Source organism: Vogesella perlucida (assembly GCF_979366545.1).
In genome coordinates this window covers 20,356-135,698 of sequence record NZ_CEETRO010000010.1, presented here as the reverse complement: position 1 = coordinate 135,698, position 115,343 = coordinate 20,356, and the positions used below count along the sequence as shown (strand labels likewise).

The 115,343-nt window shown below is 61.4% G+C and carries 101 protein-coding genes and 2 tRNA genes (1 of these 103 running past the window's edge); 47 read left to right on the top strand and 56 right to left on the bottom strand.

The genetic code is table 11. The features are described 5' to 3' along the window. The 4 genes from ACZ9XP_RS14880 to ACZ9XP_RS14865 all read right to left on the bottom strand — a co-directional run. A protein-coding gene (locus tag ACZ9XP_RS14880; RefSeq protein WP_465188684.1) for a LysR family transcriptional regulator crosses the window boundary here: on the bottom strand, positions 1-841 show its 5' portion. Its footprint begins 92 nt before the window's first position; the window shows 841 of its 933 coding nt (coding positions 1-841); its start codon is at positions 839-841; its stop codon lies off the left edge, out of view. Continuing rightward, complete coding sequence (locus ACZ9XP_RS14875; RefSeq protein ID WP_147688939.1) at positions 841-1,815, bottom strand: quinone oxidoreductase family protein; 975 nt, start codon at positions 1,813-1,815, stop codon at positions 841-843. The genes ACZ9XP_RS14880 and ACZ9XP_RS14875 overlap by 1 nt, the downstream gene beginning before the upstream one ends. Positions 1,816-2,097: 282 nt before the next feature. Next, entirely contained in the window at positions 2,098-3,360 is a 1,263-nt protein-coding gene (locus ACZ9XP_RS14870) for a Y-family DNA polymerase (protein WP_465188683.1), read from the bottom strand. 2 nt (positions 3,361-3,362) lie between these two features. Next, a complete protein-coding gene (locus tag ACZ9XP_RS14865) occupies positions 3,363-3,788 on the bottom strand; it encodes a translesion error-prone DNA polymerase V autoproteolytic subunit (RefSeq protein WP_147687965.1) in 426 nt (141 codons plus the stop codon). A gap of 505 nt (positions 3,789-4,293) precedes the next feature. On the opposite strand from ACZ9XP_RS14865, the gene ACZ9XP_RS14860 reads away from it, so the two are divergent. From ACZ9XP_RS14860 to ACZ9XP_RS14850, 3 genes are all read left to right on the top strand, one after another. After that, positions 4,294-4,917 (top strand): hypothetical protein, encoded by a 624-nt coding sequence (locus tag ACZ9XP_RS14860; protein WP_465188682.1) that lies wholly within the window; start codon positions 4,294-4,296, stop codon positions 4,915-4,917. A 144-nt stretch (positions 4,918-5,061) separates the two neighbouring features. Then, complete coding sequence (locus ACZ9XP_RS14855) at positions 5,062-5,394, top strand: hypothetical protein (RefSeq protein ID WP_465188681.1); 333 nt, start codon at positions 5,062-5,064, stop codon at positions 5,392-5,394. 308 nt (positions 5,395-5,702) lie between these two features. Then, complete coding sequence (locus tag ACZ9XP_RS14850) at positions 5,703-5,873, top strand: hypothetical protein (protein ID WP_465188680.1); 171 nt, start codon at positions 5,703-5,705, stop codon at positions 5,871-5,873. Positions 5,874-6,059: 186 nt separating this feature from the next. On the opposite strand, the gene acnB is transcribed toward ACZ9XP_RS14850, so the two are convergent. Next, entirely contained in the window at positions 6,060-8,651 is a 2,592-nt protein-coding gene (gene acnB, locus ACZ9XP_RS14845; protein WP_147688942.1) for a bifunctional aconitate hydratase 2/2-methylisocitrate dehydratase, read from the bottom strand. 179 nt (positions 8,652-8,830) lie between these two features. Here acnB and gcvA point away from each other — a divergent pair, with 179 nt between their 5' ends. After that, positions 8,831-9,751: a transcriptional regulator GcvA gene (gcvA, locus tag ACZ9XP_RS14840; RefSeq protein WP_465188679.1), complete on the top strand. Its 921-nt coding sequence runs from the start codon at positions 8,831-8,833 to the stop codon at positions 9,749-9,751. Positions 9,752-9,831: 80 nt separating this feature from the next. Beyond that, the gene (locus tag ACZ9XP_RS14835) at positions 9,832-10,626 is read left to right on the top strand and encodes a response regulator (protein ID WP_147688944.1); all 795 of its coding nucleotides are present in this window, start codon (positions 9,832-9,834) and stop codon (positions 10,624-10,626) included. A gap of 70 nt (positions 10,627-10,696) precedes the next feature. On the opposite strand, the gene ACZ9XP_RS14830 is transcribed toward ACZ9XP_RS14835, so the two are convergent. Beyond that, positions 10,697-11,530 (bottom strand): hypothetical protein, encoded by an 834-nt coding sequence (locus ACZ9XP_RS14830; RefSeq protein ID WP_465188678.1) that lies wholly within the window; start codon positions 11,528-11,530, stop codon positions 10,697-10,699. Between the two features lie 300 nt (positions 11,531-11,830). Between ACZ9XP_RS14830 and ACZ9XP_RS14825 the strand changes: the two genes are divergently transcribed. From ACZ9XP_RS14825 to ACZ9XP_RS14815, 3 genes are all read left to right on the top strand, one after another. Beyond that, positions 11,831-12,709, top strand: coding sequence for an NAD(P)-dependent oxidoreductase (locus tag ACZ9XP_RS14825; RefSeq protein ID WP_465188677.1), 879 nt, complete (start codon positions 11,831-11,833; stop codon positions 12,707-12,709). 3 nt (positions 12,710-12,712) lie between these two features. Beyond that, positions 12,713-13,486 carry a hydroxypyruvate isomerase family protein gene (locus ACZ9XP_RS14820; RefSeq protein WP_465188675.1) on the top strand — a complete coding sequence of 258 codons (774 nt, stop codon included), beginning with the start codon at positions 12,713-12,715 and terminating at the stop codon, positions 13,484-13,486. A 299-nt stretch (positions 13,487-13,785) separates the two neighbouring features. After that, positions 13,786-15,108, top strand: coding sequence for a DEAD/DEAH box helicase (locus tag ACZ9XP_RS14815; protein WP_147688948.1), 1,323 nt, complete (start codon positions 13,786-13,788; stop codon positions 15,106-15,108). Positions 15,109-15,173: 65 nt separating this feature from the next. Here the strand turns inward: ACZ9XP_RS14815 and ACZ9XP_RS14810 are convergent, their stop codons facing one another. From ACZ9XP_RS14810 to ACZ9XP_RS14780, 7 genes are all read right to left on the bottom strand, one after another. Further along, a complete protein-coding gene (locus tag ACZ9XP_RS14810; protein WP_147688949.1) occupies positions 15,174-15,626 on the bottom strand; it encodes a hypothetical protein in 453 nt (150 codons plus the stop codon). Between the two features lie 154 nt (positions 15,627-15,780). Beyond that, positions 15,781-16,278 (bottom strand): phosphatidylglycerophosphatase A family protein, encoded by a 498-nt coding sequence (locus ACZ9XP_RS14805; RefSeq protein ID WP_147688950.1) that lies wholly within the window; start codon positions 16,276-16,278, stop codon positions 15,781-15,783. Next, entirely contained in the window at positions 16,262-17,203 is a 942-nt protein-coding gene (thiL, locus tag ACZ9XP_RS14800; protein ID WP_147688951.1) for a thiamine-phosphate kinase, read from the bottom strand. The genes ACZ9XP_RS14805 and thiL overlap by 17 nt, the downstream gene beginning before the upstream one ends. A 194-nt stretch (positions 17,204-17,397) precedes the next feature. Continuing rightward, complete coding sequence (gene nusB / locus ACZ9XP_RS14795) at positions 17,398-17,847, bottom strand: transcription antitermination factor NusB (RefSeq protein WP_017509401.1); 450 nt, start codon at positions 17,845-17,847, stop codon at positions 17,398-17,400. A gap of 38 nt (positions 17,848-17,885) precedes the next feature. Next, the gene (ribH, locus tag ACZ9XP_RS14790) at positions 17,886-18,353 is read right to left on the bottom strand and encodes a 6,7-dimethyl-8-ribityllumazine synthase (protein WP_017509400.1); all 468 of its coding nucleotides are present in this window, start codon (positions 18,351-18,353) and stop codon (positions 17,886-17,888) included. 45 nt (positions 18,354-18,398) lie between these two features. Beyond that, positions 18,399-19,514, bottom strand: coding sequence for a bifunctional 3,4-dihydroxy-2-butanone-4-phosphate synthase/GTP cyclohydrolase II (gene ribBA, locus ACZ9XP_RS14785; RefSeq protein ID WP_465188674.1), 1,116 nt, complete (start codon positions 19,512-19,514; stop codon positions 18,399-18,401). A 107-nt stretch (positions 19,515-19,621) separates the two neighbouring features. Next, positions 19,622-20,233, bottom strand: a complete 612-nt coding sequence (locus ACZ9XP_RS14780; RefSeq protein ID WP_147688953.1) for a riboflavin synthase subunit alpha — start codon at positions 20,231-20,233, stop codon at positions 19,622-19,624. Between the two features lie 167 nt (positions 20,234-20,400). Between ACZ9XP_RS14780 and ACZ9XP_RS14775 the strand changes: the two genes are divergently transcribed. Genes ACZ9XP_RS14775 through ACZ9XP_RS14765 form a run of 3 tightly spaced genes read left to right on the top strand, consistent with a single transcriptional unit; the run spans position 20,401 to position 23,540 of the window. Then, positions 20,401-22,011: a peptide chain release factor 3 gene (locus ACZ9XP_RS14775; protein ID WP_017509397.1), complete on the top strand. Its 1,611-nt coding sequence runs from the start codon at positions 20,401-20,403 to the stop codon at positions 22,009-22,011. Positions 22,012-22,028: 17 nt separating this feature from the next. Next, positions 22,029-22,886, top strand: coding sequence for a mechanosensitive ion channel domain-containing protein (locus ACZ9XP_RS14770; RefSeq protein ID WP_206211486.1), 858 nt, complete (start codon positions 22,029-22,031; stop codon positions 22,884-22,886). Between the two features lie 3 nt (positions 22,887-22,889). Further along, on the top strand, positions 22,890-23,540 hold the full coding sequence (locus ACZ9XP_RS14765) for a TetR/AcrR family transcriptional regulator (RefSeq protein ID WP_147688955.1): 651 nt from the start codon (positions 22,890-22,892) through the stop codon (positions 23,538-23,540). Positions 23,541-23,651: 111 nt separating this feature from the next. On the opposite strand, the gene ACZ9XP_RS14760 is transcribed toward ACZ9XP_RS14765, so the two are convergent. Continuing rightward, on the bottom strand, positions 23,652-24,635 hold the full coding sequence (locus ACZ9XP_RS14760; RefSeq protein WP_465188673.1) for a LacI family DNA-binding transcriptional regulator: 984 nt from the start codon (positions 24,633-24,635) through the stop codon (positions 23,652-23,654). A 159-nt stretch (positions 24,636-24,794) separates the two neighbouring features. On the opposite strand from ACZ9XP_RS14760, the gene ptsP reads away from it, so the two are divergent. From ptsP to ACZ9XP_RS14745, 3 genes are all read left to right on the top strand, one after another. After that, positions 24,795-27,296 carry a phosphoenolpyruvate--protein phosphotransferase gene (ptsP, locus tag ACZ9XP_RS14755; RefSeq protein ID WP_147688957.1) on the top strand — a complete coding sequence of 834 codons (2,502 nt, stop codon included), beginning with the start codon at positions 24,795-24,797 and terminating at the stop codon, positions 27,294-27,296. Next, the gene (pfkB, locus tag ACZ9XP_RS14750; RefSeq protein WP_147688958.1) at positions 27,293-28,267 is read left to right on the top strand and encodes a 1-phosphofructokinase; all 975 of its coding nucleotides are present in this window, start codon (positions 27,293-27,295) and stop codon (positions 28,265-28,267) included. The genes ptsP and pfkB overlap by 4 nt, the downstream gene beginning before the upstream one ends. A gap of 73 nt (positions 28,268-28,340) precedes the next feature. After that, positions 28,341-30,059: a fructose-specific PTS transporter subunit EIIC gene (locus ACZ9XP_RS14745; RefSeq protein WP_147688959.1), complete on the top strand. Its 1,719-nt coding sequence runs from the start codon at positions 28,341-28,343 to the stop codon at positions 30,057-30,059. A gap of 118 nt (positions 30,060-30,177) precedes the next feature. On the opposite strand, the gene ACZ9XP_RS14740 is transcribed toward ACZ9XP_RS14745, so the two are convergent. The 3 genes from ACZ9XP_RS14740 to ACZ9XP_RS14730 are packed head-to-tail and all read right to left on the bottom strand — an operon-like array spanning position 30,178 to position 32,887. Continuing rightward, the gene (locus tag ACZ9XP_RS14740) at positions 30,178-31,974 is read right to left on the bottom strand and encodes a monovalent cation:proton antiporter-2 (CPA2) family protein (protein ID WP_465188672.1); all 1,797 of its coding nucleotides are present in this window, start codon (positions 31,972-31,974) and stop codon (positions 30,178-30,180) included. Beyond that, on the bottom strand, positions 31,953-32,222 hold the full coding sequence (locus ACZ9XP_RS14735; RefSeq protein WP_147688960.1) for a hypothetical protein: 270 nt from the start codon (positions 32,220-32,222) through the stop codon (positions 31,953-31,955). The genes ACZ9XP_RS14740 and ACZ9XP_RS14735 overlap by 22 nt, the downstream gene beginning before the upstream one ends. 44 nt (positions 32,223-32,266) lie before the next feature. Beyond that, a complete protein-coding gene (locus tag ACZ9XP_RS14730; protein ID WP_147688961.1) occupies positions 32,267-32,887 on the bottom strand; it encodes a hypothetical protein in 621 nt (206 codons plus the stop codon). A 622-nt stretch (positions 32,888-33,509) separates the two neighbouring features. Here ACZ9XP_RS14730 and ACZ9XP_RS14725 point away from each other — a divergent pair. Continuing rightward, positions 33,510-34,034: a hypothetical protein gene (locus ACZ9XP_RS14725; protein ID WP_465188671.1), complete on the top strand. Its 525-nt coding sequence runs from the start codon at positions 33,510-33,512 to the stop codon at positions 34,032-34,034. Here ACZ9XP_RS14725 and ACZ9XP_RS14720 read toward each other — a convergent pair. The 3 genes from ACZ9XP_RS14720 to ACZ9XP_RS14710 all read right to left on the bottom strand — a co-directional run bounded on the left by ACZ9XP_RS14720 (position 33,994) and on the right by ACZ9XP_RS14710 (position 40,111). Further along, complete coding sequence (locus ACZ9XP_RS14720) at positions 33,994-36,627, bottom strand: bifunctional diguanylate cyclase/phosphodiesterase (RefSeq protein WP_465188670.1); 2,634 nt, start codon at positions 36,625-36,627, stop codon at positions 33,994-33,996. The genes ACZ9XP_RS14725 and ACZ9XP_RS14720 overlap by 41 nt on opposite strands. Before the next feature lie 261 nt (positions 36,628-36,888). Beyond that, entirely contained in the window at positions 36,889-38,217 is a 1,329-nt protein-coding gene (gene aauR / locus ACZ9XP_RS14715) for a two-component response regulator AauR (protein ID WP_465188669.1), read from the bottom strand. Continuing rightward, positions 38,210-40,111, bottom strand: coding sequence for an ATP-binding protein (locus ACZ9XP_RS14710; protein WP_206211484.1), 1,902 nt, complete (start codon positions 40,109-40,111; stop codon positions 38,210-38,212). Before ACZ9XP_RS14710 ends, aauR begins: the two co-directional genes overlap by 8 nt. A gap of 465 nt (positions 40,112-40,576) precedes the next feature. Here ACZ9XP_RS14710 and ACZ9XP_RS14705 point away from each other — a divergent pair, with 465 nt between their 5' ends. Beyond that, positions 40,577-41,677, top strand: coding sequence for a methyl-accepting chemotaxis protein (locus ACZ9XP_RS14705; RefSeq protein WP_147688964.1), 1,101 nt, complete (start codon positions 40,577-40,579; stop codon positions 41,675-41,677). Positions 41,678-41,724: 47 nt separating this feature from the next. Here the strand turns inward: ACZ9XP_RS14705 and ACZ9XP_RS14700 are convergent, their stop codons facing one another. Further along, entirely contained in the window at positions 41,725-42,054 is a 330-nt protein-coding gene (locus ACZ9XP_RS14700) for a YkgJ family cysteine cluster protein (RefSeq protein WP_147688965.1), read from the bottom strand. A 173-nt stretch (positions 42,055-42,227) separates the two neighbouring features. Between ACZ9XP_RS14700 and ACZ9XP_RS14695 the strand changes: the two genes are divergently transcribed. After that, positions 42,228-42,608, top strand: coding sequence for a hypothetical protein (locus ACZ9XP_RS14695; RefSeq protein WP_147688966.1), 381 nt, complete (start codon positions 42,228-42,230; stop codon positions 42,606-42,608). 69 nt (positions 42,609-42,677) lie between these two features. Here the strand turns inward: ACZ9XP_RS14695 and ACZ9XP_RS14690 are convergent, their stop codons facing one another. Continuing rightward, on the bottom strand, positions 42,678-43,886 hold the full coding sequence (locus tag ACZ9XP_RS14690; protein ID WP_147688967.1) for an amino acid aminotransferase: 1,209 nt from the start codon (positions 43,884-43,886) through the stop codon (positions 42,678-42,680). Between the two features lie 136 nt (positions 43,887-44,022). Beyond that, on the bottom strand, positions 44,023-44,571 hold the full coding sequence (locus ACZ9XP_RS14685; protein WP_147688968.1) for a GNAT family N-acetyltransferase: 549 nt from the start codon (positions 44,569-44,571) through the stop codon (positions 44,023-44,025). Positions 44,572-44,645: 74 nt separating this feature from the next. Here ACZ9XP_RS14685 and ACZ9XP_RS14680 point away from each other — a divergent pair, with 74 nt between their 5' ends. Together ACZ9XP_RS14680 and ACZ9XP_RS14675 are read left to right on the top strand one after the other, a co-directional pair. Next, the gene (locus tag ACZ9XP_RS14680; RefSeq protein WP_147688969.1) at positions 44,646-45,227 is read left to right on the top strand and encodes a HutD family protein; all 582 of its coding nucleotides are present in this window, start codon (positions 44,646-44,648) and stop codon (positions 45,225-45,227) included. After that, positions 45,220-45,567: a DUF1289 domain-containing protein gene (locus tag ACZ9XP_RS14675; protein ID WP_147688970.1), complete on the top strand. Its 348-nt coding sequence runs from the start codon at positions 45,220-45,222 to the stop codon at positions 45,565-45,567. The genes ACZ9XP_RS14680 and ACZ9XP_RS14675 overlap by 8 nt, the downstream gene beginning before the upstream one ends. A gap of 77 nt (positions 45,568-45,644) precedes the next feature. Here the strand turns inward: ACZ9XP_RS14675 and ACZ9XP_RS14670 are convergent, their stop codons facing one another. Further along, positions 45,645-46,325, bottom strand: coding sequence for a DUF1045 domain-containing protein (locus ACZ9XP_RS14670; protein ID WP_147688971.1), 681 nt, complete (start codon positions 46,323-46,325; stop codon positions 45,645-45,647). 118 nt (positions 46,326-46,443) lie between these two features. After that, positions 46,444-48,363, bottom strand: coding sequence for a radical SAM protein (locus ACZ9XP_RS14665; protein WP_147688972.1), 1,920 nt, complete (start codon positions 48,361-48,363; stop codon positions 46,444-46,446). 145 nt (positions 48,364-48,508) lie between these two features. On the opposite strand from ACZ9XP_RS14665, the gene ACZ9XP_RS14660 reads away from it, so the two are divergent. Further along, entirely contained in the window at positions 48,509-48,880 is a 372-nt protein-coding gene (locus ACZ9XP_RS14660) for a 5-carboxymethyl-2-hydroxymuconate Delta-isomerase (protein ID WP_147688973.1), read from the top strand. A 104-nt stretch (positions 48,881-48,984) separates the two neighbouring features. Continuing rightward, positions 48,985-50,082, top strand: coding sequence for a PQQ-dependent sugar dehydrogenase (locus ACZ9XP_RS14655; protein WP_147688974.1), 1,098 nt, complete (start codon positions 48,985-48,987; stop codon positions 50,080-50,082). A gap of 82 nt (positions 50,083-50,164) precedes the next feature. Here ACZ9XP_RS14655 and udp read toward each other — a convergent pair whose 3' ends face one another. From udp to ahpC, 3 genes are all read right to left on the bottom strand, one after another. Further along, positions 50,165-50,938 carry a uridine phosphorylase gene (gene udp, locus ACZ9XP_RS14650; RefSeq protein ID WP_147688975.1) on the bottom strand — a complete coding sequence of 258 codons (774 nt, stop codon included), beginning with the start codon at positions 50,936-50,938 and terminating at the stop codon, positions 50,165-50,167. Between the two features lie 290 nt (positions 50,939-51,228). Beyond that, positions 51,229-52,803 carry an alkyl hydroperoxide reductase subunit F gene (gene ahpF / locus ACZ9XP_RS14645; protein ID WP_147688976.1) on the bottom strand — a complete coding sequence of 525 codons (1,575 nt, stop codon included), beginning with the start codon at positions 52,801-52,803 and terminating at the stop codon, positions 51,229-51,231. A gap of 173 nt (positions 52,804-52,976) precedes the next feature. Next, positions 52,977-53,588, bottom strand: a complete 612-nt coding sequence (ahpC, locus tag ACZ9XP_RS14640) for an alkyl hydroperoxide reductase subunit C (protein WP_465188668.1) — start codon at positions 53,586-53,588, stop codon at positions 52,977-52,979. Positions 53,589-53,744: 156 nt separating this feature from the next. Between ahpC and ACZ9XP_RS14635 the strand changes: the two genes are divergently transcribed. Further along, positions 53,745-54,338 (top strand): hypothetical protein, encoded by a 594-nt coding sequence (locus ACZ9XP_RS14635; RefSeq protein WP_147688977.1) that lies wholly within the window; start codon positions 53,745-53,747, stop codon positions 54,336-54,338. A gap of 272 nt (positions 54,339-54,610) precedes the next feature. Continuing rightward, on the top strand, positions 54,611-55,195 hold the full coding sequence (locus ACZ9XP_RS14630; protein ID WP_147688978.1) for a hypothetical protein: 585 nt from the start codon (positions 54,611-54,613) through the stop codon (positions 55,193-55,195). A gap of 345 nt (positions 55,196-55,540) precedes the next feature. Here the strand turns inward: ACZ9XP_RS14630 and ACZ9XP_RS14625 are convergent, their stop codons facing one another. Next, positions 55,541-57,535: a site-specific recombinase gene (locus tag ACZ9XP_RS14625; RefSeq protein ID WP_147688979.1), complete on the bottom strand. Its 1,995-nt coding sequence runs from the start codon at positions 57,533-57,535 to the stop codon at positions 55,541-55,543. Between the two features lie 263 nt (positions 57,536-57,798). Then, complete coding sequence (gene clpB / locus ACZ9XP_RS14620; RefSeq protein ID WP_147688980.1) at positions 57,799-60,375, bottom strand: ATP-dependent chaperone ClpB; 2,577 nt, start codon at positions 60,373-60,375, stop codon at positions 57,799-57,801. A 147-nt stretch (positions 60,376-60,522) separates the two neighbouring features. Between clpB and ACZ9XP_RS14615 the strand changes: the two genes are divergently transcribed. After that, complete coding sequence (locus ACZ9XP_RS14615) at positions 60,523-60,996, top strand: hypothetical protein (RefSeq protein WP_147688981.1); 474 nt, start codon at positions 60,523-60,525, stop codon at positions 60,994-60,996. 126 nt (positions 60,997-61,122) lie between these two features. Beyond that, positions 61,123-63,120, top strand: a complete 1,998-nt coding sequence (gene mnmC / locus ACZ9XP_RS14610) for a bifunctional tRNA (5-methylaminomethyl-2-thiouridine)(34)-methyltransferase MnmC2/FAD-dependent 5-carboxymethylaminomethyl-2-thiouridine(34) oxidoreductase MnmC1 (protein ID WP_147688982.1) — start codon at positions 61,123-61,125, stop codon at positions 63,118-63,120. A 69-nt stretch (positions 63,121-63,189) separates the two neighbouring features. Here mnmC and ACZ9XP_RS14605 read toward each other — a convergent pair whose 3' ends face one another. Further along, positions 63,190-63,615 carry an acyl-CoA thioesterase gene (locus ACZ9XP_RS14605; RefSeq protein WP_147688983.1) on the bottom strand — a complete coding sequence of 142 codons (426 nt, stop codon included), beginning with the start codon at positions 63,613-63,615 and terminating at the stop codon, positions 63,190-63,192. A gap of 136 nt (positions 63,616-63,751) precedes the next feature. Here ACZ9XP_RS14605 and ACZ9XP_RS14600 point away from each other — a divergent pair, with 136 nt between their 5' ends. Together ACZ9XP_RS14600 and ACZ9XP_RS14595 are read left to right on the top strand one after the other, a co-directional pair. Then, positions 63,752-64,327 (top strand): thymidine kinase, encoded by a 576-nt coding sequence (locus tag ACZ9XP_RS14600; protein ID WP_147688984.1) that lies wholly within the window; start codon positions 63,752-63,754, stop codon positions 64,325-64,327. Further along, the gene (locus ACZ9XP_RS14595) at positions 64,324-64,725 is read left to right on the top strand and encodes a hypothetical protein (protein WP_147688985.1); all 402 of its coding nucleotides are present in this window, start codon (positions 64,324-64,326) and stop codon (positions 64,723-64,725) included. The genes ACZ9XP_RS14600 and ACZ9XP_RS14595 overlap by 4 nt, the downstream gene beginning before the upstream one ends. 97 nt (positions 64,726-64,822) lie before the next feature. Here the strand turns inward: ACZ9XP_RS14595 and ACZ9XP_RS14590 are convergent, their stop codons facing one another. The 3 genes from ACZ9XP_RS14590 to ACZ9XP_RS14580 form a co-directional block, all read right to left on the bottom strand. Continuing rightward, entirely contained in the window at positions 64,823-65,857 is a 1,035-nt protein-coding gene (locus ACZ9XP_RS14590; protein ID WP_465188667.1) for an adenosine deaminase, read from the bottom strand. Positions 65,858-65,972: 115 nt separating this feature from the next. Then, positions 65,973-66,063, bottom strand: a tRNA-Ser gene (locus tag ACZ9XP_RS14585). 61 nt (positions 66,064-66,124) lie between these two features. After that, positions 66,125-66,215: transfer RNA gene (locus ACZ9XP_RS14580), tRNA-Ser, on the bottom strand. A 266-nt stretch (positions 66,216-66,481) separates the two neighbouring features. On the opposite strand from ACZ9XP_RS14580, the gene ACZ9XP_RS14575 reads away from it, so the two are divergent. From ACZ9XP_RS14575 to serS, 4 genes are all read left to right on the top strand, one after another. After that, a complete protein-coding gene (locus ACZ9XP_RS14575; protein ID WP_147684169.1) occupies positions 66,482-68,074 on the top strand; it encodes an NAD+ synthase in 1,593 nt (530 codons plus the stop codon). A gap of 143 nt (positions 68,075-68,217) precedes the next feature. Continuing rightward, entirely contained in the window at positions 68,218-68,823 is a 606-nt protein-coding gene (gene lolA, locus ACZ9XP_RS14570) for an outer membrane lipoprotein periplasmic chaperone LolA (RefSeq protein ID WP_147684171.1), read from the top strand. A 4-nt stretch (positions 68,824-68,827) separates the two neighbouring features. Further along, positions 68,828-70,144, top strand: coding sequence for a replication-associated recombination protein A (locus tag ACZ9XP_RS14565; protein ID WP_147684173.1), 1,317 nt, complete (start codon positions 68,828-68,830; stop codon positions 70,142-70,144). A 3-nt stretch (positions 70,145-70,147) separates the two neighbouring features. Then, entirely contained in the window at positions 70,148-71,434 is a 1,287-nt protein-coding gene (gene serS, locus ACZ9XP_RS14560; protein ID WP_147684175.1) for a serine--tRNA ligase, read from the top strand. A gap of 95 nt (positions 71,435-71,529) precedes the next feature. On the opposite strand, the gene ACZ9XP_RS14555 is transcribed toward serS, so the two are convergent. Then, on the bottom strand, positions 71,530-74,034 hold the full coding sequence (locus ACZ9XP_RS14555; protein ID WP_147684177.1) for an EAL domain-containing protein: 2,505 nt from the start codon (positions 74,032-74,034) through the stop codon (positions 71,530-71,532). A gap of 286 nt (positions 74,035-74,320) precedes the next feature. Between ACZ9XP_RS14555 and ACZ9XP_RS14550 the strand changes: the two genes are divergently transcribed. The 4 genes from ACZ9XP_RS14550 (at position 74,321) to ACZ9XP_RS14535 (ending at position 81,566) form a co-directional block, all read left to right on the top strand. Beyond that, positions 74,321-74,974, top strand: coding sequence for a hypothetical protein (locus tag ACZ9XP_RS14550; protein ID WP_465188666.1), 654 nt, complete (start codon positions 74,321-74,323; stop codon positions 74,972-74,974). 100 nt (positions 74,975-75,074) lie between these two features. Then, on the top strand, positions 75,075-79,028 hold the full coding sequence (hrpA, locus tag ACZ9XP_RS14545; RefSeq protein WP_465188665.1) for an ATP-dependent RNA helicase HrpA: 3,954 nt from the start codon (positions 75,075-75,077) through the stop codon (positions 79,026-79,028). Positions 79,029-79,172: 144 nt separating this feature from the next. Then, positions 79,173-80,330: an HD domain-containing phosphohydrolase gene (locus tag ACZ9XP_RS14540; protein WP_147684183.1), complete on the top strand. Its 1,158-nt coding sequence runs from the start codon at positions 79,173-79,175 to the stop codon at positions 80,328-80,330. A 54-nt stretch (positions 80,331-80,384) separates the two neighbouring features. Beyond that, complete coding sequence (locus ACZ9XP_RS14535) at positions 80,385-81,566, top strand: HD domain-containing phosphohydrolase (RefSeq protein ID WP_147684186.1); 1,182 nt, start codon at positions 80,385-80,387, stop codon at positions 81,564-81,566. A gap of 64 nt (positions 81,567-81,630) precedes the next feature. Here the strand turns inward: ACZ9XP_RS14535 and ACZ9XP_RS14530 are convergent, their stop codons facing one another. From ACZ9XP_RS14530 to ACZ9XP_RS14470, 13 genes are all read right to left on the bottom strand, one after another. Then, positions 81,631-82,362 (bottom strand): pseudouridine synthase, encoded by a 732-nt coding sequence (locus tag ACZ9XP_RS14530; protein WP_147684188.1) that lies wholly within the window; start codon positions 82,360-82,362, stop codon positions 81,631-81,633. Between the two features lie 93 nt (positions 82,363-82,455). Beyond that, positions 82,456-83,355 (bottom strand): flagellar hook-associated protein FlgL, encoded by a 900-nt coding sequence (gene flgL, locus ACZ9XP_RS14525; RefSeq protein ID WP_147684190.1) that lies wholly within the window; start codon positions 83,353-83,355, stop codon positions 82,456-82,458. 15 nt (positions 83,356-83,370) lie between these two features. Next, positions 83,371-85,248 (bottom strand): flagellar hook-associated protein FlgK, encoded by a 1,878-nt coding sequence (flgK, locus tag ACZ9XP_RS14520; RefSeq protein WP_147684192.1) that lies wholly within the window; start codon positions 85,246-85,248, stop codon positions 83,371-83,373. Positions 85,249-85,299: 51 nt separating this feature from the next. After that, entirely contained in the window at positions 85,300-86,196 is an 897-nt protein-coding gene (gene flgJ / locus ACZ9XP_RS14515; RefSeq protein ID WP_465188664.1) for a flagellar assembly peptidoglycan hydrolase FlgJ, read from the bottom strand. A gap of 134 nt (positions 86,197-86,330) precedes the next feature. Further along, the gene (locus ACZ9XP_RS14510) at positions 86,331-87,428 is read right to left on the bottom strand and encodes a flagellar basal body P-ring protein FlgI (RefSeq protein ID WP_147684197.1); all 1,098 of its coding nucleotides are present in this window, start codon (positions 87,426-87,428) and stop codon (positions 86,331-86,333) included. A 16-nt stretch (positions 87,429-87,444) separates the two neighbouring features. Beyond that, entirely contained in the window at positions 87,445-88,107 is a 663-nt protein-coding gene (locus tag ACZ9XP_RS14505; protein WP_240803399.1) for a flagellar basal body L-ring protein FlgH, read from the bottom strand. Between the two features lie 41 nt (positions 88,108-88,148). Further along, entirely contained in the window at positions 88,149-88,928 is a 780-nt protein-coding gene (gene flgG, locus ACZ9XP_RS14500) for a flagellar basal-body rod protein FlgG (protein WP_147684201.1), read from the bottom strand. Positions 88,929-88,959: 31 nt separating this feature from the next. Then, positions 88,960-89,694 (bottom strand): flagellar basal body rod protein FlgF, encoded by a 735-nt coding sequence (locus ACZ9XP_RS14495; protein WP_147684203.1) that lies wholly within the window; start codon positions 89,692-89,694, stop codon positions 88,960-88,962. 23 nt (positions 89,695-89,717) lie between these two features. After that, positions 89,718-91,004, bottom strand: a complete 1,287-nt coding sequence (gene flgE / locus ACZ9XP_RS14490) for a flagellar hook protein FlgE (protein ID WP_147684205.1) — start codon at positions 91,002-91,004, stop codon at positions 89,718-89,720. Between the two features lie 29 nt (positions 91,005-91,033). Continuing rightward, positions 91,034-91,711, bottom strand: coding sequence for a flagellar hook assembly protein FlgD (locus ACZ9XP_RS14485; protein WP_465188663.1), 678 nt, complete (start codon positions 91,709-91,711; stop codon positions 91,034-91,036). A 16-nt stretch (positions 91,712-91,727) separates the two neighbouring features. Then, on the bottom strand, positions 91,728-92,138 hold the full coding sequence (flgC, locus tag ACZ9XP_RS14480) for a flagellar basal body rod protein FlgC (RefSeq protein ID WP_147684209.1): 411 nt from the start codon (positions 92,136-92,138) through the stop codon (positions 91,728-91,730). Positions 92,139-92,140: 2 nt separating this feature from the next. Then, positions 92,141-92,551: a flagellar basal body rod protein FlgB gene (flgB, locus tag ACZ9XP_RS14475; RefSeq protein ID WP_465188662.1), complete on the bottom strand. Its 411-nt coding sequence runs from the start codon at positions 92,549-92,551 to the stop codon at positions 92,141-92,143. A gap of 195 nt (positions 92,552-92,746) precedes the next feature. Further along, positions 92,747-93,166 carry an OsmC family protein gene (locus tag ACZ9XP_RS14470; protein ID WP_147684212.1) on the bottom strand — a complete coding sequence of 140 codons (420 nt, stop codon included), beginning with the start codon at positions 93,164-93,166 and terminating at the stop codon, positions 92,747-92,749. 106 nt (positions 93,167-93,272) lie between these two features. On the opposite strand from ACZ9XP_RS14470, the gene tsaD reads away from it, so the two are divergent. Together tsaD and ACZ9XP_RS14460 are read left to right on the top strand one after the other, a co-directional pair. Continuing rightward, positions 93,273-94,298, top strand: a complete 1,026-nt coding sequence (tsaD, locus tag ACZ9XP_RS14465) for a tRNA (adenosine(37)-N6)-threonylcarbamoyltransferase complex transferase subunit TsaD (protein ID WP_147684214.1) — start codon at positions 93,273-93,275, stop codon at positions 94,296-94,298. A 129-nt stretch (positions 94,299-94,427) separates the two neighbouring features. Then, a complete protein-coding gene (locus ACZ9XP_RS14460; protein WP_147684216.1) occupies positions 94,428-96,341 on the top strand; it encodes an ATP-binding cassette domain-containing protein in 1,914 nt (637 codons plus the stop codon). A gap of 109 nt (positions 96,342-96,450) precedes the next feature. Here the strand turns inward: ACZ9XP_RS14460 and ACZ9XP_RS14455 are convergent, their stop codons facing one another. Further along, positions 96,451-97,236, bottom strand: a complete 786-nt coding sequence (locus ACZ9XP_RS14455) for a Cof-type HAD-IIB family hydrolase (RefSeq protein WP_147684218.1) — start codon at positions 97,234-97,236, stop codon at positions 96,451-96,453. Positions 97,237-97,390: 154 nt separating this feature from the next. Here ACZ9XP_RS14455 and ACZ9XP_RS14450 point away from each other — a divergent pair, with 154 nt between their 5' ends. After that, positions 97,391-98,173 (top strand): DeoR/GlpR family DNA-binding transcription regulator, encoded by a 783-nt coding sequence (locus ACZ9XP_RS14450; RefSeq protein WP_147684220.1) that lies wholly within the window; start codon positions 97,391-97,393, stop codon positions 98,171-98,173. A gap of 75 nt (positions 98,174-98,248) precedes the next feature. Here ACZ9XP_RS14450 and rimO read toward each other — a convergent pair whose 3' ends face one another. Next, positions 98,249-99,568, bottom strand: coding sequence for a 30S ribosomal protein S12 methylthiotransferase RimO (rimO, locus tag ACZ9XP_RS14445; protein WP_147684222.1), 1,320 nt, complete (start codon positions 99,566-99,568; stop codon positions 98,249-98,251). 100 nt (positions 99,569-99,668) lie between these two features. Beyond that, a complete protein-coding gene (gene phaR, locus ACZ9XP_RS14440) occupies positions 99,669-100,241 on the bottom strand; it encodes a polyhydroxyalkanoate synthesis repressor PhaR (protein ID WP_147684224.1) in 573 nt (190 codons plus the stop codon). A gap of 216 nt (positions 100,242-100,457) precedes the next feature. On the opposite strand from phaR, the gene ACZ9XP_RS14435 reads away from it, so the two are divergent. Then, positions 100,458-101,015, top strand: coding sequence for a phasin family protein (locus tag ACZ9XP_RS14435; protein WP_017509325.1), 558 nt, complete (start codon positions 100,458-100,460; stop codon positions 101,013-101,015). A 129-nt stretch (positions 101,016-101,144) separates the two neighbouring features. After that, positions 101,145-102,272, top strand: a complete 1,128-nt coding sequence (locus tag ACZ9XP_RS14430) for a M14 family metallopeptidase (protein WP_465188661.1) — start codon at positions 101,145-101,147, stop codon at positions 102,270-102,272. 56 nt (positions 102,273-102,328) lie between these two features. Here the strand turns inward: ACZ9XP_RS14430 and ACZ9XP_RS14425 are convergent, their stop codons facing one another. The 3 genes from ACZ9XP_RS14425 to ygfZ all read right to left on the bottom strand — a co-directional run bounded on the left by ACZ9XP_RS14425 (position 102,329) and on the right by ygfZ (position 105,644). Beyond that, positions 102,329-104,002 (bottom strand): hypothetical protein, encoded by a 1,674-nt coding sequence (locus ACZ9XP_RS14425; RefSeq protein WP_147684228.1) that lies wholly within the window; start codon positions 104,000-104,002, stop codon positions 102,329-102,331. Between the two features lie 138 nt (positions 104,003-104,140). Beyond that, complete coding sequence (locus tag ACZ9XP_RS14420; protein WP_147684230.1) at positions 104,141-104,473, bottom strand: H-NS histone family protein; 333 nt, start codon at positions 104,471-104,473, stop codon at positions 104,141-104,143. A 97-nt stretch (positions 104,474-104,570) separates the two neighbouring features. Beyond that, a complete protein-coding gene (gene ygfZ / locus ACZ9XP_RS14415; protein ID WP_147684232.1) occupies positions 104,571-105,644 on the bottom strand; it encodes a CAF17-like 4Fe-4S cluster assembly/insertion protein YgfZ in 1,074 nt (357 codons plus the stop codon). Positions 105,645-105,698: 54 nt separating this feature from the next. Here ygfZ and ACZ9XP_RS14410 point away from each other — a divergent pair, with 54 nt between their 5' ends. Beyond that, positions 105,699-106,511, top strand: a complete 813-nt coding sequence (locus tag ACZ9XP_RS14410; RefSeq protein ID WP_147684234.1) for an EamA family transporter — start codon at positions 105,699-105,701, stop codon at positions 106,509-106,511. A gap of 98 nt (positions 106,512-106,609) precedes the next feature. On the opposite strand, the gene ACZ9XP_RS14405 is transcribed toward ACZ9XP_RS14410, so the two are convergent. After that, a complete protein-coding gene (locus ACZ9XP_RS14405) occupies positions 106,610-107,056 on the bottom strand; it encodes a hypothetical protein (RefSeq protein WP_147684236.1) in 447 nt (148 codons plus the stop codon). A gap of 26 nt (positions 107,057-107,082) precedes the next feature. Then, entirely contained in the window at positions 107,083-107,964 is an 882-nt protein-coding gene (locus ACZ9XP_RS14400; RefSeq protein ID WP_147684239.1) for a LysR family transcriptional regulator, read from the bottom strand. 326 nt (positions 107,965-108,290) lie between these two features. On the opposite strand from ACZ9XP_RS14400, the gene ACZ9XP_RS14395 reads away from it, so the two are divergent. The 6 genes from ACZ9XP_RS14395 to rsxC all read left to right on the top strand — a co-directional run. Next, on the top strand, positions 108,291-108,599 hold the full coding sequence (locus tag ACZ9XP_RS14395; protein ID WP_147684241.1) for a DUF485 domain-containing protein: 309 nt from the start codon (positions 108,291-108,293) through the stop codon (positions 108,597-108,599). A gap of 8 nt (positions 108,600-108,607) precedes the next feature. Further along, complete coding sequence (locus ACZ9XP_RS14390) at positions 108,608-110,281, top strand: cation acetate symporter (RefSeq protein WP_438698296.1); 1,674 nt, start codon at positions 108,608-108,610, stop codon at positions 110,279-110,281. A 68-nt stretch (positions 110,282-110,349) separates the two neighbouring features. Continuing rightward, positions 110,350-112,317: an acetate--CoA ligase gene (gene acs, locus ACZ9XP_RS14385; protein WP_147684245.1), complete on the top strand. Its 1,968-nt coding sequence runs from the start codon at positions 110,350-110,352 to the stop codon at positions 112,315-112,317. Positions 112,318-112,562: 245 nt separating this feature from the next. After that, positions 112,563-113,144, top strand: coding sequence for an electron transport complex subunit RsxA (gene rsxA / locus ACZ9XP_RS14380; RefSeq protein WP_147684247.1), 582 nt, complete (start codon positions 112,563-112,565; stop codon positions 113,142-113,144). Next, positions 113,141-113,704: an electron transport complex subunit RsxB gene (gene rsxB / locus ACZ9XP_RS14375; RefSeq protein WP_147684249.1), complete on the top strand. Its 564-nt coding sequence runs from the start codon at positions 113,141-113,143 to the stop codon at positions 113,702-113,704. The genes rsxA and rsxB overlap by 4 nt, the downstream gene beginning before the upstream one ends. After that, positions 113,701-115,343, top strand: a 1,643-nt coding sequence (gene rsxC, locus ACZ9XP_RS14370) for an electron transport complex subunit RsxC (RefSeq protein ID WP_465188660.1), incomplete at its 3' end; no start/stop codon positions are given. The genes rsxB and rsxC, both read left to right, overlap by 4 nt.

Genomic DNA, 115,343 nt, shown 5'->3' with positions numbered 1-115,343 from the left:
CCGATGGGCGCACCAGGTAGATACCGCCCTGAGCGTCCAGCTGCCAATCCGGCAGCACCCGTACCAGCTTGCCAGCAGCGATATCGCGGCTCATCAGCCACTCGCCGGCAGCCAGAATGCCGGTTCCTGCACATGTGGCGGCCAGCAGGGCCTCGCTGTCATTGCTGGTCATCGACCCCGATACCAGCACTGTTTGCTGCTGACTCCCATTGGTCAGGTGCCATTCCGGAAACGTGGCAAAGCCGCTGAAACGCAAGCAGTTGTGCTGCGCCAGCGCCTGCGGCTCTATTGGCAGGCCATGAGCGGTGATATATGCCGGAGAAGCGCACAGGATACGGCGGTGGTCGCCAAGCTTTTTGGCGACCAGCCGGCTGTCGTGCAGCTCCCCCATGCGAATGGCCAGATCGAAGCCTTCAGCGATGATGTCTACAAAGCGTTCGCTGTAGTCTGCCACGATGGACACCTGTGGATAGGCTGCCAGAAAAGCTGGCAGCATCGGCGCCAGCCATTGCCGTCCCATGGCGGCCGGCAAGGCGAGCCGCAAGGTGCCACGCACCTCTGCCGCGCCTGCTGATGCTTCCTGCTCCGCCTCGGTAATCAGGTTGATGGCCGTGCGCAGCTTCTGTGTCAGTTGCATGCCGGCATCCGTCAAGCGAACTTGCCGGGTGGTGCGTTCTATCAGCCGGATACCCAGCCGTGCCTCCATGGCCGCCACCCTCTTGGATACCACGGTTGGATGGCGCTGCAGCAGGCGCCCGGCAGCCACGAACGAGCCTTCGGATGCCACGGCAAGCAGGGCCGCGACTTCGTCACTGTGCTGGTTGTCGAATGTGTCGTACATCATGGCTGCAGAATAATGCTGCCGGAGGCCCGCCCGGTTTCGAGATCGGCATGGGCAGTGGCCACATCGGACAAGGCGTAATGTCCCCAGATATGCGGCGTAATCACGCCGCTGCTCACTGCGTTCAGCACGTCTTGAGCTCGTTGCTGGTACTCCGCGACGTTGGCTGTGTGCGCAGCCAGTGATGGTCGAGTAAGGAACAATGAGCCCTTGGCATTCAGCGTTGCCAGCTCTACTGCGGCCGGCACACCGGATGATGCGCCAAACGACACCATCAGCCCACGTGGGCCCAGGCTGTCCAGCGATGCTTCAAACGAGATGCTGCCAATTGGGTCGTACACCACATCTACCATGCGGCCGTGCGTGATGCGGCCAACCTCGCTTGCCAGTGCGGTCGGGTTGAAAACCAGTACCGCATCACAACCCAGCGATTCCGCCTTTTGTACGCTGGCCGCCTTAGACACCACGCCGATCACGAATGCCCCCAGCCGCTTGGCCCACTGCGCCATGATGGCACCCACCCCACCGGCCACGCCGTAGAGCAGGATGGTGACACCCGGACCTACCGGGTAGGTGCTTTTGAGCAGATACTGTGCGGTGATGCCCTTGAATAGAGTGGCCGCGGCATCGTCACATGACAGATCGTCCGGCAGTTTGACCAGCCGCTCGGCCGGATAGCAACGACCGCTGGCATAGGCGCCCAGTGGGCCGGTGGCATAAGCAACCCGGTCGCCTACCTGGATATGGCTCACCCCATCTCCGATGGCCGTCACACGACCAGCGCCCTCCAACCCCAGGCCCGATGGCAGGGGAAGGGTTACTGCTCCAGCGCGCTGCATCACATCCAGGTAGTTCACCCCGATAGCGGTTTGCTCGATCCACGCCTCCCCCGCACCTGGGTGGGCAGGGTCTGTTTCCTGCATGTGCATGACATTGGGGCTGCCATGCTGCTCAAACCGGACAACAGTAACCATCGACATCTCCTTGGGTCTGTGCATGCGAGTCTGCATGCTGATCCAGATTATGGGAATGTAGTCAGTGGTGAGCAATATGGCATCCATGCAGTTGATTGCTGCTCCATTTGCAGCAATTGATCATGGAGATGTCAGCCTGCTGACTTGTGAAGACAGCGGGCGCAGAGGAGAGACTCGGGCCACAAGGCCCCTCCTGGTGTAAGTAATGCCTGCTTTGCGGTTGAGACCAGACGTCTACACAAGAGCCAGCGATCGTCCGCTTCGGCCGACAACCAGCCCCTCCTACACCACCGGCAACTCCCCCCAACAGGTCGTCCATCGTGGCGACCTTTTTTCTTGCCGCATCGCCCAGCCACTGTGCAGCTTCTCGCTGGCCAGGCGTAGCGTGCCGCGGCCGTATTCGCGGTTGATGTGGTCCATTACCGCCATCACCCGGCCCCGGCACGGGTCGGGCGTGGGGGCGAACAGGTCGGGCTGCACACGGTCGGCGTGATTGATTTCCAGCAGCACCACCCCGGCTTTCTTGTAGCTGTAGCCCGGGCGGTAGACGCGGCGCAGGCCGGCCAGCGCCGCGGCGGTGATGGTGGCGCTGTCGGATGAGGGGTGGATCAGCGGGTAGACCTCCCAGCCGGCGTACTGGGCATCTTGCTGGCGGAAGCGGTTGGTGCGGATGCTGACCGCCACCAGCCGGGCGTGGCTGTGCTGGCGGCGCAGCTTTTCGGCTGCGCGGCAGGCGTGGTGGCTGATGGCGCTGGCCAGGGTGTCGAAGTCGTGCACCAACTCGGCAAAGCTGCGGCTGGCGATGATCTGCTGCTTGGCCGGAGCCACGTCTTCCAGCGCCAGGCAGCTGACGCCGTTGAGCTCGGCCACGGTGCGCTCCACCACCACGTTGAACTGGCGCTTGATGTCGCGCGGGTCGGCGTGCTTCAGGTCCAGCGCGCTGTGGATACCCATGGCGGCCAACCTTTCCGCGATGCGGCGCCCTATTCCCCACACCTCGCCCACCGGTATGCGTGCCATCAGCTTGTCTTGCCATTCCGGTGTCAGCCAGTGCCAGGCAAACACGCCCTGCGCCCGCGGGTAGACCTTGCCCACGTGGTTGGCCAGCTTGGCCAGCGTCTTGCTGGGGCCGATACCGACACAGGTGGGGATGCCCACCCGTTGCAGCACGTCGGCGCGCAGCCGCGTGGCGTGCTCGCGCAGGCCGGGCATGCCGTCCAGCGTGATGAAGGATTCGTCCACGCTGTACACCTCCTGGTCGATGCCCCAGCGGCCGATCACCTGCATCATGCGCTGGCTCATGTCGCCGTACAGCGCGTAGTTGGAGCTGAACACCGCTACGTCGTGCATCTGGCACAGGTGGCGGATTTCGAAGAACGGCACAAAGCCCTTGATGCCCAGCGCCTTGGCCTCGGCGCTGCGCGCCACCACGCAGCCATCGTTGTTGCTGAGCACCACGATGGGCTTGCCGATCAGGTCGGGGCGGAACACGCGCTCGCAGCTGGCGTAGAAGCTGTTGCCGTCCACCAGGGCAAACAGCGGCATGGCTAGCAGAACTGCTTGATGCAGGACTTAATCACGCCCCAGATCTGCAGCTCTTGGCCGTCGTGCAGCTCGATGGGCTGGTAATGGGGGTTTTCCGGGATCAGCGCCACGCGGGTACCGCGCCGGTACAGGCGCTTGACGGTGAACTCCCCGTCCACAATGGCCAGCACGATCATGCCGTGCGCCGGGGTGATGCTGCGGTCCACGATCAGGATGTCGCCGGTACCGATACCTGCCCCGCTCATGCTGTCGCCGCGCACCCGCACCATGAAGGTGGCGGCCGGGTCGGATACCAGTAGCTCCACCAGGTCGAGCTTGGCTTCCAGATAGTCGTCGGCCGGCGACGGGAAACCGGCGGGCACACGGCTACAGAACAGGGGCAGCAACAGCTGCGGCCGGCTGGCGGCCTGGTACGGGATGGGGATCATGGCGGCACTCCTTGCTGAGGATTTGATTATGTACAAATTCAAATCGATAGCCAAGGGGTGAAGGTGGGGGTATCGAAGGGAAAATTTTCTAGATACCAATCACCACCTTAATGACATAAGACTTGCTCATCGTCATAATGCGTTAAGCCTTTAAGCGACAGACTACCTATTATGACGGCCATCGAAATAGCACGTACCTACGTCCACAGCAACGTCCAGAAACCTGCTATGCAGCACCCAGACCGGCCCGGAAAAATCAAGAACAAAGTCAAAAGCTCTGATGTATGGCTTGATCATTCAGAGCGTGTAGACAAAGAACCATTAATCCACACCGCTATGAAATGCACGACAATTTTCAGCGTAAAGACAATCTCGCTATGGAGCGTGCTCTAAACAACCATCTGCCCAAGACTATATTAACAAATTTCACTCGCTCTGAAAGTTTCGCCCCACGAAATGACTAACCATTTCACAATCGCAAAACAACCATTCATCACTATAAATTATGGAAAAAATTCTTGCATTATCAATTTTAATAGCATGCTTCGCGTGGATTTACTTTGGCTCCAGAAATTCGAAATCCAAAGCCATTTCAAAGCTAGATCAATCCTGGGAAAGACTTTCCTCCGCAATTTCCCACGAAGACTGGAGAATGGCTGAGTGCATATTCACAAATGAAATAAAAAATCACTGCCAAAACACAGAAATACTAAACGATTCGCTAAAACTAAAAGATACAGCTGAGATGTTTCGCGCTTTAACATACACGAGACTTTTTATTTTAATTCACATGATCAATCAGATGCCAGACGAGGTCTTGACGTCCCACGAAGGGGAATACTTTATTGAGATCAGCTCAATAGAAAGTCACTTCGGTTCAATCTGGCAAAATTTCGACACTTGCGCAAAATCAGACTTGCTTAGTAGCAAAATTAACTTAGCATTTCTTATTGTGCAAGAAATTTTTGACTACATCACGCAAGGAAATATATTCATGGCAAGAAGAGTTCTCAGATATTGCATCTGCGATAAAATCACAGAAGAAAATGCAGAAAACCGTGAAAAAGCTGGCGAGTTTTTATCGCAAATACTATCCAACCAAAAGTTTGTTGGATTGCTAAGCAACTGAAAAACCATTAGTCACAACAGCTTTTAACAAAAAGAATGTTTAGCTCTCAAGTCATCTTGACAGCCCCACGCCTTAACGCGATTAATTTTAATTACTTTTCAAGCAAGACCAGCAATCTTCAATAAAGAGCCACAGGAGGCCATCATGAAGAAATTATTCGCAATGATAATTGTGGCAATTGCAGCAGTGCCGTGCCTTGCAATGGAGAGGGAAGTAATTTGCGCAAAATACCGTACAACCAATGGGTGGTCTAAGGGATACAGAGTTGAAGCCACAATTGCAAAAGGATCAGAATTAAATCAGGCCACAAAAACATTCAACTACAGCGGCCTTTCAACTTATGTGGTAATTTTTTGGAATAAGGACGAGGCAAGCATCATCGAGATGGACCTACCCTGGCTTTCTCCAATCGCTCAAGAAGGAAAGGATTTGCGAGGCGTAAAATGGGAAATCGCAAAGACAAGTATTTGCTTCTAAACTGAGTGCAAGCAATCCTAACTATAAAATCTGAAAAGCCTAATCGCCACATATGGCACATCAACCAAGGCAGTAGATAATTATTGGACTCTTGAAAATCCCATCATGCCAATTTAATTAATTACATATTTTTAAATTGCCGGAGGATTCATGCTTCGCATCAGCCGCATATATGCGCCCAGCCCGCCTTCGCCCCAACAAAACCAAGGCTCTGGTATCTTGACGGTGTGACGGGCAAGTTGCGCCCGCCGTACTTCTACCCTACCCCGCACGGTTCGCCCTGCGGGGTTTTGCTTTTGGAGCGTGCCATGTTCAAGTTCACCCCCATCGAGCAGCCCATGGTGTTCAATATCATGCCGATCAGCGTTAACCCGGACGGCTCGATGTCTGCCACGGTCAGTGGTGGCTTTATCGCCATAGGCAACAGCACACAGGTTGGCCGCAGAGCAGATTTAGCCAGCAACGAATCAGAAGACTGACCATGCTTCAGCTCTTTCACCACGAAAGCCAGGCACTAGCGTTTGATGTAGGCAATTACGCAACACCCGGTAAAGCGGGCATTTCGGGCTGGGGTACCAAAAAAAATTGGGGGTATCGGTGGGGGTATCGTTGCCGAAACCCCTACCAAACCCCCAAGATGTCAAATCAGTAAGATACTGATTTTATTAGGCTTTAACGGTGTCAGCCACGTCCTGATAGTCTTTGATCTGGTCAAAGTTCATGTAGCGGTACACCTCGGCGCTCTTCTCGTTGATGATGCCGATGTTGGCATGGTATTCCGCCAGGGTCGGGATCTTGCCCAGCTTGGAGCAGATGGCTGCCAGCTCGGCGGAGCCCAGGAACACGTTGGTGTTCTTGCCCAGACGGTTCGGGAAGTTACGGGTGGAGGTGGACATCACGGTAGCGCCTTCGCGCACCTGTGCCTGGTTACCCATGCACAGGCTGCAACCCGGCATTTCGGTGCGGGCACCGGCCATGCCGAATACGCCGTAGTGGCCTTCGTTGGTGAGCTGCTCGGCATCCATCTTGGTTGGCGGGGCCAGCCACAGTTTTACCGGCAGGTCACGCTTGCCTTCCAGCAGCTTGGACGCGGCGCGGAAGTGACCGATGTTGGTCATGCAGGAGCCGATGAACACTTCGTCGATCTGGGTGCCGGCGACTTCGGACATGAATTTCACGTCGTCCGGGTCGTTCGGGCAGGCCACGATCGGCTCTTTCACGTCGGCCAGGTCGATTTCGATTACGGCAGCGTATTCGGCGTCGGCATCCGGCTGCAGCAGCTCGCCGTTGGCGATCCACTCTTCCATTTTGCTGATGCGGCGTGCCAGGGTGCGGGCGTCAGCGTAGCCTTCGGCGATCATGTACTTCATCAGGGTGATGTTGGAGTTCATGTATTCGACGATTGGCGCTTTGTTCAAGCGCACGGTGCAGCCGGCGGCGGAACGCTCGGCAGATGCATCGGACAGCTCGAAAGCTTGCTCTACCTTCAGGTCTGGCAGGCCTTCGATTTCCAGTACTTTGCCGGAGAAGATGTTCTTCTTGCCGGCTTTAGCGACGGTCAGCAGGCCTTGCTTGATGGCGTACAGCGGGATGGCGTTGACCAGGTCACGCAGGGTAATGCCTGGCTGCAGTTCACCCTTGAAGCGCACCAGTACCGATTCCGGCATATCCAGCGGCATTACGCCGGTGGCAGCGGCGAAGGCGACGAGGCCGGAGCCGGCCGGGAAGGAAATACCGATCGGGAAGCGGGTATGCGAGTCGCCACCGGTACCGACGGTGTCCGGCAGCAGCAAGCGGTTCAGCCAGCTGTGGATCACGCCATCGCCTGGGCGCAGGGCTACGCCGCCACGGGTGGAGATGAAGGCCGGCAGTTCTTTGTGCGTTTTCACGTCTACCGGTTTCGGGTAGGCGGCGGTGTGGCAGAACGACTGCATCACCAGGTCGGCAGAGAAGCCCAGGCAAGCCAAGTCTTTCAGCTCGTCGCGGGTCATCGGGCCGGTGGTGTCTTGCGAACCTACGGTGGTCATGCGCGGCTCACAGTAGGTGCCCGGGCGCACGCCCTGGCCTTCCGGCAGGCCACAGGCGCGGCCAACCATTTTCTGTGCCAGCGAGAAGCCTTTGCCGCTGTCGGCCGGGTCTTTTGGCAGACGGAATTCGGTGGAGGCTGGCAGGCCCAGTGCTTCGCGGGCTTTGGCGGTGAGGCCACGGCCGATAATCAGGTTGATACGGCCACCGGCGCGCACTTCGTCCAGCAGCACGTCGGATTTCAGGCTGAATTTTTCTACCAGCTGGCCGTCTTTTTCGATTTTGCCTTCGTACGGGTAGATGTCGATTACATCGCCCATTTCCAGCTTGGATACATCAACTTCGATAGGCAGGGAGCCGGAGTCTTCCTGGGTATTGAAGAAGATCGGGGCGATTTTGCCGCCCAGGGTCACGCCGCCGAAGCGTTTGTTCGGTACGAACGGGATGTCCTGGCCAGTAGCCCATACCACCGAGTTGGTAGCGGATTTACGCGAAGAACCGGTACCTACCACGTCGCCTACATAGGCTACCAGGTTGCCTTTTTTCTTCAGGTCTTCTATGAACTGCATCGGGCCGCGCTTGCCGTCTTCTTCCGGCTTGAAGGCCGCATCGGGGCGGGTGTTCTTCAGCATGGCCAGATAGTGTAGCGGGATGTCAGGGCGGCTCCAGGCGTCCGGTGCCGGCGACAGGTCGTCGGTGTTGGTTTCGCCAGGTACCTTGAATACGGTCACGGTGATTTTCTGGGCAACTTCAGGGCGGCTGGTGAACCACTCGGCGTCGGCCCAGCTTTGCAGCACGGCCTTGGCGTTGGCATTGCCCTGGTCGGCCAGCTCTTTCACGTCGTTGAAGAAGTCGAATACCAGCAGGGTTTTCTTCAGGCCTTCGGCAGCGATGGCGCCGACTTTTTCGTCGCCCAGCAGGTCGATCATCGGTTTGACGTTGTAGCCGCCCAGCATGGTGCCCAGCAGCTCGGTGGCCAGCTCGCGCGATACCAGTGGCGATGCCACGGTGCCTTCGGCAACGGCGGCCAGGAAAGAAGCTTTTACCTTGGCTGCGTCATCCACACCTGGCGGTACACGGTGGGAAATCAGCTCTACCAGTGTCTGCTCTTCGCCAGCAGGCGGGTTTTTCAGCAGTTCAACCAGTTCTTCTACCTGTTTGGCAGTCAGCGGCAGTGGCGGGATGCCCAGCGCGGCGCGCTCGGCAACATGTTGGCGGTAAGCTACTAGCATGGCTCGGGACCTTTTTGCTTGGGTTGTTTGCAATCAGCCTGACGGCAGCGGGTGCGGGCTGCCGGCAACCATCCGGGATATTACTACGACTCCCGGCTATGATTCGTGAAGATTACGCCCTTGGCGACCCATGCACAAACGAGTAATCGAAACATAGATTGTGAGATAAAATCACAGCCATGAATACTTACCCCCCTCTCAACGGCTTGCGTATTTTCGAAGCAGCGGCAAGGCTGGAAAGCTTCTCATCTGCGGCCAACGAGCTGCACGTCACCCATGGCGCTGTGAGCAAGCAGATCAAGCAGCTGGAAGAATGGCTGGGTGTGCAGCTGTTCGAACGCAGTGGCGGGCGCGTGAAACTCACCGACACCGGCTGGCGCTACCTGGTACAGGTGCAGGACGGGCTGGACCTGATCGCCAACGCCACCAGCCAGCTACTGCAGCCAGACCGCCAGCGCAGGTTGTCGATCAACTCTACCCCCACGTTTGCGCTGTTCTGGCTGCTGCCACGGCTACAGGGCTTTCGGGCGCGCTTTCCGGATATCGACCTGCATCTAGTGACATCAGACCGCGACATCAGCCGGCTGGACACGCCGTTTGACATCGCCATCCGCCGTGGCCCGGGCGACTGGCCAGGCCACCTGGCCAAGCCGTTTCTGGAAGAGTGGGAGCTGCCGCTGTGCAGCCCGGCGCTGCTGGCCCGCCTACCCATACAGCAGCCTGCCGACCTGGCGCACCACACGCTGCTGTACGCCGATACGCGGCCAACCCAGTGGCAGCGCTGGTTTACGCTGGCGGGGGTGCCGGAGCTGAAGCCAGCCAGCAGCCTGCATTTTGACCGCTTCTCGCTGGCGCTACAGGCGGCCATGGATGGCCTGGGCGTGGTGCTGGGCCCTTTGCCCATGGCGCAGCAGGCGCTGGATAGCGACAAGCTGGTGGCGCCGCTACAGCAACCCGTGGTGCCGGTACGCGACTATTGCTGGATCGCACCGCGCGCCGCAGTAGACGATGTGGCCATTCATGCATTTTGTCACTGGCTGGAAGAAACTGCGGCAAACGAGCAACGCAATCACGGCAAAACCCACAAGCCAGACTTATAGAAACAAGGTTTTCAGTAGATGGGTTAGACCTAAAGCAGCGCAGTGTCTATGCTTGCAGAAAAGCAAAACAGGAAAACCGCATGTTTGATCTGCAAAACCTGATGGTCTGCCTGATCGAGCCTTCCCGCACCCAAAGGCTCATCATCCAGAATCACCTGCGCGAAATGGGTATAGAGAATATCGATCTGCTGGAAACCGGCACGCAGGGGTTGGCGCGCATGCGCGAGCTGCCGCGCCCGGATATCACCATCAGCGCCATGTACCTGCCCGACATGACGGGTGCCGAGCTGGTGGTGACCATGCGCGCAGATGGCGAAATTCGCGACATGCCCTACGTGCTGATTTCCAGCGAAACCCGCGCGCAGCAGCTGGACGCCATCCGCCAAGCCGGGGCACTGGCCATTCTGCCCAAGCCCTTTACTACCCGCCAGTTGGACCGCGCCTTGTGCTCGGCGCTGGATTACCTCAACACCGAAGAAGTACGCGCCGAGCTGGAACACTACGACCTGGACACCAAGCGCATCTTGCTGGTAGACGACAGCAGCACCTCGCGCCATTACCTGCGTACGGTGCTGGAGCGCATGGGCTTTGACCAAATCGAAGAAGCGGCCAACGGCATGTCGGCCATCCCCCTGCTGCAGGACACCCAGTTCGACCTGATCATTACCGACTACAACATGCCCGAGATGGACGGCCGCGCGCTGATCGAATACGTGCGCACGCTGAGCCCGCAAATGTCGGTCCCTATCCTGATGGTGTCCGGCGAACAGGACCAGACCCGCCTGGCCGCCGTGGAAGAAGCTGGCGTGTCGGCCATCTGTGACAAACCGTTCGAGATGAGCACCCTGCGCAGCCTGATCGTGCAGTTTCTGTAGCAGCCGGCTGCCCGCAGCCGCAAAAAAACCGCAGGCCACAGCGCTGCGGTTTTTTTCATGCCTGGCGCCCTTACGCAGAGCGCGGTGCCACCCACACCAGGCGCTCGCCAGCCTTACCCGCCTGCGTGCGCCAGTAGCCGGCTTTCACAGCACCCCCTAGCGGCAGCAGCCCGGCACGCTGCGCCAGCAATACCTCTTGCGCGCCCGACTTGAGCAAGGCCGCACGCACGCGCTGCTTGTCACGGGCGCTACCACTCTGCAGCAGCTGCGCATCGGCCGCCGACGGGGCGGGCTGCCACTGTGCGGCCAACGTCAGCTGTGGCTGGGCCAGCATGGCCAGCCCGGCAAACAGGCTCTCCAGCCATGGCTTCCAGCTGGCCAGCGCTGGCGAATCCGGCACCTGCACCGAGCCAGGGTAAGCGACACCCAGCGTTAGCGCCGCCTCCATGCGCTGATGGCAGGGCACGCCAGCCGGGGCAAAATCCGGCATCAGCAGCAGGATGTCCAGCCGCTGCGCTGCGGCATCGTGCGTGACATAGGCCGCCGCACTGCCCGCCTCGCCAGGCAGGCTTAACAAAAACGTACCGGCCGGCAGCGGCAATACTACCTGTAGCGCCGCCAGTGGCCGGGTGTGCTGCAGCGCCTGCGCCAGGTCCGGGGCAAACGCCATGGCACGGCGGCCGTCGCGCACAAACAGGCCATAAGCCTCGGCCAGCACAAACTCGGTTTCACGCTGGGTATCATTGATGGTGTACAGCTCGGCCAACTGTGCCAGCTCGCGCTGCACCACCTGCGCGGCCTGGGCGCACGCCTCTTCACGGCCCGCCAGCTGGGTAAACAGCTGCGCCACGCGCTTGGCCCAAGGGCGCGACGCCTGGTAACGAGCACTATGTAAATCGTTCACCACCCCAACCCCTTCGCAAAAAAAGGCGGGATTGTACCGCAAACCCCCACCCGCCCCACCATGCTGCACGCACAAAACACCCTGCCGTTGCCATGCAAATGGCTTGAAGGTAAGCTAGGGCTACGCTTTTGCTTGCTCGCAAGCTCTGCGTGGGTGCAGCCGGCGGCCTTGCTACCGGCGACCTTCCCTTGTTGCAATATCTACTTTACGGGTCGGCCTCTGCCGGCCCGCTTTTTTTGCCGCGCGACACGGCCCCTGTGGCTACGCTAGCATCGAGGCAAGCCACCAGAAGGGGAAACCATGTCACCACAAACAGGATTTATCGGCCTGGGCCTGATGGGCCAGCCGATGTGCCAGCGCCTGCTGCGCGCTGGCGTGCCACTTCATATATGGAACCGCAGCCCTGGCAAAACAGCCGCACTGCAGGCCGCAGGGGCTAACGTAGCGCCCAGCGTGGCCGCGCTGGTAGCCAGCTGCGACGTCATCATGCTGTGCGTCTCCGACACCGCTGCCGTAGAAAGCGTGGTGTTTGGCGAAGGCGGCATTGCCAGCCATGGCCGCGCCGGGCAGCTGCTGGTGGACTTTTCCAGCATCGCGCCCGACGCCACCCGCAGCTTTGCCCAAAGGTTGGCCGCACACTGCGGCATGCGCTGGGTAGACGCACCGGTGTCTGGCGGCGTCAAGGGCGCAGAAAGCGGCCAGCTGGTGATCATGGCAGGCGGTGCCGCCAGCGATATCGACGCGCTGCGCCCGCTGCTGGCGCACCTGAGCCAGCGCCTGACGCGCATGGGCGACACGGGTGCCGGGCAGGTGGCCAAAGTCTGCAACCAGCTGATCGTGGCCAGTACCGCCGCGCTGATCGCCGAAACCATCCAGCTGGCCGAGGCCGCCGGGGTAGACGCCAGCCTGCTGGCCCCCGCACTGGCGGGCGGCTTTGCCGATTCGCTACCGTTCCAGATCCTGGCACCACGCATGGCCGGGCGCGAGTTTGCGCCGGTGCAATGGAAAGCCGCTACCCTACTGAAAGACCTGAACAACGCCACCGCACTGGGCAATGCCACGCAGCGCCCGCTGCCCATGGCCAGCCAGGCGCAGGCACTGCTGCACGCCCACTGTCAGGCCGGCCACGCCCAGCACGACCTCAGCAGCCTGATACTGCACTACCTGCCACAGGAGTAAACCATGCCACGCTTTGCGGCCAACCTGTCCCTGCTGTTTACCGAATACGCACTACCCGAGCGCTTTGCCCAGGCCGCTGCGGCTGGTTTTGGCGCGGTGGAAATCCAGTTTCCTTATGACCACCCAGCCGAAATACTGGCCGCCGCCGCCCGCGCGGCCGGCACGCCGGTGATCCTGATCAATGTGCCGGCGGGCGACCTGATGACAGGCGGCCCCGGCCTGGCCAGCCACCCCGACCGCCGCGACGCCTTTGCCGCCGCCCTGCCGCAGGCGCTGCACTACGCGCAGGCACTGGGCGTACCACTACTGAATATCCTGCCCGGCAGGTTGGCCGCAGGGCATAGCCGCCAGGCCTGTCTGGCCACGCTGGCGGCCAACCTGCAGCTGGCTGCCGCCTTTTTTGCCCCGCACGGCCTGCGCCTGTGCTGCGAAGCCATCAACGACCTGGACATGCCCGGCTTTCTGCTACGCACGCCGGACGAAGTTGCCCAACTACTGGCAGAGCTGCCGCAAGCGGGCATCGGCCTGCAAATCGATATTTACCACGCCGCACGCATGAATCTGGATATTCCGGCCCTGCTGGCCCGCCACCTGCCACAAGCCGCCCATATCCAGTTTGCCGACTACCCGGGCCGTGGCGAGCCGGGCAGCGGCACCCTGCCCTTGCGTGATTATTTTGATTTTATTGAAAAAAATGGCTATACCGGCTGGCTGGGCGCCGAATACCGCCCCACCGCCGCCAGCCACGGCACGCTGGGCTGGCTGGCGGCCGGCTGATGGCTTTTTTTTGCATACAATCTGGCTGGCTTTTTAAAAATCAGTCACTTGCATAGCCTATACTTTAAAAACCCTTGCGCAATCGAATTATTTTCATTAGAATGCGCCCTTCTCGAAATTGCTGGCAGTAACACCCGCGCTGCCGGCCTCTACGATTTCATCGCATCTGACCCTATTTGGCTTCGTTTCCGCCTCGTCCTTTCAGGACTGCTGTTCGCCGCTTGTCAGGTTGGTTCGATGACCTGTAACCCCAAGCGGGCTCACAACCGGCGCACCACGCCGGACTGAAAGGATTCACCATGCAGAAGTTCTCCGACCTGGGGCTGGCCCCCGCTATTGCCAAAGCACTGGAAAAAGCCGGCTACGACACGCCGACCCCGGTACAAGGCGAAGCCGTGCCTGCCGCCATCGCTGGTCGCGACCTGCTTGTTTCGGCACAAACCGGTAGCGGCAAGACCGCTGCCTTCCTGCTGCCCGCCCTGACCCGTGTCAGCGAGCGCTCCAAAGGCGCCGGCAACGGCCCACGTGTTCTGGTACTGACCCCTACCCGCGAGCTGGCCCAGCAGGTAGAAAAAAACGCCCAGATCTACGGCGAAGAGCTGCGCTGGCTGCGTACCGTTACCCTGGTGGGTGGCGCATCGTTCGGCTTCCAGACTCGTGCCCTGTCGCGCCCTGTTGACATCATCGTGGCCACCCCTGGCCGCCTGATGGACCACATGCGCTCCGGCCGTATCGATTTCTCCCGCCTGGAAATGCTGATTCTGGACGAAGCCGACCGCATGCTGGACATGGGCTTCATCGAAGACATCGAAACCATCGTGGCCGCCACCCCTAGCGAACGCCAGACCCTGCTGTTCTCCGCTACCCTGGACGGTATCGTGGGCAAAATGGCAGAACGCATGACCCGCGACCCGCAGCGCATCGAGATCGAGCGCAAAGAGGAAAGCGGCAATATCGAAGAGCACCTGCTGTACGCAGATGACAACAATCACAAACAGCGCCTGCTGGATGCGATTCTGAAAGAAGCCAACTTTGACCAGGCAGTCGTGTTTACCGCCACCAAGATCGGCTCCGAAGAAATCGCTGACAAGCTGTCCGACATGGGCTACAGCGCTGCTTGCCTGCACGGCGACATGCCGCAAAGCTGGCGTAACCGTACCCTGAACGACCTGCGTCGTGGCCGCATCAAGATCCTGGTAGCCACCGACGTAGCCGCTCGCGGTATCGACGTTCCGGGCATTGGCCTGGTCGTAAACTACGACCTGCCAAAACAAGCCGAAGACTACGTACACCGTATTGGCCGTACCGGCCGTGCTGGCCGTAGCGGCGTGGCGATCACCATTGCCGAATCGCGCGAATTCCACCGCGTACGCCGTATCGAGCAGTACCTGAAGCGCCAGCTGACCGAAGCCGTTATCCAAGGCCTGGAGCCAACCCGTCGCCCACCGAAAGGCCGTCCGGCTGGCAAAGGCGGCCCGCGTCGCAGCAACGGCGGCGGCTACGGTGACCGCAAACCAGGTGGCGGCTACGGCGGCAACCGCGGTGGCTACGGCGACCGCAACCGCAGCAGCAGCGGCCCGCGCCAAGGTGGCAGCGGCGACCGTCGCCCACGCAGCGAGTAAGCTTGCGGTAGCAACAAATAAAAAACCCAGCTTGGTGCTGGGTTTTTTTTCATTTACTGCCACAATCAACTCGCCCGATGCCAATCAACCAGCAACGCCAAACCTTCTGTCACCTGATCTGCCACAAAAAACGATATTGCCACCCAGAATGGCCGCAACGTACCGTCGTCGAAGAAGCAAAACCAACTAGCAAATACCAAGCCAGCCAGCAAATGCCTAGCAACCTGCAGTAACGTAGCCGGCATAATCACGCGCGGCAAGCCTGCGTAGCGGCTGGCATACACATCCATCACACCCTGATAGAACAAATTCAGGCGATACCAGCGGCGACGGCGATTTGCCCCATCACCCACAGCACCGACCCAGGCATAGTCCAGCACATTCACCAAGCCAAAAAACGTCAAGATTGCCATCAAGGCCGGCACACCCCAACACATCGGCAACCAGGCTGCGACCAACACGCCAGGCCAGACAACAAAAGTAGCTAGCAAAAACAACACGGTAAATGCGCGTGCCATAACCCCCCCATCAGCAGCCATGCATGACTCTGAACCTCATGCAAAAGAGTATTGCCAGCAGTAAGCACTGTCAAAACTGGATAAAACAAGACAAACGGCAGCTTAACTGGGGGGGTATTTAAACCCGCATCAACTCAAGCAAGCAACATGACCATCAGGCAGGCAAGTAAGGCAACACCGACCACAGCACCAGCACGGCAAACAGTGCTGCCACCACGTCGTCCAGCATCACGCCAAAACCGCCGTGCACACGGGAATCCAGCCAGCGTATCGGCCACGGCTTGACGATGTCGAACACACGAAACGCCAGCAATGCGGCCAACCACGCCACGGGCGTTGCCGGCACCGCCGCCAGCACCAGCAGCATGGCCACGATTTCGTCCCACACGATATGGCCGCTATCGGCCACACCCAGCGCCCGGCCAGTCACGCCGCACACCCACACCCCCAGCACAAACAGCGGCAGCGCCAGCCAGGCCAGCATTACGCCCTGCACACCAGCCAGGTGCAAACCCGCCGCCAGCGGCAAAGCGGCAATGCTGCCCCAGGTACCCGGCGCCGGGGTAATCAACCCGCTGCCAAAACCCAACGCCAGAAAGTGTGCCGGGTGCCGCAGCAAAAAGCGCACGTCCGGCTTAGGCAAAGTGGTCATAACCCAACCTTTCCAGCGCCACCGCCTGCCCATCCGCAGCCAGCAGGCGTAAACCCTCACCCGCCGCAATGCGGCCAACCTTGTGCACAGCCACACCAGCCTGCGCCGCCGCAGCCTGCACCGCCGCAGCCTGCGCCGGGGCGGCAGTAAAGCACAGCTCGTAATCGTCACCACCCGCCGCGATAGCCGGCAGCCAGCGGCTACGTTCTACCGCCAGCAGCGGGTGCGTAGGCAACGCTTCCACCCACACTTCCGCCCCCATGCCGGAGCGCGCCAGGATGTGCGACAGGTCGGCCGCAAAGCCGTCGGACACATCCAGCGCCGCGTGCGCTACGCCCAGCAGTGCCTGGCCCAGCGCCACACGTGGCTGCGGGCGCTCCAGTTTCAACAGGCAATCCGCTGGCAGCACTTCGGCACTACCCGACAGCCGCTGCTGCAAGGCGGCGGCAGCCAGGCCCAGCTGGCCGGACACCCAGATATCGTCGCCCACTTGTGCAGCATCGCGGCGCAGCGCCTGGCCGTGCGGCGTTTCGCCAAAAATGGTTACCGACAGCGTGAGCGGGCCACGCGTGGTATCGCCACCCACCACACTGACGCCATGCTCGGCCGCCAGGGCAAAAAAACCGCGCGCAAACGCGGCAGCCCAGGCTTCATCCAGCCGCGGCAGTGCCAGCGCCAGCGTTACCCAGCGCGGAGTAGCGCCCATGGCAGCCATGTCCGACAGATTCACCGCCAGCGCCTTGTGCCCCAAGGCCTCCGGGCAGACATCGGCAAAAAAATGGCGCCCTTCTACCAGCATGTCGGTAGACACATGCAAGTCGCAGCCCAGGGTTGGCCGCACAATGGCCGCATCATCGCCCACACCCAGCACCGCATTGGGTGCGGCGCGGGTAAAGTGCCGCCGTATCAGATCGAATTCGGTCATCCCGTTACCACCACACTCGGCCACAAAGCTGCTTGCGGCCAACCTTGAAATACCTGCCTACCATCGGGAACACCGTCGTCCGGATAAGCCGCAGGCGCATCCGGGGAACAAAAGCCCATCCGGCAAACACACCAACAATAAAAAAGCCCGGCATAGCCGGGCTCTGGCAGTACAGCCCGCAGGCTGCCGCCGTATCAGTCTGCCTGGCGGCGGCTACGGATAGCCTTGACTTCGTCGGCGCGTACGTCGGCGGCCAGCTTGTCCAGTACGCCGTTAACGAATTTGTGGCCGTCGGTGCCGCCAAAGGTTTTGGCGATTTCGATGGCTTCGTTGATGATGACCGGGCACGGGGTTTGCGGGTGCGAGATCAGCTCGAAAGCTGCCATCAGCATGATGGCGCGCTCTACCGGGCTGACTTCGGCGGCGTCGCGCTCGTAGTAAGGCACCAGGTATTTGGACAGATCAGCGGCATCGCGCAGCACGCCAAACAGGATTTCGCGGAACAGGGCTTCGTCGGCTTTGACGAAGTAGTCGTTTTCGCGCAGGTGCTTTTCAATCAGCGATGCCGGGCGGTCGGCATTCAGCTGCCACTCGTAAATACCCTGTACGGCATATTCACGGGCGCGGCGGCGGGCGGTTTTCATTACAGCTTTCCTTGTATCTAAAGAGCAGGCGCGGCAGCTTAGCCGCGCAGGGTCTTGTGCAGATTGACCATCTCTACAGCCACCTGGGCGGCTTCACGGCCTTTTACCGACATGCGGACTTCGGCCTGCTCGTCGTTTTCGGTGGTGAGAATGGCGTTGGCAATCGGGATGCCGGCGTCCAGGCCCACGCGGGTGATACCCGCACCGGATTCATTGGACACCAGCTCAAAGTGATAGGTCTCACCGCGAATAACCGCACCCAGCGCGATCAGCGCGTCAAAGCGGCCTGTTTTTGCCATGGTTTGCAGCACCAGCGGGGCTTCCAGCGCACCCGGCACGGTGGCCAGGGTGACGTCGGCGGGCGCCACGCCCAGTGCTTGCAGCTCGGCCAGGCAGGCATCACGCAGACCATGACAAACCAGCTCGTTAAAGCGGCACATTACCACGCCAATCTTCAGACCTTTGCCGGAAAGATCAGGGGTAATACGGTTTACTTGGTCCAGCATGCGGTTCTCCTTGCGGCGACAGCCAAATCTAGAAAGGGGCGTATTTTAATCCAAATCCACGTGCACGTGTTCAGGTTGCGCAAAGCCGGTCACTTCCAGACCGAAACCGGTCATGGACGGCAGGCTGACCGGCGACGCCATCAGCTTCATTTTGCCCACGCCCAGTGCGCGCAGCATTTGTGCGCCAATACCAAAGGTCTTGCTGTCCCAGCGCTGGCGCGGGCCTGGCTCGGCCTGCTCGGGTAGCGCACGCGCCAGGATATCGGCGCCGGATTCGGGGCGGTGCAGCAGGATCACCACGCCGCAGCCGCGCTCGCTGATTTCTTGCAGCGCGTTGGGGATAGTCCAGCTGTGCTTGCCGGACAGCGGGTCCAGCAGGTCCATCACCGACAGCGGCTCGTGCACGCGCACCAGCGTTTCCTTGTCGGCACGGGGTTGGCCGCATACCAGTGCCAGGTGGGTGGCACGGGTCAGTACATCCTGGAATACGTGCAGCTGGAAAGCGCCAAACGGGGTTTCGGCCAGACGCTGGCCCACTTGCTCGACAAAGCACTCGGTACGGCTGCGGTAGTGAATGAGGTCGGCAATGGTACCGACTTTCAGGTTGTGCTCGCGGGCGAACTCCAGCAGCTCCGGCAGGCGTGCCATGGTGCCGTCGTCGTTCATGATCTCGCAGATCACCGAGGCAGGCTCCAGCCCGGCCAGGCGTGACAGGTCGCAGCCGGCTTCGGTATGGCCGGCACGCACCAGTACGCCACCCTTTTGCGCTTTCAGCGGAAACACATGGCCAGGCTGCACGATGTCGGTGGGGCGGGCGTCGCGCGCCACGGCCACCAGCGTGGTGTGGGCGCGGTCGGCGGCGGAAATGCCGGTGGTCACGCCCTCGGCGGCCTCGATGGACACGGTGAAGTTGGTGCCAAAACTGGTGCCGTTATTGGTGGCCATCATCGGCAGGTTCAGCTGTTTGCAGCGCTCTTCGGTGAGGGTAAGGCAGATCAGGCCGCGGCCATGCTTGGCCATGAAGTTGATGGCTTCCGGGGTAACGTGCTCGGCGGCCATCACCAGGTCGCCTTCGTTTTCGCGGTCTTCCGCGTCCATCAACACCACCATTTTGCCGGCCTTGATGTCGGCAATGATTTCCTGGATCGGGGCAATGCTCATTGTGTCGTCCTTCCCGCACGCCTGCGGCGCGCCTGGCTGCTATGGAGCATGGCGCCACGCGCCATGCAGGAGTAATTCATTTATAGATGGGGCTACCCGCCCGGCAATCAAGCACCACGTGCGGCCAACACCCGCTCCACGGTATCGACAATGGCCTGGGTTTGCGGGTCGATTTCGATATTCACCACATCGCCCACCTGGCGCACACCCAGCAGGGTGCGCTGCAGGGTTTCCGGGATCAGGTTCACGCAGAAGCTGTCGTCGCGCACGTCGCCAATGGTCAGGCTGCAACCGTCTACACCGATATAGCCTTTGATCAGCACGTATTTCATCAGCTCGCGCGGCAGGGTGAACCACAGGGTGCGGTTGTCCGGGCTGCTGACAATATCGCTCACGGTCGCCGTGCTGATGATGTGGCCGGACATGCTGTGGCCGCCAATGTCGTCGCCAAAGCGTGCAGCGCGTTCCACGTTCACCGCGTCGCCGGCTTGCAGGCGGCCCAGGTTGGTCAGGCGCAGGGTTTCGGCGATCAGGTCGAAGCTCACCACGTCGCCTTCGATGGCAGTAACGGTGAGGCAGCAGCCGTTATGCGCTACCGAGGCGCCGATCTGCAGCCCTGGCAGCAGCGCCGCCGGCAGCTGCACTTTGTGGGTACGAAACTGGTTTTTTTCTTCCACCGCCACCACGGTGGCCATGCCCTGCACGATACCGGTAAACATTCTGCTGGCTCCGCAAACATCCGAAAACGCGATTGTACCGTGTTGCACTGCAAATACGAGGCGCTACACGGCAAAAGGTTGGCCGCACGCCCTGCTGCGGCTTCTATGAAGCGGCCAGAATGCAGTACAATCGCCTGTTTTTCCGAATCTTTACCAGACGAGCATCCATGTCCGCCGAACTGACCCGTATTGCCGAAGAAGTTGCGCAGCGCCGCACCTTCGCCATCATCTCCCACCCTGACGCCGGTAAAACCACGCTAACCGAAAAGCTGCTGCTGTTTTCGGGCGCCATCCAGATGGCGGGTACGGTAAAAGGCAAGAAGGGCGGCAAGTTTGCCACCTCCGACTGGATGGAAATCGAGAAGCAGCGCGGCATTTCGGTGGCGTCGTCGGTGATGCAGTTCGACTACCGCGACCACACGGTGAACCTGCTGGACACCCCGGGCCACCAAGACTTCTCGGAAGATACCTACCGCGTACTGACCGCAGTGGATAGCGCACTGATGGTGATCGACGCGGCCAAGGGCGTGGAAGAGCAAACCATCAAGCTGCTGAACGTTTGCCGCCTGCGCAACACCCCCATCGTCACCTTCATGAACAAGTACGACCGTGAAGTGCGCGATAGCCTGGAGCTGCTGGACGAGGTGGAAAACGTTCTGAAGATCCGCTGCGCGCCCATCACCTGGCCTATCGGCATGGGCAAGGCCTTCCGTGGCGTGTACAGCCTGCTGTCGGACGAAGTCATCCTGTTTGAAGCCGGTAGCGAAAAGCTGATTACCGATATCGAGGTGATCAAGGGCATCGACAACCCGCGCCTGGACGAACTGTTCCCGCTGGAAATGGAACAGCTGCGCATGGAGATCGAGCTGGTACAAGGCGCCTCCAACGAGTGGAACCTGGAAGAATTCCTGGCCGGCGAGCTGACCCCGGTGTTCTTCGGCTCCGCCATCAATAACTTCGGCATCCGCGAGATCCTGGACGCGCTGATCAACTGGGCACCAGCCCCGCAGCTGCGCGACGCTACCGTGCGCGACGTAGCGCCGACCGAGGGCAAGTTCTCCGGCTTTGTGTTCAAGATCCAGGCCAATATGGACCCGAAACACCGTGACCGCATTGCCTTCCTGCGCGTGTGCTCCGGCCGCTTCGAGCGTGGCATGAAGATGAAACACCTGCGCCTGAACCGTGACATCGCCGCCTCGTCGGTGGTGACGTTCATGTCGCATGACCGCGAAATCGTGGAAGAAGCCTTTGCCGGCGACATCATCGGCATCCCCAACCACGGCAACATCCAGATCGGCGACAGCTTTTCCGAGGGCGAAGAGCTGACCTTTACCGGCATTCCGTTCTTTGCGCCGGAAATGTTCCGCAGCGTGCGCATCAAGAACCCGCTGAAGCTCAAGCAACTGCAAAAAGGCCTGCAACAGCTGGGCGAAGAAGGCGCGGTACAGGTATTCAAGCCGCACAACGGTGGCGACCTGATTCTGGGTGCGGTGGGTGTACTGCAGTTTGAAGTGGTAGCCAGCCGCCTGGCCGCCGAATACGGCGTGGACGCGGTGTTCGAGTCGTGCAGCATCTGGTCGGCCCGCTGGTTCAGCTGTAACGACCGCAAGAAGCTGGAAGAATTCGGCAACGCGCTGACCATGAACATCGCCACCGACGCCGGCGGCAACCTGGCCTACCTGGCGCCCAACCGCGTGAACCTGGCACTGACGCAGGAGCGCTGGCCGGACATCGTGTTCCACGAAACCCGTGAACACGCTGTAAAACTCAACGACTGATGCCGGCCACCCTGCCCATGCCCGCCTGGCTCGCCCCCATCCTGCACGACTACGGCGCCGACTTGTTACGCTCCGCCGTACTGGTGCTGGTATTGCTGCTGGTACACGCCAGCATCGTGCGCGCCATTGCGGCCAACCCGCAGGTACCGGTAGATACCCGCCGGCGCTGGGCGATCAATGTGCGTAACGCCATGATCGTGATCGGCCTGGCGGGCTTCGTGATTATCTGGGCGCGCGAGCTGCAAACCATTGCGCTGTCCATGGTGGCCTTTGCTGCGGCGCTGGTGGTGGCCACCAAGGAGCTGCTGATGTGCCTGGGCGGTGGCCTGGTGCGTTCCATTTCCAATAGCTACGAGCTGGGTGACATCATCGAGCTGCAGGGCATGCGCGGGCGGGTGCAGGACATCACCATGCTCAGCACCACCCTGATCGAGATCGGCCCGCGCCACGACTCGCACCAGCTCACCGGCAAGTCGGTCAGCTTCCCCAACAGCCTGCTGCTGACCCACCCGGTAGTACGCGAAAACTTTACCGGCGACTACGTGATGCACATCATCACCATCCCGCTGCCCTACAGCATCGCCCCCGCCCGCGCCGAGCAGCATCTGCAAGAGATCGCGAGCGATGTGTGCGCGCCATGGCTGGGCGACGCTCGCCACCACATGGCCATGCTGGAGCACAAGCTGATGATGGACACGCCGTCGGTGGAGCCGCGCATCGCCCTGCAACCCGCATCAGAAAAAGAATACCGCCTGATTGTACGCATCGCCGTACCGCAGCGTGAACGCCAGCGTGCCGAGCAGGCCATCCTGCGCCGCTTCATGTTTGCCTGCTTCCCGGAAACCGATAACAACAAGATTGCCGACGCAGACTAAACCATGCCCAAGACCCGGATCAAAACCTACGACCGCATCGTTCAGGAAAGCCTGAGCCTGTTCAACGAGCACGGCGAGCGCAATATCACCACCAACCACATTGCTGCGCATCTGGGGATCAGCCCGGGCAACCTGTACTATCACTTCCGCAATAAAGAAGAGATCGTGCACCAGATTTTCCTGAGCTACCGCCGTTTCATCAGCGAGCGCCTGGCCGTACCGGCAGACCGCCAGATGAACGTAGCCGACCTGGTGAACTACCTGGAAACCGCGTTCGAGGCCATGTGGCAGTTCCGCTTCATGTTCTACGACCTGCCCGGCCTGATGGCACGCAACCCGCAGCTGCAGGCCGACTACCACCAGTTTGTGAATGGCGAGCTGCAAACCATCCTGGAAAGCCACTTCCGCGAGTTCATCCGCCTGGGCCTGCTGAAAATGGATCTGGACGACATTGAGCCGGTATCGGTCAACATCTGGCTGGTGGTGAAGTTCTGGTTTGCCTTCGAGCAAACCGCCCGCCCGAAAGCCCCGATCAACGAAGCTTCCAGCCACCGCGGCGTACGCCAGGTACTGGCACTACTGAAGCCATACGTGCAGGCCGACTTCCTGCCGGCCTTCCAGCAACTGGTAGCGCGCCACCATATCGAAAACTGAGCTCGCCCCGACCGCGTCAAGGTTGGCCGCAAACGGTTAAACAACACCCCCGCCTGCCTGCGCAGTGCGGGGGTGTTTTCTTGGTGTTGCCGGTGTTTTCGCCGGGCAGGCTCAGCTGGCGGGCGCGCTACTGCCACGCGCCAGTAGCTTGCCCTGCAACACCACAATGCGCGGGCTGCGCTCGGGGTCGTCCAGCCGCTCTAGCAGCATGGCCATGGCGGCGCGGCCGATTTCGCCTACCGGCTGCTCGATTACCGTCAGGCCGTCGCCCAGCAGCTCGGTCCACACATCATTATCAAAACCGGCCAGCGCCACGTCTTGCGGCCACTGCAAACCGGCTGATTTGAGCGCGCGCACCGCACCCAGCATCAGCACGCCATTACTCACCACCAGCGCACGCGGGCGCTGCGGCGCGGCCAACAGGGCCAGCACCGTCTGCTCTGCCGCCTCCACACTGGGCGCTACAAACTGCGCCGGCGCCGGCAAGCCCGCCAGCTGCATGGCCTCCACAAAGCCAGCGTGGCGCTCCATGCCGGTGCTGCTGGTATTGCCAAACACGCCAGCAATATCGCGGTAGCCCTGCGCCAGCAGGTGGTCTACCAGTGCGGCGGCGGCACGGCGGTTATCCAGCACCACGGCGTCGGTAATCACATCGCGGCTGGCGCGGTCGATCATCACCACGGGAAAGCCCAACGCCACCGGATCCAGGCTGGCCACGGTCTGGCGTGTGGGGGCAAAAATCACCCCGGTGACGCGCTCTTCCTGCATCAGACGCAGGTACATGGCTTCTTTGTCGGGGTTTTCGTCGGTATTGCACAGGATGACGCGCATGCCGTTACGGTAGGCCTCGTCTTCCACCGCGCGGCTGACGGCGGTAAAGAAGGGGTTGCGGATATCGGACACAATCAGCCCGATGGTGTCGGTGTGCTGCGAGCGCAAGCGGCGTGCCGCCATATTGGGGCGGTAGTCCAGCTTGCGCATGGCGTCTTCAACCCGCTTGCGCACCTTGTCGCTGACCGGGCCATTACACAGCACCCGCGAAACGGTGGACGGGGATACCCCTGCTGCCTCTGCCACATCCTTGATCTTTGCCACTTGCTTGCTCCGGAATCGATTTCATGCGGCCAACCTTGGGCCAGTGCAATCTTGTGGTGAAATGTTACCACCAAAACTGAGAGAAATATTGACACAAAAAGTGGGATCGATTTCAATTGATGGCAAGCGCAGAGCAAAATAAACCGGAGACAGCACCCCATGAGTACCCAGATCATCCGCGCAGAGCTGATTCAGCTTGGCGCCCAGGCACAGGAAAAAACCAGTGCAATCAAGGCAGCAGGCCAGCTGCTGGCACAGGCCGGCCGCATTGACCCTGCCTACATCGACAGCCTGCTACGCCGCGAAACCGTTGCCAATACTTTCCTGGGCCACGGCGTGGCCATTCCGCACGGCATGATCGAAGACCGCCACCTGATTCGCGAAACCGGCATTGCCATCCTGCAGCTGCCGCAAGGGGTGGAATGGAACCCGGGCCAGCGCGTACACCTGGTGATTGCCATTGCCGCCCAGTCCGACGAGCACATTGCCCTGCTGCGCCGCCTCACCCGCCTGCTGCAAGACGAAACCCGCCTGGCCCAGCTGTTCAGTACCGGCAACGCACAAGACCTGATTGCCGCCCTGGACGACAGCGCCACCGCCCCCGCTGCCCCGGCCACGCCCGCCACCGACCTGGCGCACAGCGCCAGCTGGCAGCTCAACTACCCCAACGGCCTGCACGCCCGCCCGGCCCGCGCCTGGAGCGAGCAAGCCCGCCGCTTTGCCGCCACCGTACAAGTGCGCAACGGCAACGACGTCGCCGACGCCAAGAACCTGATCAGCCTGCTGCAATTGGGCGCTGAAAACGGCCACACCCTGCAGCTTTCCACCGACGGCCCGGACGCCGACGCCGCACTGCAAGCCATGCTGGCCATCGCCAACCAGCTGACCACCCAGGAAGTCGCCGACGCCCAGGCCGCCGCCAAAGCGGCAGCCAAGGCCAACCGCCAGCACTGGCAAGCCCCCGGCAAGCTGCTGGCCCTGCGCGGCATTAGCGCCAGCCCCGGCCTGGTGATCGGCCAGGCACGCGTACTGAAAGCCCAGCACATCGAGGTGCCCGACGTACCCGGCACCCTGGGCTACGATGGCGACCTGCTGGAAACCGCGCTCAGCGCCACCCGCAACGAGCTGCACGCGCTGGCCGACGACACCAGCCGCCGCCTGGGCAAAACCGAAGGCGGCATCTTCCTGGCGCAGGCCGAGCTGCTGTCCGACACCGACCTCATTACCCTGACCTGCCAGCTGATGGTAGAAGGCCACGGCGTAGCCTGGGCCTGGCACGAAGCCGTGCAGCGCATGGCAGACCGCCTGGGCGCACTGGGCAACCCGCTGCTAGCTGCCCGCGCTGCCGACCTGCGCGACGCTGGCCGCCGCGTACTGGCCAAGCTGGCGCCGGACCTGGCACTGGACGCCGGCAAAGGCGCGCAACGCGACAACGAAGTACTGATCGCCGCCGACCTGGCACCGTCCGACACCGCCACACTCGACCCCAAACAAACCCTGGCGCTGATTACCGCCCAGGGCGGCCCGACCTCGCACACCGCCATTCTGGCCCGCACGCTGGACCTGCCCGCCGTGGTCGCCGCCGGCAGCGCAGTGCTGGATATTCAGGATGGCACCACGCTGATCGTGGATGGCGATAGCGGAACCGTGTACCTGAACGCCGGCGAGGCCGACCTGGCCAGCGCCCGCCAATGGCAGCAAGCGCAGCGTGACAAGCTGCTGCAAGCCACGCGCGAAGCCCAGCAGCCCGCCCGCACCGCCGATGGCCACCAGGTAGAAGTGGCGGCCAACGTTAACCGCCCGGAACAAGTGGCCGCCGCGCTACAAGCCGGTGCCGAAGGCGTAGGCCTGATGCGTACCGAATTCCTGTTCCTGGAGCGCGACAGCGCACCGGACGAAGAAGAGCAATACCAGACCTACCGCGCCATGCTGACCGCCCTGGACGGCCGCCCGCTGGTGATCCGCACACTGGACATCGGCGGCGACAAGCAGGTGCCCTACCTGAACCTGCCGCACGAAGAAAACCCCTTCCTGGGGGTACGCGGCGTACGCCTGCTGCTGCGCCGCCCGGACCTGATGCTGCCGCAGCTGCGCGCGCTGTACCGCGCCGCCGCCCACGGCCCGCTGTCCATCATGTTCCCGATGGTCAGCACCCTGGCCGAGGTCAAACTGCTGCGCGCCCAGTGCGAGCAAGTGCGCGCCGAGCTGAATGCACCGGTGGTGCCGCTGGGCATCATGGTAGAAGTACCGGCTGCCGCCACCATGGCCGACCGTTTGGCCGAGCACGTGGACTTCTTCTCGGTCGGCACCAACGACCTGACCCAGTACGTGCTGGCCATCGACCGCCAGCACCCGGAACTGGCTGCCGAAGCCGACAGCCTGCACCCGGCCGTACTGCGCCTGATCGCCCAGACCGTGGCCGGCGCCCAGGCCCATGGCCGCTGGGTAGGCGTGTGCGGCGGCATGGCCGGCGACCCGCTGGGCGCAGCCATTCTCACCGGTCTGGGCGTGGCCGAGCTGTCCATGAGCCCGCGTGACATCCCGGCCGCCAAGGCCAGCGTACGCGCCGCCAGCTTGGCAGCCCTGCAACAGCTGGCCCAGGCCGCGCTGGCCTGCGACAGCGCCGCCGAAGTGCGCGCACTGCAGGGGGCGCAGGCATGAGCCAGCCCGTTATCACCCTGACGCTGAACCCGGCACTGGACCAGACCGTTACCGTACCGGCGTTGCACCCCGGCGCGGTGAACCTGGCCAGCGAGGTGCACATCAACGCCGGTGGCAAAGGCGTGAATGTGGCCAGCTGCCTGGCGGACTGGGGCGTGCCGGTGGTGGCCAGCGGCCTGCTGGGCCGCGACAACACCACGCCGTTTGAAGACCTGTTTGCCGACAAGGGCATCCGCGACGCTTTCATCCGCGTAGGCGGCAGCACGCGCACCAATATCAAGCTGGTCGATGCCAGCACGCTGGACACCACCGACATCAACCTGCCCGGCATCCAGCCCAGCAGCGGCGCGCTGGCCAAGCTGCAACTACTGCTGGACGAACACATCGAACAAGACAGCCTGGCCGTACTGGCCGGCAGCCTGCCCGCCAGCGTGGATGAAGGCTGCTGGGCCCAGCTGGCCCGCCAGCTGAAGGCACTGGGTGCCAAGGTCATTCTGGATACCAGCGGCCCGGCGCTGCAGCAGGCACTCAGCCTGCCCCCCGACGCACTACCCTGGCTGATCAAGCCCAACCAGCACGAGCTGGAACAATACCTGGGCCACGCCCTGCCCGACGTGGCGGCCGTAGCACAAGCGGCTCGCACGCTGCAGGCACGCGGCATCGCCGTAGTGGTGGTCTCGCTGGGCAGTGCCGGCGCGCTGCTGTGCTGCGAACAGGGCTGCTGGTTGGCCGCACCGCTACAGCTGGACAGCCTGAAAAGCACGGTAGGTGCCGGCGATGCACTGGTCGCCGGCCTGGTAGCCGCACTGCATAGCACCGCCCCGGGCCAGCCCTACGCCTGGCCAGACGTGCTACGCCTGGGCATGGCCTTTGCCGCTGCCAAGCTGGCCCACATCGGCCCGCACCTGCCAGACACCAGCGAGGTGGCCCGCCTGCAAGCGCGTATCGAGGTAAGGCCCCTGAACCCATAACAACAGCGCCGCACAGCGGCACCGGATGCACGACCAGAAAAGCCCGCACAGCGGCACATAGAGGAGATTCACCATGTCAAACGTACTGGCCATCATTGCCTGCCCGCAGCGGCTGGCACAAGGGCAGCTGGCCGCCGAAGCCCTGCGCAAAGCCGCGCAGCAAGCCGGCCACCAGATTGCTATCGAAATCCGCCACGCACAAAGCGTGCAAGGCCGGCTGGACGAAGCGCAGCTGGCGGCGGCCGATGCGGTTATCGTTATCGCAGAAGGCGATGCCGACACCGGCCGCCTGAACGGCCGCGCCAGCCATGCGGCCAACCTGGACGCCGTACTGGCCAACGCCGGTGCCGTGATCAGCGCCGCACTGGGCGCCGCCCCGGCTGCCCCAGCAGCCAGCAGCGGCAAGCTGCGCATCGTCGGCATTACGTCTTGCCCTACCGGCATCGCGCACACCTTCATGGCAGCCGAAGGCCTGAGCCAGGCAGCGGCCAACCTGGGTCACGACATCAAGGTGGAAACACAGGGCTCGGTCGGTTCGCAAAACACCCTGACCGCCGCCGAGATTGCCGCAGCGGATCTGGTAATCATCGCCGCCGACACCCAGGTCAACCTGGATCGTTTCGCGGGCAAACGCCTGTACAGCAGCGGCACCAAGGCTGCCATCAACGATGGCATTGCCCTGGTAAAACGCGCCCAGGCAGAAGCCCGCCCGCACGAGGCCAGTGGCGGCGACGCCCAGCCGCAGGCTGCGGCCAACCCTGACAGCAAAAACAGCGAGCGCAGCGCCGCCTACAAACACCTGATGACCGGCGTGTCCTTCATGCTGCCGTTTGTGGTGACCGGCGGCCTGCTGATTGCGCTGGGTTTTGCGCTGGGCGGCATCTATGTGTACGAAGACGCCTTTAAGGGCACGCTGGGCTGGACGCTGTTCAACATCGGCGCCAAGGCCTCGTTTGCGCTGATGGTGCCGATTCTGGCCGGCTATATTGCCTACTCTATTGCTGACCGTCCGGGTATTGCCCCCGGCATGGCAGGCGGCATGATCGCCAGCTCCATCGGCTCCGGCTTTCTGGGCGGCATCGTGGCGGGCTTTATTGCCGGCTATGCGGTGAAATACCTGAACGAGAAAATCCAGCTGGGCCGTAATTTCGACGGCCTGAAGCCGGTGCTGATCCTGCCACTGCTGGGCACCACCATCGTCGGCCTGCTGATGTACTACGTGCTGGGGCAGCCGGTAGCGGCCGCACTGGGCGCAGTCACCGACTGGCTCAAAGGCCTGCAGGGTTCCAGCGCACTGGCGCTGGGCATGATCCTGGGCGGCATGATGGCATTCGACATGGGCGGCCCGATCAACAAGGCAGCCTACACCTTTGCCACCGGCCTGCTGGCTAGCCAGGTATACGCCCCGATGGCCGCCGTGATGGCCGCCGGCATGACCCCGCCACTGGGTATTGCCCTGGCTGCCCTGCTGTTCAAAAACCGCTTTAGCGTGGACGAGCGCGAAGGCGCCAAGGCTGCCGGCGTACTGGGGATTTCTTTCATTACCGAAGGTGCCATCCCGTTTGCCGCCAAAGACCCGCTGCGCGTGATCCCGGCCCTGGTAGCCGGCTCCGCCCTGGCCGGTGCCATCTCCATGGCCGCAGGCTGCGAGCTGCGCGTGCCGCACGGTGGCGTGTTTGTGCTGCCTATCCCCAACGCCGTAACCAACCTGGGCATGTACCTGGTGGCGCTGGTGGCCGGCACCGTACTGACCGCTGTGGCGCTGGGCATGTTCAAAAAGCCGGCCAACTAAGCGTTACCGTTTTCTCTCCCTGGAATCTGCCAGGATTTTGCGACCAGCCCCTGGACCGGGCTGGTCTTTTTTTATGCCACCAGGCAGCCCCGGCCCAGCAGCAAGCTGGGCAGGCAGGCTATGCGCCTGCGTCGTCTTTCTGTGCCACATTGCGTAATACCAGCGCCCGCCCGGCAAACAGGCCGCCGGCCAGCTCCAGATCAAAGCGGTCAGTGTCACGCCGGCGCACCTCGCCCATGATGTCGTCGGCCTCTTCCACCGTGGCGCCAGTCGCCAGCACAGCCTCGCGCCCCAGCAACATGGCCGACTCGAAGGTCTCGCGCACAAAGAAATCGGCTCCGGCCTGGGCTAGCTCGATAGCATGCTCACGATCGAAGGCCCGCACCAGAATGCGCGCCTGCGGGCAGGCCTGCTTGGCCAGCTCGGCAATATGCGTGGCAGCACCACGGTCGTTGATGCATACCAGCACGGCACTGGCGGTGTGTGCCCCGGCAGCATGCAGCACGTCGGCGCGGCTACCATCGCCGTAGTAGACCTTGAAGCCGTAAGCCTGTGCATCGCGAATAACCTGGGTATCGTTATCGATAATGGTCAGCGAAGCACCACGCGCCAGCACGCCCTGGCTGGCGATCTGCCCGACCCGGCCAAAACCCACGATAAGCACATTGGCCGTGCGCTCGGCTACCGCCTCCACTCCCGCCATCGAGGCCACGGACTGACGGGCAAAGCGCTTATGCAGCAGCACCATCAGCGGCGTAAGCGCCATGGACAGCACCACAATGGCGGTCATATTGGCATTGACTACCGGGTCGATCACCCCGGCGGCCAGCGCCGCCGAGAACAACACAAAGGCAAACTCGCCCCCTTGCGCCATCAGCACCGCCCGATCCAGCGCGTCGGCGTGCGAGCTTTTCGCCAGCCGCGCCACGCCGTAGATACACAGCGCCTTGACCACCATCAGCGATAACACACCGGACGCGATAAGCTGCCAGTTGCGCGCCACCACCGCCAGATCCAGCGACATGCCCACACCCAGAAAGAACAGGCCCAGTAACAGGCCGCGGAAAGGCTCGATATCGGCTTCCAGCTGATGGCGAAAGGTAGACTCCGACAGCAGCACGCCGGCCAGAAACGCCCCCATTGCCATGGACAGCCCGCCCAGCTGCATCAGCAGCGCCGAACCCAGCACCACCAATAGCGCAGCGGCCGTCATCACCTCGCGCGCCTTGGCATTGGCCAGCACGCGAAACAGCGGGTTCAGCAACCACAGCCCCACGGCCACCAGCACGCCAATTGCGGCCAACGCCGTGCCTACCGCCACCCAGCGCTGGCTGGCCGATACCGCCATCTCGCCAGCGGCCTGCGGTGCCATGAAGGCCACCAGCGCCAGCAGCGGTACGATCAGCAGGTCTTCGAACAGCAAGATGGCCACGATTTTCTGGCCACGCGGCGCCGCCACATCGCCACGCTCGCCCAGCAGCTGCATAACGATAGCGGTAGACGTCAGCACAAAGCCCATTGCACTGATGAAAGACACTGGCCACGAAAAACCGAACGCCACCCCCACCAGCGTCAGCAACAAGCCACACACCACCCCCTGCAGGCTGCCCAGGCCGAAAATGGTACGGCGCAAGTTCCACAGATGCGAGGGCCGCATCTCCAGCCCGATAACAAACAAGAACATCACCACGCCCAGCTCGGCGATATGCAAAATACCCTGCGGGTCGGTAAACAGCCCGGCCCCGAACGGGCCGATGGCCAGGCCCGCAACCAGATAACCCAGCACTGCCCCCAGCCCGATACGTTTGCACAAGGGCACGGCCACCACGGCCACGCCCAATAGGCTTACTACCTGAATCAGGCTACCCGTGCCTCCCTCCATGGCCATGGCGCTCAGCTCCTCGACAGTTGCCATGCCGCGATGGCGGCAATAGCCGCCGGCACGGCAAACACGATGAGCAGGATCGGTAATTCCTGGCGCACGGTATAGCCCGCGTGCGTGACACCCACCCACAGATTGATCAGCGCCACCACCAGCCACGCCGGGATAAACACCTTGCTAGCCAGCACCATACCGGCCGTACTGGCACCCCACAGCCAGCCAAACATCACAAACACCACCAGCAGCAAAATACCGCCGCCCATCACCATCGCCATGTGCATCACATTTCTCCCCGTGGACTGAATGAAGCGGCCAACTGGCAGCATCAGCGCGCCAGCTTGCGGTAAAAATCCAGCCCGGCGCGCAAATGCGGGGCCAGCGGTATACCGCGCCGCAGCATCTCGTCCAGCGCCGCCTGCTCGATTTCCATCACGTAGCTGCGTTTGGTCGCTACCAGGCGGGTGGGTGCCAGCCCCAGCGCCAGCATGTCGCGCCCGCCGTACCATTTGGCCAGGTCGGCTTGCCCGGCCGGGTAGGCCTTGCCCCCTTGCTCTACCTGCCAGCTACCGTCCAGCAGTGTCCAGAAACGGTCTGCACCCCGCTCGCTACTGGCGACAAGCGCGCCAGGCGCTACCGCCCACTCGCGCGAATGGTCGATAACCCACTGCAGCTGCTCACGATTCATGTCGCGAAACATCGGGGTCTTGGCCAGCAGGTTGAGATAGGTACCAGAAGCCGTCATGCCCGGCCCCGGCGGAACAGCTTGCGAATGGGCACAAGCAGGCAAAAAACCCACCGCCAGCGCCCCTGCGCCCAAAGCCAGCACGCTACGCCGCGGCACGGCAGGGCCATGCGCCAGCTCGCCCGCCGGGCTAGCTCCCGGTGCGGACATGGCCATGCTGGCGCCCTGTTGGTCTGCATGGCGTGCGTCTTGCGTGGGTTTCATCACAGAATACCGTAACGCTATCGATAAAAACCTATTCATGGCGCGTCCTTTCAATATAAAATAATCAACAATGAAAAAATGGGGTAATTCAAACCTTTATTTTCTGAACCACTAACACAAAGCCTGCGGCTCGCCGCCACCGACTCTGCGCTTGATACCGGCCTGCAGCAGCCAGCCCGGCCAACCATGCCGCATCAGCAGATTGCCCGCCCCCCTACAGCCGCCCGCCACGGTGCAATAGCAGACTAGCAGCCACCATCAAAGCGCGGCCAAGCACACCGCCATGCAAGCACAGCCACACGCCAAGGCACACACTGCCGCGCCATGGCCGAGACACTCGGCAAGGCATGCTAGAAACAATCAAACGCACCCGTCAAGCAAAGACACCGCCCCTCGCCAGCCAGCGCGCACACCACAGCCGCCCCATCCAATAGACCAGCCGCCACCAGCCCAGACCTGCCTGCACTGGCAAACCCGCCGCGCACAGCCCCAGCGCCGGCCAAGCACATAAAACATAGCGCAGCAATGCAGACTACTGACGCAGATTAAAAATGCAGCCACCCTGCACGCCTACACTGGACAGGCGTTATCGACGCGATGCCACACCCAAAACGGATACCCCATGAGCCAACACACCTGGCCGATTGCCAGCATCTGCAGCTACCCCGCCTGTTTGCAGCAGGAGCATATCCCCGCTTGCTGCCTGCAGCAGTTTCGCCAGCCCGCGGCAGGCACCAACAATGCAGCCTGCCTGGCGGCACTGGTAAACCACCTGCACACCGAACAGGCGCGCAGCCAGGTAGCGCTGTTTGACGGTGACCTGATCAAAGCCTACCTGCTAAGCGAAATCAGCAGCCGCCACCCGGTAGCCCAAGCGCGCCACGGCCTGGCGGCCGAAGGTTATGCGTTTTCCAATATCCATTCGCTGGCCGAAGCCACCGGCTACCCGCGTGAAACCGTGCGCCGCAAGATACTGCAGCTGATCGAAGCGGGTTGGGTAACACGGCTGCCCAATGGCGGCCTGCTGGTCAACCATGAAAAACAGGCCAGCTATCACCAGCTGTTGCTGGCCCAGGCTGGCCTGATCATGCGTACGGCTGAAAAGCTCAAGGCATTGCAGGCTGCAGCACGCGAGGGTGGCGCATAAGCTCGCCCAATGCCTGGGCAGACAGCGGCCGGTGCAGGTAGAACCCTTGCACCTGATTGCAACCCATGGCTTGCAATACCGCCAGTTGGTCGGCCTCTTCCACCCCTTCCGCAATCACCACCAGCGACAGCTCGTGCGCCATGGCAATAATGGCTGCCGTCACCTTGCGCGCCCGCTCGTCATGGGTAAGCCGCGCCACAAAGGAGCGGTCCAGCTTGAGCCGGTCAAACGGGTAGCTGTGCAGATACGACAAGCTGGAATAACCGGTACCAAAATCATCGATGGCAATACGGTAGCCACTGGCCTGCAGCTGCTGCATGCGCGCCTGGGCGGCATCCTGGTTGCCCAGCACGGCGCCTTCGGTAATTTCCAGCACCAGCATGTCGGGCTGCAGCCCGGCCTCGCGCACCAACAGGGCCATGTCATCCACGAAATGCGGGCTGTCGAACTCAGCTGCCGACACATTCAGCGACAGCTGCAAGAGCAGGCCTTCGTCGTGCCAGGCACGCACCGCCGCCAGCGCCTTGCGCCGCACCAGGCGCTCTAGCCCCGGCAGCAGGCCCGCCGCCTCGGCCACCGGCAAAAACGCCGCCGGCGACACCATGCCGTCTGTCTGCGGCCAACGTACCAAGGCTTCAACACACACGATCTGCCCGCTATCGGTATTCACGATGGGCTGAAAGTACGGCAACAGCGCATCGGCAGCGATGGCCTCGCGCAGCCGGGCTTCCAGCTCCAGCTCCTGACGGTAGCGCGGTACGTGCTGCTCGCTGTAAAAGCGCACGCCACCGCGCTGACGCAGCTTGGCTTGCTCCAGCGCCATGTCGGCCGCCTTGAGCAGCTCGCCCGCGTCTTCTGCGTCATCCGGAAACAGCGCCACCCCCATGGAGCCACCGACCACCAGCCGGCTGCTGCCCGCCCCATCCAGCGGGGCCAACAGCGCCTGGCGCAGTTTTTCCAGCACGCCGGGCAGCTGGTGCGGCTCGGCGGCATCCTCTACCACAATGGCAAACTCGTCCCCGCCCACTCGGGCCACGGTCCAGCCCTCGCCCAGGCTATCGAGCACCCGGCGGCCAAACTGTGACAACACGCGGTCGCCACTGCTGTGGCCCCAGGTTTCGTTGATCAGCTTGAAATGATCCAGCCCCACCAGCACCAGGGCCAAGGGCTGCTGGCTGAACTGCGCCCGGCGCAGGGCTTGCTCCAGCCGGTCGGCCAGTAGCACACGGTTGGGCAGATTGGTCAGCGAGTCGTACTGCGCCAGCCACTGCATGCGCGCCTGCATCTGGTGGCGCTCGCTGACATCGCGCACGATGGCGGCCACGCCCCCCGTTGGCAGCGGGCTCAGGGTAATTTGCACCAGTACTTCACTGCCATCCTGGCGCACGCCCCGTAGCGTGGGGCGGTGGCCCATGCTGCGGCCCACCGGGTTGGCCGCATAACCGCCCGACACATGGCGGTGCGCCGCTCTCAGTGCGTGCGGAATCAGCACCTCCACGCTCTGGCCGGTGAGCTCATCCACGCTGTAGCCAAACATGCTGGCGCCTTGCTCATTGACCGCCAGGATGTGCATCTGGGTGTTGACCACCAGCACGCCATCGGTCGAGGCGGCAAACAGCAAGCGGTAACGCGACTCGGAATAGTCGGCCGCGTCCAGCATGCGGTTGATCGCCTGCCCCAGTAGCACCAGTTCCTGGGGGCCGACCGGCTCGATACGCAGGCTGGCCTCGCCCTGCCCCACGCGCTGTACAAAACCGGATAACTGGCGAATGCTGCGCAGCAGATAGCGGGCAAACAGCCAGCCTGCCGCCACCGCCAGCAGCATGGCGGCCAGCATGCCCAGCATCAGCGGCAGCCCCTGGCGCACCAGCTGGGCGCGCACCGAGGCATAAGGCACGCTCACCTGCACGCGCCACGGGGCGTTATCCAGCTGGCGCTGCACACGCAGGCTATCGGCAGCGTCGTCAGCACCAGACTGCTGCAAGGTCGCACCGCCCGTGCTGTAAACGCGCCACGCCAGGCCATCGGGCAAGCCGCTTTGCAAGGCCGGCTTGGCCAGGTCTTGCAAATCCAGCGGCAAGACAACCTGGCCGCGCAGCTGCCCCGCAGCCCCCCACAAGGGCTGCGATACCACCACCACGCGGCGGCGCGAGATCGGCGCCTGCATGGGCTCACTCACGGCCAGGCGACGCTGGGCCAGCAAACCGGCCAGCTCGGGCAGCTGCCGTACCCGCAAGCGCGCAGCGGCATCTACCGGCAGTGCCGAGCACACCACCTGACCAGCAGCATTCAGCGTCACCGCATTACTGAAGCCGTAGGCCCCCAGCAGAAATTGCTGCATATCGCCCGGCGGGCAACGGCGCGCATCCAGCGCCTGCGCCCAGGCGGTGGCCGCCAGCGCGGCGGCGACGCGCTGCCCCTGGCGCAGCTGGCCATCGAGCAGCCTTTGCTGCTGCAACGCCAGGGCATCCAGCTGCTGGTGCACGGCGGCCTGCTGGGCTTGCCAGCCACCATGCAGCAGCCAGCCCAAGCCCAGCACCACCGGCAGCCATACCGCCAGCAGCGTACGTACGATGTGCTGCGAAACCGTCATCAACCAACCTGTTGAACAGTAGTGAATCAGCGATTGTGACGCAGGCACATTTTATCGAAGCAATACGGCCGCCCAATTTGGGTGATGCAAAAGGCAAGCGCCCCGAGCCAGGTGGCCAACTTGCCCCAGCGCTGCCGGCTGGCCAGCACGCGGCCCGGTACGCCTACGGTCCGCCATGCAAAAGCCCGCGCAAACATGGCGCGGGCTGGTGCGGGTTGGCTTACCTGTGCGCCAGGCTGGCTGACAGGCACAGCACGGCAGCTAGCTGCTTTGCAGGCCGTACTTTTTAACCTTGTCGAACAGCGTGGTTTTAGGGGTGCCCAGCGCGGCACTGGCCTGCGTCATATTGCCGCCATGGCGGCGCAGCGCTTCCACAATCAGGCTTTTTTCGTAGGCTTCTACCGCGTCGGACAGGCTGTGGTTCACACTTTCGCCACCACTGCCCTTGAATACCGGCAGGCCCAGGGCAAAGCGCTCGGCCACATTACGCAGCTCGCGCACATTGCCCGGCCAGTCGTGCGCCATCAGCTGGCTCTGGGTTTTGCGGTCCAGCCCGCTGGGCTCGCGGTCGAAGCGCAATGCAGCCTGCTGCAAGAAACAGTCGAACAGCAACGGGATATCCTCGCGCCGCTCGCGCAGCGGCGGCAGCTCCAGCGTGACCACGTTCAGCCGGTAGTAAAAATCGGAGCGGAACTTGCCCTGCTGCGACAACGCATCCAGGTCGTCCTTAGTGGCCGCAATCAGGCGGCAGTCCACCGGTACCGACTGGTTGCTGCCCAGGCGCTCCAGCTTGTGCTCTTGCAGCACGCGCAGCAGCTTGATCTGCAGGTTGATCGGCATGGACTCGACTTCGTCCAGAAACAGCGTGCCTTTGTTGGCGTGCTCTATCTTGCCGATACGGCGCTTGCCGGCACCGGTAAACGCATTGGCCTCGTGGCCGAAGATTTCGCTTTCGAACAGGTTTTCCGGCAGGCCACCGCAGTTGATGGCCACGTACTGGTGGTCTTTGCGGCGGCTGAAATCGTGCAGGCAGCTGGCCACCAGCTCTTTACCAGTACCGGTTTCGCCGTTGATCAGCACGTTGGCCGAGGTATCCGCCACGTTCAGCAGCAGCTCGCGCAGGCGGCGTATGCCATCGGAGCGCCCGATAATGCGCTGTTCCAGCGACTGGCGGCCGTCCAGCTGGCGGCGCAGGCTGGCCACCTCCAGTGTGAGCCGGCGCTGGGCCAGCGCGCGGCGGGCCACGTCTACCAGCTTTTCCGGCGAGAACGGCTTTTCCACAAAATCGTAGGCGCCGTCTTTCATGGCTTGCACCGCCATGGCTACGTCGCCGTGGCCGGTAATCAGCACCACCGGCAGCTGGCGATCGACCTGCAGCAGGCGGTCCATCAGCGTGAGCCCGTCCATGCCGGGCAGGCGGATGTCACTGATGACAATGCCGGGCACCATGCCGGCTTCGATTTTCTGCAGTGCCAGCTCGGCACTGGCGCAGCCCACTACCGGAATGTCTTCCAGCAGCAGCGCCTGCTGACAGCCCAGCAGCACGTGTGGGTCGTCCTCGACAAACAATACGGTCAGGTCATCATGCATGGTGTGCGTCCTCCCCTGCGTACAGGGGCAAGGTAAGGGTGAATTCGGCACCACCGCTCGCCGAGGCGCCAGCCTTGAGCGCGCCATCAGCCGCTGCCGCCAGGCTGGCCGACAGCGTGAGCCCCAGGCCCAGGCCACGGTCTGCGGGCTTGGTGGTAAAAAACGGTTCGAACAAATGCTGCATCACGTGCTGTGGCAGGCCGCAGCCATTGTCGCTGACGGCCAAGGCGTAGCGGCTGCCCTCTGCCTGGCCGCGCAGCACGATGGTGGGGTCGGTACGCCCTTGTAGCGCGTCCATGGCGTTGGCCAGCAGGTTCACCAGAATCTGCTCCAGCCGCGTCTGGTCGATGGCCAGCTCCACGTCCTGCAGCTGGTTCACGACGGTCACCGGCTCGCGGCTTAGCCGCGGGTGTAGCAAAAACAGGGCCGCGTCTACCGCTGCGGCCAACCTGGCGCGGCCACCGGCGTGCTCGGAGCGGCGCGCAAACGAGCGCAGCGAGGCGGTGATCTTGCCCATGCGCTCGACCAGCTCGCCAATGGTTTGCAGGTTGGCCGCGGCCACATCGTAGGCACCGCGCTGCATGAATTTCACCGTATTGCCCGATAGCGTGCGCAGCGCGGCCAGCGGCTGGTTCAGCTCGTGGGCAATGCTGGTGGACATCTGCCCGATCACCGCCAGCTTGCCGGCCTGGATCAGCTCGTTCTGGGTTTTGCGCAGGCTTTGCTCGGCCAGCTCGCGCTCGCGGATTTCGGCGCGCAGGCGGTCGTTACTGGCTTTCAGGTCGGCGGTGCGTTCGGTAATCCGACGCTCCAGCTCGCTATTGGCTTCTTCCAGCGCCTCACGCGCCGCCAGCTTGGTGGCCAGCGCCTTGCGCCGCTCGTTCATGGCAATGATCAGCAGGGTAAGAAACGCCACGATGGCCGCCGACAGCATGGCGTGCGTCAGTGCGGCGCTGCGCACGTCGTTTAGCGGGCTGAGCATGGTGAGCTGCCAGCGCGTGTCGTTCAGCGTGCGCGACTGCACCAGAAAGCGGTGCACGCGCAGCGGGTTGGCCGCATCGCCAACGCCCCACTGCTCCACGCCAGGCGACAGCGTCACACGCTCGGCCAGGCTCAATATCGGCAGTGGCGACCAGTGGTATTGCAGGCTGCGCGCCAGCTGCTCGCGCCGCTCGGCGCTAATGGGGTGCAACGCACGCAGGTACCAGTCCGGGTTGGTGGACAGGATCACCACGCCGTTTTCGTCGGTGACCAGCGCATTGGAGTTGGCCTTGCGCCAGCCTTGTTCCAGCTGGCTTAGCCGCACCTTGGCCACGGCCACGCCGATAATACGGTCGCCTATGCGCAGGGGGCTGGACAGGTAGTAACCCGGCTCGCCGGACATGCTGTCCAGGCCGTAAAACTGGCCCTGGCCACCGGCCATGGCTTCCACGAAATACGGCCGCTGCGACATATCCTCGCCCACCGAGCTATCGTTGCGCCGCCAGTTGCTGGCCGCCAGCACGCGCCCGCTCCCATCCAGCACAAATAGCGCCAGCGTGCCGCTGCGCGTACTCATGCCGTCCAGGTACTCGTTGACCTCGCGCCGCAGCGTGGAGAAGTTGTCTACTTCCGTGCGGATGCCGGGGTTGTCCTGCTGCAGCAGCAAGCGGGTAGCGGTATGCAGGCCCAGCAGGCGCGGCAGCCAGATATAGCGCTCGATTTCACTCTCCACCCCGCGCGCGTGCAGCTCCAGCTGGCGGTTGCCGCTTTCGCGCAGCGCCTCGGTGCCAGCCCGGAACGAGATACGGTACGTCATCAGGCTAAACAGCAGCACCAATAGCAGCAGCACGCTGACCCAGACCAGCGGCTTGCGTATTCGGGAGGTAATCATGTCGAGAAATAGCCGGAACATGTGCAGAGATCCAAGCGTTCTATCACACCCTGGAGCCAGCGGCCAGATCACGCAGTAAGGAAGGGGGAGATGGGCCGTGAACCGCCCCGCAGCTGTCACCGCTGCGAGGCGGCCCGACGACGTCCGGTCGTTGCCGGATTGTGGTTTTTGCTCTATCCCGAGGTGTTTTTATTGGCCGCATTCGGGTAACGGCTCGGGCTTATATAAGCAGATTGCAGGCCAGGTTTTATTGCCCGTACCCAGCCATTAAAAAACAAAGACTTAAAGAAAAAAGCCATCAAAAACTTGCCGGTTTGCCGTACACCCAGCCGTAGCACGTTCGGAAAACCGAATACTTGCCATTGATATAAAGCTGATTCACGACAAGGCGGCAGCATAAAACCTTAGGCACGGGCAGGCGGGTGCAGGTATCCTCGGCATGACAACGATGAATTCGAGCGATCACTCTGGATGGAGCATTAGAAGATGTTTGGCAACCGTAAAAAAATAGAAGCCCTGCAAGCCCGTATCGACGAGCTGGACAAAGAAAAAGCCAGTCTGGCCCGTGAGCTGGACGCCTGCCAGAATGCCTACCAACAGTGTCAGCAAGCGCAACAGGAAGAACAGGTCAACCAGTCAAAACGCGCGGTCTACCGCGAGCCGTTTGGCGAGTTTTGTGACAGCACCGCCTCTATCCGCCAGTCTTTTGCCGCCCTGGCCGAGATGATGGAAAGCAAATTTGCCCTGGCGACCGACGCCATCTCCAGCCTGCACCACACTCGCGGCGCGGTAGATACCCTGGCAGAAAGCTTTACCCGCATCGCCGACGCCCAGCAACAAACCGCACAGCAGATGGATACCCTCAGCAGCAAAACCGGGCAGATCCGCCAGTTTGTGCAGCTGATCAAAGACGTAGCCGACCAGACCAACCTGCTGGCGCTAAACGCCGCCATCGAAGCCGCCCGCGCCGGCGAGCAAGGCCGCGGCTTTGCCGTGGTGGCAGACGAAGTACGCAAGCTGGCCGAACGCACCAGCCAGGCCACCAATGAAATCGCCAGCCTGGTGACCGACGTGGAAACCGCGTCCAACAACACCAAACAGCAAGTAGGCGAAGCCGCCCTGCAGGCGGAAGGCTACCGCAACACCGGCCTGGAAATTGCCACCTCGATCAAGAAGCTGGTCAGCGATAGCGAGGCCATGGCCAATGCCATTGCTACCGGCACCAACACCAGCTTCATGGAAGTGGTCAAACTGGACCACGTGCTGTTCAAGCTGGACATCTACAAAGCCTTCATCGGCTACCACACGCTGAATCCGGAACAGGTTTCCAGCCACCGCAACTGCCGCCTGGGCAAATGGTACTTTGAGGGCCGTGGCCACCACGAATGCCGTGGCACACACACCTACACCCAGCTGGATGCGCCGCACGAACGCGTGCACGAACAAGGCCGCAAGGCGCTGCAGGCTTTCTACGCCGGCGACTTTGGCAATGCCACCCGCGCCCTGCAGGATATGGAGCGTGCCTCGGTCGAGGTCATGGACTTGCTGACGCAGATGGAAGTGATCCCCTGTCAGAACAAAGTCTGACCCTGTCACGCAGACCCCGCCCGGCAGCCTTGGCTAGCCGGGCTTTTTCATGCCGGTACGCGCGCAGGCAGCGGCTGCAGGCCATGATGGCGGCGCGCCCGCTGGCACTGTGCCGAGCCCTCTTCCACCTGGTGGCACGGGCTGGGGCGCTGCGGGTAAATCGTACAGCTTACCTTGCGGCCAACCTCGCCTTGCAATGCCGCACAACGCGGCGCTGCCGACCAGGTGCCGCGCATGCAGCGGTGAAAGCTGTCTACCTTTTCGGTCAGGGGTACTGGCACCCCGCCGCCGCCATCTTCGGCCTCGGCCCAATAGAAAGACACACGAAACGTCGCGCAGCAAGCGCCGCAATCCTGGCAGGCAGACACGGTAGACATACGGTAAGGGCTGTAACAGCAGCAAGATAATCGGGAGAATATTTTTGCCAGCCCCCGCAGGCTGGTCAAGCCCCCTGTCACACACCGTCACACAGTGCACACCAAAGCACGGCAGATCGCGCAGCGCTGGCTGCCTACACTGCCAGTATCGATAAATCGACAAGGAATGCATCATGCGCCAACTGCTTACCATCACGACACTGGCTCTGGCCAGCCTGGGCTTGCCGGCACAGGCCAACGACCTGCACAGCGTTATTGTGGGTGCCGCCACCGGGGCTGCCGGTGCGGCCATCGGCCAGAGCGTAGGCGGCCGTGACGGTGCCATCATCGGTGGTGCTATCGGCGGTGCCACCGGCGCGGTCATCGCGGCCAAAAGCCGCCCGCAAACCGTCGTAGTACAACAGGAAGCCCGGCCGGATTACCGCCGCCCGCGCCACGGCCACAGCGAATACCGCCACACGGAATACCGCCGCAATGACGGGCGCCGCGGCCACGGCAAGGCCTGGGGGCCAAAACAGAAATGGCACAAACACCACGGCCACGATCACGACTGAAACTGGCTTACATACGTGAAAACCCCCGCCGGCTTTCGCAGGCGGGGGTTTTTCATGCAGCACAGTGCCTTAGGCTTTTACGACCTTGGCAATGGCTTCGGCCACGTAGCCGATGTTCTTGCTGTTCAGTGCGGCCAGGCAGATACGGCCGGTAGACACGGCGTAAATGCCGAACTCTTCTTTCAGGCGCTCTACCTGGGCCACGGTCAAGCCGGTGTAGCTGAACATGCCGCGTTGCTTGATCACAAAGCTGAAGTCCTGGCTAACGCCCTGTGCCTGGATGGCTTCTACCAGTGCAGTACGCATGGCGCGGATGCGATCGCGCATGCCGGCCAGCTCGTCTTCCCACTGCTGGCGCAGCTCGGGGCTGGACAGCACGGCAGCCACCACGGCACCACCGTGGATAGGCGGGTTGGAGTAGTTGGTACGGATAACGCGCTTCAGCTGCGACAGCACGCGGCCGGCTTCTTCCTTGCTGGCGGTGACGATGGACAACGCGCCCACGCGCTCGCCGTACAGCGAGAAGCTCTTGGAGAAGGAGCTGGATACGAAGAATTGCAGGCCGGAAGCGGAGAACAGGCGTACAGCCACGGCGTCGGCTTCGATACCATCGGCAAAGCCCTGGTAAGCCATATCCAGGAACGGCACCAGGCCTTTTTCGCGGCAGGCTTCTACTACTTCAGCCCACTGCGCATCGCTCATGTCGGCGCCGGTCGGGTTATGGCAGCAGGCGTGCAGCACGATGATGGAGCCAGCGTCCAGGCCCAGCAGGAAGGCCTTCATGGCAGCAAAGTTCACGCCACGGGTTTCTGCGTCGTAGTACGGGTAGTTTTCTACGGTGAAACCGGCCGACTCGAACAGCGCGCGGTGGTTTTCCCACGACGGATCGCTGATGTACACCTTGGCGTTCGGGTTCAGGCGTTTCAGGAAATCGGCACCGATTTTCAGTGCACCGGTGCCACCCAGGGCCTCGGCAGTGACCACGCGGCCGGATTCGGCCAGCTCGCTACCAGTACCGAACAGCAGGTTTTGCACCGCCTGGGTGTAGGCAGCCGGGCCTTCGATAGGCTGGTAACCACGCGGCGGCATGGCTTCCAGACGGGCTTTTTCGGCGGATTTTACTGCGGCCAGCAGCGGGATTTTGCCGTTGTCGTCGTAATAAACGCCCACACCCAGGTTCACTTTAACCGGGCGGGTATCGGCGTTAAAAGCTTCGTTCAGACCCAGAATCGGGTCGCGCGGTGCCATTTCTACGGCGGCGAAAATCGAAGAGGACATGCAGGGCTCCATGTGATGGCAAAACATGCCGGCCCGCGGTACGGGTTGGCCGCACAGGCTGGCACGCAAGAAGAAACCGGATGGCGAAAGTCTACCACGCACCCTGCTGTTGCGCTGCGACAAGCGCCTTGACGCATCACCCCTGCCGTTGCAGCAAAGCCTGCAAGCCGGGCACATCCTGCCACGTAACCTGCATGGCAGGCAGGGTGACATTGCCCGGCATGGCCACATCCTGATGGATTGTTTCAAATCCACCCATGCGCTGGTACACCGCCCGCGCCTGCTTATTGGCTGCCAGCACGTATAGAAACATGGGCTGCTGCGGCCAACCCTGCTGTACTTCAGTGGCGGCCCAGGCCATGAGGCGCCGGCCCAGCCCCAGGCCTTGAAAAGCCGACAGCACGTGCAGGTTGTCCAGATACACGCCTTTGTGCGGCTCGGCAGCAGGCCACAGGCAGACAAAGCCGGCGGCCACGCCGTCCACCTCGGCAATGGCGATACGATAGGTGCCCGCAGGCTCGGCCAGCCGCGCCGCCCATTTTTCTGCCATAAAGTCATCCAGCTCATCATGCAAAAAGGCAGCTGGCAGTTGGCCGGCATAGGCGTGCTGCCAGCTACGCGCATGCAGGCTAGCCAGCAAGGTATCGTCGCCGGGGCGGGCCGGGCGCAAGGTGATGTCTGACATCGTTACTCCCCCTGTAGCAGCAGAAACAGCCATGCTACCATCGCGCCTCGGCACAGAGACATCAAACAAGAATCATGCACATTATTCGACTACAGGATTGCCCGCCCAGCACCTGGAAAAACGGCGGTGGCAGTACCCGCCAGCTACTGGCCTACCCGCCCGGGGCCAGCCTGGACAGCTTTACCTACCGCGTCAGCGTGGCCGAAGTCGACAGCGACGGCCCGTTTTCGCACTTTGCCGGCGTAGACCGCAGCCTGGCCATACTGGAAGGCGATGGCCTGGCGCTGATGAAAGGGCCACAGCTGTACGCCACCCTGCGCCCCGGCGATGCCCCCCTGGCCTTTGACGGCGGCCTGCCGCTGGCCGGCTTGCGCCTGGCGGGCAAGGTGCGCGACTTCAACGTGATGACACGCCAGGGGCTGGCCAGCCACGACTGCCAGTCTCTACCACTGGCTGCCGGCCAGCACCAGCTGGCAGTGGCGCCACACACTTTGCTTTTTGTGGCACAGGGTGAAACCGTGCTGGCCGGCCCTGCCGAACTGGGCAAGCAAGACGCGCTGTGGCTCACCCAAGCCAGCACGCTGACCCTGCACTGCACGGCAGCCACATGCCTGTTGCTGGCCAGCTTCACGCTGATGGCAAGCAGCGATGACTGAAGTCGCCTCCCCTTGCATCAAGCAATGCAAGCTGGACGACAGCCGCCGCTATTGCACCGGCTGCCTGCGCACGCTGGATGAGATCACCGGCTGGTCCTGCGCCAGCAACGCACAAAAGCAGGCCGCGCTGGACCGCATAGCCAGCCTGCGCAAGCCCCTGCCGGTGCGCCAGCTACACTGCACGCAATGCGGCAGCGCCTTTGCCTGCGGCACGGGTGGCCGCCAGGGCGGCTGCTGGTGCGCTGACCTGCCACCACTGGCCAGCCCCGCAGGCGCCACCAGCGACTGCCTGTGCCCGGCCTGCTTGCACGCAGCGGCAGCAGCGCGCCAAGCCAGCTAAAGCACACACCCAAAAGCCCTGCGGCCAACCCGTACAAGGTTGGCCGCAGGGCTTTTGCATGGCGACGCCTGGCAGTATCAGCGCAGGTGGCGCGTGAGGCGGCCGTTAAAGCCGCACTCGGCCAGCAGGCGCATGGGCTCGTCGGGGCGGGTTTCCACAAACACCGACAACGCTGCCACATCGGCCTGTAGCAAACCGTCGAAATGCGCCGCCGCCGCCCGCTCGATGGCGGCCTGCAAGGCCGGCTCGCGGCTGTAACGCGCCAGCGTCAGGTGAAAGCAGAACTGATCCAGCACATAAGGGTAGCCCCAGGCGGCGTGTAGCTCGGCCTCGCGCGGGCTCAGGCCGGGGCGGTCTGGCGCGGGGGCGCCCAGCGGCAGCAGCTGGCGCACGCAGCGCTCGGCCAGCACGTCGATGGCCGAGCTATCGCCCGCCACGCGCAGCACGGTGGCGTCGCGCAGCGTACCCACCTGCAGCGGCAAGGTAAACGGCGTGCAGCCTGTGGCCAGTGCGGATACCTGTTGCAGCAGCTGCGCTTCGTCCACGCCAGCGGCCAACCGGAACGGGGCCTTGAGCGTAGCGTGCCAGCCGTAGTGCGCGGCGCGGCGCGTGAGCGGGGCCAGCCTGGCTAGCAGGCCACCGGGCAGTGCGGGCGGCAGCAGTGCTGCGCCACGGGCGGCGTCCCAGCCCAGCCATTCGCTGCCGGCCCGCCACAGGGCGGTGCGCGGCGCGGGCGCGTAATAGACGGCGTAACGCATGGGTTCTTTCACAAAAGCGTCAAACAAGGGGCGTTACCCTACTCCGGCCTGCGCCCTGTGGCAAAAAAATGCGGCCAACCTTTGCTGCAGGTTGGCCGCAGTATCAATAAAACCTCCATCAGCGCTGCGGGTGCAGTGCCTTGCTGATGAAATGGCGCGGCACGCGGCTGCGTGGCACGCGCATGTCGAACCACTCGCGCACGTCGGCATCCAGCCCGATACCGTGCATGTAGTTGTACAGTGCCTTGTTCAAGCCTCGGCCCAGGGTGTCGTGGTCGGTACCGGTGGGGTCGATGAAACCCACGTCGTTCTTGGCAAAGGTGACCTCGGGAAGCGGGATCAGCTTCACGCCGTACTCGTCCGGGCTTTGCCCCACCGGCGAGTGCACGGTACAGGCAAAGCGGTGGAAGAAGCCGCTCTGGATACAGCCGTTTTCGAACAGCTGGCGCACGTATTCCAGCGCGTCCACCGTGTCTTGCACCGTCTGGGTGGGGAAGCCGTACATCAGATAGGCGTGCACCAGAATGCCGGCCTCGGTAAAGCCCTGCGTCACACGCGCCACCTGCTCTACCGACACGCCTTTTTTCATCAGTTTCAGCAGGCGGTCGGACGCCACCTCCAACCCGCCGGAGATGGCAATGCAGCCGGATTCGGCCAGCAGCTGGCACAGCTCGGGGGTGAACGATTTTTCAAAGCGGATATTGCCCCACCACGATATCGACACCTTGCGGCGCAGCAGCTCTTCTGCCAGTGCGCGCAGCATCTTGGGCGGCGCAGCTTCGTCTACAAAGTGAAAGCCCGTCTGACCGGTTTCGGCAATGATGGCCTCGATGCGGTCTACCAGCGTGGCGGCGGACGCGGTTTCGTAGCGCGAGATGTAGTCCAGCGTGACGTCGCAGAAGCTGCATTTTTTCCAGTAGCAGCCGTGTGCCACCGTCAGCTTGTTCCAGCGGCCGTCGCTCCACAGCCGGTGCATGGGGTTGAGCATATCCAGCAGCGACAGGTAGCGATGGATAGGCAGGCCGTCCCAGGTGGGCGTGCCCACTTCTTCGAACGGGATATCGGCTTCCATCATGTTGATGTAGCGCACTGCGTCGCCTTCGCGCACATAGGTGCGCACCAGGCGGCTGACACCGCGCTGGCCCTGCAGGTGCTCGATCAGCGCCAGCAGCGGCTTTTCGCCGTCGTCCAGCGTGACAAAGTCAAAGTAATCGAACACGCGCGGCTCTTTCAGCTCGCGCAGCTCGGTATTGGCAAAGCCGCCGCCCAACGCGGTGCGGATATGCGGCCAACGTGCCTTGATGGTTTGCGCAATGCGGAACGCGGCGTACACCGAACCGGGAAACGGCACCGACAGCAGCACCAGGTCGGGCTGATGACGCTCTACCGCTGCCACGGCCAGCGCGGCCAACATGTCGTCTACCAGCGTGGGCGGCGCGGCCAGACCTTTGGCCAGCGGGTCGAAGGTGGGCTGGCTCATCGCCAGCGATTCGGCGTAGCGCACGAACTCGAAGCGGCTATCGGCGGCGTCGCGCACCACGTCGGCCAGGTCGTTCAGGTACAGCGTGGCCAGGTGGCGGGCGCGGTCGTAGCTACCCAGCGCGCCAAACGCCCAGGCCAGCGGGTCGCCACCGTACGGGTCGTCCGGGTCGACATAGTTTTCCAGCGCGGCAAAGCGCGCGCCCTCCGGCAGCAGGCCACGGCTGCAAATGCGGTGCGCCAGCGTGCTGTCACGCCCCTGCAAAAAGGCAATCACACGGTCGATGGTGGCCAGGTACTGGTCGAAATTGTCGACAAAAAAGCGCACCTGCGCGCTGCGTTTCTTGGGTGCGATGGCGTCGATGCGCTGGCGGATGGCCTGCAACCCATCGGTAGAAAACAGCTGCAACACCAGCGCCAGCGCCAGGTCTTCCTGCACCGCCGTCACCCCGCGCGAGCGCAAAAAGCCGGTGATATAGGCGGTGGACGGGTAAGGCGTATTCAGCTGCGTCATCGGCGGGATCAGCGATAACACGCGCACACTGGCGATCTGGGACATGGCGGGCTTCCGGTAACAAACGAAGGCGGGCAGCCGTGGCTGCCCGCAAAAACTGGCGCGATTGTCGCATGTTTTGGCCAGTTGTGGGCGCATGCGGCCACTGCGGTATCATGGCCACCCAAGCCCTTAGCCGATGCGACACGCCATGCCCCACCTTTATCTGGAATACAGCGACAACCTGGCCGGCTTCGACGCCGCTACCGCCCTGCAACAAGCTAACCTGTCACTGGAAGCCAGCGGCCAGTTCAGCGAAATCGACATCAAAAGCCGCGCCAGCATGGTGAGCTGCTATCAGATCGGCACCGCCCGCGACCCGCAGCGCGCCTTCATCCACGCCCGGCTGGCCATCCTGGAAGGCCGCACCGAGGCCGTACAGCAAACCCTGGCCCAACTGGTGCTGGACGCGCTGCTGGTGCACTGCCCCGCCGACCCGGCGCTGGACATACAGGTGTCGTGCGAGATCCAGCAGATCGCCCGCGCCAGCTACGCCAAACAGCACCGCCTGCCCCAGCACTAAAGCCCGGCAGGCACAAGGTGGCATGGTGTGCAGACCCATCACACACATCGCCATACCCAAATTGCCAGCAGCCCGCGTGCCAGCCACAGCCCATGGAGCCCGTCATGTATCGCTTTGCCCTGCTCTTGCTTGCCATGCCGGTTTTCGCCAGCGCGCAGACCGCGCCAGTGCGCACCGAGGTGCTGAACGACAGCCTGCACCACCCGTGGGCGCTGGCGTTTATCGACCAGGGCCGCATGCTGGTGAGCGAGCGGCGCGGCCAACTCTGGCTGCTGGACGCCAGCGGCCGTAGCGTCGCCCGGGTAGCCGGTGTACCGGCAGTGGATGCCGGCGGCCAGGGCGGCCTGCTGGACGTGGTGGCCGACCGCCGCTTTGCCGACAACCGCCAGCTGTATTTTTGCTACAGCGAGGCCGGCGACGGCGGCAACCGCACGGCGCTGGCGCGCGCCCGGCTCAGCCCCGATGGCCAACAGTTACAGGATGTCGCGGTGATCTTTCGCCAGCAGCCGGCAGTGGCCAGCCGCCTGCACTTTGGCTGCCGCATCGCCCAGCAAACCGACAGCACGCTATGGCTTACGCTGGGCGAACGCTTCAGCCGCATGCAGGACGCCCAGCGGCTGGACAACACGCTGGGCAAGGTGGTGCGGCTACGCCCCGACGGCAGCATCCCGCCGGACAACCCCTACGTTGGCCGCAGTGACGCGCTGCCCGCCATCTGGAGCCTGGGCCACCGCAACCCGCAGGGGGCCACGCTGGGCCCGGATGGCCAGCTGTGGCTGGTGGAGCACGGCCCGCAAGGCGGCGATGAACTGAACCGCCCGGCAGCCAGCAGCAACCAGGGCTGGCCGGTAATAAGCTACGGCCAGCAATACGGCGGCGGGCCAATCGGTGCCGGCCTCACCCGCCAGGATGGCATGGCGCAGCCGCTGCACTACTGGGTGCCGTCCATCGCGCCGTCCGGCCTGGCGTGGCTGACCAGCACGCGCTACGGCCAGGCGTGGCAAGGCAGCCTGTTTACCGGCTCGCTGAAATTCGGCTACCTGGCACGGCTAACGCTGCAAGGCCAGCGCGTGGTGGCGGAAGAAAAACTGGCGGTAAGCGACGGCCAACGCGTGCGCGACGTACGCCAGGGGCCGGACGGCCTGCTCTACCTGCTGACCGACGCGCCGCAAGGGCGGCTGCTGCGGCTACTACCGCGCTGAAACCACGCGCAAAACAAAAGCCCTGCTTCGACAGAGACAGGGCTTTTTGCAGCAGCAGCCAGGGTTGGCCGCCGTACACGGCTTACACCAGCTGGCGTGCCGCGGCGATAACGATGTCCACCGCGGTGGTTTCCGACGCCTTGATCTGCGTGCTATCGGGGATTTCCTGCTGCGTACGGTTCACCAGCACGCCCGCCACCATACCGGCGCGCAGGCCCATGGTGGCGCACATGGTCAGCAGCGTGGCCGATTCCATTTCGTAGTTCATCACGCCCATGGCCTGCCACTCTTTCATGCTGCCGGCAAACTGCTGCACCACGCGGCCACTGTAGGTGTCGTAGCGTTCCTGCCCCGGGTAGAAGGTATCGGACGACGCAGTGATACCCACGTGTACCGCCTGGCCGGCATCACGCGCGGCGTTCACCAGCGCGGTGGTGCAGGCAAAGTCGGCTACCGCCGGGTAGGCCAGCGGCGCAAAGTGCTGGCTGGCACCGTCCAGGCGCACCGCACCGGTGGTCACCAGTACGTCACCTACATTGATATGCGGCTGGATGGCACCGGTGGTGCCCACGCGCAGGAAGGTACGCACACCCAGCTGCGCCAGCTCTTCTACCGCAATGGACGTGGACGGGCCGCCGATACCGGTGGAACACACCACGATGGGCTTGCCATCGATATAGGCCAGCCAGGTAGTGAATTCGCGCTGGGTAGACAGGTGGCGCGGGTTGTCGAGCTTGCGGGCGATGCGTTCTACGCGTGCCGGGTCGCCCGGAATAATGGCCAGGGTAGCGCCCTCGAGCTGGGCGCGGGTCAGGCCCAGGTGGAATACATCGGATGGGGTATCGCCGTGGGACACGGGGTCTCCTCTCGTGAAAATGTGCAGCCCGCCGCAGCAAAACGACATGCGGCGGCGGGCCAGAAACAAAAAGCGTCATACCCGGCGGGCGGGTATGACGTGATGCGTCTTTTTACCTGAAGTTGGCCGCAAATTGAAGTGCTTTTTATCGGCTGACACCTTTCAGCCACAGCCTGCCGGCCAGCATGGCCGCGCTGCGGCCAACGTTGCACTATAGCCGCTGGCAATAAAAAAAACGCCCCGGGTAACAAGACCACGGGGCGCCCAAGGAGGCTTGATGCTTTATGCGCTCAGGCAGCTGGTGCGGTGCTGCGGATCAGGTGGTCAAACGCCCCCAGCGCGGCTTTCGCACCCTCGCCCATGGCGATGATGATTTGCTTGTACGGCACGTCGGTCACGTCGCCGGCGGCAAACACCCCTGCCACACTGGTGTCCTGGTGGCGGCCGGTAATGATCTCGCCACGGTTGGTGAGCTCGATGGTGCCTTTCAGCCAGTCGGTATTGGGCAGCAGGCCGATCTGCACGAAGATGCCTTCCAGTTCAATGTGGCGTGCGTCGCCGCTGACGCGGTCGGTGTAGGCCAGACCGTTGACCTTGCTGCCGTCGCCGGTCACTTCGGTGGTCTGCGCCTGCAGGATCACGGTGACGTTGGGCAGGCTGCGCAGCTTGTTTTGCAGCACGGCGTCGGCACGCATGGCGTCGCCAAACTCCAGCAGGGTAACGTGCGACACGATACCGGCCAGGTCAATCGCCGCTTCCACACCGGAGTTACCACCACCAATCACCGCCACGCGCTTGCCTTTGAACAACGGGCCATCGCAATGCGGGCAGTAAGCCACGCCCTTGTTGCGGTACTGCTGCTCGCCCGGCACGTTCATTTCGCGCCAGCGCGCACCGGTGGCAATAATTACCGACTTGGCTTTCAGCGTGGCACCGCTTTGCAGCTGTACCTCGGTCAGGCCGCTGGCGCTTTCGCTGGCGGTAATCAGCTTGCTGGCGCGCTGCAAGTTCATCACGTCTACGTCGTACTCTTTGACGTGCTGCTCCAGCGCCATGGCCAGTTTGGGGCCTTCGGTTTCTTTGACCGAAATGAAGTTTTCGATGCCCATGGTGTCCAGCACCTGGCCGCCAAAGCGTTCAGCGACTACACCGGTACGAATGCCTTTTCGGGCGGTGTAGATGGCGGCGGCCGCACCGGCTGGGCCACCACCCACTACCAGCACGTCAAACGCCTCTTTCTGTGCCAGCTTCTGGGCGTCGCGGGCGGCGGCACCGGTGTCGAGCTTGGCCACGATTTCTTCCAGCCCCATACGGCCCTGGCCGAATACTTGGCCGTTCAGGTACACGGTGGGTACCGACATGATCTGGCGGTCGGCAACCTCGGCCTGAAACAGCGCGCCGTCCACCATGGTGTGGCGGATGCCGGGGTTCAGCACGGCCATCAGGTTCAGCGCCTGTACGACGTCCGGGCAGTTCTGGCACGACAGCGAGATGTAGGTCTCAAAGGTGAACTCGCCCTGCAGGTCTTTTACCTGCTGGATCAGCTCCTGGCCCGCCTTGGACGGGTGGCCGCCTACCTGCAGCAGCGCCAGCACAAGCGAGGTGAACTCATGACCCATCGGCACGCCGGCAAACTGTACGCGCGGGGCGGCGTCGCCGGGGCGGGCAATGGTGAACGAGGGTTTACGGGCGTCCTGGCCGTCGAAGCGGGCGGCGACCTTGTCGGACAGGCTGGCGATGTCGGCCAGCAGGCCGCGTACTTCTTCGTCTTTGGCGCCGCTACCCAGGCTGGCAACCAGCTCGATAGGGTGTTGCAGATTGGCCAGATAAGCTTGCAGTTGGGTCTTGATATTGTTGTCCAGCATGGTGTGCTCCTTGGTAACGGGTACCCGGGAAAGCGGCTTCACAGTTGGCCGCAAGGGCGCTTTCCGCGGCACCCGGCAATGAATGTCGGGTGGAGACGAGGCTAGCCGGGAGAGGCCGGCCAACCTCGTTGAGGTGCCGTGCTGTCAGCCGGGGGCTGCAGCCTGGCGGTAAATCAGATCTTGCCTACCAGATCCAGCGACGGGGCCAGGGTGGCATCGCCTTCTTGCCATTTGGCCGGGCACACTTCACCCGGGTGGGCGGCTACGTACTGGGCGGCTTTCACTTTGCGCAGCAGCTCGGCTGCATCACGGCCCACGCCACCGGCGTTGATTTCCACGATCTGGATCTTGCCTTCCGGGTCGATCACGAAGGTACCGCGGTCGGCCAGGCCGGCTTCTTCGATCAGCACGCCGAAGTTGCGGGAGATCAGGTGAGTCGGGTCAGCCAGCATCGGGTACTGGATCTTCTTGATGGTGTCGGACGTGTCGTGCCACGCCTTGTGGGTGAAGTGGGTGTCGGTGGATACCGAGTAGATTTCCACACCCAGCTTCTGGAATTCCGGGTACAGGTCAGCCAGGTCGCCCAGCTCGGTCGGGCACACAAAGGTGAAGTCGGCCGGGTAGAAGAACACTACGGACCATTTGCCCAACAGGGTCTGGTCGGTAACGTCGATGAACTGGCCATTGTGGAAAGCTTTGCTGGCAAACGGTTTGATCTGGCTATTGATGATGGACATGTCGGGCTCCTTGGTTGCAGTGGTGTCGTTGTCGACAGGTGGAATCATGCTGCATTCCAATAGCCAAATCCAATTGAATGATTTTTTCGGATAGTTAGATTTTTTTTATCGCCATTTTAGGCCTCGGCAACCATGGTTTGGCGCTACCTGCCTATCACCTGCAACTTGTACGGGACTACCATGCGTTACGCTTTGACTTTATTCATGCTTTTAGCCTGCCTGCCAGCCATGGCCGCCTCCTCCCCTGCACTCGCCCCTGCCAGCACCAAGCCGGTCGCCAGCAAACTGCCTTTCATGGGGCTGGTCGCGGGCGAAACCCGGCGCGGCCAGGCCGAAGTGCTGTGGCAACAAAAACAAGCCACGGTTTACAGCCTGTTTCATGGCAATGCGCTGGAGCACTACCCGCAAAGCGGCGAACAAACCCTGGCCAACCTGCGAGTAGTAATTGCCGACATCCGCTCGCTACCCATGCCGGAGCTGGAAAGCGCACGTTTTGCCTTCTTTGATGACCTGCTTTACCGCATTAGCGCGACCTATCGCAGCGGTGTCACCTTCCAGCAGGCCCAGGAAAAGCTGGCCGCCAGCTACGGCCCGCCAGACTCGCCATCCAGCAGCAGTAGCCAGCAGCACGCCAGCTGGCAAAGAGGGGATGTCTGGCTGACGCTGATGGCGCAGATCAACGGCCAGCTTGTCTTGCAGCTGGAGCACATCACGCTAGCGCGCAAAGTGCGCACCTCGAACACGGAAACCTACGCCGCCTATATTCGTGCCAAGCAGCATTACGTTACCCTGCCCTGACCGCCTCACTGCCCCCGCGGTGCCCCGGGCCACCGACCCGGTGTACCGCGCTGCCGCTCAAACAGCCCGGTTTTGTCGCCGGCGCACCACAATGAAATACATAAGCAAGTCAATGACATGGCTATTTTTCAAGCAAACACCGCCATGACGTACAACAGCTCGAAAGCAATACCTATTGCATAGTCAGCCATCCCTCCCGGTGCGTTGCAGCAAAAAAACCACCGTGACCCTTGTATACTGCCGGCATGCAACCCCAAGGCAACCCCGCTACCATGCCGACGATCAGACTTGCCTTCTGGCTCACCCTGCTCTGCCCGACCCTGCCGTGTCTGGCGCAAACCAGCTTGCCGCTATTCGGGCTCCTGCCTGGCAACCACACGCGAGAGCAGGTGCAGCAAGTGGTACAGGCACAGCAGGCCCGTATAACAGGCGAGTTTTATGGCAATGCGCAAGATGCTTTTCTGGCCATCAGGCCGGAAAACATCCCCAACAAACGGGTGATCGTCATGCACGTCGAAGGCATGCCCGATAGTGGCACCGCACACCTGCAAATGGCATTTCTGGACGAAACGCTCTACCAGATACGCTTCGACTACCCGCCAGGCACCCCCACCGACCCGACCTATCAGGACCTGACCCGCCGCTATGGCCAAGCTGCCGGGCACAGCAGCAGCCAGGCTTCGGCCTATAGTTGGCCGCAAGGCGCCTATACCGTCACTCTGCAAAAGCAGCTGGCCGGCAGCTACGCACTGATCTGGCAACACAATGCCCTGGCACGGCAGGTCGCCACCAGCAACACCGAGGCCTACGCCGCCCATATCCGCAACAAAAGACGCACGACAGGCACGTTCCCCTAGCCTGTGGTAGCAGCTGCCATGGCATGACGTGATGCGTGCCAGAGGGGAGAACACAGAATTCAATATCGGGCATGGCGTTTATTGCATAGGGTTCTATAAATCAAACATCTCCCGCTGCATGTTTCTCCTCTCCGTACCCGGAGTTATGCCCGCCACCCAGGCGGGTTTTTCTTGGCTACGCCTGCCCGCCACCGCGCTAACGCAACGACGCCAGGCCCAGCAAGGCCTAGCCCACGTGCAGCCCCCCAACGCCATACCCACCGCGCTGAACACCCCGGCAGGCGGCGCAAGAAAAACGCCCCCGGCCGGCAAGCGACAGAGGGCGTGGCAGACAGGCATCGCCGCTTAACTGGCGGACGTATCCTGTACCGCGTCTTTGGGCGGGATGAAAAAGTCTTTCGGCTTCTGCCAGAAGCGCCGCGCCAGCGCCGGCAACAGCGGCAGCGCGTCGGTGCCCTTGAGCTTGCGCGAGCGGAGCGCCACCCATAGCGCCAGGGTAAAGCTCACCAGCAGGTTGGTCATGCCGATCAGCAGCACGCCGCCTACCGACCACAACACCAGCGGCAGCGGTATCAGGTAGTCGTAGGTCACCGCCGCATACGACAGGTACGCCGACGAGAACGTAATGTGGCGGATATCCAGCGGCAAGCCCAGCAGGAAGCCGATGGTACCGGTTACCCCCAGGAACAGGCCAAAGTAAAAATTGCCGGCCAGGCCACCCAGGTTGTGTTCCACATAATGCGCCAGACGCCGCGTGCGCGCCTCGCCCAGCAGGCGGTTCAGCCACGGCAGTGCGGCCAACCTTTGCGGAATCTGGCGATAGATAGCCAGGTTGTCGTAGTAGCCGGCGATCAGCCCGGCCAGAAACAGGTACACCCCGGCAATGGCGGCGTGGAAGATGGCCAGGCTGTGCACCGGGTCCAGGTCAGCCAGCAGGTGCGCCGCCTTGTCCGTATTGACGACCGGCGCACCGGTAAACGCCTGCCAGCTCACCGCAATCAGCCAGGCTACCGGTATGGCCGCCAGCACATTCCCCAGAATGGCGACAAACTGCGTGCGCATCACCTTGGCCACCAGCTCGGCCAGCTGAGGCATATCGGGCTTGCCGCCCGACTCGTGGATCACCGCGGCAATGCGCGCGGCCGTCATGGCTGGCTGCTTGGTAGCGATGGTGAAGTGCAGCACGTGCACCAGCATGAAACCCAGCGCGTAGTTCAGGCCAAAGGCCAGCGCTTCCCAGACCAGCGGTAGATGCATCTTGGCCAGCAGCAACTTGATCAGTGCCATAAAGCCCACAATCACACCAGCACCGATGGCAGCACTGGCCATGTCTTTCCACTGTTTGCGGTCTTCGGCAATGTAGTGCTCGCCGTGGCGGCCAGCGTGTTCGGTGACCTGGCGCGCCAGCATTTCGGTATTGCTGGTAAACACGTCACGCACGCTGAAGCGGCGGTTTTCGGCACGTACCAGCTCTACCAGCAGGGTAAACAGCGTGCCGTTGGCCGCCGGGCTGCTGTCGGTATCCAGCAAGGCCAGCAGGGTGCGCAAGCGGCCAATATGCTGGCCCAGGCGTATCAGGTGGTAAGTCAGGCTAACCGACACACCACGCTCGTGCGCCACCTTGCGCAGGCGGGCAATCAGCTGCTCGCACTGCTCCAGCAGTACCAGCATGTGCTTTTCGTCTTCCGGCTGGCAGGCCGGGTCTACCATGGCCTGACGGGCCGATTCCACATAGCGCATGGCTTCGGAAGCCAGGTGCAGGAACGGCGACTCGAAGCGCTCGATGTCGGGGTAAACACGCACCAGCTCCGGCTCCAGCCCGATAGCGGTAATGCGCGCGGTCAGCACCTGCACCGCCTCCAGCAGCTGCTGGCGAACCGGGTTGGCCGCAGCGGCCGGCAGCTCACCCCAGGCCAGCGCCTGCCACAGCTCCAGCCATACATCCTGCGCCACAGCGCCTACCCAGCGGTAGTCTTCCGGGTGGCTGAAAATCAGGCCGAACTGGTCGGCCAGGTGGTGGGAAGAACGGGCCGGCGGCAGCAGGCGCTCGCCAATACGGCGCTTGATGGCGGCAGAGAACGGCTCGTTGGATAACAGCCCGGTATCGGTATACAGCTGCACCTGGCGGGTGGTGGCCAGCAGGTCGAGAATGGCACGGCGCAGGCCGTCGCGGTAATCGGGGTGGCGGCTAAGCAGATAGGTCAGCGCGCGCAGGTTGCTGGTGGCCTGGACAAAATCGCCGGCGTCGTCGGGGCGCAGCGTGGCCAGCAGGCTGGCCAGCGGGGCGACCGCGCTGTCGGGGCTCTGGCGCTGCGCCAGGGTTTGCAAAAGTTGATCCATGCACCTTCCTGAAACGGTTGTCGTTATGCTGGTGGGGCAGCGCAGCCTGCGGCGGCTACAGCGCCCAGACTGACGCGAAGCCGCCCGGCTGGCAAGCCGGATGTGGCAGCGCATCAGTACAATGTATTTTTATGACCACCGTACGGTCGTCGAGGTTCCTTTTCGACAAAACCATCGGCACAGGGCTGGCGTATGAAAAACGGCCAACCTGGCTAGCAGGTTGGCCGCAATCCATTCAGGCCGCGTACCCGGCGCTACGGCGCTCAGGCAAAGCGCAGCCCGCCGCCGGCCACCTCTACCATCACGGTAGACTTGGGCGGGTACTTGCCAGCCAGAATCGCCTTGGCCAGCGGGTTTTCGATCTCGCTCTGGATGGCGCGTTTCAGCGGCCGCGCACCGTATACCGGGTCGAAGCCGGCTTCGGCAATCAATGCCAGCGCGTCGTCGCCTACCTGCAGGCTGATATCCAGCTTGGCCAGGCGTGCTTCCAGCCGCTTCAGCTGGATGCGGGCGATCGACTTGATCTGCGCTTCGCCCAGCGCATGGAATACCACCAGCTCGTCGATGCGGTTCACAAACTCGGGGCGGAAGTGCGATTTCACCTCGGCCATCACCGCCAGCTTGATCACCTGATAGTCGCTATCGGCCATGTTCTGGATATGCTGGCTGCCCATATTGGACGTCATCACGATCACGGTGTTCTTGAAGTCCACGGTACGGCCCTGGCCATCGGTCAGGCGGCCATCGTCCAGCACCTGCAGCAGCACGTTGAACACATCCGGGTGGGCTTTTTCCACCTCATCCAGCAGAATCACGCTGTACGGTTTGCGGCGTACCTGCTCGGTGAGCATGCCGCCCTCCTCGTAACCCACATAGCCAGGCGGCGCACCGATCAGGCGGGATACCGAGTGTTTTTCCATGTACTCGGACATATCGATGCGAATCAGGTGCTCTTCGCTATCAAACATGAAGCCCGCCAGGGCTTTGCACAGCTCGGTCTTGCCCACGCCGGTGGGGCCCAGGAACAGGAAAGAACCGTACGGGCGGTTGGGGTCGGCCAGGCCGGAGCGCGAACGGCGGATGGCATCGGCCACCGCGTTTACCGCCTCGTTCTGCCCTACCACGCGCTGGTGCAGCGCACTTTCCATCTGCAGCAGTTTTTCACGCTCGCCGGTAAGCATCTTGCTCACCGGAATACCGGTCATGCGCGATACCACCTCGGCAATTTCCTCGGCACCGACCTGGGTGCGCAGCAGACGGTTGGGTTTGGTCTCACCGGTATCGGCGGCCTCGGCGTCTTTCAGCCGCCCTTCCAGCTGCGGCAGCTTGCCGTACTGCAGCTCGGCCAGTGCTTGCCAGTCGCCACGGCGCTTCAGCTCTTCGATTTCGAGCTTTACCTGCTCGATTTCTTCCTTGATGGCCTGGCTGCCCTGCTGGCTGGCTTTTTCGGCCTTCCAGATTTCTTCCAGGTCAGCGTAGTCGCGCGACAGGCTGTCGATTTCCTCCTCGATCAGCTGCAGGCGCTTTCTGGAAGCTTCGTCGCTTTCGCGCTTGACGGCCTCGCGCTCGATCTTGAGCTGGATCAGGCGGCGATCCAGTTTGTCCATTTCTTCCGGCTTGGAATCCAGCTCCATCTTGATCTTGGCAGCGGCCTCGTCAATCAGGTCGATGGCCTTGTCCGGCAAGAAGCGGTCGGTGATGTAGCGCTGGCTCAGCTCGGCAGCGGCCACGATGGCCGGGTCGGTGATGTCTACACCGTGATGGATTTCGTACTTTTCTTGCAGGCCGCGCAGGATGGCAATGGTGTCTTCCACGCTAGGCTCGTCTACCAGCACTTTCTGGAAACGGCGCTCCAGCGCGGCGTCTTTTTCGATGTACTTGCGGTACTCGTCCAGTGTGGTGGCGCCCAGGCAGTGCAGCTCGCCGCGCGCCAGCGCCGGCTTCAGCATATTGCCAGCGTCCATGGCGCCTTCGGCTTTGCCGGCGCCCACCATGGTGTGGATTTCGTCGATGAACAGAATGATGCTGCCTTCGTCTTTGGCCACATCATTGAGTACCGCTTTCAGGCGCTCTTCAAACTCGCCACGGAACTTGGCACCGGCAATCAGGCCGGCCATGTCCAGCACCAGCAGCTTTTTGTGCTTGAGGCTTTCCGGCACTTCGCCGTTGACGATGCGCTGCGCCAGGCCTTCCACAATAGCGGTCTTGCCCACGCCGGGCTCGCCGATCAGCACCGGGTTGTTCTTGGTACGCCGCTGCAGCACCTGGATGGCGCGGCGGATTTCGTCATCGCGGCCGATCACCGGGTCCAGCTTGCCCTGGCGCGCGCGCTCGGTCAGGTCCAGCGTGTATTTCTTCAGCGCTTCACGCTGTTCTTCGGCGTCGGCGCTATCCACGCCATCGCCACCGCGCACCGCATCCACCGCCGCCACGATGGCCGATAGTTGGCCGCCGTGCTGTTTCAGCAGGCGGGCGGCCTCGCCTTTGTCTGCGGCCAACACCAGCAGGTACAGCTCGCTGGCGATGAACTGGTCGCCGCGCTTGGTGGCGGCCTGGTCGGTGAGGTTTAGCAGCTTGCCCAGCTCGCGCGACACGGTGATGTCGCCGTCGCCACCGCTGACTTTAGGCAAGCGCGCCACACTGTCACGCAGCGCGGTCTTGAGCGCGCCGACATTGGTCCCGGCACGCGCCAGCAGGCTGCCCACGCCACTTTCGGTGTCGTCCAGCATGGCCAGCAGCAGGTGCTGTGGTTCGATGAAAGCATTATCCGCTGCCAGCGCCAGGCTTTGGGACTCGGCCAGGGCCTGCTGGAACTTGGTAGTGAGTTTGTCGAAACGCATGACAGCCTCCTTGGCAATAAATATCCGATGCCAACTAGCTGGGGCAAAAGCGTCTGCTTTTCAAGGTTCACATTGCCGGCTTTTTGCCTAACATCAAAGAGCTAGCCATGGCTGTTAAACCATCTCCTATCAAGACATGGGGGTAATATGAAAACAAAACTACTGACAGCCATGCTGCTACTGGGCTGTAGCAGCGCCATGGCAGATACCTCGCTACTGGTGTTCGGGGCATCGCACCACGGCAGCTGCGATAGCACGCGCTACCGCTGCGACCTGAACAACAACAACCCCGGCTTGGGGCTGGAGCTGGCCGAGCCTATGGTGGACTACAGCCTTTTTGTTCGTGGCGGCAGCTACCGCGACTCGGTCCGCGAAACGGCTTATTTTGTGGCAGGTGGCGGGCGCACGGAATGGGAAATCAGCAACAACATGGTGGTGGGTGCCGGTGTGATGGTGGGCTACCTGAACGGCAGCGGCATGCACGGCCTGGCCGGGCTGCCTTTTATTACGGTAGGCGGCAAGCTGCTGCAGCTGGAGATCGGCTATGTGCCGGAGATCCACTGGAAAGACCGCATGATGCCAGCCACCACCACCTTCAACCTGCGCTGGCAGATAGACTAGCCCGCCACACCGGCATGCCGGCACGAATGCCGGCTTTTTGCATTGCAGCATAGGCGCTTTTCCTGCAAGCAGGCATACTATGCACCATCTCGGATTCACCCCGTGCCTATGGCACCAGGCAACAGCATGACTTCACCTCTTCACCCCGCCCGTCTGGACTGGAGCACCGGCCTGCCGATGTCGGCCGACTATGGCGATGTGTATTTCTCGCGCGATAGCGGCCTGGCCGAAACCCGCCACGTGTTTGTCGATAACAACAACCTGCCACAGCGTTTTGCTGCACTGCAAAGCGGCGAGCTGTTCACCGTTGGCGAGACCGGGTTTGGCACCGGCCTGAATTTTCTGGTGGCGTGGCAATGCTTTCTGGCCCATGCCCCGGCCGGGGCACGCCTGGCTTTTGTCAGCACCGAAAAACACCCGCTCTCCCCTGCAGACATGCAGCGTGCGCTGGCCATGTGGCCAGCGTTGGCCGCAGAGGCCACCGAGCTGTTGCAACAGTACCAAACGCTGGCACCCGGCTGGCACCGCTTTGTGCTGGCAGCAGGGCGCATCACGCTCACCCTGCTGGTAGGCGACGCGCTGGCCACCCTTCCCGAGCTGGATGCGCGGGTGGATGCCTGGTTTCTGGATGGCTTTGCGCCGTCACGCAACCCCGACATGTGGCAGCCTGCGCTGTTTGAACAGCTGGCGCGCCTGAGCAAACCCGGCGCCACACTGGCCACCTTTACCTGCGCAGGCGTGGTACGGCGCGGCCTGGCCGAGGCAGGTTTTGCAGTAGAAAAAGTCCCCGGTTTTGGCAGCAAGCGGGAAATGACGCGCGGCCAGCTTGCCAGCGCCCCCGCCAGCAGCTGGCAAGCGCCCTGGTATGCACGCCCGCAGCTGCCCGCCCAGCTGGAGCGCACCGCCATTGTGGTAGGGGCCGGCATTGCCGGTGCCAGCATTGCCTACAGCCTGGCCGTGCGCGGCTGGCAGGTGACGGTAGTAGACCGCCACCCGGTACCGGCCAACGAAGCGTCGGGCAACCCGCAAGGCGTGCTGTACACCAAGCTGTCGCCGCACTTTACCCCGCTTACCCAGCTGATTTTGTCCGGCTACGGCTACAGCCTGCGCACCCTGGCCGCCAGCCTGCCGCAAGGCGACGACACCTGGCGCCAGTGCGGTGTACTGCAGCTGGCGCACAATGCCGAAGAAAGCAAACGCCAGCACGGCCTGGCCCTGGCTGGCCTGCCGCACGGCATTCTGCACGCGGTGGATAGCGAACAAGCCTCGCAGCTGGCCGGCATCGCGGTAGACCTGCCCGGCCTGTATTTCCCCCAGGGCGGCTGGCTACACCCACCTGCGCTGGTGCGCCGCCTGCTGGACCACCCCAACATCACCCTGCGCCTGGCTACCGCCATTACCGAGCTGGCACAAAACCCGGCCGACCACAGCTGGGTCGCCATGGATAGCGATGGCCCCATGGCCATTGGCGGGATCGCCGTGCTGGCCACCGCCAACGAAACGGTACAGTTCGACCCGACCTTCTACCTGCCGGTAAAACGCATTCGCGGCCAGGTGTCGGTGGTGGCCGCCACGCCAGCCAGCCACGCACTGAAAACCGTTATCTGCGGCGAGGGCTATATTTCGCCGGCACGCGGCGACACCCACTGCATGGGCGCCACCTTCAAGTTTGATACCAGCGACACCCAGCCTTGCGCCAGCGAGCACCAGGAAAACCTGGACATGCTGGCGCAAATGAGCCCGGCGCTGCACCAGGCACTGGGCGGCGACAGCCTGAGCGCCAGCCAGTGCAGCGGCCGCGCTGCGCTGCGCTGCACCAGCCCGGACTACCTGCCCATGTGCGGCGCCATTGTGGACCGCGAAGCCTTCAACGACCTGTACGCCCCGCTGGGGCGCGATGCCTCGCTGAAACTGAGCCAGAGCGCGCCCGAGGTCACCGGCCTGTTTGTCAGCACCGCACACGGCTCGCGCGGCATGGTCACCGCCCCGCTATGCGGCGAGGTGCTGGCCAGCCTGCTGGACAACGAACCGGCGCCGCTGCCCAAACCCATCATGGACGCCATCCACCCCAGCCGCTTTTTGGTGCGCGACATCATCCGGCAGAAGCTGCGCGAGCGCGACTGACTCCATAACCGCCACAAAGCAAAAGGCGCCACTCATGCGAGAGGCGCCTTTTTCATGCCGCGGCCTGCGTCAGGCCTCGGCCCCGGCGGCGCGTAGCCGCTCGCGGATAGGCTCGGGGATGGACACCGACTTGCCTGCCTGGTAATCCACCCACACCAGCGTGGCCTCGCCCACTGCGTACACCGTGCTGTCATCGCCCTGCAGATAGAAATGATGGCGCAGCGTCAGGCTGCTGCGGCCAACCTTGACCACAGCGGTGGTAACCACCACGGTAGCCGGGTAGGACAGCTCGCGCTTGTAGGTACAGCTGGTACTGCCCAGCACCGGGCCGATACCGGCCGGGTCGATGGGAAAACCCATGGCATCCAGCCATTCCACACGGATCTGCTCCATGTAGCGAAAATAATAGGTATTGTTCAGGTGCCCTACCGCGTCCATATCGCCCCAGCGCATGGTAATGGTACGGCGGTCCAGCAAAGGCAGAGTCTTATCCATGGTGTCCCTTTGTGTGCAATGCAGCATCATGATAACGGCCCGCTTCCGTAAACGTAAGTAGCCAGCACAAACGCACTGTTCGCACACCCCGCCCCGCTTGGGCTAAAATGCCAGCCCCTTACGTACGCACACGCCCATGGCCAAACTTTTTTACCGCTACGCGGCGATGAATAGCGGCAAGAGCACCCAGCTTTTGCAGATCGCCAATAACTACGAAACCATGGGCAAGGCCGTACGGCTGTACACCGCCGCCATCGACGACCGCTACGGCGTGGGCAAGATCACCTCGCGGCTGAATATCCAGCGCGACGCGCTAACCTACGACGCGGCCTTCGACTTTCTGGCGCAAGACTACCAGGGCATCGCCTGCGTGCTGATCGACGAAGCACAGTTCCTCAGCAGCCAGCAGGCGCAGCAGCTGCACCGCCTGGCGCACACCCGCCACGTACCGGTGATCTGCTTTGGCCTGCGCAGCGACTTCAAAGGCGAGCCCTTCCCCGGTGCCGCCTGGCTGCTGGCGCTGGCAGAGGACATCGAAGAGATCAAGACCATCTGCACCTGCGGGCGCAAAGCCACCATGCACATCCGCGTAGACGGCCAGGGACAGCGCCTGCAAGAAGGGCCGCAAGTCGATATCGGCGACGACACGCGCTACCACGCCGTGTGCGCCAAATGCTTTTATCAGGGCCACGCCCGGGAAGACACACCATGAGCAAACCCCGCCAAGGCGGCAGCAAGCCCGCCCCCGCCAGCGCCGAGCGCCAGGCGGCCGACAAACGCCACGCCCGCGCCGAGGCAGCGTGCCACACCGTGCTGCAGCTGTTTGCCAGCCTGGAAGAAGACAACGCCTGGCAAGCCTGCGAGATGGCCATGAAATACGGGCAAATGGCCGCTGTATATGCGCGCAAAATCCGCAATGGCCGCGTTATCAGCGCACCAGACTTCAACGCTGCGGTAGAGGTCTGCACCAGCGCCCGCCGCGCCCTGCGCAGCCTGGACGCCGAGCTGGTCTTTGCCGGCCACCCGCGCCAGGCCGAGCTAGCCGAGGCCGCCCGCCAGAGCTACCAGGTATTGCTGGACCACCACCAGCTCACCAAGGGCAAGGCCTGAGCCACAATCGGCACCCGGCCTGAGCAGCCCCGCAAAAGCACAAGGCCACGGCATTGCCGTGGCCTTGTTGTTTTACGACGCCTACCCTGGCGCTAAGTCAGCCCGCCTGTGCCGCCTGCCACTGCGCATGGATGCGGCCAACCTCGCCCAGCCAGTGCTGTTTATCGGCTGCCGGCAGCCAGCTGGCCTCGAAACTGTTGTTCACCAGCTGCACCACCTCTGCCGCCGTCAGGCCCAGCGCCTCGCGGCAGGCGTAGAAGTTCTGGTTCAGATAGCCGCCAAAATACGCCGGGTCGTCCGAGTTCACCATGGCCGCCAGGCCGGCCTGCAGCATGCGGCGCAGCGGGTGCTGGCTCAGGTCCGGCGTGACCTGCAGGCGCTGGTTGGACAGCGGGCACACGGTCAGCGGCGTGCGGTCTGCGGCCAACCTTTGCACCAGGGCGTCGTCTTCCAGGCTGCGTACACCGTGGTCGATGCGGCATACCTGCAGCAGGTCCAGCGCTTCGCTCACATACGCGGCCGGGCCTTCTTCGCCGGCGTGCGCTACGCAGGGCAAGCCCAGCGCATGGCAGCGGGCAAACAGGCGGGTAAATTTGGACGGCGGGTGGCCCAGCTCGCTGGAATCCAGCCCGAAACCATCGATACCGGCCAGATACGGCTCGGCCTGGTCCAGCACGGCCATGCCGGCTTCTTCGCTCAGGTGGCGCAAAAAGCTCATGATCAGGCGCGAACTCATGCCCCACTGCGCCTGCGCCGCGTCCAGCGCACGGCGAATGCCGTGGTAAACGGTGGCAAAGGCAATGCCGCGGTCGGTGTGCGTTTGCGGATCGAAAAAGATTTCAGTGTGCACGATGCAGTCAGCGTGGGCGCGCTCGAGGTAGGCCCAGGTCAGGTCGTAAAAGTCCTGCTCGGTTTGCAGTACGCCAGCACCGGCGTAGTACAGATCCAGAAAGGACTGCAGGCTGTCGAACTGGTAAGCGGCACGCAGCACGTCGATGCTGGCATACGGCAAGCTGATGCCGTTACGCTCGGCCAGGGCAAACATCAGCTCCGGCTCCAGCGTGCCTTCAATATGCAAGTGCAGCTCGGTTTTGGGCAGCGCCGCAATCAGCGCGTCTACGGGGTGGGTCATGGCGGGCTTTCTGCAAGGTGGGCCGCAATGCGCGGCGCGGTCATTCGTGATAGCCCCTGCCAGCACCGGCAGCAAAGCAAAAAGCCCCGCGCTAGTGCGCAGGGCTTTTTGATTCTGGCGGAGAGGGGGGGATTCGAACCCCCGTCAGGGTATTACCCTGAACACGCTTTCCAGGCGTGCGACTTAAGCCACTCATCCACCTCTCCAGAATAGTTTGCTTGCAGCCTCGGCTGCGGCAATCTCCGGCAGGGCGCAGATTGTAAATACTGGCGGAGAGGGGGGGATTCGAACCCCCGTCAGGGTATTACCCTGAACACGCTTTCCAGGCGTGCGACTTAAGCCACTCATCCACCTCTCCAGATGGCTCTTTTCGACCGGCCTTGCGGCGTTTTGTCGTCAGAGGCTGCGCATTCTAGTGAAGCCCCCCTGCCTTGGCAAGCTTTTTTACAAAAAAATGCATACCTCCCCTGCCTTGCGGCCCGCCTGCCGTGTCTGGCCGCGACACTTTACCCAGCCAAACCCTTGATCGCATTGCGCATTCCCCTGCCAGCGCGGCACCTACCCCCAGCCTGCGCGGCTTCAGGTAGAATTGCGGCATTGCAAAACACACCCCGTGAAAACACGATGCGCATTGCCTTAGCCCAGTTCAACCCGGTTGTTGGTGACATCACCGGCAATACCCAGAAAATCCTGGCCCTGGCCCACGCCGCCATAGCGCAGGGCGCCGACATCCTGGTCACCCCGGAGCTGGCCCTGACCGGCTATAGCCCGGAAGACCTGCTGCTGCGCGACCATTTCTACCGCGCCATCGCCGCCGGCCTGGACGAGCTGGAACAGCTGGACGGCATTACCCTGGTGATCGGCCACCCGGCCAAGCTGGGCAACGAGCGCTTTAACGCCGCCACCGTGCTGCGCGACGGCCACCGCCTGGGCCAGTACCACAAGATGCTGTTGCCCAATAACGAAGTATTCGACGAATGCCGCTACTTCACCCCCGGCGCGGCGCCGCTGGTATTCGAGCAAAACGGCGTACAGGTAGGCGTGCTGATCTGCGAAGACGTGTGGTCCATCGAGCCGGCAGCAGAAGCCGCCGACGCCGGCGCCGACGTGATCGTGTCGCTGAACGCCTCGCCCTTCCACCGCAACAAGATCGACACCCGCCACGACATGCTGCGCTACCGCGTGCAGGAAACCGGCCTGCCCATCGCCTACGTCAACCTGACCGGCGGCCAGGACGAGCTGGTATTCGATGGCGGCTCTTTCGCGCTGAACAAGCAAGGCGAGCTGGTGGCCCAGGCCGCCGCCTACGACGACGAGCTGCTGCTGCTGGACTACGACGGCAATGACCTTACCCCGGCCAGCCAGGCCACCCTGCCCGGCGAGCTGGAAAGCGTGTACCGCGCCCTGGTGGTAGGCGTACGCGACTACATCAACAAAAACGGCTTCCCTGGTGCGCTGCTGGGCCTGTCCGGCGGCATCGACTCCGCCCTGACGCTGGCCATTGCCGTGGACGCGCTGGGCGCCGAGCGCGTGCACGCCGTGATGATGCCGTCGCGCTACACTGCCGACATCAGCGTGGACGACAGCCGCAACATGGTGCAGCGCGTGGGCGTGAAGTACGACGAAATCGAAATCTGGCCCATGTACGAAAGCTTCATGGCCGCACTGGCGCCATCGTTTGACGGCCTGGCCATGGACACCACCGAAGAAAACCTGCAGGCACGCATTCGCGGCACCCTGCTGATGGCGCTGTCCAACAAAACCGGCAAGCTGGTGCTGACCACCGGCAACAAGTCGGAAATGACCACCGGCTACTGCACGCTGTACGGCGACATGGCCGGCGGCTTTGCCGTACTGAAAGACGTGGCCAAGACGCTGGTATTCGACCTGTGCCGCTGGCGCAACACCCAGGGCGACATCATCCCCGAGCGCATCATTACCCGCCCGCCGTCGGCCGAGCTGCGCCCGGACCAGAAAGACCAGGACAGCCTGCCGCCGTACGAGGTGCTGGACGCCATCATGGCACGCTACGTGGAACACAATATGTCGGCCGCCGAGATCATCCGCGACGGCTTTGCCGAAGCCGACGTCAACAAGGTGGTGCGCCTGCTGAAGATCAACGAATACAAGCGCCGCCAGGCGCCGGTAGGGCCGCGCATCACCCACCGCGGCTTCGGCAAAGACTGGCGCTACCCCATCACCAACCGCTTCAGCTAAGCCACCGTTGCGGCCAACCTGCCAGGGTTGGCCGCACACTGCTGGCGGCACGCACTGCCCGCCAGTGTGTTAAGCCTTGTTAAGCAGTGCGAATCCCCCGCCGCCACGGCGGTCACACTGCCATCATCCCCACAAGGAACACCATGAAAACCATCGCCAGCGCCCTGCTCTGCCTTGCCCTCGCCACCCCGGCCCACGCCGCGGCCATTGCCCAGCTCAAACAGTTTGTCAGCAGCACCAAAACCCTGTCTGCCAGCTTTAGCCAGACGGTAAGCAGCAAGGGAAAACAGGAAACCGCCAGCGGCATCATGGAGCTGCAGCGCCCCGGCAAACTGCGCTGGGCGTACAGCAAACCGTTTGAACAGCTCATCGTGGGCGACGGCAATACGCTATGGATTTACGACAAAGAGCTGGCGCAAATCACCAAACGCAAACAGGCCGGCGCACTGGGCAGCAGCCCGGCCGCCCTCTTGGCCGGCAGCAACGCCATCGAGCGTGACTACCTGCTGCGCGAAATGGGCAAGCAAGCCGACGTGGAATGGCTGGCTGCCAGCCCCAAAAAGGCCGACAACACCTTTGAATCCATCAAGATGGGCTTCAGCAACAACCAGCTGGTAGAAATGGAGCTGGGCGACAGCTTTGGCAACCAGACCCGCATCCGCTTTAGCGACATCAAGAAAAACCCGGCGCTGCCTGCGGCCAACTTCAGCTTTACCCCACCCAAGGGTGTAGACCTGGTCAGCGAGTAAGGACATGGACCTGTTTGCACGCGAGCCGCACAAGCCGCTGGCCGAGGCGCTGCGCCCCGCCACACTGGACGACGTGATCGGCCAGCAGCACCTGATTGGCCCTGGCAAACCGCTGCGCATGGCCATCGAGGCACAAGTCCCGCACAGCATGATGTTGTGGGGGCCACCCGGCGTGGGCAAAACCACACTGGCGCGCATTCTGGCCAGTGCTTTCGACGCCGAGTTCATCCCGCTGTCTGCCGTGCTGTCTGGCGTAAAAGACATCCGCGAAGCGGTAGAGCGCGCCCACGCCACGCTGCAACGCAGCGGGCGGCGCACCATTCTGTTTGTTGACGAAGTGCACCGCTTCAACAAAAGCCAGCAGGATGCGTTTTTGCCGTTTGTGGAATCCGGCCTGCTCACCTTTATTGGCGCCACCACCGAAAACCCCTCGTTCGAAGTCAACGCCGCGCTGCTGTCGCGTGCCCAGGTCTACGTGCTCAAGCCGCTGACCCAAGCCGACCTGCACGCCCTGTTCGACCGCGCTGCGGCCAACGGTGCACTGGATGGCCTGGTATTTGACGACGACGCCCGCGCCGCCCTGACCGGCTACGCCGACGGCGACGCCCGCCGCTTCCTGAACCTGCTGGAACAAACCCGCACCGCCGCGCTGGCGCGCAAGACCGCCCGCATCGACAGCACCTTTCTGGCCGAAGTGCTCAGCGTCAACGCCCGGCGTTTCGACAAAGGCGGCGATGCCTTCTACGACCAGATTTCGGCGCTGCACAAATCAGTACGCGGCTCCAACCCCGACGCAGCGCTGTACTGGCTAACGCGCATGCTGGACGGCGGCGCCGACGCGCGCTACCTGGCGCGCCGCATTGTGCGCATGGCGTGGGAAGACATCGGCCTGGCCGACCCGCGCGCCATGCAGATCGCCAACGACGCCGCCACCACCTACGAGCGCCTGGGCAGCCCCGAGGGCGAGCTGGCGCTGGGCCAGGCGGTGATCTACCTGGCCATAGCGGCCAAGAGTAATGCCGGCTACATGGCGTATAATGCTGCCCGCGCCTTCGTGGCAGGCGACAGCTCGCGCCCGGTACCGGTACACTTGCGCAATGCGCCTACCCGGCTGATGAAAGAGCTGGGCTACGGCCACGAATACCGCTACGCCCACGACGAGCCGCACGCCTACGCGGCGGGCGAAACCTATATGCCGGAAGGCCTGGAAGACGTGCGCTGGTATGAGCCGGTACCACGCGGGCTGGAAAGCAAGATTGCCGACAAGCTGGCCTTTTTACGCCAGCTGGATGACGAAGCCAATACCAAGAAACAGGACTGAAACATGCTGGACATTCAACTGCTGCGCAGCAATATCGATGAAGTGGCGGCCCGCCTGGCCGCCCGTGGCTACACACTGGAAGTAGACGCTTTCAACAGCCTGGAAGCCGAACGCAAAGCCCTGCAAACCCGCATGCAGGACCTGCAATCCCAGCGCAACAGCAGCTCCAAGCAGATTGGCATTGCCAAGAAAAACGGCGAAGACGTGTCCGCCATCATGGCGCAGGTTGCCTCGCTGGGCGACGAGCTGAAAGCCGCCGAAGAGGCCTTTGCCGCCGTGCAAAGCCGCCTGGACAACTGGCTGCTGACCATCCCGAACGTGCCGCACGAGTCGGTACCGGCCGGCAGTGACGAAAGCGGCAACGTGGAAGTACGCCGCTGGGGCACCCCGCGCAGCTTTGATTTCGACATCAAAGACCACGTCGACGTGGGCGCACCGCTGGGCCTGGATTTCGAAACCGGCGCCAAGCTGTCCGGCGCACGCTTTACCGTGCTGCGCGCCGACATTGCCCGCCTGCACCGCGCGCTGGCGCAGTTCATGCTGAACACCCACACCGAACAGCACGGCTACAGCGAAACCTACACCCCGTACATCGTGAACAGCGATGTGCTGTACGGCACCGGCCAGCTGCCGAAGTTTGCCGAAGACATGTTCCGCGTAGAGCGCGGTGGCGAAGCCGCTGCCCAGGCGCAATACCTGATTTCCACCTCGGAAATCACCATGACCAATATGGTGCGCGAGTCGGTACTGAAGCACGACGAGCTGCCACTGAAATTTACCGCCCACTCGCCTTGCTTCCGTTCCGAAGCCGGCGCTTACGGCCGTGATACCCGTGGCCTGATTCGGCAGCACCAGTTCGACAAGGTGGAAATGGTGCAGATCGCCCACCCTGACCACTCGTTTGCCGCACTGGACGAAATGGTCGGCCACGCCGAAGTGATTCTGCAGCAGCTGGGCCTGCCCTACCGCGTGATGGCGCTGTGCACCGGCGACATGGGTTTTGGCTCGCACAAGACGTTCGATCTGGAAGTCTGGCTGCCAGCACAGAACACCTACCGCGAGATCAGCTCCTGCTCCAATATGGGCGACTTCCAGGCACGCCGCATGATGGCGCGCTTCAAGGACGCGGACGGCAAAAACCGCTACGTGCACACCCTGAACGGCTCCGGCCTGGCCGTGGGCCGTACGCTGGTGGCGGTACTGGAAAACTACCAGAACGCCGACGGCAGCGTGACGATCCCCGAAGTGCTGCGCCCGTACATGGGTGGCCGCGACAAGATCGGCGGCTAAGCCCTACGCGCACAGGGTTGGCCGCATGCGGCCAACCTGCAAGCAAAAAGCCGATGCACATGCATCGGCTTTTTTGCGCCCGCCACTGCGTAAGCCTAGCGCGCCAGCTCGGCCTGCAGCATGCTGCGGAACGCCTCTGCCGGCATGGGCTTGCCAAACAGATAGCCTTGCGCCATGTGGCAGCCTTCGGCCTGCAGAAAATCGCGGTGCGCCGGCAGCTCCACCCCTTCTGCCACAATGGACAGCCCCAGGCTGCGGCCCATGGAAATAATGGCCGAAGCAATGGCCGCGTCGTCGCGGTCGTGATCCAGGTCCTTGATAAAGGAGCGGTCGATTTTCAGCACCTGCACCGGCAGGCGCTTGAGGTAGGCCAGCGAGGAATAGCCGGTGCCAAAGTCGTCAATCGCCAGTGTCACGCCGATATCACGCAGCCCTTCCAGTGCTTTCATCACCTCCACGTCGGTATCCATGGCCGTGCTTTCGGTCATTTCCAGCTCCAGACAGGCTGCCGGCAAGCCGGTATCGGCCAGGGTTTCGCGCACACTGTCCACAATCTGGCCGAATTTCAGCTGGCGCCCGGACAGGTTTACTGCCACTCGGCCGTGAAAGCCGAAATCGTCCAGCAACGCCTTGCTGAAACGACAGGCCTGCTGCAGCACCCAGCTACCCAGCGGCACAATCAGCGCACATTCTTCGGCCACAGGAATGAACTCGGCAGGCGGCACCATGCCCATCTCCGCGCTCTGCCAGCGTATCAGCGCCTCCATGCCCACCAGGCGGCCACTGGCCACCTCTACTTTAGGCTGGTACCACACCTGGAATTCCTGCTTCATCAGCGCGCGATGCAGGCTGTACTCCAGCTTGAGCCGCGCCATGGCACTGGCGTTCATGTCGGCGGTGTAAAACTGGAAGGTATTCTTGCCACGGCTTTTGGCGCGATACATCGCGGCATCCGCATTCACCAGCAGGCTTTCGGCGGTATTACCATCATCGGGGAACATGGCAATACCCAGGCTGGCTGACACAAACACCTTGTTACCCGCCCCCAGCACCACCTCACCGGTAATATTATCCAGCATGGCTTGCGCCAGGCTGGCCACATTATTCGGCTGGGCAATGCCCGACAGCAGAATGGTGAACTCGTCGCCCGCCAGGCGGGCCGCTACCGCGCCCGGCGGTAGCTGGTTCTGGATGCGGCAGGCGATTTTCACCAGCAGCTCGTCACCGGCCTGGTGGCCCAGCGTGTCGTTAATCAGTTTGAAGCGGTCCAGATCGATGAAAATCAGCGCCAGGCGCTGCTCCTGCTCGATGGCCCGCTCCACGGCCAGCTGCAGTTTTTCGCCAAACAGTGTGCGGTTAGGCAGGCCGGTCAGTGCGTCGTGGTTGGCCAGAAAATGCAGCCGCTCTTCGGCCTGCTTGCGCTGGGTAATATCGGTGAACACCGCTACGTAATGCCGGGCACCGCCATGGCCATCCGGGATAGCGGTAATAGTGAGATGCTCGGTATACAGCAGGCCGCTTTTGCGGCGGTTGACTACCTCGCCCTGCCACATGCCCTGCTGCTTGAGCTGGCCCCACATGCGCTGGTAGAAATCCTCACCTTGGCGGCCGGATTTCAGCAGTGCCGGGGTCTGCCCCACCGCCTCGTCGCGGCTGTAGCCGGTGATGCGGCTAAAGGCAGGGTTCACCGACTGGATCACGCCGTTCGGGTCGGTAATCAGGATGCCTTCCATGGTGGACTCGAACACCTTGTCGGCCAGCTGCAGGCTCTCGCGTGAGCGCAACAGCGCTTCGTCGCGCTCGCGCAGCACCGCACGCAGCTCGGACAAATATTCTTGTTCGATAGACGCCAGAATGTCGGCCATGCTGATGATGGCCAGCAACTTGCCTTCTTCACTTTCCACACCCAGGTGGCGTATCTGGTACTCCATGAACACCTTGCGTGCGGCCAACAAGGTCATGCCAGCCGGTACCGAGCGCAGCGGGTAGCTGGCCAGGTCGGCGGCACAGCGTGTTTCGTCTGGCTGCGCCAGGAAGCGCACCATGTCACGGCGGGTAATGATGCCCCAGCTGCCATCGGGGTAGCGCACCGCCAGCGCCTCTACCGAGAAGTCGCGCATGCATTGCATCACTTCTGCTGCTGGCGCTTCGGCGTAAATCACCACCAGGGACTCACGTGCCAGGCTATCCAGCCGTTTCATGCGCAAAAATAGCTCGGCATCCTGATTCAGCAGAATATCGGTGGCCGACACCACCCCGACCATGCGGCCGGCTTCATCGCGCACAATCAGGTGGCGGACATTGTTTTCCATCAGTACCCGGGTGGCATCCTGCAGCGGGCAGTCCAGGGCAATACCGAGTACCGGGGCGCTCATCACCGCCCCCATGCACTGGCTGGCCATATCGTCCTGGCGCAAGTCCAGCCTGATGGCGTCGGTTTCGGTCCAGATACCTACCGGCTCGCCTTGTGCATCCACTACCACAATCGAGCCGCACAAGGCATCACACATGGCGCGTGCAGCCTCGGCCACCGACATGGTAGGCGGGCAACACAGGACATTTCTGGACACAATGCTTTCAACGGTATGCGATAAGGACACGCCAAACTCCAGAGGACAACAGATAAGTAAACATATATTTACAGTTTACCATCCCATTTGAAAGGCATAGTAAAGAAATGATGCCATCCAATGCAGATACCGCCCGCCAGCTGACGCACCACCTGGCACTGCGGAGTCATCCGTAAATATTACATCATCTTATCAAGAATGCTGGTTGCAGTCATAAAAGTAGCTTTTAAAAGTGCACCATCAGAATAGGCTTCATGTTCTGGCCAAAACAGTCGATAAAGCAGATGCCTATCCGTATATTCTGACTGGAGCCACCATGGACATCAGCAGCATCGGCAGCCGCCCGCCCCTTCCTGCCAGCGCGCCTGCCAATAATACCCCCGCTGCCAGCCAAAGCAGCAGCACCCCGCAGGAAACCGTGGCGCTAGGCCAGCGCACGGTAGACGAAGCCCAGACCTACAGCGACCCACGCAAAACCGCCGCCAAAGAAAAGCCGGACTTGCAAAGCATGCTGGACGAATCCAACCGCAAGGTAGACGAGTTCATGCAGCTACTGGGCGGCATGGTAGAAAAACAGGGGTTGGAGTGGAGCAAGCTGGTCAGCGGTGAACAAAAGCTCAGCGCCGACGCCGAAACCATCGCCAAGGCCAAGGAGGCCGTTTCCGAGGACGGCGAGTTCGGCGTACGCAAAACCGCCGAGCGTATTCTGACGTTCGCCAAAATCGGTATGGGGGACGACCCGGAAAAGCTGGCCACCTTCCGCAAGGCAGTAGAAAAGGGCTTTGATGATGCCGCCAAAATGCTGGGCGGCAAGCTGCCACAGATCAGCGAAGACACCCGCAAGGTGATCATGGCCGAGTTCGACCGCTGGGAAAAAGAAGGCATTCCTACTAGCGACGCCGTCAGCCTGAAGAAAGCCGACAGCGCCGACACCGGCAAAGCACAAACCAGCATCAACACCAGCGCCTGACGCCACCCGGCACCAAGCCAACCAGCCCGCCTAGGCGGGCTTTTTGCTGCCTGCGCTCTGTTATACTGCCGCCTTGTCGAATTTTGCTCTTTAAGCCCGCATGACCACCCCCACCCTGCCCGAACTCAAAGCCGCCCTCTCCACCTGCCTGATTCGCGACCGCCACATCCTGAAACGCAAGCTGCAGGACGCCGAACAGCGCGTGCGCAAACAGCAGCCTGCCGACAAGCTGCTGGCCGACATCGCCGCGCAAATCGCCCGCTCTGCCAGCCGCGCAGCTACGCGCGCCGAGCACCTGCCACGGCCAACGTTTGACGATGCGCTGCCGGTAAACCAGAAGCTGGATGACATCAAGGCGGCCATTGCGGCCAACCAGGTGGTGATCATTTGCGGCGAAACCGGCTCCGGCAAAACCACGCAGCTACCCAAGATCTGCCTGGAGCTGGGCCGTGGCGTGTACGGTCTGATTGGCCACACCCAGCCGCGCAGGTTGGCCGCACGCTCGGTGGCCACGCGTATCGCGCAGGAACTGGGCAGCGAGCTGGGCACCCACGTCGGCTTCAAGGTGCGCTTTAACGACAAACAGTCCGAGCGCAACGTCATCAAGCTGATGACCGACGGTATCCTGCTGGCCGAGACGCAAACCGACCGCTACCTAAGCAACTACGACACCGTCATCATTGACGAGGCGCACGAGCGTAGCCTCAACATTGACTTTCTGCTGGGCTACCTGAAGCAGCTGCTGCCGCGCCGGCCCGACCTGAAAGTGATCATTACCTCGGCCACCATCGACGCCGACCGCTTTGCCCGCCACTTTAACAACGCGCCGGTGATCGAAGTCTCTGGCCGTACCTACCCGGTAGAGGTGCGCTATCGCCCGTTGAAGCAGCGCGACGAAGACGAGCGCGAAATGGAGATGGAAGACGCCATCGTGGAGGCGGTGTCCGAAATCTCGCGCCACGGCGCTGGCGATATCCTGGTCTTCCTGCCTGGCGAGCGCGAAATCCGCGACACCGCTGACAAGCTGCGCCGCAGCGGCATCCGCCACTACGAGATCCTGCCGCTGTTTGCCCGCCTGTCCAACGAAGACCAGCAGAAAATCTTCAAGCCCTCCGGCGGGCGCCGTATCGTGCTGGCCACCAACGTGGCGGAAACCTCGCTGACCGTGCCGGGTATCAAATACGTGATCGATACCGGCCTGGCGCGCATCAAACGCTATAGCCCGCGCGCCAAGGTAGAGCAGCTGCAAGTAGAAAAAATCTCCCAGGCCGCGGCCCGCCAGCGCGCTGGCCGTTGCGGCCGCGTAGAAGCCGGTATCTGCGTGCGCCTGTACGACGAGGCCGACTTTAACGCCCGCAGCGCGTTTACCGACCCGGAAATCGTGCGCAGTAGCCTGGCTGCCGTGATCCTGCGCATGGCCGCGCTGCAGCTGGGCGTGGTAGACCAGTTCCCCTTTATCGAGCCGCCCTCCAGCCGCCTGATTGCCGACGGCTACCAGGTGCTGCAAGAGCTGGGCGCGGTGGACGAACAGCTGGCACTCACCGCCGTGGGCAAGGAGCTGGCGCGTATTCCGGTGGACCCGAAGGTTGGCCGCATGCTGCTGGCCGGGCGCGATTTTGGCTGCGTGCGCGAGGTGCTGATCATCGCTGCCGGCCTGTCCATACAAGACCCGCGCGAGCGGCCGTTCGAGGCACGCGAGGCCGCCGACCGCGCGCACACCCGCTTTAACGACGAAAAGTCCGACTTCCTGTCCTGGCTACACCTGTGGGACTTCTTTGCCGACGCACTGGCCAACAAGCAAAGCAACCGCCAGCTGGTGAACCTGTGCCACGAGCACTTTTTGTCCCACCTGCGCATGCGCGAGTGGCGCGAGCTGCATGCCCAGCTGGTCGACATTGCCGCCGAGCTGGGCCTGATCGACAAGGATAAAGCCCACGCCCCGGCCCCGGTGCAGACCAACCTGGAAACCAGCGCCAAGAAACGCGCCCAGGCCGACACCGTGGCTTACGAAAGGCTGCACAAGGCGCTGCTAACCGGCCTGATCGGCAATATCGGCATGAAATCGCAGGAAAGCGACGATTACACCGGCGCCCGTGGCGGCAGTTTTCTGGTGTTTCCCGGTACCGGCCTGAAAAAACTGCGCCCCAAGTGGGTCGTGGTGGCCGAGCTGGTAGAAACCACCAAACTGTACGGCCGCTGTGTGGCCAAGATCGAGCCGGAATGGGTCGAGGCAGTGGCGCCACACCTGATCCGCCTGCATCACTTTGAGCCGCACTGGGAAAAAGCCCGCGGCGAGGTAGTAGCCAGCGAACGGGTGACGCTGTTTGGCCTGACACTAATAGCGCGCCGCCCGGTAAGCTATGGCCGCATCGCCCCCGAAGAAGCGCGCGAGCTGTTTATCCGCGGCGCACTGGTGGCCATGGAATACGTGAGCAATGCGCCGTTCTTCCAGCGCAACCAGCAGCTGATTCGCGAGGTAGAGCAGCTGGAACACAAGGCGCGCCGCCAGGACGTGCTGGTAGACGAGGAAGCGCTCTACGCCTTTTACGCCGAGCGCATTGCCAGCGACGTGGTAGACGCCGCCAGCTTTGAAGCCTGGCGCAAAACCGCCGAGCAGGCCAACCCGAAAGTGCTGTTCCTCACCCGCGAGGAACTGATGCGCCACGCTGCCGAGCACGTCTCGGAAAACCAGTTTCCCGAGTGGCGCGAGCTGGCCGAAAGCCGCTGCCGCCTGCGCTACCGTTTCGAGCCGAACCACCCGCTGGATGGCGTCACCATCGACTTGCCGCTGGCGGTGCTCAATACCCTGCAGCCGGCCGAGTTCGAATGGCTGGTGCCGGGCATGATCCGCGAAAAACTGCAGGCCATGATCAAGGGCCTGCCCAAGCAATTACGCCGCAGCTGCGTACCGGTACCGGATTTTGTCACCCAGTTCCTGCTGACCGAGCCGGACACCGGCAAGCCGATCGGCCCGCAGCTGGCGCACTTCATCCTGCGCCACACCGGCGGGGTGAAGGTAGACCCGCTGGCCTTTGACGCCATCGAGCTGCCAGCGCACCTGTTGTTCAACTTCCGCATTGTGGACGACGGCAAACAGGAAATCGGCATGGGCCGCGACCTCCTGGCACTGCAAAAACAGTTTGGCCAGGCAGCGCAGCTGACTTTCCGTGACACCAGCGCCGAATTCGAGCGCGACCACGTAGAAGCCTGGGACTTTGGCGAGCTGCCGCAGGCGATACAGTTTGCCCGGGGCCGCCAGCAGCTTACCGGTTTCCCGGCGCTCACCATCGAAACCGACGCCAAGGGCGAGCACGTGGCCATCCGCCTGTTCGACACCGAGGGTGCGGCCAACGTAGCGCACCGCAAGGGGGTAATCCGACTGCTGCAGTACCAGCTGAAAGAGCACATGAAGCAGATGAACAAGGGCCTGCCAGGCATGACCCAGCTGGGCCTGCAGCTACGTGCCGTGTGCAATGTGGACGAACTGCTGCAGGACGCCATTGCGGCCATCTGCGACCGCGCCTTTATCGGTGACGACGAGGTGCCGCGCAGCGAAAAAGCCTTTAACGACCAGAAGGCCCGCGCCCGCACCCGCCTGCCAGCGGTCACCCAGGCAGTGACCGGCTACCTGAACCAGATTGCCGCCGAATACGGCCCGCTCAGCACCAAGCTGCAAAAGCACAAGCTGGGGTTCGAGCTGAAGCAGCAGCTGGAGCGCCTGGTGTACAAAGGCTTTCTGTACGCCACCCCCTGGAGCCAGCTGCCACACCTGCCGCGCTACATGAAGGCGATGAGCCTGCGCATGGACAAGCAGCCGACTAACGCCCAGCGCGATGGCCAGCGCGGCGCAGAAATCCGTGAGCTATGGGCGCGCTGGGAAACCCGCATGGCAGAGGAAGCCGAACGCGGCCAACCTTCGCCGCCACTGCAGGCCTTCCGCTGGCACATCGAGGAGCTGCGTGTGGGGCTGTTTGCCCAAGAACTGAAAACGCCTTACCCGGTATCCGGCAAGCGCCTGGAAAAACTGTGGAGCGAGCTGCCACGCGGTATCTAAGCGCGAAACTGCCACGGCCACACGCCGTGGCAGGCCAAAAACCGCACCTCGGTACAGGCAGGCCCGCTTTATTGCCACGCACGCCAGCCACCGTAGCCGATTTGTGCCAGAATTCCCCCATCAGCCCATTAGCCTCTGCCCACCATGCAAAGCACAGAACAAAGCGCCCCACTGGACCGCATCCTGAAGGTAGGTGAAACCCTGCCAGCCGACATCTATGCGGCCAACGGGCTGCTGCTGCTACGCAAGGGGCACTATGTACTGAACGAAAAACAGCGCGAACGGCTGGTCGCCCTGGGTATGACCCACCCTGCCAGCGCCCTGCCGCCGGTAGAGAGCGACCTGGCCAGGATAAGCGGCGAATTCAGCCCGTTCGAAGAGATTCAGTATGCAGCACGCCACCTGGATTACCTGCTGGGCGCAGGCCTGTCGGCACGCGGCTTCGAGCAGCGCGTACGCGCCCTTGCCAACCGCCTGATCGCTTTTACCGAAAAAGCACCAGACGGCATGCTGGCCTCACTGCTGCTGGTGCCACTGTCCAAGTATTCCTCCGCGCACAGTATTCATGTGGGCATCATTCTGGCGGTGCTGACGCGCAGGCTGGATCTGGATACATCGCCACGCAATAGCCTGATTTCGGCAGCCCTCACCATGAATCTGTCGATTGCCAGCCTGATGGATGACCTGCACCATCAAAGCAGCCCGCTTAGCCAGGAGCAACGCAACCTGATAGAAGGCCACCCGCTGCTGTCGTCGGCCATGTTGCGCGAACTGGGCATTACTGACGAATTGTGGCATCTGCTGGTACAAACTCACCATGAAAAGTGGGATGGCAAAGGCTATCCTTACCGGCTTGATAAAGAGAACATCGAGTCGCTATCGCACCTGCTGCACCTGGCGGACGTAACGGCGGCCAAGCTGGTGCCGCGCACCTACCGCTCTGCCATGAAACCGAATACCGCGCTGGCACAGATCTTCATGGAAGCTAACGCGCTGTTCGATTACCGCTTCACTTCTTTACTGGTGAAGGAGCTGGGCATTTACCCGCCAGGCAGTTTTGTGCAGCTGGCCAACCAGGAAATGGGCGTCGTGCTGAGCCGACGCGAACGCGCCGACGAGCCCTGTGTTGCTGTTTTACGCCGCAACGATGGTGCGCCATACAACAAACCACAGCTGCGCGAAGCAAGCGTACACGAGTACCGTATTCTGCAAGCCATTGACCAAAAACAGATTGGGATCCGCCCGCAGTACCTGGCCAGCTTGTGGGCACGACACCGATCAGGAAGCTCTACTTATAAATAAGCCGACAAGTGATACACTGTATTTATATGCATAACTCGTAAACCCCTGAATGCCATGACCGAGAAAAGCAAGCTGACGGCAGACATGATTCTGGTGGGCAAACAACTGCCTGTGGATGTATATCACCGTAGCGGCATGCTGCTGGTAAAGCAGGGGCACTACGTGCTGACGCCGGAGCAAAAGCAAAAGCTGATCGACCACGGTCAGCTGGATAACGTAGCCAAGGCAACACTGGTAGAAAAAGAGCTGCGTGAGCGGCGCGAGCGACAAGAACGCGAGCGACAAGAACAGGAACGTCGCCAGGCGGCGAACCAGGTACCGAACCCGCTGGTAGAACTGGATCAACTGGCGCACAAAGTGAATGGCCTGCTGCACCGCTACTTCCATGTGCAGCATTTCGGCCATGAAGTCAGCCATGTGGCCAACCGCTTGCTGACCTTGGCCGAAAAGCAACCCGATGGGCTCATTGCGGCCTGCCTGCTGGTACCGTTTAACGACTACGGCAGTATGCATAGCCTGCACACTGCCGCCATGCTGGGTATTCTGGGCCGCCGGCTGAACCTGCCGGTCAAAGAAATGCAGGTGTTGCTGTGCGCCGCCCTCACCATGAATATTGCTGCCACCAAGCTACATACCGAGTTGAGCAAGCAAGAGTCTGCGCTGGATGCGTTGCAAAAGTCGGACATGTACGCTCACCCGCTGCTGTCATCTGCCATCTTGCGTGACCTGGGTGTAGACGACGACCGCTGGCACTTGCTGGTGCAACAGCACCACGAAGAATGGAATGGCTCGGGTTACCCTTATGGCCTGAAAAAAGAAGAGATCGATCCGGGTGCTCACCTGATCCGCCTGACCGATGTACTGACTTCCCTGCTGGTTACCCAGGCGCATCGTGCTGGCCGTTTACCCTCTATTGCGCTAGGGCGGCTATTCAAAGGTGAATTCAGCGAGTTTGACCCACGCTTTGTGGCGCTACTGATCAAAGAATTGGGCATCTATCCGCCTGGCAGCTTTGTCCGCCTGGCCAATAACGAGATTGCCGTGGTGACGCACCGCCCGACTGACAGCAACACCAAGCACCCCAAAGTGGCAGCCATACGCTCGGCCAATGGCGAAATGTATGGCGAGCCCCTGCCACGCAATACCCGCACCAATGAACAAGCCATTGCAGAGCCGGTGTCTTTGAAGGAAGCGGGCGTTCGACCGGCATTTCTGTTGAAAATCTGGAACACCTGATCCCGTGATCAGCACACGCAAAAAGACCCGCAACAGCGGGTCTTTTTGATGGAGCACAAGCAGCTCAGGAGAAATGCTCTTCTGCCGACAAATAGCGCCATTTGCCAGTAGGCAGATCCCCCAGCATGATGGTACCGATGCGGATACGCTTCAGGCCGACCACATGCAGACCCACCAGCTCGCACATACGGCGGATCTGGCGCTTTTTGCCTTCTTTCAGGATAAAGCGCAGCTGGTCCTCGTTTTGCCACCAGACTTTGGCCGGCAGCAGCGCATCGCCATCCAGTGACAGGCCGTGATTCAGCAACTTCAGCCCTTCAGCTGTCAGGTTACCTTCCACCCGCACCAGATACTCTTTCTCTACATCCGAACGCTCGCCAATGATTTCTTTGGCCACGCGGCCGTCTTGCGTCAACACCAGCAGGCCGACCGAGTCGATATCCAGGCGCCCGGCTGGTGCCAGGCCTTTCATATGGTCACGGGTAAAACGGATGCCCGATTTGTCTTCGGCCCAATGGTTATCCGGCGTTATCAGCGCCGCAGCCGGCTGGTAGCCGTTTTCCGCCTGGCTGGACACATAGCCCATGGGTTTGTTGATCAGGATGGTAACGCGCTGCGCTTGCGCCTTGCCCAGACGCTCGTCCAGCTGGATCTGATCGGCTGGCGTCACCTTCTGCCCCAGCACTGCCACCTCGCCATTGACGCGCACCCAGCCCTGCTCGATATAGCTATCCGCCTCGCGACGGGAACACAAGCCCATCTCGGCCATGCGTTTTGACAAGCGTACTGGTTCCATAATGACTCCGCGTAAAGGGCAGACAAAACAATAGCGCCTACCTGTGATGAGGGGCGCTATTGTACGGCAGCAGGGGTTGGCCGCAAAGCGGAATCAGATATGGTTGAACAGCGTCAGCTGGCCGATCTGGGCATAGGTTTTCTGGCTGGTCTGCAAAGCAGTCATGGCCATCTGGAACTCCGACGTAGCCTTGGCAAAATCCAGATCGACCAAGTTACTCATCTGGCTGGCGTACTGCACAGACATGCTCTCGCCCAGTTGCTGCAGCGAGTCGATTTCCTGCTGTCGGCCACCCACGCTGGCCTGCCCGGCCAGTAGCGTGGCCAAGCCTTTATCCAGCCCGGACAAGGCAGCCTGCAAGTCTGTATTGTAGGTAGGTGACCCACTTGGCCCCAATGTCAGTGCAGCGTCGAGCGTAGTGAGTGTCGTCCACAAGCCTGGTGTGAATATATCGTTACCCACTTCGGTGACGGGTAACTCTCGACCAGATGCAATAGGCACATCCTGCCGCTGTTGATCCCCTTGGTAGATTGCCCCTGCGGCACCTGACTGCACAAAGGGAGCAACATCTTTGCGCGTACCGCCAAAGATGAAATTGCCCGAGCCATCGGAGGTGTTAGCCAGGCCGATCAGCTCTTTTACCCGCTCGCGCATCTCGTTCTGGATCGCTTTGCGGTTGTCGTTGCTCAGCGAACCATTGCCCGCCTGAATAGCCAGGGTCTTGATATTGGCAATAGTCGTCGATGCACTCTGCAACGCGGTATCGGTAATGGCCAGCAAGCTGGCTGCCGTACCCGCGTTCTTGATCTGCTGCTCGTTCATGGACTGCGACTGTGCTACCGAAACGGCCTGGGTTGCTGCTACCGGGTCATCCGACGGGCGCACAACCCTGCGTAGCGTTGAAAGCTGTTCTTGCAAATGGTTTAGCTGCGCCTGCTTGGTTTGCAGGCCATAGGTACCCAACATGTATTGGGAGTTGCTACTTACGCGCATGATTTATCCTCCCGCTTAGCGGAGCTCCAGCAAATTCTTGAACATGTCCTGCGCCACCTGAATCACGCGGCTGGACGCCTGATAGGCCTGCTGGAAACGAATCAGGTTGGCCGCTTCTTCGTCCAGGTTGACCCCGGATATTTCCTCTCGGTTCAGTGACACCTGTTGCTGCGAAGCCTCCTGCGCAGTCAGGGCAATATTGGCCACATTGGCACGGTTACCCACATAACTCACCATCTGGCCGTAGAAGGATTGCAGATTGGTGGTGGGCTTATCACTAAGCGGCGGCACCAGGTTGGACGATGCGGTAGGCGTTGGCCGCACCAGTGGCTTGGTTTGCAGGCGCGACATTTCCAGCATGTTGGCGTTGTCTTGTGCGGCAAGCGTGCCCGGTACCTTGGTGCTCAGGGTGATATCTTGTGCCGTCGTCGACACGCCCTCGGGCTTGAACTGGATATTGACCTTGTCGTTGCCGCTTTGCACCGTAAATTCATACACACCTGATTGTGTGGTTGACAGTTGTATCGCGCTGATCGTCAAGCCCGGCACAGCGGTAACGGAAAACTGTACACCCGTCGCGGCAGGGTCGTAATGCAGGTTTAGACTGCTAACCGCCGGTGTGGCCTGGGCCAGTACCTGGCTAAGGCTGGGGTTGGTATCCAGCGCTGGCGTAGTTGAGCGATGCAAGTTGGCCGTTTGCCAGATCGACGCAATACTCGGTTTGCCGGCCACCGGGTCGGCCACGTTCTTGCCCTGCAACGCGGATGACGCGGCGATTTTGGACGGGTCGGCAATAACTACGGCAAACTTGTCCAGCGCCTGGCGCATGTAGAACGCCTGCTTGTCCGGGCTGGCACCGGTGACCTCGGCAGCCGTACGCTCGGCAGTCAGATCCGCGAAGAACAAAGCCCCCGTTGCGGGCTGGCCGGTCAGGTCATAACCCAGAGCGTGCTGACGGTTGAACGCATCGGACAGCTCTACCGCCATCCGGCCCAAGTCGGTCTGGATACGACGCACATCTGTCCCCAGCACGCCCATGATGCCTTCCAGTTTGCCACCACCCATGCGGGACGGGTCGATGGCAATGGTGCCATTAACGTTGGGAATGGAAATACCAATCGAAATGGCATCCGGATCATCCGGATTTACGCGCTCCAGCACCATTTTACCCGCCTGGTCACCCAGCACCAATGCCTGACCTTGGCCAACAAAAATGCTGTAGCTGCCATCATCCTGCACCACTACATCCGTCTTGATCATGCCGTTAAGCTTCTGCACCAGGGCATCACGGCGGTCCAGCAGATCGTTTGGCAGCCTGCCGGCACCCTGCTGCAACGTGGCAATCTGCCGGTTGATGCTGGCGATCTCGGTCGAGTACGCATTAATGCTCTCTACGCTGGAGTTTGCCTGTATCGACAAGCCTTGGCGTAGCTCTTCCACCCGACCGCCAATGGCCGCAAAACGACCAGCCAGCGCCTGTGCCTGGCTGAGTACCGATTGGCGTGCAGCAGTTGAAGATGGCTGGGCATTCAGCGTTTGCATACTGCTGAAAAAGCCTTGAATCACCGACGACAAACCCGCATTGGAGTCTGCCATCAGGTTATCAAGATCCTGCAAAGACTGTGTCTGCGCATCAAGCGATGCCACCTTGGCATTCACGTCTCGCAGCTGGCCTTCGGTGAACTGATCGAAGATACGGTTTACACCCGTCAGGTTGGCACCCGTGCCCACAAAACCATACCCCTCAAACAACGGGTCGCTTGCCTTCTGCGTAGTTGTCTGACGGGTATAGCCTTGCGTATTCACGTTGCCAATATTGTGGCTGGTGGTTTCCAGTGCTGCCTTGGCCGCATTAAGACCCGTCACCGCAATACCGAAAATGCTACCGCTCATATCAATTCTCCTTAATACTGTTTATCGACAGCATTGCCAATTAATGAAGCATCAAATACTGGCAACGGTACGAATCACAGCTTGCAACTTCTGCGCGTACGCCGGGTCGGTGGCATAACCACCTCGCTGCAAGGCGGTAGCGAAACCTGCCCCGTTCTGGCCCTGATTCAGCGCCTGCTGGTAACGCGGGTTGTCTGACAGCAAACGGGCATAGTCATCAAATGCTGCCTGCAGTGACGGATAAGAACGGAATGCACCTATCTGCTTTTGCGCCACACCACCCTCGTACTCGGTGGTCATGGTCGCGACAACATCGCCTTTCCACCCTGGCGTCGCCTTGATACCGAACAGGTTGTAGCTATTGCGGCCATCCGGGTGGCGAATAGCACGCTGCCCCCAGCCTGACTCAAGCGCCGCATGCCCTACCAGTACCTCTGGTGCCACACCAAGCTTGGCTGCCGCTTGGCTGGCATGAGGAAGCATGGCGGCGACAAACGACTGTTTGTTACCGGACAAGGGCGCGTTGCTACTGCCTACTGTTTGCGCAGGTACTGCCGCAGCCTCATACGCGTCCAGGGCTTTTCTGATGACCGGCGCCGCAGGCAATGCCGGCTGGTCGGCAGCAATCTCTGCCGGCACATCCGGCAGGGATTTCAACAGGTAGCCGGACAAGGCATCGGCCAAGCCAAAACCACCGGCCTGTACCAGGGTCTGTACGATTTGCTGGTCGTACATGCCGCGATAGGTATCCATTTCCTGGCTATCTTCTTCATCACTCAATGAAGAAGCGCGCATGGACGACATCAACTGCCCCATCAGCATGGCCTCAAACTGGCCAGCCGCTTGCCGGACTGCCTCTTTGGGGTCTTTTCTTGCCAAATCGCTCATGGCCCGCGTGGCTTCCGGGTCCATCGCCAGGCGATTGGCTGTGCTGTTGTGGTTGATCATGGTGACAAATCCTTTATCGACCAAGCAAAAGAGCAAATATCAGGCCAGCTTGCCAATAGCACAAAAAAAAGGGGCGATACCGAAGGTATCGCCCACCAAAACTCCATAAATAACGGAGTGCCTATCAACTTGTGTCAAATAATCTGCAGGTCCGCCTTCAAGGCGCCAGACGATTTCATCGCCTGCAGAATCGAAACCAGATCTTGCGGGGTTGCCCCCACGGAATTCAATGCACTGACCACCTGCGACAGCGAAGCGCTACCCGGCAAGCTCAGCACCTTGCCACCATCGGCCTTGATCGCAATATCAGCCTGATTGGTGACGGTTGTCTGCCCACCACTCAAAGCTGGCGGCTGGCTGACATTACTATTGCCGTTCACCGTCACCGACAAATTACCGTGAGCGATCGCGCAGGGCTCAATCTTGACAGCACGGTTCATCACGATAGAACCAGTGCGAGCATTCACGATAACCACCGGTGAAACTTCTGCCGGTTCGACGGCAATATTTTCCAGCCGTGCCAAAAACTGGATACGGGCATTACTGTCTTGCGGCGCCCGCACCTCGATCAAGCCACCATCTACTGCCCTGGCCACACTCGGGCCAAATTCCTTGTTAACCGCCTGCACCACACGGTTAGCGGTCGTAAAATCAGACTCCTGCAGGTTGAGCGCAATCACTTCGCCACTCGCAAAAGCATTCGGCACTTCGCGCTCCACCGTTGCGCCAGCAGGGATGCGGCCAACGCTGAGGTGATTTACCTGGGCCTTGCTCCCACCCGAGGAGGCACCCGCCCCGCCCACCACGACATTACCCTGAGCGAGGGCATATATCTGGCCATCGGCACCTTTCAGTGGCGACATCAGCAGGGTACCACCACGTAAACTCTTGGCATCCCCTACCGACGACACCGTCACATCCATGGCCTGACCACGGCGCGCAAAAGGCGGGATCGTTGCCGTCAGTGTCACTGCCGCCACATTTTTCGGGTCGAGCTTGGTCCCCACGGGCACCTGCACCCCCAGCTGGTTCAGCATGCTGGCAAGCGACTGGCTGGTAAAAGGCGACGACCCTGCCTTGTCACCACTGCCATCCAGACCCACCACCAGACCATAGCCCAGCAAAGGGTTGGAACGCACACCCGCCACATTAACCAGCTCTTTCAGACGCTGTGCCGCCATGGCTTGCGAGGCCAGCAGACAAATGCCCACCACCATCCAGATACGTTTCATCGCGTGGCCCTGGCAACTAAAACGGCAGCACAGACAAGAAAACCTTCTGCAACCAGCCCGTGTCATTGTATGCGCGGCCGCGGCCCTCATTCAGCTGCTCGATCCGCGCATCGGCAATGCGGGTGGACTCTACCGTATTGCCCTGCTTGATATCGCGGGGGTTCACCACGCCGGACAGGCGGATAAACTCGTGTTCGCTGTTGATCTTCATTTGCTTCTCACCGCTCACCAGCAAGTTACCGTTGGGGTAAACATCAACCACGGTTACCGTAATGGACGAGTTGAAGGAGCTACTATTGTTACTACTGGTTTTGCCTTGCTCGCTCGCCGTGCCCGAACCACTCAGGCTGGTGCCACCCAGTTTTCTTTCCAGCGCACCCGGGAAAAATGGCAGCGACAGGTTGGCCGCAATACTGCCATTAATGCTCGAATTACGCTGCCCGGCAGAGTCTTCCTTATTGGAAGACGTCGTACTTTCACGAATCTGCACCGTGAGCAAGTCACCCACTCTTACCGGGGTTTGGTCTTCAAAAAACGGTTTGTAGTTACTGGTCTGAAAAATGGACCCATCAGTCGGCATGGCCATCGGCAGCGATTGCGGCCGAACAGACATCGGCTGATGCGTAATGGGGGCACTTTGTGTACTGCACCCCGCCAGGCCCAACAGCGCGAGCGCCATGCCTGCCATGCCTAGCCACTTAGTCATCGCCATTCCCCACATTAAAGCTGAGTCAGCCTTTGCAGCATTTCGTCAGAAGTCTTGATGGCACGCGAGTTCATTTCATAAGCACGCTGCGCCTGGATCATGCTGACCAGCTCTTCCGCCACATTAACGTTCGACTCTTCCAGAAAACCTGATTTGATCTTGCCAAAACCCAGCAAGCCGCCCGTACCGGTGACCGCGGCGCCAGATGCGGCGGTTTCCAGATACAAATTGCCACCAATCGCATCCAGGCCTGCGGGATTGATAAAATCAGCCAGCTCCAGCTGACCAGCCTGGGTACGCTCGGTTGCACCAGGTGCCAGATACGACACCGCACCATCCTCAGATACCTGATACGCCGTGCCGTCCGGCACAGAGATTTCCGGCTGTACCGGGTAACCCTCTGCCGTCTCCAGGCGCCCTGTGGCGCCACGCTGAAACTGGCCGTTACGGGTGTAGGCGGTTTGGCCATCCGGGGTTTGTACCTTGAAGAAACCACGGCCGTTTACTGCCAGGTCAAACACATTGCCCGTAGTACTCAGGCCACCTTCGGTATGCACACGCGCTGTTGCCATCGGGGCAGAGCCTAGACCCACAGTCAAACCGGTAGGCAAAGTTTCGCCGGTTTGCAGGCGAGAGCCAGGCGTACGCAGGGTCTGGTACATCAAATCTTCAAAAACTGCAGCGCTACGCTTGAAACCTTTGGTTCCCACGTTAGCCAGGTTATTGGAAATCACATCCAGACGAAACTGGCTGGATTCCATACCCGACTTGGCCGTATAAAGCGAACGCATCATAATTAAATACCTACCCGGTGTTATTTTCTATTTAGCCAACAGACAATATTTGCGTTGCCTGCTTGCCGTTTTGCTCGGCATTTTGCATCAATTTTACACTAAGATCGTAATGTTTGGCATGGCTAATCATTTGAACCAGGCTATCTACCGCATTAACATTACTACCTTCCAGATAACCGGCCCTTACTTTTACGACCGGGTCGGCATCTGCATCCTGGCCGCTATTCAGGCGAAACAAACCATCTTCGCCTTTATATACTTCATTCGCTGCCGGATTAACCAGTTTCAATTTGCCGATTTCCTGCGGCTGGCCACCATTCGCCGGGATGGCAAACAAAGTACCATCTTGCCGCAAATCCGGCAGAGAACCTTCTGGCATGACCAGCTGCCCACCATCACTAGCAATAGCCATGCCAGTTCTGGTACGCACTACACCGGCCGAATCCAGCATAAAACCGCCATCCCGGGTGTATGCCTCACCACCATTTGGCGCTTCAACGGCAAAAAAACCCGGACCGGCAATGGCAAAATCGAAATTATTGCCGGTCACCTGCATGGCACCCTGTGACAAATCGTGGCCCACGGTATTATCCACTTGATAAATACGGGTAGGCGCGCCATCACCCACTACCGGCAAGGCACGAAAAGCATTGAGCTCGGCTTTGAAACCGGTAGTGTGAATATTGGCAAGATTATTTGCCGTGGTTGCTTGCTGCAGCTCCACGTGCTTGGCACTTGTCATGGCCAGGTAAATCATCTTGTCCATATCACACTACCTATTCAATTTAATTAGCGCAGATTCAACAGGGTCTGCAGGATGGCATCCTGCGTTTTAATAGTTTGTGCGTTAGCCTGATAAAAACGCTGCGCCACAATCATATTAATCAGCTCGGCTGTAGTGTCCGCATTGGACTCTTCAATGGCAGACGATTGCAGCTTGCCAAAACTGCCCTCACCCGGAAAACCTGGCTTGGCATCACCCGACGCCGCAGTCACCGCCCAGTTGTTCTCACCATTCGGCTGCAGACCTTGAGCATTATCGAAGGTATACAGGCGTACACGGCCTACGCTTTGCGCCTGACCATTGGAGTACTTGGCAATGATATTGCCATCGTCAGCGGTTTCCACGCCCACCAACTCACCCTTGGCATTACCATCCACCTTGGCCCGGGCCACAGTAAAACTGCCGGAATACTGGGTCGTACCGGCAAGATTCACCACAATACCGGCATCACCCAGCTGGTTCGGCTGGCCAGGCACCGGCAAGTTGGCCGCAGCGGAACCACCCGGCACGGTAAACGAGAATGGCGCAGTCAGCTTACCGTCCGCAGTAAACGATACCGAACCCACGTTTTGCACAGCGTTGTTATTGAGTTTGTACGACACGTTCCAGGTGTTATTCACCGCTGGCGGGGTACCTGCCACAGCTTGGCGCTGGAAATACAGGGACACGGTGTGCGCACTACCCACTTTGTCGTACACACGCATACTGGTGGTGAAGTTGTACGTGCTGGCATCGCTAGGCGTAATGGCCGGCAGCGGGGATTTCAGCGCAGCAGGCGATGCCGTGTAATCAATCAGCGGCGATTTCTGGTCGGCATCCAGGTTGAACTGCCAGTCCAGCGCAGTAGACGGTGTACCAGGCAGGCCTGCGCGGTCGATCTTGATCGGCGCATCGTCACCACCGCCCACGGGTTCACCCACCAGGAAGTTGCCGTTGTTAACGAAATAGCCGTCTTTATCCAGCTTGAACTGGCCATTGCGAGTGTAGAAAGTGGACGTAGCTGTCGGGTCGCTCCACAGCTTGAAGAAGCCGGCACCCGAAATCGCCATATCCAGCGGGTTTTTGGTGGCCGTGATATTGCCCTGCTGGAACTGCTGCGCCACCTTGATGGTTTGCGAGCCAATACCGGACTCGGTGTCGCTCACGCCGTACAGGCTGGTGGCGTACAGGTCGGAAAATTCGGCGCGGGACGATTTGAAACCCACGGTACTGGCGTTGGAAACGTTGTTACCGATCACATCCAGTTGTTTGGCTGCGGCGTTGAGACCACTCAAACCTTGCTGAAAACTCATGATTCTCTCCTAAACTCTCACACCGCAAATCAAAGGATCTGGCTAATCTTGCTTACCGGCAAACGTTCGCCGGTAGACACTACAAACATCGGCACACCTTTTTCCCACGCCACGCTGGTGACTTTGGTCGGTGCCATCATGGTGGCATCTACCGCCGTACCATCCGCTGTCGCTTCCACTTTGAAGCTGTATTCGCCGTTAGGCTGGGTCGCACCATTCTCACCCTTGCCATCCCAGCTGAACACAAACTGACCCTGTTTCTGCGGCCCCATTTCGAAGCTATCGACGACAGCGCCGCTGCTATTGGTGACGGTTACCACCACCTGGCTGGCTGGCTTGGTGAACTCGATGGTGCCCACGGCCTTGCCATCGGTCAGCGTCAGCTTGCTATTGGGGCTCAGTACCTGGCGGCCAATCAGCATGGTGGCCAGTAGCGACTGGCTGGCTGCCTGGCTTTCAGTCATGCTCTTGACCGCTGCATTCACACTCTCCAGGCCGCTTACCGTGCTGATCTGCGCCATCTGACTGGTCATCTGGCTGTTATCCATCGGGTTCATCGGATCTTGCGCCCTCAGCTGCGTGGTCAGCAGTGTCAGGAAACGGTTCTGGATTTCAGCCGAAGAGTTACCGGTAGACGTATTACCAGTGGCCGCGGTGGGGTTCAGCGAGCTGTAATCGAAATTGGTCGAAGCAATACTGGTAGCCATGATCTAGTCCCTTGCCTTACTGGCCCAGCTGCAGGGTTTTCTGCAGCATGGTTTTGGCGGCATTCACAATCTCTACGTTGGTCTGGTAAGAACGCGACGCCGAAATCATGTCGGCCATTTCTTCCACCGGGTTCACGTTCGGCATGCGCACATAGCCTTTTTCATCTGCCAGCGGGTGGCCCGGCTGGTATTTCATGCGAAATGGCGAGGTATCCTCGGCCACGGCAGTCACGCGCACACCCGCCACCTGCGGCGTATTGGCACTCACCGGCACGGCTGTAAATACCGCATGGCGGGCACGATAGGGTTCACCAGTAGACGACGCCGTGCTTTCGGCGTTGGCAATATTGCTGGCCACCAGGTTCAGGCGCATGGACTGCGCGGTCAGTGCCGAGCCGGCAATATTGAACACATTAGACAGCGACATGATTACTGGCCTCCTTTGATGGCATCCATCAGACCGCTGATGCGCTTGTTCAGGAAGGTCAGGGTGGACTGGTATTTCATGGCGTTATCGGTAAAGGCCGAGCGCTCCACATCCATATCCACCGTGTTGCCGTCCAGGCTGCGCTGTACTGCGCTGCGGTGCTGCAGGCCACCTTCTACCGCACGGCTACCGGTGGCAGCCAGATGGCGGTTATCGGTTTGCGCCAAGGCCACCCCGCTGGCTTGCAGCGCGGCGGTCTGGCTTTTCAGCGCCTTGCCAAAGTCAAAATCCACCGCCTTGTAGCCAGGGGTATCGGCGTTAGCGATATTGCTGGCAATGACTTCGGCCCGCGCGGCGCGCAGGTCCAGCGAGCGCTGGAAGAAGTCTAGGTGGGAGGAGATTTTGTTCAGCATGGCTATTTTTCCTTGAGTCAGCCCATTTCAGCACAAAGCGTGCCAGCTTTTTTTGCCTGAAACCCTCAAGAAAAGCTGCCTGCTGCCGATTTACCGCCCCCGGCACCAACCAAGCGGCAACAGCGGCGGCAATATTTGCCGCAGCATGCAAAACGCCGCCCGCAGGCGGCGCTATCACAGACATGCCAAGCTGGCTTAGTCGTCTTCGCGAATCTCGAAGTCGTGGCTGATATCGGCGGTTTTGCCCAGCATGATGGAAGCCGAGCAGTATTTTTCGGCAGACAGGCTGATGGCACGCGCCACCACGTCCGCCTTCAGGCTGCGGCCAACCACCACAAAGTGGAAGTGGATTTTGGTAAACACTTTCGGGTCGGTATCGGCACGCTCGGCGTCCATCTCCACCCAGCAGTCACGCACGTCCTGACGCGATTTTTTCAGGATGGACAACACGTCGTAGCTGGTGCAGCCGGCCGTGCCCAGCAGCAGCAATTCCATCGGGCGCGGGCCCAGGTTACGGCCGCCACCTTCGGGTGCGCCGTCCATCACCACGGCGTGGCCACTGCCGGTTTCACCCATGAAACACACACCATCTACCCACTTCAGTCTTGCCTTCATGCTTGCTCTCCGATAGAAACAGGGCATCAGCCTAACATCGCCGATTTGGGCGGACAAAGAATCACCGGTAAAATGAAAAGATTATTTAGTTTTGAAGTGCACACACATGCTTGTTCTTGGTATCGAATCGTCCTGTGACGAAACCGGCGTCGCCCTGTACGACACCGAACGCGGCCTGATTGCCGACCAGCTGCACTCCCAGATGGCCATGCACGCCGAATACGGTGGCGTGGTGCCCGAGCTGGCCAGCCGCGACCATATCCGCCGCGTACGCCCGCTCACCGACGCCTGCCTGGCAGAAGCCGGTGTCACCCTGCAGGACATCGACGCCATTGCCTACACCCAAGGCCCCGGCCTGGGCGGTGCGCTACTGGTCGGCGCCAGCTACGCCAATGCGCTGGCCTACGGCCTGGGCAAGCCGGTAATTGCCGTGCACCACCTGGAAGGCCACCTGCTGTCGCCGCTGCTGGCCGAGCCACGCCCGGACTTTCCTTTCCTGGCGCTGCTGGTATCCGGCGGCCACACCCAGATCATGGCCGTGCGTGGCGTGGGCCAGTACGAGATTCTGGGCGAGACGCTGGACGACGCCGCCGGTGAAGCCTTCGACAAAACCGCCAAACTGCTGGGCCTGCCCTACCCCGGCGGCCCGCTGCTATCGCGCCTGGCGGAAGAAGGCGACCCGGCACGCTTCGAGCTGCCGCGCCCCATGCTGCACTCGGCCAACCTCGACATGAGCTTCTCTGGCCTGAAAACCGCCGTGCTGATGCTAAGCAAACAAGTAGAAGCCGAGCACGGCAGCATCGACGAGCAAGCGCGCAAAGACATCTGCCGCGCTTTCCAGGAAGCCATCGTCGAGGTGCTGGTAAGCAAGTGCATCAAGGCGCTGAAACAAACCGGCATGCAGCGCATCGTGGTCGCTGGCGGCGTGGGCGCCAACAAACAGCTGCGCGCCGCGCTGGACGACGCCACCCGCCGCCGCCAGTACCAGGTGTTTTACCCGCCGCTGAAGCTGTGTACCGACAACGGTGCCATGATCGCCTTTGCCGGCGCCATGCGCCTGAAATACGCCACACCGGCCGGCGGTTTTACGGTCAAGCCGCGCTGGGAACTGTCCAGCCTGCCAGCCGTATAAGCCCCCCATAAACCGCACGGGCTGACGCTGCCAGACGGCGTCGCCCGCCAACCACCACTCACCACACCGGCTGTACGCGAGCGCCGATTGTTCGTGTTTTCGGTGTGCTGCCGTGGCAAACAAGCCAACATGATCCAGCTAAAAAACCTTACCTTGCGCCGCGGCCTGAAAGAACTGCTGATTGCGGCCAACCTCACTATCAACCCCGGCAACAAGGCCGGCATCGTGGGTGCCAACGGCGCGGGCAAATCCAGCCTGTTTGCCCTGCTCAAAGGCGAGCTGCACGCTGACAGCGGCGACGCCATCGTGCCGCCACACTGGACGCTAGCCCACGTGGCGCAGGAAACCCCGGCGCTGGCGCAATCGGCGCTGGATTACGTGCTGGACGGCGACGCCGAGCTACGCGGCCTGCAGCACAAACTGGCGGCTGCGGAGGCAAGCGGCGACGGCCACGCCATTGGCAGCCTGCACGGCGAGCTGGAGCGCATCGGCGGCTACGCCGCGCCATCGCGCGCGGCCAAGCTGCTGAACGGCCTGGGCTTTGCCCCCGACAGCCACGAGCGCCCGGTATCCACCTTCTCCGGCGGCTGGCGCATGCGCCTGAACCTGGCGCAGGCACTGATGTGCCGTTCCGACCTGCTGCTGCTGGACGAACCCACCAACCACCTGGATCTGGAAACCGTGCTGTGGCTGGAAGACTGGCTGAAAGCCTACGAAGGCACGCTGCTGGTGATCTCGCACGACCGCGACTTCCTCGACAGCATCACCAGCCACATCGTGGACGTGTCCAGCCAGAGCCTTACCCTCTACACCGGCAACTACAGCCAGTTCGAGGTAATGCGCGCCGAAAAACTGTCGCGCCAGCAAGGCGACTACGAAAAGCAACAGCGCCAGATCGCGCACCTGGAATCGTTCATCACCCGTTTCAAGGCCAAGGCCAGCAAAGCGCGCCAGGCGCAAAGCCGGGTGAAGGCACTGGAAAAGCTGGAACGCATCGCGCCCGCCCACGTGGCGTCGCCGTTCGACTTCCACTTTGATACGCCCGACAACCTGCCCAACCCACTGCTGCGGCTGGATGCGGCCAACGTAGGCTACGGCAGCACCACCATCCTGCACCGGCTGGCGGTATCGGTAGAGGCCGGCAGCCGCATTGGCCTGCTGGGCGTCAACGGCGCCGGTAAATCCACGCTGGTCAAACTGCTGGCCGGCGAGCTGCCGCCACAGAGCGGCGAGCTGATCTGCGCACAAACGCTGAAAATCGGCTACTTCGCCCAGCACCAGCTGGACACGCTGCGCCCGGACGAATCGCCGCTGCGCCACATGCAACGCCTGGCACCCGAGGTACGCGAGCAGGAGCTGCGCACCTTCCTGGGCGGTTTCAACTTCCGTGGCGATATGGTCAGCGACCCGGTGGGCCCGATGTCCGGCGGCGAAAAATCGCGCCTGGCGCTGGCGATGATCGTGTGGCAAAAGCCCAATCTGCTGCTGCTGGATGAACCCACCAACCACCTGGACCTGGAAATGCGCCATGCGCTGACGCTGGCGCTGCAAGACTTTGGCGGCGCGCTGGTAGTGGTGTCGCACGACCGCTCGCTGCTGGAGTCCACCACCGACGTGTTCTGGCTGGTAGCCGACGGCACGGTGCAACCGTTCGACGGCGACCTGGAAGACTACCGCCAGTGGCGCCTGGCGCAGCTGGCCGAGGCCAACCGCCCGTCCAGCGGCGACGCGCAAGCCGTCAACCGCAAAGACCAGAAACGCCAGGAAGCCGAAGCACGGCAGAAGTTGGCCGCCGCCAAAAAACCGCTGCTGGCCAAGCTGAGCAAGCTGGAAAAATCGCTGGAAAGCCTCAGCAGTGAAAAGGCCGCACTGGATGGCTTTTTGTCCAGCGAGGACGCCTACAGCGACGCCAACAAAGCCAAGCTGGCCGACAGCATCCGCCGCCAGGGCGAGGTCGCCACACAGCTGGAAAGCGTGGAAGAAGAATGGATGCTGCTGCAGGAAGAAATCGAAGCGGTGGAACAGCAGCACGCCACCGGCTGAGCAGCCGCCATCCCGCTAGACAAGCAAAAGCCCTTGCTGCAACAGCAAGGGCTTTTTTATTGCCGGTCACGCCACAACGCGACGTGCGGCCAACCTTGCGCCTGCCGCCTCAGGCAAACCAGCGCGCCAGCGCCTGCGCCACCGCAGCCTCGGTGTGGTGGCCAATTATCGGCGCCTGCGGCACACGCTGCCGCAACGCGGCGCTGGCATTGGCCATCACGTGCGGGTGACCCACCAGGGCCAGCATCTCGGCATCGTTCAGCGCATCGCCAAAGGCAGCGCAATCTGCCGGGTCGATGTCCAGCTGCTGCAGCACGGTCAGCAGCGCACTACCCTTGCTGACACCTGGCGCCATGGCCTCCAGATAGCAGTCTTGCGAATAGGTCAACGCCAGCTGGCCCTCAAAGCGGTACAGGATATCGGCCTCGATGCGCGCCAGCAGCGCCGGCTCGCCGCAGTAAACAATCTTGGCCACGTTGCGACCGTGGTAGTCGGCCAGGCTGTCCAGCTGCTCGGCCGCCTGCGCGTACCAGTCCAGCCCGCCGCCGTGGTAGCGGCACGCCAGGCGGCGGTCGTCCAGATACAGCGCCATCTCCGCCCCCATGGCCAGCTCCGGCTGTACCAGTTTCTGCACCAGCGCCGGCGCCAGGTTGGCCGCCGCAAACAGGCTGCCATCCGGGGCATGCACGCGCGCACCATTGGCACTCAGCACCCAAGCCGGCACGCCCAGCTGCTGCAGCAAGGCCTGCACAAAGGGGTAATGGCGGCCGGTGGCCACCATGATGTGGCAGCCCGTGGCGGCAGCGCGGCGCAGGGCATCCATATTGGCCGCGAGTGGCTGCGAGTCTGCCCCCAGAAAGGTTCCATCCAGATCGGTAATCACGGCGCGTAGCATCACAGGCTCCCAAGGAATAATCTGGCATGATTGTGCACAATCATGCAAAAACAGGCAAGCACAACACCAACAAACCCGGCAACATTCGGCAAAATCTTGACCCAACCATGCCGAGTGTTGCACGATGTGGTTTTACTTTGCCCGATTACCCACCATGACCCAGCCCGCACCGCCTGGCCTGCCCAGCGACCGCCAGACTTATATCCGCCAGCGCCTGCAGCAGGATGGCCGCGTGGTGGCCACCGAGCTGGCGCAAACGCTGGGCGTGTCGGAAGACTCCATCCGCCGCGACCTGCGCGAGCTGGCCAGCAGCGGTATCTGCCAGCGCGTGTACGGCGGCGCCATCGCCATGACGCCCAACACCGGCAATTTCAGCCAGCGCAGCCACGAGAACATCGCGCGCAAGGCCAGGTTGGCCGCCGCGGCGGTACAGCTGCTGCGGCCAGGGCAATTTGTGTTTCTGGATTCCGGCACCACCAACCTGGAAATCGCCCGTGCCATCCCTGACGGGCTGCCGCTGACCATCGCCACCAATGCCATCCCCATCGCCGCCGCCCTGCTGGGGCGAACCGCGCTGGAGGTGCTGGTGGTGGGCGGCCGCATGGACCACCGCATCGGCGGCACCATGGGGAGCAGCGCCATGCTGGATATCCAGACGCTACGGCCGGACGTGTGCTTTCTGGGCACCTGCTCGCTGGATATCGAGCTAGGCGTGGGCACTACGCTGTCGGAAGAAGCGGCACTCAAGCGCGAGCTGGTGCGCCACAGCAGCCAGGTGGTGCTGTGCGTCACCAACGAAAAACTGGATACCGCCAGCCCGTTTTCGGTAGCGGCGATGGCCGATATCAGCCAGCTGGTGCTGGAGGCAGACGCCGAGCCGCACAAGCTGCAACGCCTGCGCGACTGCGGCGTGCCGGTACTGCTGGCCAGCAGCTAAGCCTACGCTGGCGGCAGGCATGAAAAAACGGCGCCGGGGTATACCGGGCGCCGTTTTTGTGACCGAGGCTTGCGCTTACACGCGCTCGCCCCACAGGTCGTGTTCGCTGGCATCCACGATCTCTACCTGCACAAAGTCACCCACGTTCAGGCCATCCGCGTCCTCGACAAATACCAGGCCATCGATTTCCGGCGCATCAGCGTAGCTGCGGCAGATCGCGGTGCCTTCTTCGTCGATTTCGTCTACCAGCACGGTCAGCGTGCGGCCAACCCTGGCGGCCAGACGGGCGGCAGAGATTTCTGCCTGCACGGCCATAAAGCGCTCCTTGCGGGCTTCTTTCACGTCTTCCGGCACCGGGTCGGCTAGCTCGTTGGCCGCCGCGCCTTCTACCGGCGAATAGGTGAAACAGCCTACGCGGTCCAGCTGCGCTTCTTCGATAAAGGCCAGCAGCTCTTCGAAGTCTTCTTCGGTTTCGCCGGGGAAACCCACGATAAAGGTGGAGCGGATCACCAGGTCCGGGCAGATCTCACGCCATTTCTTGATGCGGCCCAGCACGTTCTCGCTGTTGGCCGGGCGTTTCATCAGCTTCAGGATCTTCTGGCTGGCGTGCTGGAACGGGATATCCAGATACGGCAGGATCTTGCCTTCGGCCATCAGCGGAATGATGTCGTCCACGCTAGGGTACGGGTACACGTAGTGCAGACGCACCCAGATACCGTGCTTGCCCAGCTCTTCGCACAGCTCCAGCAGGCGGGTCTTGATGGGGCGGCCATTGTAGAAGCCCAGCTTGTATTTCTGGTCCACACCGTAGGCAGAGGTGTCTTGCGAGATGATCAGCAGCTCTTTCACGCCGGCCTTGGCCAGGTTGGCCGCTTCGGACAGCACGCTGTCGATGGCACGGCTGTCGAGGTCGCCGCGCATGGACGGAATAATGCAGAAGGTGCAGCGGTGGTTACAGCCTTCGGAAATCTTCACGTAGGCGTAGTGCTTGGGCGTCAGGCGCACGCCGATATCCGGCACCAGGTCCACAAACGGGTCGTGCGGTTTGGGCAGGTGGGTGTGTACGTGGGTCATCACTTCGTCGGTAGCGTGCGGGCCGGTAATAGCCAGCACCGACGGATGCGCTTCTTTCACCACGTCGCCCTTGGCACCCAGACAGCCGGTCACGATCACCTTGCCGTTTTCGTTGAGCGCCTCACCGATGGCATCCAGCGATTCCTGCACGGCTGCATCGATAAAACCACAGGTATTGACGACCACCAGGTCAGCACCATTGTACGTACCGGAAATTTCATAACCCTCGGCGCGCAGGCGCGTCAGGATCTGCTCGGAGTCGGAGGCGGCTTTCGGACAGCCCAGGCTCACGAAGCCTACTTTTGGAGCAATGTGCGACATGTAAACGTCAACCCTGTAGATCAATAAAGACAGAAAGCCGGGCGCTGCAGTGAGCGCCCGGCTAGATGGGGTGGATTATAAAAAATTCTGCGCAATAAAACTACTTGCCCGGCTCATCCTTGCCGTCTTCGCGCGCCGGCGGGTAGGCGGGGAAGCCAAAGCCGGTAAACATGGTACGCGCTTGTTCCTGCATACGGTTTTGCATGTCCAGGAACATATTGGTGCTCTGGTCCAGGTAGCTGGACATCATGTTCTGCATGGCCGGGCCCTGGAAATTCAGGAAATCGCCCCACAGCTTGGCACCCAGCAGCGGGTTATCGCCGTACATGGCCTTGGTCTGCTCTTGCATTTTTTGTTGCAGTTGCACAAAAACCTGCAGGTTTTTTTCCAGGAAGGGGCCCATCATGCCTTGCATGGCCTGGCCGTAGAAGCGGATGAACTGCGTCAGCACTTCGTAGCTGAACATCGGCGAGCCGCCGCTTTCTTCTTCCAGAATGATCTGCAGCAGTACGCCACGGGTAATGTCATCATGGGTTTTGGCATCCACTACCTGAATGTCCACATTGTCCAGTACCAGCTGTTTTACATCTCCCAGCGTGATATAGGAACTGGTTGCAGTATCGTACAGACGACGGTTCGGGTACTTCTTGATCACCCGTTTTTCTACGCTCATGAAACACTCTCCCAGCTTATCTGTTTTGTTGTGTGCCGCCACATTACCATAAATGCAACAGCCTAGAGCAAAACTCCTAGTCAGCCAGCCGCAGCCACGCTAACATTCGATCAGCATTGTGCATCGCACAAAAACACCGCTTCAGACGGTGCGACCACAGAACACTGCTGTGCCAATCCATGCAATCAACATCTATTGTGTTACGAGGATCCCAGTATGACTACTTCTAACGAACAATTCGCCAAACTGTCTGCAAATGGCTTCGAAGCCGCTTTCCGCGTTGCACAAATCACACTGGACAGCGCCGAGCGCTTTGCCAAACTGAGCCTGGAGCTGTCCAAACAGACTCTGGAAGAAAACGTAAAACTGGCCCGCGAGCTGGGCAGCGTAAAAGACCCGCAAGAAGCACTGTCCCGCGTGAACAAGCTGGCCGCACAAAACCTGGAACAAGCTGTGGCGAACAGCCGCAACGTTTACGACATCGTGTCGCAAACCCAGACCGAGCTGAGCAAAGTAGCCGAAAGCAATATCGCCGACCTGAACAAAACCCTGATCGGCAATGTTGAAGCCCTGACCAAAAATGCACCGGCCGGTTCCGAAGCCGCCGTGAACGCACTGAAATCCGGCCTGGCTGCCAGCGCTGCTGCTTTCAGCACCCTGAGCAAAGCCGGCCAGCAAGTGGCCGAATTTGCCGACAGCAGCGTTAAAGCCGCCACTAGCGCCACAGCCGACGCGGTAAAAGCTGCGGCCAAGCGCACTGGCCCTGCTGCCTGACAACAGGCATATGCCAAATAGAATCCCCGCCCCATGGCGGGGATTTTTCTTTGCTGCGCGCACGTAGTAGCTTGCCCGCGTAAGGGTTACAATGCGCAGCATCAAGCCAACGACTGGAAGCATTGCAGCATGAAAATCAGTAGCAATTTCGACGCAGGCAGCATCGAAGTAGTAGCCATCAACGGATTTGAAGACATTCAATTGCGCATCCGTAAAGACAATGCCTCGGACTTTGCGCAATGGTTTTACTTCCGGCTGCAAGGCGCGGCATACGAAACCTGCCGCATCCGCTTTCTGGATATCCAAAACACCGCCTACCCCAAAGGCTGGGAAGGCTACCAGGCCGTCGCCTCATACGACCGGGTAAACTGGTTCCGCGTCCCCACCTACCTGGATGGCGACGAGCTGGTGATCGAGCACGCACCACTGGCCGGCAGCATCTACTACGCCTATTTCGAGCCCTACTCGCACGAGCAGCACCTGAACCTGATCGGCATGGCGCAAAGCTCCGGCCTGTGCCAGGTCAGCGACCTGGGCTCGACTGTACAACAGCGCGACATCAACCTGCTGACCATTGGCCACGAGGTAGAATCCGACCTGAAAATCTGGGTGACCGCCCGGCAGCACCCCGGTGAAACCATGGCAGAATGGTTTGTCGAGGGCTTCCTCACCCGCCTGCTGGATTCGCAAGACCCCACCTCGCGTGCGCTGCTGGACCGCGCTACCTTCTACGTGGTGCCCAACATGAACCCGGATGGCTCGGTGCTGGGCAACCTGCGTACCAACGCCGCCGGGGCCAACCTGAACCGCGAATGGCTGAACCCCAGCCTGGAAACCAGCCCGGAAGTCTTCCATGTGCGCAACAAGATGCTGGAAACCGGCGTAGACCTGTTCCTGGACATCCACGGCGATGAGGCGATTCCTTATGTATTCGTAGCCGGCACCGAAGGCGTACCCAGCTATAGCCCGCGTATTGCCGAGCTGGAAGAACAGTTCAAGCAACAGCTGAAAGTGGCCTCGCCAGACTTCCAGGACGAACACGGCTATACCCGCGACGAACCGGGTGCGGCCAACCTGTCCATGGCCACGGCCTGGGTAGGCAACCAGTTCCAGTGCCTGGCGTATACGCTGGAAATGCCGTTCAAGGACAATGACAATCTGCCGGATGACGATACCGGCTGGAACGGCCAGCGCAGCCTGCGCCTGGGCGAGGCAATGCTCAGCGCCATTTATGGTGTACTGAAGACCTTACGTTAAGCACTGCACGCACGTAAAAAAAGCCGCTCCAAGCGGCTTTTTTTACGTGCAATCGCTTACGCGAGCGTCTTGATCAGCTCAATCTCGGCCTGGCACCAGTCGGTGCCCTTCTCTACTACCCGCCCCAGACTGATCAGAAACACCTTGCCCCGCGCGACCATCTGGTACTGCTTGCCCATACCGTAAGTGCCTATGGATATCAGTACGGTATTGAGCTTTCTCCCCTCCCGCAGCAAGGGTACAAACAAAGCAATCTCGCCTTGGTTCCACACCATTTCGCCTGGCGTGGCCGGGTCGACCGAGCGCCCCTCTTCATGACGTAACGCAGCTGCTACTGGCCGGTTGGTGAGAATATGCACGCCAAGGTATAGCTTGTCCTGCCCGGGGCGCTGCAAGCGACGCACCACCCCTAGCGACCAGTCGTTATCACCACGCTGGCGGAAACCCAACAAGGTACCCAGCGCAACCCACTCATTACCCTGGGCTGGCAAGCTCAGACCCAGGCCGGTTTCACTGCGATTGTCTACATCCCAGAACGGAAACTGCTCTTTTTGCTGTAGCAGTGGTACCGCCTGCCGTTCGCGCCGGCGGCTGGTGACAAAACCGTAAATACGTACTTCGTCGGCCGTGTCGAAATTGTCTTCACTGCCCCCTGTGCGGCGGGTATCTTCACGGGCTTTTTCTTCCTGTTCACGCACCAGCTTGTGCAACTGCGCAAAGCGCTGCGCCACCTCTATCTGCTGACTGTCCACGCGCACGCGCTGCGCGCGTTCGTACAGATGAGGCCTTACCGACCACTCACGACACAGATAGCGCAGCAAACCGGCATCCACGCCTGCCGTCATGATGGCTTTCAGCTCGGAGGGTACCGAGCCGGACTCGAATACCGATACCCAGCTGGTCAGCTGATCGATCAGATCTGCCGTGCTCCACACCCTGACATTCCCCTTAGGCATGGCATCCCGCAGCCTGGCAGGCGGCTGGCCGGTAGACAGGTTGACCATGAAGCTGGCATTGCCTTCGTAGTCCTGCCCCAGAGCCATATGGCCGGATGTCAGCAAAGAAAGCTGGTAGGCGAAACGGATCTGGCGAATAGCCAGATTACCGCTGGTCAGCGTGGAGACCATCAACAGCGACAGATAAAGGTCGTGAATGGTGGTGGAGCGCTCTTCCCCGAATAGCTGCACCGGCACCGCATCGATATGATGTTGCTCGGCATAGGCAAACAGCTGGTTGGCGTTACGCCAGAACATCTCGTCAGGCAGAAAATGCCGATAGTATTGCCACAGGGCAAACTCGGTCAGGTAGTGCATCATGCGCGCAATCACCACCGGCAGCATGATGCGTACCGTAGCGGCAGCGCTATCGTCCGGATCGAAGCCCATAAAGCGCTGGTAAGCCGCGAGAATCTGCCGGCCGTAACCCAGTATCTGCGCACGCAGCTGGGCTTCCAGCGCTTTGGGCATGCGCGTATTCAGCAAATACTGCTCGCACAGCTGCTGGTGCTGCACGGAAATCAGCCTGTCCAGCTCCAGCACCGCCTCGAGTGCGTCAGGGCTGTAGTTTTCGCTTTGGGCGTTAAACTGCATCAGTAGCTCGCTGACCTTTGCGTGAGCGACCGGGCCAGTTTCACGTGCCAGCGGGGCATACCACTCGGTAATCAGTTTGACCGAGTCGAGCGGATGCGAGGCTTTTTTGCTGCCAAAAGAGAAGAAATCAAGCTTGACCATGGGTTGAGCACACCAGCTTATACAAACAGTGCCAGACTGCTGCACGGGATTCAATACAAGGAGTATACGCGATGAACCCGCTGCAAAAAACAAAACGCCATGTAGATACATGGCGTTTTGTCTGGCGATGCAACAACCTTACTTGATTTGCAGGGCTTCCAGGTCACGGCCGGAATCAATCCATGCCACCACCCACAGCGGTTTACGGCCACGGCCAGTCCAGGACAGGCTAGCATCGTCCGGGTGACGGTATTTGGCTTCTACCGGTTTACGGGTACCCGCTGCAGGTGCAGAACCCAGTTTGGCCGATTTGCTAGCGATATCTTCGATATCCAGACCATGGGTGCGAATCAGTTCCAGCACTTGCTTGGCAGCCTTGGCTTTTTCTTCGCTTTCACGACGACGGATTTCAGCATCCACATCGGCGCGCAGTTGCAGCAATTCTGCGAAATCAACAGTAGACAGTTCCATTTGCGACTCCCCTTGAATGAACAATATTAATCTGTACGTAAGTTAGTCATACTGATAACTTTAGTCAAGACTATATTGCATAATCAGACCATTACAATCAATCGGCATCAGGAAGAATATAAGGCAATGCCTGCTTTTCAATTACTACCTGTGGATTATCTTGCAACATGGGCCGGCCTTCCCACGCACTGTGCTGCACAACCAGCAAACACGCTACGCTACCGTCTACCATTTCTGCCGCCAGCACGACCCGGCCAATAACCTGGTCGCCGGTTGATTCGGCAATAATGGCAGCCCCTTCTTTTACACTGGCGCCCCGCACAGTGGCACGATAGAGGCGACGCTTCACCTTACCCAGGTATTGTGTGCGCGCGACAATTTCCTGGCCGGGGTAGCAGCCTTTCTTAAAGTTGATACCGCCCAGTAATTCCAGGTTCAGCATCTGCGGCACAAACTCTTCAAATGTGGCCAGAGAAACCCAGCCCAACCCGGCGCGAATAAACAGATAATCGGCGGCAGTGCTGCCTACCGCTTGCAGGCCTTGCTGCCAGCTATTCGCAAGCGGCTGACACGCCAGGCGCAGCGCTAGGCCAAAGCCGATGGACAACACCAGGCCGCTCTCTCCGGCAGACAGCAGCTGAGGCTGCTGTGCCTGTGCATCCTGCACCAGCCAGAGTGCATAATGCTCGCTTACCGCATCGATTTTTACTTTGGCACGCAAAATAAACATGCCAAGACGACGGCGGAATGCATCGGCAATATCCTTGCGCAGCATCAGATAATACTGGCCATCCACACCAGCCAGGATAAAACTGGCCTGCATGCGGCCTTTGGCAGTGGAATAGCTGCCCAATGTCACGCCACCAGCAGAAACCGCCGCTACGTCGCACGAAAACTGCCCCTGCAGGAAAGCGGTCGCATCATCGCCGTGGATATGCAGCAAAGAAAACTTAGTCAGCAATGAATACGCCTGGCCAGCTTCTACTGCGGCCAACTGCTGCGCATAGTCCGGCAATTTCAGCTCGTCATTTTCGGTGATTTCACCCTGATTCTCTACCAACCATTGCGCTATTAGCTGCTGCATTGCACACCTCAATAAATATTGATCTAAGCTGGCACAGCATTCAGAATGCCCGAACACTGCTGCCCCAAACGAATAAAAAACAGTCACGCCACCATGCCACGCACACACAACACAGCAATACACCCGCTTGCCTATGCCCTGATGGCTATTTTACTGTGGTCATCCCTGGCTAGCCTGGGCACCTTCACCCAGAGGCTACCGCCATTTCTGGTGACTGCCATTGCATTGGCCATTGGCGCACTGCTCAGTATCCGGCATATTGCCCAATGGCGCGTACCACTAAAAACTTTTGCCACAGGTGTAGCCGGCATTTTTGGTTACCACTGCCTGCTATTTACCGCATTTCGCACCGCGCCTGCACTGGAAGCGAATCTGCTGAATTACCTGTGGCCCTTATTGATTGTGCTACTTAGCCCCGTTTTCAAGCTGGGCACGCTACGTTGGCCACATATTGTGGCTTCGCTATGCGGTTTTGCCGGTGCCGCCTTGATTGTGACCAAAGGCCAGCTACAGCTGCCAGCGGTCTTGCCCGCCGGTTTTCTGTTTGCCATCGCCGCCGCTTTTACCTGGGCTTGCTACAGCCTGCAAACCCGCAAGTTGCCGGCCTTCCCCAATGCCGCTGTAGGCGGGTTCTGTCTGGCGTCGGCGCTACTGGCCGGGCTGTGCCACCTTGCCTTCGAGCCGGCCAGTGTGCCTGACAAGCAGGAATGGCTAGCCCTGCTGGCCATGGGTATCGGGCCACTGGGGCTGTCGTTCTTTTTCTGGAATATCGCCATGAAATCGGCCGACCCGCGCCAGGTAGGTGCCGTGTCCTACCTTACCCCCTTGCTCTCCACCATGATGCTGGCTGCCACAGGCCTGGGCACCATGAACAGCACCAGCTGGGTAGCCGCCGGGCTGATACTGGGTGGCGCCATCATGGGCAGCCTGGCCGGGCGTGCAAGACAGGCCTGAAAGCAGACACACCCAGCGTGCAGCACATACCATGCGCAGGCTGGGTGGCGGGTATTCTAACGAGGCTTTTACAACAGAAACACCAGCAAAGTGCAGGGTTATTTCATGGTGCGGCGATAGACGCGCTGGGCGCCACGCACCGCATTCAGGGGGGCGGTACTCAGCTGGGTAGAGGCAAAGTGGTGTATCTGGCGCGAGGCACGGCTCGCGATCATACAGCCGGACAAACCTGCGTCCAGCGGCATGAAACAAGGGGCCAGCGCACGCGGGGTTTTATCCAGGTAGTGCAGCCATTGTTTTTGCTGCGAACCGACCCAACGCTCGCCCAGCACCAGCAGTTCGTGATTGATGTCTGCGGAAACCTGCATCATGGCCGCGCCAGATTGCAAGGTATCTTCCAGCCGCTGGCTGATCTGCTGGGGGTTGAATGGCACGTCACCCGGGGCGCGCGGGTAAAAATGACGCAGGTAATCTGCCTGAGCCGCCATCCAGCGCTGCTGTGCCCGCTGGCATACATCCAGATACTGCTGCAATACCTTGACCATATCGACTCCCGCCTGGTTTTACCCTGTCAATGCAGCTGCCACACGGCAGACAGCTCGCCTACCAGCACAGACAATACCGGGTCTGCGGCCTTGTCTGCTGAAAACACAAACTGCAATTCGGCACTCTTCACAATGTCCGGCACCACTTCCAGCAGGCCTTGAGCAGCCGCCTGCTGGGCATCCTGCTCGCGGATCAGTGACAACCCTACCCCGGCCTTGACCAACTCGATGGCGGTAAAGAGGTTATCGCATTCGGACACTTTTTTCGGGGAAATATTCAGCTCGCGCCACAGCTCGCTGACAATTTTGGACAAACTGGAAAACTGCGAAATACCGACCCAGGGCAAACGACCCAGCTCTTTGGGGTTGGCCGCATTAATGCGCGAAAGCCAGCCGGGTGGGGCCACGATCCTCAAAGGCAGGTGGTCCAGCAAGACGGTGTGTACGTTGGCGTAAGGGTTTTTGCCCAGGTAAAAACCACCATCCAGCTCTTTCTTGCGCACCGCGTTCAGCACATCGCCCGTTACCCCCTGATGCAGACAGACCTCCAGCAAGGGGTAACGCTCGGCCATGCGCGCCACCAGCTCGCCTACACGCAAAATGTCTGGCGTCAGGGTAATGCCGAGCTGGGCGCGGCCGCTGAGCTGGCCTTTCAGACCGCGGGCGTGATTCAGCAGCTGGCGGGCAGCCGCCAAAATGTCCTGCGCTTGCGGTAGCAGCTCCTGTCCGGCCAGCGTCAACACCACGCCACCGGCAGTGCGCTCGAACAAAGGCATGCCCACTTCTTCTTCAATCGCCTTGATCTGCGCCGTGACTGCCGGCTGGGACAAATGCAAGACCTCTGCGGCCTGTGTCAGGTGGCCTTGCTGCGCTACCGTCACAAAGGTCCTCAGCTGATAGATTTCCATCCCTGTACTGCCCTCTAGATAAGCTTGCGCGCCAAGCACGCACGGCGCCTGCCCGTTTCGATAAGTTGGCAATCATTCTGTACAAGCCCCCGCAGCAGGACAAGGGCTGTGTCACAAAAAGATGCATCAGAATCGCTTATGTCATGCATCAATAAAGCAAATGCTCGACTGCAAGACACTGTAAATAATGGTGTTTTTTGCCAAACAACGCCAAACCTTATCCGTCACATCAAAAAAAACGATTAGCAGCAGCCTGCACCAAAGTCGTAATTTCCCTTCAGCGATTACTGTTTTTCCGCAGTTCGCGACAAACAAAGGAGGAAACAATGAACGAGGACATCCTGAAACGGGTGCAAGCCAATCCGAAGTTCGCAGAACTGGTCCAGAAGAGATCCAGCCTCGGATGGCTGCTCAGCATCGTCATGCTGGCAATTTACTATGGCTTCATCCTGGTACTTGCCTTCTCGCCGGCCACATTGGGCGCGTCGCTGTCTGGCGGCGTCACTACCGTTGGCATCCCGGTGGGTATTTTCATCATCGTATCGGCGTTTGTCTTGACCGGCATTTATGTTCGCAAAGCCAACACCGAGTTTGATCAGCTCAATCAGCAGATTGTCGAGGAGGCGAAAAAATGAAAAGCTGGATGAAATCCGCCGCACTCGGCTCGCTGTGCCTGCTACCGGCTTTTGCCATGGCAGCTGGCGCGCTGGAAGGTGACGTACAAAAGCAGGCCACCAACTGGACGGCCATCATCATGTTCCTGCTGTTTGTTTCCGGAACACTCTACATCACCTACTGGGCAGCTCGCCGCACCCAATCCGCCTCCGACTTCTACACCGGCGGTGGTGGTATTACCGGCTTCCAGAACGGCCTGGCCATTGCGGGTGACTACATGTCCGCTGCGTCTTTTCTGGGTATTTCGGCCATGGTGTTCGAGAAAGGCTACGACGGCCTGATCTACTCCATGGGCTTCCTGGTGGGCTGGCCGATCATTCTGTTCCTGGTCGCCGAGCGCCTGCGTAACCTGGGCAAGTTCACCTTTGCCGACGTTGCCTCCTATCGCCTGCAGCAAACCCCGGTACGTACCTTTGCCGCAACCGGTACGCTGGTAGTGGTGGCGCTGTACCTGATTGCACAGATGGTCGGTGCAGGCAAGCTGATCCAGCTGCTGTTCGGTCTGAACTACAGCACCGCCGTGATCCTGGTGGGTGTACTGATGGTGCTGTACGTGATGTTCGGCGGCATGCTGGCCACCACCTGGGTACAGATCATCAAGGCCGTTATCCTGCTGTCCGGTGCCAGCTTCATGGCCTTTATGGTAATGGCGTCCGTAGGCTTCAGCCCGGAAGTGCTGTTCCAGAAAGCAACCGAAGTACACGCCAAAGGCCTGGCCATCATGTCCCCAGGCAAAGCTGACCCGATTGACTCCATCTCGCTGGGTCTGGCCCTGATGTTCGGTACTGCTGGCCTGCCGCACATCCTGATGCGTTTCTTTACTGTGAGCGACGCTAAAGAAGCCCGCAAATCGGTGTTCTACGCCACAGGCTTCATCGGCTACTTCTACATCCTGACCTTCATCATCGGTTTCGGCGCCATCGTACTGGTACTGAACCAGCCTGCTTTCATGGAAACCATCGTGAAAGACGGTAAAGAAGTGACCCAGCTGCTGGGTGGCAACAATATGGCGGCGATTCACCTGTCGCACGCTGTGGGGGGTGACCTGTTCTACGGTTTCATCTCTGCCGTGGCTTTTGCCACCATCCTGGCGGTGGTAGCAGGCCTGACCCTGTCTGGCGCATCGGCCGTATCGCACGACCTGTACGCCTCGGTGATCAAGAAAGGCAAAGCCAACGAAGCTGACGAAATGCGCGTGTCCAAGCTGACCACGCTGGCGCTGGGTGTCATCGCCATCGTGCTGGGCCTGGTATTCGAGAAACAGAACATCGCCTTCATGGTGGGCCTGGCCTTCTCGATCGCTGCATCGGCCAACTTCCCGGTACTGTTCCTGTCCATGTTCTGGAAAGGTCTGACTACCCGCGGTGCCGTGATCGGTGGTGCCATCGGCCTGATTTCGGCCGTGGTGATGATCGTACTGGGGCCGGCAGTATGGGTAGACGTGATGGGGCATGCCAAAGGTTCGGCACCGTTCCCGTACAAAAACCCAGCCCTGTTCTCCATGAGCCTGGCCTTCTTCTTTACCTGGTTGTTCTCCGTACTGGACACCTCCAAGTCGGCTGAAGAAGAAAAAGCCAAGTTTGACGCACAGTTTGTCCGCTCCATGACCGGTATCGGCGCATCGGGCGCGTCCAAACACTAAGCCCTACCCGTAGCAAAGGCCGCACCGTTCACGGTGCGGCCAACCAAAGAGATAATTAAGGAGCCACTATGTCTACCCTCGAATCGATCCTGAAGGAAACCCGCAGCTTCCCGCCTAGCGAAGACTTCCGCCGCAAGGCCACTGTCTCGGGGATGGATGCCTACAACGCCCTGTGCGAACAAGCTGACGACCACTATCTGTCCTTCTGGGGTGACCTGGCCCGCGAACTGATTACCTGGAAAAAACCGTTTTCCCGCGTGCTGGATGACAGCAACGCCCCGTTCTTCAAATGGTTTGACGACGGCGTGCTGAACGTGTCCTACAACTGCCTGGACCGTCACCTGGCGGTGAACGCCAACAAGATTGCACTGATTTTTGAAGCTGACGACGGTGAAGTCACCCGCGTCACCTACTCCGAATTGCACCGCCGCGTGTGCCAGTTTGCCAACGGCCTGAAGAGCCAGGGGATTGGCAAAGGCGACCGCGTCGTGATTTACATGCCGATGGTGATTGAAGCCATCGTGGCCATGCAGGCCTGCGCCCGTATCGGCGCCATCCACTCCGTGGTATTTGGCGGCTTCTCCGCCGGCGCCGTACGCGACCGCATCCAGGATGCCGGCGCCAAAGCCGTGATCACCGCCAACGAAGGCCTGCGCGGTGGCAAAACCGTTCCACTGAAAGCTACCGTAGACGAAGCCCTGGCCATGGAAGGCTGCGAATCCATCAGCACCGTGGTGGTCTACCAGCGCACCAATGGCGGTGCCAACTGGGTCGAAGGCCGCGACGTATGGTGGCACAAGCTGATCGAAGGTCAGGCCGAGTACTGCGAACCGGAATGGATGAACGCCGAAGACCCGCTGTTCATTCTGTACACCTCCGGCTCCACCGGTAAGCCCAAAGGCATCCAGCACAGCAGCGCCGGCTACCTGCTGGGCGCACTGAACAGCTTCCGCTGGGCGTTCGACTACAAACCGAACGACGTGTACTGGTGCACCGCCGACGTGGGCTGGATTACCGGCCACTCCTATATCTGCTACGGCCCGCTGGCCAATGGCGCCACCCAGGTCGTGTTTGAAGGCGTACCGACCTACCCGGATGCCAGCCGCTTCTGGAGCATGATCGAGAAACACAAGGTGTCCATTTTCTACACCGCCCCTACCGCGATCCGCTCGCTGATCAAGCTGGGTGCCGACCTGCCCAAGCAGTTCGACCTGTCCAGCCTGCGCATCCTGGGCACCGTGGGTGAGCCGATCAACCCGGAAGCATGGATGTGGTACTACGAAGTGGTAGGCGGCGGCCGCTGCCCTATCGTGGACACCTGGTGGCAGACCGAAACCGGCTCCGCCATGATCGCCCCGCTGCCGGGCGCAGTCCCCACCAAGCCGGGTTCTTGCACCCTGCCACTGCCGGGCATCATCGCCGACATCGTCGATGAATCCGGCGCGCAGGTAGAGCCGGGCCGTGGCGGATTCCTGGTGATCAAAAAGCCGTTCCCGTCGCTGGTACGCACCATCTGGAACGACCCGGAGCGCTTCAAGAAAACCTACTTCCCGGACGAGTTCAACGGCCAGTACTACCTGGCGGGCGATTCGGCCAACCGCGACGAAAACGGCTACTTCTGGATCATGGGTCGTATCGATGACGTGCTGAACGTGTCCGGCCACCGCCTGGGTACCATGGAAATCGAGTCGGCACTGGTGGCCAACCCGCTGGTAGCCGAAGCCGCCGTGGTAGGCAAACCGCACGATATCAAGGGCGAAGCAGTAGTGGCCTTCGTGGTACTGAAAGGTGCCCGCCCGCAAGGCGAAGAAGCCAAGAAAGTGGCCGCCGAGCTGAAGAGCTGGGTAGCGCACGAGATTGGCAAGATTGCCCAGCCGGACGATATCCGCTTTGGCGAAAACCTGCCCAAGACCCGTTCCGGCAAGATCATGCGCCGCCTGCTGCGCTCCATCGCCAAGGGCGAGGAGATCAGCCAGGATACCTCCACGCTGGAAAACCCGCAGATTCTGGCCCAGCTGCAAGAAGCCGCGACCTGATCTGCTGCCCTACCCGGCCTGTGCCCCGGCACAGGCCACGCCGGGCAGCCGCCCGGCTAGCCGTTCCCTGTAGATGTTCTGCTTTACCCTCCTTGGCCGCGCGTGTGCTGCAATCACCGCGCGGCATTTTTACGCCCGTCTCCCGGCGCCATGCCCGGCCCGCGGCCAACCCTGCGGGAATGAAGGTTGAAGCGCGGCGGCCTTATCAAGGATAATTCGGCGATTAACGCCAACCCGCCCCCTCAATGGATCTCGGACACTACCTGCTCATCCTCGTCAGCACCGTACTGGTCAACAATGTGGTGCTGGTACGCATGCTGGGCCTGTGCCCTTTCATGGGCGTCTCCAGAAAACTGGAAGCCGCTATCGGCATGGGAGCTGCCACCACCTTTGTCCTCACGCTCGGGGCAGGCAGCAGCCATCTGGTGAACCAGCTGCTGATCGCGGCCGACCTGACCTTCCTGCGCACGCTGTCGTTTATCGTGATCATTGCCGCCATCGTGCAGTTCACCGAAATGGTTATCCATAAAACCAGCCCGGTGCTGTACCAGGTGCTGGGCATCTACCTGCCGCTGATTACCACCAACTGCGCGGTGCTGGGCATTCCGCTATTGAACGCGCAACAAAACCATACTCTGGCCGAGTCGCTGGTATTCGGTTTTGGCAGCGCAGTAGGCTTTTCGTTGATCCTGATCCTGTTTGGTGCCCTGCGCGAGCGGCTGGAAGGCGCGGATATCCCCGCGCCATTCCAGGGCACCGCCATTGCGCTGGTCACCGCCGCGCTGATGAGTCTTGCCTTCATGGGCTTTGGAGGCCTGACACGATGAACACCCTGTTGCTTGCATTACTGGTCATGGTTGCACTGGCCCTGTTGCTGGGCGCCGTCCTGGGCTATGCCTCGGTGCGTTTCAAGGTAGACGCCGACCCGCTGGTAGACAAAATCGACGACATCCTGCCGCAAACCCAGTGCGGCCAATGCGGCCACCCCGGCTGTCGCCCCTACGCCCAGGCCATTGCCAATGGCGAAGAAGACATCAACAAATGCCCGCCCGGCGGCGAAGACGGTATCCACAAGCTGGCCGAGCTACTGGGCGTAGACTTCAAGCCGTTCGACGCCGGTGCCGCGCAGCCCAAACCCAAGGCCGTGGCTCTGATAGACGAAGCCACCTGTATCGGCTGTACGCTGTGCATCCAGGCCTGCCCGGTAGACGCCATCCTGGGCTCGGCCAAGCAGATGCACACCATCATCGCCAGCGAATGCACCGGCTGCGAGCTCTGCCTGCCGCCCTGCCCGGTAGACTGCATCCGCATGATTCCGCAGGGCACCGACCTCACCAACTGGAAATGGCGCTACCCCACCATTCCCATCAAGGCGGTCAAACCATGAGCCAGTTGTACGATTTTCACGGTGGCATCCACCCGGCGCAGCACAAAGATGCCGCCACCGGCCTCCCCATCCAGCCGCTGCCCTTGCCACCGCAGCTATACATTGCCCTAGCGCAAAGCGTAGGCAACCCGGCGCGGCCAACCGTAAACGTCGGCCAGACTGTACTGAAAGGCCAGAAGCTGGCCGAGCCGGATGGCCGCCTGTCCGCCGCCGTACACGCGCCCACCTCCGGCACCGTCACCGCCATCGGCCCGCACCCGTTTGCCCACCCGTCCGGCCTGCCGGTAGCCACCATCACCCTAGCGCCAGATGGCCTGGACAGCTGGCAGCCGCGTAGCCCGCTCGCCTGGCAAGACGCCAGCCCGGCGCAGCTACGCAGCCACCTGCAAGACATGGGCGTGGTTGGCCTGGGCGGGGCGGTGTTCCCCACCCACCTCAAGCTGGGTGCCAGCCCGCTAGCCACCCTGGTGGTGAACGGCGCCGAGTGCGAACCCTTTATCAGCTGCGACGACATGCTGATGCGCGAACGCGCCGCCGGCATCGTGGACGGCATCCGCATTGCCGCGCACGCGCTACAGGCAGGCCAGGTACTGATCGGCATCGAAGACAACAAGCCGCAAGCCATCGCCGCCATGCAGGCCGCCTGCACCGGCACGCCCTACCGTGTGGTAAGCATCCCCACCAAATACCCCAGCGGCGGCGCAAAACAGCTGATCCGCATCCTCACCGGCATCGAGGTGCCGCACGGCACCCGCGCCACCGACCTGGGCGTGCAGTGCCTGAACGTGGGCACCCTGTACGCCATGGCCCGCGCCGTGCTGCACGGTGAGCCACTGCTGAGCCGCGTCGTTACCGTGACCGGCGCCGTGGCCCATGCGGCCAACTACGAGGTGGCCATCGGCACCCCGCTGGCCTGGCTACTGCAACAAGCCGGCATGGCCGACGCGCAGGCCGACGTGATCATGGGCGGCCCGATGATGGGCATCACCCTGCCCGACCTGCACGCCGGCCTGCCCAAAGCCGGCAACTGCCTGATCGCCAAAAGCACTGCACTGTTCCCGCCGCGCCCGCCCGAGCAGGCCTGCATCCGCTGCGGCGACTGCGCCAGCGTGTGCCCCGCGCAGCTGCAACCCATGGACCTGTTCTGGTTTGCCAAATCGCGCAACTTCGGTAAAGCACAAGAGCGCCACCTGTTTGACTGCATAGAATGCGGCGCCTGCAGCTATGTCTGCCCCAGCCAGATACCGCTGGTGGACTACTACCGTTTTGCCAAAAGCGAAATCTGGGCCGCCGAGCGCGACAAGAAAAACGCCAACCTGGCACGCCAGCGCCATGAATTCCGCCAGTTCCGCATTGAGCGCGACAAATCGGAAAAAGCCGCCCGGCTGGCCGCCCGCGCCGCCGAGCAGGCCGCCAAGCTAGCCTCGCAAGCGGCCACCCCGGCAGCAACCAGCACCGCCCCCGCCGCCAGCGGCATGGACGACGCCAAGAAAGCCGCCATCGCCGCCGCGATGGCCCGTGCCGCCGCCCAGAAAGAAGCCAAGCCGCTGTCCGAGCAGCACACCAGCGGCCTGGACGACGCCAAGCAGGCCGCCATACAAGCCGCCATGGCGCGTGCTGCCGCCCGTAAAGCGGCAGC

Coding starts and splice junctions, on each gene's coding strand:
- ACZ9XP_RS14875 (WP_147688939.1), bottom strand. CDS start 1,815: ATGGTTACTGTTGTCCGGTTTGAGCAGCATGGCAGCCCCAATGTCATG.
- ACZ9XP_RS14870 (WP_465188683.1), bottom strand. CDS start 3,360: ATGCCGCTGTTTGCCCTGGTGGACGGCAACAGCTTCTACGCCAGCTGC.
- ACZ9XP_RS14865 (WP_147687965.1), bottom strand. CDS start 3,788: ATGATCCCCATCCCGTACCAGGCCGCCAGCCGGCCGCAGCTGTTGCTG.
- ACZ9XP_RS14860 (WP_465188682.1), top strand. CDS start 4,294: ATGGAAAAAATTCTTGCATTATCAATTTTAATAGCATGCTTCGCGTGG.
- ACZ9XP_RS14855 (WP_465188681.1), top strand. CDS start 5,062: ATGAAGAAATTATTCGCAATGATAATTGTGGCAATTGCAGCAGTGCCG.
- ACZ9XP_RS14850 (WP_465188680.1), top strand. CDS start 5,703: ATGTTCAAGTTCACCCCCATCGAGCAGCCCATGGTGTTCAATATCATG.
- acnB (WP_147688942.1), bottom strand. CDS start 8,651: ATGCTAGTAGCTTACCGCCAACATGTTGCCGAGCGCGCCGCGCTGGGC.
- gcvA (WP_465188679.1), top strand. CDS start 8,831: ATGAATACTTACCCCCCTCTCAACGGCTTGCGTATTTTCGAAGCAGCG.
- ACZ9XP_RS14835 (WP_147688944.1), top strand. CDS start 9,832: ATGTTTGATCTGCAAAACCTGATGGTCTGCCTGATCGAGCCTTCCCGC.
- ACZ9XP_RS14825 (WP_465188677.1), top strand. CDS start 11,831: ATGTCACCACAAACAGGATTTATCGGCCTGGGCCTGATGGGCCAGCCG.
- ACZ9XP_RS14820 (WP_465188675.1), top strand. CDS start 12,713: ATGCCACGCTTTGCGGCCAACCTGTCCCTGCTGTTTACCGAATACGCA.
- ACZ9XP_RS14815 (WP_147688948.1), top strand. CDS start 13,786: ATGCAGAAGTTCTCCGACCTGGGGCTGGCCCCCGCTATTGCCAAAGCA.
- ACZ9XP_RS14810 (WP_147688949.1), bottom strand. CDS start 15,626: ATGGCACGCGCATTTACCGTGTTGTTTTTGCTAGCTACTTTTGTTGTC.
- ACZ9XP_RS14805 (WP_147688950.1), bottom strand. CDS start 16,278: ATGACCACTTTGCCTAAGCCGGACGTGCGCTTTTTGCTGCGGCACCCG.
- thiL (WP_147688951.1), bottom strand. CDS start 17,203: ATGACCGAATTCGATCTGATACGGCGGCACTTTACCCGCGCCGCACCC.
- nusB (WP_017509401.1), bottom strand. CDS start 17,847: ATGAAAACCGCCCGCCGCCGCGCCCGTGAATATGCCGTACAGGGTATT.
- ribH (WP_017509400.1), bottom strand. CDS start 18,353: ATGCTGGACCAAGTAAACCGTATTACCCCTGATCTTTCCGGCAAAGGT.
- ribBA (WP_465188674.1), bottom strand. CDS start 19,514: ATGAGCATTGCCCCGATCCAGGAAATCATTGCCGACATCAAGGCCGGC.
- ACZ9XP_RS14780 (WP_147688953.1), bottom strand. CDS start 20,233: ATGTTTACCGGTATCGTGCAGGGCATGGCCACCGTGGTGGCGGTGGAA.
- ACZ9XP_RS14775 (WP_017509397.1), top strand. CDS start 20,401: ATGTCCGCCGAACTGACCCGTATTGCCGAAGAAGTTGCGCAGCGCCGC.
- ACZ9XP_RS14770 (WP_206211486.1), top strand. CDS start 22,029: ATGCCCGCCTGGCTCGCCCCCATCCTGCACGACTACGGCGCCGACTTG.
- ACZ9XP_RS14765 (WP_147688955.1), top strand. CDS start 22,890: ATGCCCAAGACCCGGATCAAAACCTACGACCGCATCGTTCAGGAAAGC.
- ptsP (WP_147688957.1), top strand. CDS start 24,795: ATGAGTACCCAGATCATCCGCGCAGAGCTGATTCAGCTTGGCGCCCAG.
- pfkB (WP_147688958.1), top strand. CDS start 27,293: ATGAGCCAGCCCGTTATCACCCTGACGCTGAACCCGGCACTGGACCAG.
- ACZ9XP_RS14745 (WP_147688959.1), top strand. CDS start 28,341: ATGTCAAACGTACTGGCCATCATTGCCTGCCCGCAGCGGCTGGCACAA.
- ACZ9XP_RS14740 (WP_465188672.1), bottom strand. CDS start 31,974: ATGGCAACTGTCGAGGAGCTGAGCGCCATGGCCATGGAGGGAGGCACG.
- ACZ9XP_RS14735 (WP_147688960.1), bottom strand. CDS start 32,222: ATGCACATGGCGATGGTGATGGGCGGCGGTATTTTGCTGCTGGTGGTG.
- ACZ9XP_RS14730 (WP_147688961.1), bottom strand. CDS start 32,887: ATGAAACCCACGCAAGACGCACGCCATGCAGACCAACAGGGCGCCAGC.
- ACZ9XP_RS14725 (WP_465188671.1), top strand. CDS start 33,510: ATGAGCCAACACACCTGGCCGATTGCCAGCATCTGCAGCTACCCCGCC.
- ACZ9XP_RS14720 (WP_465188670.1), bottom strand. CDS start 36,627: ATGACGGTTTCGCAGCACATCGTACGTACGCTGCTGGCGGTATGGCTG.
- aauR (WP_465188669.1), bottom strand. CDS start 38,217: ATGCATGATGACCTGACCGTATTGTTTGTCGAGGACGACCCACACGTG.
- ACZ9XP_RS14710 (WP_206211484.1), bottom strand. CDS start 40,111: ATGTTCCGGCTATTTCTCGACATGATTACCTCCCGAATACGCAAGCCG.
- ACZ9XP_RS14705 (WP_147688964.1), top strand. CDS start 40,577: ATGTTTGGCAACCGTAAAAAAATAGAAGCCCTGCAAGCCCGTATCGAC.
- ACZ9XP_RS14700 (WP_147688965.1), bottom strand. CDS start 42,054: ATGTCTACCGTGTCTGCCTGCCAGGATTGCGGCGCTTGCTGCGCGACG.
- ACZ9XP_RS14695 (WP_147688966.1), top strand. CDS start 42,228: ATGCGCCAACTGCTTACCATCACGACACTGGCTCTGGCCAGCCTGGGC.
- ACZ9XP_RS14690 (WP_147688967.1), bottom strand. CDS start 43,886: ATGTCCTCTTCGATTTTCGCCGCCGTAGAAATGGCACCGCGCGACCCG.
- ACZ9XP_RS14685 (WP_147688968.1), bottom strand. CDS start 44,571: ATGTCAGACATCACCTTGCGCCCGGCCCGCCCCGGCGACGATACCTTG.
- ACZ9XP_RS14680 (WP_147688969.1), top strand. CDS start 44,646: ATGCACATTATTCGACTACAGGATTGCCCGCCCAGCACCTGGAAAAAC.
- ACZ9XP_RS14675 (WP_147688970.1), top strand. CDS start 45,220: ATGACTGAAGTCGCCTCCCCTTGCATCAAGCAATGCAAGCTGGACGAC.
- ACZ9XP_RS14670 (WP_147688971.1), bottom strand. CDS start 46,325: ATGCGTTACGCCGTCTATTACGCGCCCGCGCCGCGCACCGCCCTGTGG.
- ACZ9XP_RS14665 (WP_147688972.1), bottom strand. CDS start 48,363: ATGTCCCAGATCGCCAGTGTGCGCGTGTTATCGCTGATCCCGCCGATG.
- ACZ9XP_RS14660 (WP_147688973.1), top strand. CDS start 48,509: ATGCCCCACCTTTATCTGGAATACAGCGACAACCTGGCCGGCTTCGAC.
- ACZ9XP_RS14655 (WP_147688974.1), top strand. CDS start 48,985: ATGTATCGCTTTGCCCTGCTCTTGCTTGCCATGCCGGTTTTCGCCAGC.
- ahpF (WP_147688976.1), bottom strand. CDS start 52,803: ATGCTGGACAACAATATCAAGACCCAACTGCAAGCTTATCTGGCCAAT.
- ahpC (WP_465188668.1), bottom strand. CDS start 53,588: ATGATTCCACCTGTCGACAACGACACCACTGCAACCAAGGAGCCCGAC.
- ACZ9XP_RS14635 (WP_147688977.1), top strand. CDS start 53,745: ATGCTTTTAGCCTGCCTGCCAGCCATGGCCGCCTCCTCCCCTGCACTC.
- ACZ9XP_RS14630 (WP_147688978.1), top strand. CDS start 54,611: ATGCCGACGATCAGACTTGCCTTCTGGCTCACCCTGCTCTGCCCGACC.
- ACZ9XP_RS14625 (WP_147688979.1), bottom strand. CDS start 57,535: ATGGATCAACTTTTGCAAACCCTGGCGCAGCGCCAGAGCCCCGACAGC.
- clpB (WP_147688980.1), bottom strand. CDS start 60,375: ATGCGTTTCGACAAACTCACTACCAAGTTCCAGCAGGCCCTGGCCGAG.
- ACZ9XP_RS14615 (WP_147688981.1), top strand. CDS start 60,523: ATGAAAACAAAACTACTGACAGCCATGCTGCTACTGGGCTGTAGCAGC.
- mnmC (WP_147688982.1), top strand. CDS start 61,123: ATGACTTCACCTCTTCACCCCGCCCGTCTGGACTGGAGCACCGGCCTG.
- ACZ9XP_RS14605 (WP_147688983.1), bottom strand. CDS start 63,615: ATGGATAAGACTCTGCCTTTGCTGGACCGCCGTACCATTACCATGCGC.
- ACZ9XP_RS14600 (WP_147688984.1), top strand. CDS start 63,752: ATGGCCAAACTTTTTTACCGCTACGCGGCGATGAATAGCGGCAAGAGC.
- ACZ9XP_RS14595 (WP_147688985.1), top strand. CDS start 64,324: ATGAGCAAACCCCGCCAAGGCGGCAGCAAGCCCGCCCCCGCCAGCGCC.
- ACZ9XP_RS14590 (WP_465188667.1), bottom strand. CDS start 65,857: ATGACCCACCCCGTAGACGCGCTGATTGCGGCGCTGCCCAAAACCGAG.
- ACZ9XP_RS14575 (WP_147684169.1), top strand. CDS start 66,482: ATGCGCATTGCCTTAGCCCAGTTCAACCCGGTTGTTGGTGACATCACC.
- lolA (WP_147684171.1), top strand. CDS start 68,218: ATGAAAACCATCGCCAGCGCCCTGCTCTGCCTTGCCCTCGCCACCCCG.
- ACZ9XP_RS14565 (WP_147684173.1), top strand. CDS start 68,828: ATGGACCTGTTTGCACGCGAGCCGCACAAGCCGCTGGCCGAGGCGCTG.
- serS (WP_147684175.1), top strand. CDS start 70,148: ATGCTGGACATTCAACTGCTGCGCAGCAATATCGATGAAGTGGCGGCC.
- ACZ9XP_RS14550 (WP_465188666.1), top strand. CDS start 74,321: ATGGACATCAGCAGCATCGGCAGCCGCCCGCCCCTTCCTGCCAGCGCG.
- hrpA (WP_465188665.1), top strand. CDS start 75,075: ATGACCACCCCCACCCTGCCCGAACTCAAAGCCGCCCTCTCCACCTGC.
- ACZ9XP_RS14540 (WP_147684183.1), top strand. CDS start 79,173: ATGCAAAGCACAGAACAAAGCGCCCCACTGGACCGCATCCTGAAGGTA.
- ACZ9XP_RS14535 (WP_147684186.1), top strand. CDS start 80,385: ATGACCGAGAAAAGCAAGCTGACGGCAGACATGATTCTGGTGGGCAAA.
- ACZ9XP_RS14530 (WP_147684188.1), bottom strand. CDS start 82,362: ATGGAACCAGTACGCTTGTCAAAACGCATGGCCGAGATGGGCTTGTGT.
- flgL (WP_147684190.1), bottom strand. CDS start 83,355: ATGCGCGTAAGTAGCAACTCCCAATACATGTTGGGTACCTATGGCCTG.
- flgK (WP_147684192.1), bottom strand. CDS start 85,248: ATGAGCGGTAGCATTTTCGGTATTGCGGTGACGGGTCTTAATGCGGCC.
- flgJ (WP_465188664.1), bottom strand. CDS start 86,196: ATGATCAACCACAACAGCACAGCCAATCGCCTGGCGATGGACCCGGAA.
- ACZ9XP_RS14510 (WP_147684197.1), bottom strand. CDS start 87,428: ATGAAACGTATCTGGATGGTGGTGGGCATTTGTCTGCTGGCCTCGCAA.
- ACZ9XP_RS14505 (WP_240803399.1), bottom strand. CDS start 88,107: ATGGCGCTCGCGCTGTTGGGCCTGGCGGGGTGCAGTACACAAAGTGCC.
- flgG (WP_147684201.1), bottom strand. CDS start 88,928: ATGATGCGTTCGCTTTATACGGCCAAGTCGGGTATGGAATCCAGCCAG.
- ACZ9XP_RS14495 (WP_147684203.1), bottom strand. CDS start 89,694: ATGGACAAGATGATTTACCTGGCCATGACAAGTGCCAAGCACGTGGAG.
- flgE (WP_147684205.1), bottom strand. CDS start 91,004: ATGAGTTTTCAGCAAGGTTTGAGTGGTCTCAACGCCGCAGCCAAACAA.
- ACZ9XP_RS14485 (WP_465188663.1), bottom strand. CDS start 91,711: ATGGCTACCAGTATTGCTTCGACCAATTTCGATTACAGCTCGCTGAAC.
- flgC (WP_147684209.1), bottom strand. CDS start 92,138: ATGTCGCTGTCTAATGTGTTCAATATTGCCGGCTCGGCACTGACCGCG.
- flgB (WP_465188662.1), bottom strand. CDS start 92,551: ATGCTGAACAAAATCTCCTCCCACCTAGACTTCTTCCAGCGCTCGCTG.
- ACZ9XP_RS14470 (WP_147684212.1), bottom strand. CDS start 93,166: ATGAAGGCAAGACTGAAGTGGGTAGATGGTGTGTGTTTCATGGGTGAA.
- tsaD (WP_147684214.1), top strand. CDS start 93,273: ATGCTTGTTCTTGGTATCGAATCGTCCTGTGACGAAACCGGCGTCGCC.
- ACZ9XP_RS14460 (WP_147684216.1), top strand. CDS start 94,428: ATGATCCAGCTAAAAAACCTTACCTTGCGCCGCGGCCTGAAAGAACTG.
- ACZ9XP_RS14455 (WP_147684218.1), bottom strand. CDS start 97,236: ATGCTACGCGCCGTGATTACCGATCTGGATGGAACCTTTCTGGGGGCA.
- ACZ9XP_RS14450 (WP_147684220.1), top strand. CDS start 97,391: ATGACCCAGCCCGCACCGCCTGGCCTGCCCAGCGACCGCCAGACTTAT.
- rimO (WP_147684222.1), bottom strand. CDS start 99,568: ATGTCGCACATTGCTCCAAAAGTAGGCTTCGTGAGCCTGGGCTGTCCG.
- phaR (WP_147684224.1), bottom strand. CDS start 100,241: ATGAGCGTAGAAAAACGGGTGATCAAGAAGTACCCGAACCGTCGTCTG.
- ACZ9XP_RS14435 (WP_017509325.1), top strand. CDS start 100,458: ATGACTACTTCTAACGAACAATTCGCCAAACTGTCTGCAAATGGCTTC.
- ACZ9XP_RS14430 (WP_465188661.1), top strand. CDS start 101,145: ATGAAAATCAGTAGCAATTTCGACGCAGGCAGCATCGAAGTAGTAGCC.
- ACZ9XP_RS14425 (WP_147684228.1), bottom strand. CDS start 104,002: ATGGTCAAGCTTGATTTCTTCTCTTTTGGCAGCAAAAAAGCCTCGCAT.
- ACZ9XP_RS14420 (WP_147684230.1), bottom strand. CDS start 104,473: ATGGAACTGTCTACTGTTGATTTCGCAGAATTGCTGCAACTGCGCGCC.
- ACZ9XP_RS14410 (WP_147684234.1), top strand. CDS start 105,699: ATGGCTATTTTACTGTGGTCATCCCTGGCTAGCCTGGGCACCTTCACC.
- ACZ9XP_RS14405 (WP_147684236.1), bottom strand. CDS start 107,056: ATGGTCAAGGTATTGCAGCAGTATCTGGATGTATGCCAGCGGGCACAG.
- ACZ9XP_RS14400 (WP_147684239.1), bottom strand. CDS start 107,964: ATGGAAATCTATCAGCTGAGGACCTTTGTGACGGTAGCGCAGCAAGGC.
- ACZ9XP_RS14395 (WP_147684241.1), top strand. CDS start 108,291: ATGAACGAGGACATCCTGAAACGGGTGCAAGCCAATCCGAAGTTCGCA.
- ACZ9XP_RS14390 (WP_438698296.1), top strand. CDS start 108,608: ATGAAATCCGCCGCACTCGGCTCGCTGTGCCTGCTACCGGCTTTTGCC.
- acs (WP_147684245.1), top strand. CDS start 110,350: ATGTCTACCCTCGAATCGATCCTGAAGGAAACCCGCAGCTTCCCGCCT.
- rsxA (WP_147684247.1), top strand. CDS start 112,563: ATGGATCTCGGACACTACCTGCTCATCCTCGTCAGCACCGTACTGGTC.
- rsxB (WP_147684249.1), top strand. CDS start 113,141: ATGAACACCCTGTTGCTTGCATTACTGGTCATGGTTGCACTGGCCCTG.